Origin of the sequence: Rathayibacter sp. AY1D5 (assembly GCF_002932515.1) — a bacterium.
Taxonomy (GTDB): Bacteria; Actinomycetota; Actinomycetes; order Actinomycetales; family Microbacteriaceae; genus Rathayibacter.
Genome location: NZ_PSVU01000006.1, coordinates 1 through 94,385, shown reverse-complemented (window position 1 = coordinate 94,385; position 94,385 = coordinate 1). Strand labels below are relative to the sequence as shown.

Sequence of the window (94,385 nt, the reverse complement as noted above, 5' to 3'; positions counted from 1 at the left end):
CGTTCGACTTGCATGTGTTAAGCACGCCGCCAGCGTTCGTCCTGAGCCAGGATCAAACTCTCCGTAAAAAAATTACGACCCCCAACCCCGAAGAGAAGGGGAGTCAAGTTTGACCTCTAGCAAATAAGACATCTCTCCGACCCGAAAGCCGGAAGCTGACATCAATTTCCAAAGGAATCCCAACCCGATCCGAAGATCAAGGCCGGGGTATAAAATTGGCATTGAACATAGTGCACGCTGTTGAGTTCTCAAGAATCGGACACATCCCGCCTCCACACCAGAACGGTGCTTCACAACGAAAGTGATCGAAGTTTGCTGTACGAGGGCGTGAGCCACTCGATTTGTCTTGCTTGCCGAGACCGGTTAGGCTTGTCAGAACCGAAGTCCCGATCGCCTCCGTGGCAACTTGACTAACTTAGCACATCCGCAGGCCGTGTCAAGTCCGGCTTCTTCGTGGTGTTCGCTGCACGATAAAGGACCGCACCGCTGCACCGGGCTCGGCCGTGAGGCCTTGCAACGAAGCCGGGACCGTGCCCCGTGGAGGCTTTGCATCTTACGCTCGCGATCCCGCAGTCTTCAAGAGACGAATCTCTAACAGGCCTGGGAGTGAGGGGATGGTCCCCGCTTGAGGTGGGCCAGCTGGTCTCGACGCTCTGCGCCTGACTCCCGCTTGCCGCTCCTTTGGGGTGACGAGGAGTTACATTACGTCGGGCCTCGGCCGAGCGGCAAATCGCCTGCGTCCCGGGCGTGTCGCGATTCAGGGGCCGTGCGTCGCTGAGTGTCCGACTCGGTACCCGACACCGGCTACCGGCTACCGGCTACCGGCTACCGGACACCGAGCTGATGAGACCGCCGACGCCGTCATCGCCCGCGTCCGCTCGAGGACAGCGGGCACGCGGTCAGCGGACGAAGGCCCCGGCGAAGCTCTTCTTGCCGCGACGGAGGACGGCGATCCCGTCGATCAACGGGAGCTCGCCGAGCGTGACGGTCTCGGACGGGAGGGCGGTGTTGTTCACCGAGAGCCCGCCCTGGGCGAGAGCCCGCCGCGCCTCCCCCGTGCTGGCGACGAGTCCGGTCTCGACGAACGCCTGCAGCGCCGGCGTCTCCGGGGTCGCCTCCATCGAGGGCACCGCCTCGAGCGCGCCGCGGAGGATGACCGGGTCGATCCCCTCGAGCGAGCCCTTGCCGAAGAGCGCGGCCGAGGCGTCGATCACCGAGCGCGTCGCCTCCGCTCCGTGCACCAGCGACGTGACCTCCCAGGCGAGCGCGCGCTGCGCCTCCCGGCGGAACGGCTCGTCGGCAGCGGCCTTCTCCAGGCGCTCGATCTCCGTGCGCGGCAGGAAGGTGAAGATCCGCAGGCGGTCGGCGACGTCACGGTCGTCCGTGTTGACCCAGAACTGGTAGAACGCGTACGGGCTGGTGAGCTCGGAGTCGAGCCAGACGGCGTTGCCCTCGCTCTTGCCGAACTTGGTGCCGTCGGAGTTCATCACCAGGGGTGTGCCGATCGCGTGGACCGACACGCCCTCCGTGCGGTGGATCAGGTCGGTCCCGCTCGTCAGGTTGCCCCACTGGTCGCTGCCGCCGGTCTGCAGGACGCACCCGTACTGCCGGTAGAGCTCCAGGTAGTCGAGTCCCTGCAGGATCTGGTAGCTGAACTCGGTGTAGCTGATCCCCGCGTCGGAGTTGAGGCGGGCGCTGACCGCGTCCTTCTTGAGCATCGTCCCCACGCGGAAGTGCTTCCCGATCTCCCGCAGGAAGTCGATCGCCGACAGCGGAGCGGTCCAGTCGAGGTTGTTGACCAGGCGCAGCCCGTTGTCGCCGCCCGCGGGAACGAACCGGGACACCTGCGCCTGGAGGCGCTCGACCCACGCCGTCACCGTCTCGCGCGAGTTCAGCGTCCGCTCGGCCGTCGGACGCGGATCCCCGATCAGCCCGGTCGAGCCGCCGACGAGCCCGAGCGGCCGATGCCCAGCCAGCTGGAGCCGGCGCATGACGATCAGCTGCACCAGGTTCCCGAGGTGGAGGCTGGGCGCGGTCGGGTCGAACCCGCAGTAGTAGGTGATCGGCTCCCCCGACAGCAGCTCGCGCAGCGTTCCGGCGTCGGTCGACACGTGCACCGAGCCTCGCCAGACCAGCTCGTCCCACACGGAGTCGAAGGCGGGGTCGAGCTTCGGGCTCGTCGCGGACCCGGGGAGGTGCTGGTCGATCACCCGACCAGGCTACCGTGGCGGGAAGAAGCCGGTCTCCACCAATCAAGCGCACAGGCTTGATCTCGGGCGATCAAGTGCGGATACTTGATCGGGGAGGTCCGATGTTCGTCGTCACCGCGGATCAGCGCGACAGCAGGCACGACCACGACCGCGTGGACCAGGCGATCGCGAGCCTGATCGACGACGGTCGGGCGACGTTCGTCCTGCCCCCGGAGCGGACGGCGGGCGACGAGTTCCAGTGCGTGCTCGACCGGGCCGATGCCGTCGTCACACTCGTACTCGAGCTGCACCGGACCGGCCACTGGAGCATCGGCCTCGGGATCGGACCCGTCGACCGGCCGCTCCCGGCGACCACGAGAGCGGCGACCGGCGAGGCGTACTTCGCGGCGCGCCGGGCGGTCGAGGCGGCGAAGGGCCGGCCGACGCGCTTCTCCCTCGATCCGGACGCACCGGGAACGGCGGCGCCGGCACCGGCGGACGTCCAGGCGCTGATCGATCCGCTCCTCCTGCTGCGCGACGCTCGCTCCGAGGCCGGCTGGCAGATCGTCGACCTGCTCGAGAGCGGCCTCTCCCAGAAGGATGCGGCCGAGCGCCTCGCCGTCAGCCCGCAGGCGGTCAGCCTCCGGGTCCGCGCGGCGAGTGCTCGAGTCGACGCTCCCGCCCGTGACGCGCTCGCGCGCCTGCTGACAGTGGTCGACCGTACGCTCGACCCCACCGACGAGAGGACACCCCGATGACGGCACCCCCCGGATCCCCCGCCCTGCTCCTCGCCTCCGCGCTGCAGTCCGCCTCGTGGACGGGCGTGGTGCTCGTGCTGCTCGCCGGACTCGCCGGTGCGGTGCTCGCCGTGCGCCTTCGCCGTCCGCAGCTCGCCTGGATCCCCCTCGTGGCGGCGGCCGCCGCCTTCCTGCTCACGGCGGTCGCCGGACCGTCCGCGCCCCCGATCCACTCCGTCCTGGTGGCGGTGCTGGCCTTCGCGCTGGCGATCGCGGGCGGCGGGCCGGTCGTGCTGCTCACCCTCCGGCTCGCGACGGCCGACTCCCGCAGCGGCAGCCACGGCGGCATCATGGTCGCCGGAACCTCCCGCCCCGCCGCCGGGAGCGCGCCCTCGGCGATCGGCCAGCCGATCGAGGTGCTGCGCGGGGGGACGACGATCGGGGTCCTCGAGCGGATCGCGACGGCCGGCGCACTGATGAGCGGTCTCCCCGAGGGGATCGCGGTCGTGGTGGCGATCAAGGGCGTCGGCCGCTTCAGCGAGCTCGCCTCCCCGGAAGCGCGCGAGCGGTTCATCATCGGCACGCTGGCGAGCCTCGCCTGGGCGGCGGCTCTCGGCGTTCTCGCCCGGCTCTACCTCGCGGGCTGAGCTCCGGGCCGCCGCCGGGGCACTGCTCTCCGGTAGGGCGAGACGGTGGGGTCGCCCGGGATGCTGAAGCGCCACGGGAAGTCGTCCCCGCCGCCCGGGCCCGAGACTCCGGTGCGCGGGCCCGCCGCCACGGAGGACGGCCTCTCCCCCGGCAGCAGCTCGAACGCCGCCTCGAGCGGGTCGCCCGACTCGGTGAGACGGACTCCGAGGGCCTTCGCCAGCCGTGCGGGTCCGCGGGCCAGATCCCGGCTGCGAACGGGTCCGCGCCGGATCATCGCGAGATCCTCCCCCGATACGACCTCGCCGGCGCGCAGCAGCACCGCCGACGCCGCGCCCGCCGGGGAGCAGACGATGTTCACGCAGGTGTGCATCCCGTACGTGAAGTACGCGTACACGGACCCGGGCGGACCGAACATGGGAGCCGTCCGGGGTGTCGGTCCGCGGTGCGCATGCGAGCCCGGATCCTCACCGGTTCCGAGGTACGCCTCGACCTCGGTCAGCCGGACGCCGACCACGCCCTCCGGCGTGCGGTGCAGGAGGACGCGGCCGAGCAGCTCCGGTGCCACCTCGAGGGCCGAGCGCGAGAGATCGGGGAGGTCGGCGCTCAGAAGAAGCTCTGGCCCGACACGAGGGTGATCACGATCACCGCGACGATGACGACTGCGGCGACGAGCACCAGAGTCCGCTGCTGCCAGGGGCGCAGCGGCGGACGGCCGTCGTCGCCCGGCGCTCCTCGAAGGGTCACGGGCGCTCCCCTCGGAGGGATCCGCGCACGACCCGGACGCGCTCGGTCAGCCGGGCGAGCTGCTCCGCGACGCGGTCGGGAGCCGTGCCGCCGACACCGTCCCGGCTCGCCACCGATCCCTCGATGCTGAGGACGGACCGCACGTCTGGAGTGAGCAGCGGCGACACCGAGGCGAGCGCGGCGTCGTCGAGATCCTCGAGCCCCCTCCCCTGCGACTCCGCCAGCTTGACCAGCTCACCGGTGATCTCGTGGGCGTCCCGGAAGGGCACGTGCTTCTTCACGAGCCACTCGGCCACGTCGGTCGCGAGGGAGAAGCCCTGGGGCGCGAGCTCCGCCATCCGGTCGGTGTGGAAGGTGAGGGTCGCGATCATGCCGCTGAACGCGGGCAGCAGCACCTCGAGGGTCGTCACCGAGTCGAAGACCGGCTCCTTGTCCTCCTGCAGGTCGCGGTTGTAGGCGAGCGGCAGCGCCTTGAGGGTCGCGAGCAGCCCGGTGAGGTTGCCGATCAAGCGGCCGGACTTCCCCCGGGCGAGCTCGGCGATGTCGGGGTTCTTCTTCTGCGGCATGATCGAGGACCCGGTCGAGTAGCCGTCGTCGAGCGTGACGAAGGCGAACTCCCGCGTGTTCCAGAGGATGACCTCCTCCGCGATGCGCGAGACGTCGATCCCGATCATGGCGGCGACGAAGGCGAACTCGGCGACGAGGTCGCGGCTGGCCGTCCCGTCGATCGAGTTCGGCACGCTCGACGCGAAGCCGAGATCGCGGGCGACCGCCTCGGCGTCCAGGCCGAGGGTCGAGCCGGCGAGGGCGCCCGAGCCGTAGGGCGAGACGTCCGCCCGGACGGCCCAGTCCCGCAGGCGCTCCAGATCGCGCAGCAGTGCCCAGCCGTGGGCGAGCAGATGGTGCGCGAGGAGCACGGGCTGAGCGTGCTGGAGGTGGGTGCGCCCGGGCATGATCGCCGTCGGGTGCGCCGACGCCTGCGCGGCGAGGGCGTCGATGAGCTGCACCACCAGCTCCGAGACGAGCGCCGCGTGGTCGCGGAGGTACATCCGGACGAAGGTGGCGATCTGGTCGTTGCGCGAGCGCCCCGCGCGGAGCTTGCCGCCGAGCTCGGGACCGGCTTCGAGCATCAGGCCGCGCTCGAGGGCGCCGTGCACGTCCTCGTCGGACTCGTCGGCGGCGAAGCTCCCGTCGGCGACGGCAGCCTCGAGCCGGTCGAGCGCCGCGAGCATCGCGGTGAGCTCGGCGTCGTCGAGGTAGCCCGCTCCGGCGAGCGCCCGGGCGTGGGCGCGGGAGCCGGCGAGGTCGTAGGGGGCGAGCTGCCAGTCGAAGTGGGTCGACCTCGAGAGCGCGGCGAGCTCGGGCGAGGGGCCGCCGGCGAAGCGGCCGCCCCAGAGGGCTCCGGCCTCGCCCGCGCGGGCGGAGGGACGTTCCGTCATGGTTCTCCTCGGGTTCGGCTGTCGAGTCTACTGAGCGGCGTCGGCGGTGCCGGCGCGCTCCAGGAGCCACACGAGCAGGGCCTTCTGCGCGTGCAGGCGGTTCTCCGCCTCGTCCCAGATCACGCTCTGCGGGCCGTCGATCACGTCGGCGGTCACCTCGTAGCCGCGGTCCGCGGGCAGGCAGTGCAGGAACAGCGCGTCGGGAGCGGCAGCGGCCATCGTGGCGGCGTCGACCCGGTAGGCGCCGAAGGTCGCGACGCGCGCCGCCTTCTCGTCCTCCTTGCCCATCGACACCCACGTGTCCGTGATCACGATGTCGGAGCCGGCCGCGCCCTCGTCGGGGTCGGTCGTGGTGATCGCCGATCCGCCTGTGGTCGCGGCGATGCGCTGCGCATCGGCCAGGACCGCCGCGTCCGGCGAGTACGACTCCGGGGAGACGATGCGGACGTGCATGCCGGCCGTGGCCCCCGCCAGGAGGTACGAGTGCGCCATGTTGCTCGCTCCGTCGCCGAAGAACGTGAGCGTGAGTCCCGCGAGGTGACCGCGGTGCTCGCGGATGGTCAGCAGGTCGGCGAGGAGCTGGCACGGGTGGAACTCGTCCGAGAGCGCGTTGACGACCGGCACGCGCGTGCTGCGCGCCATCTCCTCCAGGCCCGACTGCGCGTAGGTGCGCCACACGATGGCGGCGACCTGGCGCTCCAGGACCCGCGCCGTGTCGGAGGCGGTCTCCTTGCCGCCGAGCTGGCTGCTCGCGGTCGAGATGATCAGGGGGCTTCCGCCGAGATCGGCGATGCCGACCGCGAAGGAGACGCGGGTGCGCGTGGAGGACTTGTCGAAGATCACGGCGACGGTCTGCGGCCCGGCGAGGGGCTTCCGGGAGAAGCGGTCGCGCTTGAGCTCGAGGGCGAGGTCGAGGATCTCGGCCTGCTCGGCGGGAGTGATGTCGTCGTCGCGGAGGAAGTGGCGGGTCACGGTGCTGGTCGCTTTCGGTGGAGGTACGGGGTCAGAGGGTCTGCAGTGCGCGGCCGAAGCGCTCGGCGAACTCGGCGACGTCGGCGGCGGTCACCACGAGCGGAGGCGCGAGCCGGATGCTCGAGTCGTTCGCCGCGTTCACGATCAGGCCGGCGTCGAGGCAGGCGGCGGCGAGCTCGGCGGCGACCGGCCGGGTCAGGGCGATGCCCAGGAGGAGGCCCGCGCCGCGAACCCCTCCGATCAGGGGCGAGTCGAGAGCGGTCAGCGCGTCGACGATCTGCGCCCCGCGCTCCCGCGCGTTGCCGAGAAGGTCGGCGCGCTCGATCTCGGCGAGCACGGCTCCGGCCACGGCGGTCGCGAGCGGATTGCCGCCGAAGGTGCTGCCGTGGTGGCCCTTCTGCAGGAGGTCGGACGCCTCGCCGAAGGTCACCAGCGCTCCGACGGGGAAGCCTCCGCCGAGCCCCTTGGCCAGGGTGACGGCGTCGGGCAGGATCCCCGCCTCCTGGTACGCGAACCAGCGTCCGGTCCGCCCGACCCCGGTCTGGATCTCGTCGACGATGAGCAGCGCGCTGTGCTCGCGGGTGAGCTCACGCGCGCGCTCGAGGTAGCCGGCCGGCAGCGGGATGACGCCCGCCTCCCCCTGGATGGGCTCGACGATCAGCGCGGCGACGGACTCGTCGAGAGCCGCCTCGAGGGCCTCGATGCTCGCCTCGAGGTGCTCGACCCCTCCCGGCATCGGCTCGAACGGCGCGCGCATGGCCGCTTTGCCGGTCAGCGCGAGCGCGCCCATCGTCCGCCCATGGAACGCGTTCTGCAGCGCCAGGACGCGGTGCCGGCCGCCGGCCGCATTCAGCCGCGCCAGCTTGAAGGCCGCCTCGTTGGCCTCGGTGCCCGAGTTGGCGAAGTAGACGCGGCCCGTCTCCCCGGCCCCGGTCAGGCGGCGCAGGGTCTCGGCGAGCTCGATCTGCGGGGCGGTCGCGAAGTAGTTGGAGACGTGGGCGAGCGCACCGGCCTGGCGCGTCACGGCCTCGACGAACACGGGATGCGCATGGCCGAGCGAGTTGACGGCGATGCCGCCGAGGAAGTCGAGGTACTCCCGCCCGTCGACGTCCCAGACCCGGCAGCCCTCGCCGCGCTCGAGCACGGCGAGCGGCGGCGCGAAGGTCTGCATCATCGCGGCGGAGTAGCGGTCGCGCGCCGAGCCGGTGCGGGACGCGGTCGTGGGGATGGACATGGTGGCCTTTCGATCGGAGCGGTCCGGCCGCGAGGGCCGACGGTGCGCGCGTCCCGGACGGGACGGACGCTCGGAGCCGGGGCCGCTGAGGATCAGCGGCCCGACATTCGCTCCCGGTCGCGGGGGTCGAGCGAGGCGACGACCTCGGTGCCGATGCCCTCCGAGGTGAACACCTCGAGCAGGATCGAGTGCGGGATGCGGCCGTCGATGATGGCGGCCTTGGGCACTCCCCCGCGCACGGCGTCGAGGCAGGCGGTCATCTTGGGGATCATGCCCGATTCGAGCGAGGGCAGCAGAGCCGCGAGGTCGTCCGAGCGGATGTGCGAGACGAGCGACTCGCGGTCGGGCCAGTCGGAGTAGAGGCCGGCCACATCGGTGAGGACGACGAGCTTCTCGGCGCCGAGCGCGACGGCCAGCGCGGCGGCGGCGGCGTCGGCGTTGACGTTCAGCGACTGCGTGGGGTCGTCCGAGTCGGGGGCGATCGAGGACACGACCGGGATCCGGCCGGCCTCGAGCTGAGCGAGGACGGCGGCGGGATCCACGGCGATCACGTCTCCGACGAGTCCGAGGTCGTGCTCCTCGCCGTCGATCACGACACCGCGGCGGCGGCCGACGAAGAGGCCCGCGTCCTCACCGGAGATGCCGGCGGCGAGGGGGCCGTGCTCGTTGATCCGGCGGACGATGTCGCGGCTGATGCTGCCGGTGAGCACCATCCGCACCACCTCCATCGCCTCGGGGCTCGTGACCCGGTAGCCGCCCCGGAACTCGCTCTCGATCCCGAGCCGGTCGAGCATCCGCGAGATCTGGGGCCCACCGCCGTGGACGACCACGGGGCGGATCCCGGCGTAGCGCAGGTAGACCATGTCCTGGGCGAAGGAGCGCCGCAGCTCCTCCGACACCATCGCGTTGCCGCCGAACTTGATCACCATCGTGCGCCCGTGGAAGCTCTGCAGCCAGGGCAGCGACTCGATGAGCGTCGCGGCCTTCCCGGGTGCGGCGTCGCGCTCGGCGCGGCTCTCGGCCGAGAGGGTGGTGTCGTCGCTCATGGCCGCCTCAGCTCGAGTACGCGGAGTTCTCGTGCACGTAGTCGTGCGTGAGGTCGTTGGTCCAGATCGTGGCCGTCGCGTCGCCGGCGTGCAGGTCGATGTCGACGGCGACCTGCCGAGGGGCGAGGTCGACGAGGTCGCGGCTCTCGTGCGGCTCGCCCGCGAGGCAGACCTGCACCCCGTTCATCGCGACGTCGATGCCGTACGGGTCGAACTGCGCATCGGTCGTGCCCACGGCGGCGAGGACGCGGCCCCAGTTGGGGTCCTTGCCGAAGATCGCGGCCTTGAACAGGTTGCTGCGGGAGACGGCGCGGGCGACGACCACGGCCTCGTCCTCGGTCGCGGCGTTCAGCACGCGGATCGCGACGTCGTGGGCGGCGCCCTCCGCGTCGGCCTGCAGCTGCAGGGTGAGGTCGCGGCAGACCGCGGTCAGGGCCTCGGTGAACTCGTCGGCGTCGGCCTCGACGCCGCTGGCGCCGCTCGCGAGCAGTGCGACGGTGTCGTTCGTCGACATGCAGCCGTCCGAGTCGAGGCGGTCGAAGGTGACGCGGGTCGCGGCACGCAGGGCGGTGTCGAGAGCGGCGGACTCGAGGGCCGCGTCGGTCGTGATCACGACCAGCATCGTCGCCAGACCCGGCGCGAGCATCCCGGCGCCCTTGGCCATGCCGCCGATGCTCCAGCCCTGCTCGGAGCGGATAACCGCCTGCTTCGGGACCGTGTCGGTGGTCATGATCGCGCGGGCGGCCGCCTCGCCCGCCTCGGGTCCCCCGGCGAGCTCGGCGGAGGCGCCGGTCACGCCGGGGGCGAGCTTCGCGAGGTCGAGCTGGTCGCCGATCAGCCCGGTGGAGCACACCAGCACGTCGCCGGCGGACACCTCGAGGCTCTCGCCCACGAGCTCCGCGGTGCGGTGGGTGACCTGGAAGCCCTGAGCACCCGTGTAGCAGTTGGCGCCGCCGGAGTTGAGGACGATCGCCGAGACGACGCCGTCGCGCATCACCTGCTCGCTCCAGAGGACGGGGTTCGCCTTGCAGCGGTTGCTCGTGAAGACCGCGGCGGCGCTCTGCAGCGGGCCGAGGTTCTGCACGAGCGCGACGTCGCGCGCTCCGGTCGACTTCAGCCCGGCGACGACTCCCGCCGCCCGGAACCCTGCTGCTGCGGTGACGCTCACGGCGCGACTCCGTTCACGCTCAGGCCGAGGGACTCCGGGAGTCCCAGGGCGATGTTGGTGGACTGGACGGCTGCGCCCGCGGTGCCCTTGACGAGGTTGTCGATGGCCGAGACGACCACGACGCGGCGGGCCCGCTCGTCCACGGCGAGTCCGATCAGAGCGGTGTTCGCCCCTACCACGTCGGCCGTCCGGGGGAAGGAGCCCTCCGGGAGCAGCTGGACGAAGGTCTCGTCGCCGTAGGCGGTCTCCCACGCCGCGCGCACGTCCTGCGCCGAGACGCCGGGAGCGAGGCGCGCGGTCGAGGTCGCCAGGATGCCCCGGGACATCGGCACGAGGACCGGCGTGAACGAGATCGAGACGGGTCCGGCTCCGGCGAGCAGGAGGTTCTGCCGGATCTCGGGATTGTGACGGTGCGCTCCGCCGAGGCCGTAGGCGTGCGCGGAGCCGAGGAGCTCGCTGGCGAGGAGGTCGGTCCGCAGGCTCTTGCCCGCACCCGAGGGGCCGACGGCGAGGACCGCGACGAGGTCCGACGACTCGATCACTCCGGCGTGCAGACCGGGGGCCAGGCCGAGCGTGATCGCCGTGACGTTGCAGCCGGGGACGGCGATGCGCCGCACTCCGGCGAGCGCCTCGCGCTGCTTGCGTCCGCCGCCGCCGATCAGCAGCTCCGGGAGCCCGTAGGGCCAGGCCCCGGCGAAGTCGCCCCCGTAGAAGTCGGCCCAGTCCTGCGGGTCGGTCAGGCGGTGGTCGGCGCCGCAGTCGACGACGAGGACGTCCTCGGGGAGGGTCGCGGTGATCTCGCCCGACTTCCCGTGCGGGAGGGCGAGGAAGACGACGTCGTGCCCGGCGAGGTTCCCGGTCGTCGTGTCGACGAGGACGAGGTCGCGGAGCGAGCGGAGGTGCGGGTGCACGGCGATGAGGGGCTGACCCGCGCTGGCGTGCGCCGTCACCGTGCGCACCTCGAACTCGGGGTGGTCGGCGAGCAGTCGCAGCAGCTCGCCGCCCGCGTAGCCGCTCGCACCGGCCACCGCCACGGAGAAAGTCATGCCCGAGAGCCTAGCCGGTGCGGGTGCGGGGCCCCGCCCGGCCGAGCCGGACGGGACCCCCGGCCTCACTCGCGGAGTCGGACGCCGAAGCGCTCCGCCGCCACGGCCACGCCGTTCTCCTTCGCGGCCGTCGCCTCGGCCGCGGTGAGCGTGCGGTCCGGCGCGCGGAAGCGCAGCGCGAACGTCAGCGACTTCGTCCCCTCGGCGAGCCCGGTGCCGCGGTAGTCGTCGACCAGGCGGATCGCCTCGAGCAGCTCGCCCGCCCCCTCGGCGACGGCGGCGCGCACGTCGGCTGCCGCGATGCCGACCGGCACGACGAGCGAGAGGTCCTGGGTCGCGGCGGGCAGCGCGCCCACCGGACGGGCCACGACGACCCTCCCGGCCCGCGCGAGCAGCGGCTCGAGGTCGAGCTCGACCACGGCGACGCGGCGCGGGAGGTCGAGCTCCTCGGCGAGCGCCGGGAGCAGCTCCCCCGCGTGCCCGATGACCGCGCCGTCGAGCACGACCTCGGCGGTGCGGCCCGGGTGCAGCGCGGCGTGGGCCCCCTGGCGCAGCACGAGCTCGGTGCCGGTCGCTGCGGCGACCTCGCGGACCACGTCGAGGGCGTCGCGCCAGTCGACGTCACGCCCGGCGACACCGGGCTGGCGCACGACGGCGGCACCCGTGAGCAGCGCCGCGAGGTGCCGCGGCTGCGGCGGAATGCCCGCGTTCAGCTCGGCCTCGACCTCCGCGGACGGACGCGTCCCGCCCGCAGGGAGCGCCCCGGAGCCGAACGGGCCGCCGACGGCCGGGAGGAAGACGGAGCCGAGCTCGTAGACCGCGAGATCCGTCAGGCCGCGCGAGCGGTTGCGGGCCGCGACCTGCACGAGACCCGGCAGCAGCGAGATCCGCAGCTGGCCCGCGGTCGCGTCGAGCGGGTTCGCGAGCGTGATCTGCTCCTGCGGCTCCCCGTCGACCGAGCCGAGCCGGTCGTTGATCGAGCGCGAGAGGAACGGGTACGAGAGCACCTCGGTCAGACCCGCGGCGGCGAGCGCCTGGGCGAGGGTGCGGCGCAGCCTCTGGCCCGGGGTCAGACCGCGGCCGGGAGGCGCGACGGGCAGGATCGCCGGGATGCGGTCGTACCCGGTGATGCGGGCGACCTCCTCCGCGAGCGAGGCGCGGTCGACGAGGTCCGGGCGCCAGCTCGGCGGAGTCACCAGCAGGCCCGCTCCGCCGGCCTCGACGGAAGCGCCGATCTCGACGAGCGCGCCGCGGATCTCCTCCGGGGTGTACTCCACCCCGATGAGGCCTGCGACGTAGCCGTCCGGCAGCTCGACCGGCTCCGCCGTGCGCGGGTCGGCCAGGACCGAGCCGAGCTCGTCCGCCGTGCCGCCGGCGAGCTCCACCAGCAGCTGCACCGCGCGGGCCGCGGCGACCGAGGCCACCTCGGGGTCGACGCCGCGCTCGAAGCGCCGCGACGCCTCGCTCGGCAGCTTGTGCCGGCGAGCCGTCCGGGCGATCGAGACCGGGTCGAAGTTCGCCGCCTCGAGCAGGACGTCGGACGTGGCGTCCGAGATCTCGGTGCGCGCGCCCCCCATCACTCCGGCGAGGCCGATCGCCCCGCCGTCGTCGGCGATGACGAGGTCCTCCGCGTGCAGGTGCCGGGTCTGGCCGTCGAGCGTCTCGAGGGTTTCCCCCGGTGCGGCGCGGCGCACCACGAGGCCGCCCTGCAGGGTCGCCAGGTCGTAGCCGTGCAGCGGCTGGCCGAGCTCGAACATCACGTAGTTGGTGATGTCCACGACGAGCGAGATCGAGCGGACGCCGGCCAGGCGCAGTCGCGCGAGCATCCACGGCGGCGTCGGTCGCGAGACGTCGACGCCCCGGACGACGCGCGTGACGAACACGGAGGCGCCGACACGGCCGCGGATCGGCGCCTCGTCGGCCACGGACACGGGGAAGACGGGCGCCGTCTCCGTGCGCTCGTGCGGAGGGAGCGCCCGAGCGGGGTCGCGGAAGGCGGCTCCGGTGGCGTGGGCGTACTCGCGGGCGATGCCGCGGATCGAGAAGGCGTAGCCGCGGTCGGGCGTCACGTTGACCTCGACCGCGGCGTCGTCGAGACCGAGGAGCGCGACGGCGTCCGTGCCCGGCTCCGGGTCGAGCCCGAGTGAGGCGAGGCGGAGGATGCCGTCGTGGTCGTCCCCGAGGCCGAGCTCGCGGCTCGAGGCGATCATCCCGTCGGACACGTGCCCGTAGGTCTTCCGCGCGGAGATCGGGAACGGCCCGGGCAGGACCGCGCCCGGCAGTGACACGACGACCTTGTCGCCGGCCGCGAAGTTGTGGGCTCCGCAGACGATGCCGCGGACGTCCTCTCCGCCGTCGGCGGCACGCCCGCCCTCCGGGGCCACGCGGACGTGGCACCAGTTGATGGTCTTGCCGTTCTTCTGCGGCTCCGGAGCGAGGTCGAGCACCTCACCGACGACGACGGGGCCGGTCACCTCGAAGCGGTGGACGTCCTCCTCCTCCAGGCCGACCGACACCAGGGACGCGTGCACGGACTCCGTCGTGACGTCCTGCTCGAGGTCCACGTACTCCCCCAGCCAGCTCAGCGGGATGCGCATCAGATCACCATCCCGTACTGCTCGCTGAAGCGGACGTCGCCCTCGACCATGTCGCGCATGTCCTTCACGTCGTTGCGGAACATCAGGGTCCGCTCGATCCCCATGCCGAAGGCGAACCCGGAGTACTCCTCGGGGTCGATCCCGGCCGCGCGCAGCACGTTCGGATTGACCATGCCGCAGCCGCCCCACTCGATCCAGCGGGCACCACCGACGAAGGTCGGGTGCCAGACGTCCAGCTCGGCGCTGGGCTCGGTGAAGGGGAAGTAGTTCGGCCGCAGGCGGATGCGCGCGTCGTCGCCGAAGAGGATCCGCGCGACGTGCTCGAGGGTGCCGCGCAGGTGCGCCATGGTCAGGCCGCGGTCGACGGCGAGGCCCTCGAACTGCGTGAACACGGGCGTGTGCGTCGCGTCGAGCTCGTCGGTGCGGTACACCCGGCCCGGAGCGATCACGTACAGCGGCAGCGGGCGCTCGAGCATCGAGCGGATCTGCACCGGCGAGGTGTGCGTGCGCAGCACCAGGTGCGAGTCGACGGGGTCGACGAAGAAGGTGTCCTGCATGGCGCGGGCCGGGTGGTCCTCGTCGAAGTTCAGGGCGTCGAAGTTGAACCACTCGTTCTCGAGCTCCGGCCCCTCCGCGATCTCCCAGCCCATCCCGACGAACACGTCGGCGATCGACTCCTGGAGGAGCGAGAGGGGGTGGCGGGCGCCGCGGCGCACGAAGCTGGCGCCGGCGGTGACGTCCACGCGCTCGGCCTCGAGCGCGGCCGCGTCCTCCGCCTCGACGAGCTCGGCCTCGCGGGCGGCGTAGGCGTCGCCCACCTGCTTGCGGGCACCGCCGACGAGCTTGCCGGACGCCGCCTTGTGCTCGGGCGGGACGGAGCGCATCTGCGCGTTGAGGCGGGCGAGGGCGGACCCCTCGCCGAGGTGGGCGGCTCGGGCGGACTTCAGAGCGGTGGAGTCGCCCGCCGCGCCGATGGCGGCGAGGGCGTCGGCGACCGCCGCGGAGACGGCCTCGTCGGTGATCGGGTTGCTGTCTGACACGATCCCCCAGTGTAGGCGAGGGCCTCCGCCCCCTCCCGCCGCCCGCGCGCGGTGCTCGTCGCGCTCGCCCGCGGCCGGCCCCCGTCTGCGCCGACGGCTCTCGAAGCCCCGCCACCGGCGCTGCTCGACCAGCAGGGGCGGGTTCTCGCTACGCCGGGGTCGGAGGCCGCTCCACCGGCAGGAGGCGGGGCACCGCCGGACGGGAAGACGCCCGGACCGATCGCGGCTCCCCGATCGCCACCGCCTCCGCGTCGACGACGCCGGAGCGGAGCACCACCGCTCGATGCGCTGAGCGATCGCCGGACCCTCGAGGCGAACGGAGGAATCGCGTGCGAGCGATTCCTCCTAGCCGGACGCAGGACGCTCTGCGGAACCCGACCCCGTCAGGAAGCCGACCGCGGTGAGGATCGCCCTCGGGCGATCCTCACAGTTCAGTCCTGCACAGCGATCAGCTGCGTGTCCGTCTGCGCGCGGGCTGCGGGGTGGCCGCCGATGGTGCGGCCGCCGCGTCCGCCGCTCTTCGTGCGGATCTCGATCCACTTCGCCAGCCCCGAGAGGAGGAGGCAGATGCCGATGTAGATCGCTCCGATGACGATCGCCGCCGGGATGATCGGGCTGTCGAGGCTCGACTGGTTGCCCAGGTAGCGCGCGTAGTACAGCAGCTCGTTGTAGGTGATGATCGAGCCGAGCGCCGTGTCCTTGAGGGCGACGACGAGCTGGGCGATGATCACGGGCAGCATCGAGCGGATCGCCTGGGGGAACAGGATGAGCCGCATCACGCCGGACTTGCGCAGGCCGATCGCGTAGCCCGCCTCTTTCTGTCCTCGCGGGAGGGCCTCGATGCCGGCGCGGAAGATCTCGGAGAAGACGGAGCCGTTGTAGAGGGTCAGGGCGATGACGACGGCGAGGTAGGGGCTGAGCTTGAGGCCCGCGAACGGCAGGCCGTAGTACATCAGCATCATCAGGATCAGGACGGGGATCGCCCGGAACAGCTCGATGAAGAGCGTGACGGGGACGTTGATCCAGCGCCGGTCCGAGAGCCGGCCGATCGCCAGGAGGAGGCCGAGGACGAGGCTGGCGACGCCCGCCGTGGCGAAGGCCGCGAGCGTGCGGCCGAGGGCGCCGCCGATGCTCTGCCAGACCAGCGGGTAGCCGAACGCCCGCCACTTGGAGGCGTCGAACTGGCCGGACTCCGCGAAGCGCCAGACCACGAAGCCGAGGAACGCCGCGATCAGCAGGACGACGACGACGCCGATGACGCGGTTGCGCACGACGGCCCGCGGGCCGGGGTTGTCGAAGAGGACGGAGCTCATCGGGCGACCCTCCACTTCTTCTCGAGCTGACGTTGGACGAGCGAGAGCAGGGTGACCAGGACCACGAAGACCAGGGCCACCCAGAGGACGACGATGAGGCTGTTCTCGCCGCGCTCGTTGAGCACGCGGACGATGGTGCCCGCCTCCGCGACCGAGAAGCCGGCGGCGACGGTGGTGTTCTTCAGCAGCGCGATCAGGACGCTCATGAGCGGCGGGATCACGGAGCGGAAGGCCTGGGGCAGGACGACCTGCGTCATCGTGAGGCCGAAGTCGAGGCCGATCGCACGGGCCGCCTCGGCCTGGCCGATCGGCACGGTGTTGATGCCCGACCGCAGCACCTCCGCGACGTAGGTCGCGGTGTAGAGGCTGAGGGCGCAGATCGCGAGGTTCGTGTAGTCCACCTGCGGCAGGTCGAGCTTGGGGTAGCCGAAGGCGAAGAAGAACATCACCAGCGTGAGCGGGGTGTTCCGGATGGTGTTCACGTACACCGTGCCGACCGCGCGGGCGATCGGGACGGGCGAGACGCGCATCGCGCCGACCACCGTGCCGATCAGCAGGGCGAACACGAGCGAGACGCTGAAGAGGATCAGGGTGTTGCCGAAGGCCGGGACGTAGACGTCGAGGTTGTTCAACAGGACATCCATGCGGCTGGCCCTTCTGTCGGAGCGGTGGCGGTGGTCGAGGAGAGGGGACCCCCGGGCGGCGGTCGGGCCGCCCGGGGCGCCTCCTAGTAGTCGTTCACCGCCGGCTGGGTGACGGTCGTGCCGGACTGGCCGAGCGTCTCGTCGTAGATGGCGCTCCAGGTCTCGCCGCCGTCGGTCAGCATGCCGTTGACGAAGTGGCGCAGGGCGTCGTCGTCCTTCGGCAGGCCGATGCCGTAGAGCTCGGTGCTGAAGGGCTCTCCGACGACCTTGAGCTCGTCGGGCTTCTGAGCGGCGTAGCCGATCAGGATCGCGCCGTCGGTGGTGACGGCGTCGACGGTGCCGTCGGAGAGGGCGTCCACGCACTGCGAGTACGTGTCGAACTCCTCGGTCTTCACCTCGGGGTAGTTGGTGCGGATGTTCTGGATCGGGGTGGAGCCGGTGGCCGAGCACACGGTGGTGTCGGCGGTGAGGTCGTCCGGTCCGGTGATCGTGTCGTTGTCGGCCGCGACGAGCAGCTGCTGGCCGGTCTCGAAGTAGGGTCCGGCGAAGCCGACCTGCTCCTTGCGCTTGTCGGTGATCGAGTAGGTGCCGACGTAGTAGTCGATGTCGCCGTTCACGATCGACGCCTCGCGGTTGGCCGACGGGATCGCCTTGAACTCGATGGCGTCGGCCGCGAAGCCGAGCGAGGCCGCGGTCCACTTCGCGATCTCGATGTCGAAGCCGGAGCGCTCGCCGGTCGCCGCGTCGAGGTAGCCCAGCCCGGGCTGGTCCTCCTTGACGCCGATGACGACCTTGCCGTCCGCGGTCATCGCGTCGAAGGTCGGGCTGCCCTCGAGAGTGACGTCGGAGGCGACCTCGTACGCGGAGGTCCCTCCCTCGGAGCCTCCACCGGCGCCGCCGCCGGCGGTTCCGGAGTCGCCGGAGCAGCCGGCGAGGGCGAGGGTCGCTGCCGCGAGTCCCGCGGTCATGAACATGAGCCTGGTGCGCATGATCGTCCTTCCTGGGGTTCGGCCCGCCGAAGCGGGCGATGTCGGGTCGGCTCCCGGGTCACGGGTCCGACCTGCCTGGTGGCTGCTGATCGGCCTTCTAGTGCGTGATGAGCTTGGAGAGGAAGTCCTTGGCCCGGTCGGTGCGGGGCGCGGTGAAGAACGACTCCGGGTCGGTGTCCTCGAGGATCTCGCCGTCGGCCATGAACACGACGCGATCGGCGGCCTTCCGGGCGAAGCCCATCTCGTGGGTGACGACGATCATCGTCATCCCGTCCTTGGCGAGCCCGACCATCACGTCCAGGACCTCGTTGATCATCTCGGGGTCGAGCGCCGAGGTCGGCTCGTCGAACAGCATCACCTTGGGCTTCATCGCCAGCGCCCGCGCGATCGCGACGCGCTGCTGCTGCCCGCCGGAGAGCTGGGCCGGGGTCTTGGCGGCCTGGTGGCCGACGCCGACCCGGTCGAGCAGTGCCGTGGCCTGGGCCTCCGCGTCCTTGCGGGAGAGCCCGCGGACCTTGATCGGGCCGAGGGTGACGTTCTCGAGGATCGTCTTGTGCGCGAAGAGGTTGAACGACTGGAAGACCATCCCGACGTCGGCGCGGAGCGCGGCGAGGCCCTTGCCCTCCTCCGGGAGCTTCTGACCGTCGATGGTGATGGTGCCGCCCGAGATCGTCTCGAGCCGGTTGACCGTGCGGCAGAGCGTCGACTTGCCGGATCCGGAGGGACCGAGGACCACGACGACCTCGCCCCGGTGCACCGTCAGATCGATGTCCTTCAGAGCCTGGAAGTCGCCGTAGTGCTTCTGCACCCCGGAGAGGACGACGAGGGGTTCACCGGCGGGAGCGGCGGCGCGCTCGTCTTGCGGGGCTGTGACCATGCCGTCAGAGAAGCACACGGGGATGGGCCGGTCAAATCATGAGGGAATTCTTAACCGAAGGGTAACAACGCACCCTGTTCTCCAGGTTCGCGGCACCCTCGGCCCGGTTCCTCTCAGGAACGCAGCGCGAAGGCGCTCTCGTACAGGCAGACGGAGGCCGCGGTCGCGAGGTTGAGCGACTCCGCCGCCCCGTAGATGGGCACCGCGACCACGCCGTCGACGAGGGCGAGCGACTCGTCCTCGAGGCCGCGCGCCTCGTTGCCGAAGACCCAGACGGTCGGCTGGGCGAGGTCCCCGCGTGCGCGGACGTCGAGCAGGTCCTCCCCCTTCACGTCGGCCGCGACGGAGCGCAGTCCCACGCCGCGGAGCCGGCCCAGCACATCGGCGAGGTCGGCGCCGACCGCGACCGGGAGGTGGAAGAGCGAGCCGGTCGTGGAGCGCACGACCTTGGGATTGTAGAGGTCGACCGAGCGGCCGGACAGCACGACCGCGTCGGCGCCGGCGGCGTCGGCGGCACGGATGATCGTGCCGAGGTTGCCCGGATCGCGGACCTCCTCGAGCACCGCCACGAGGCGCGGCTCGGAGGCGACGACGTCCTTGAGCGACGTGGGGAACTGACGGCAGACCGCGACGAAGCCCTGCGGAGTGACGGTGTCGGCCATCGCGTCGAGGACGTCCTCGGTCACGTACTCGATCTCCACCTCCGCCTCGGCGGCGGCGGCGACGATCTCGGGGTGGCGCTCCAGAGCGGTCGGAGTCGCGAACGACTCGACGATCAGCTCCGGGCGGTACTGCAGCGCCTCGGAGAGTGCCTGCGGGCCCTCGAGGAGGAAGAGCCCCGTCTCGAGCCGGGCCGGGCGGCGGGTGAGCTTCGCCACGGAGCGGACACGGGGAGAGCGGGGGTTGTCGAGCATGCGGCGAGCCTATCGGCGCGGTGATCGCCGCCCCCGCAGACACGGCGCGGGAGGGCCTGCGGACGACGGAGGGGGCCGCGACCTCTCGGTCGCGACCCCCTCCGGGAATCCGTGCTGACTACGCTGCGGCCTTGGGCGCCGAGGTGTCGGCGGGCAGCGCGCTCTTCGCGGTCGCGACGAGCGAGGCGAACGTGGCCGGCTCGGTGATCGCGAGGTCCGCGAGGATGCGGCGGTCGACCTGGACGCCGGCCAGGGCGAGGCCCTGGATGAAGCGGTTGTAGGTCAGGCCGTTCGCGCGGGACGCGGCGTTGATGCGCTGGATCCAGAGACGACGGAACTCGCCCTTCTTGGCGCGGCGGTCGCGGTACGAGTAGACGAGGGAGTGGGTGACCTGCTCCTTCGCCTTGCGGTAGAGGCGCGACCGCTGGCCGCGGTAGCCCGAGGCGCGCTCGAGGATGACGCGACGCTTCTTATGGGCGTTGACGGCCCTCTTCACTCTTGCCATTGCTGTTTCTTCCTATCGATCCGTGTCGGCTGAGTAGCGACCACGCGGCGCAGCGGGCTGCGCCGGCGGTGGGCTACAGACCGAGAAGCTTCTTGGCGACCTTGGCGTCCTGCGGGGCGAGGACCTGGTCCTGGTTGAGGCGGCGCGTGCGAACGCTGGACTTGGACTCCAGGTTGTGACGCATGCCGGCCTGCTGCTTCATGACCTTGCCGGAGCCGGTCACCTTGAAGCGCTTCTTGGCACCCGAGTGGGTCTTCATCTTGGGCATGTTCTCTCCTTGTGAACGTCACTCCGCGCTCGGCGGGGCGAAACCGGTGCCCCGCGAGCGGGGCGTCCACCGGCCCCGAGGCCGGGGCGGCGAAGTACTAGACGGACTCGGCCTCGGCCGTGTCCTCGGGGGTGTTGGCCTCGCGACGAGCGGCGCGGACCGCATTGGCCTCGGCCTTCGCCTCGGACTTGTTCTTCAGCGGGCCGATGACCATCACCATGTTGCGACCGTCGATGGTCGGGGTGGACTCGACCTGGCCGAACTCGGCGACGTCCTCCGCGAAGCGCTGGAGCAGGCGGACGCCCATCTCGGGGCGCGACTGCTCGCGACCGCGGAAGAGGATCATCGCCTTGACCTTGTCGCCGGCCTTCAGGAAGCCCTCGGCGCGCTTGCGCTTGGTCTCGTAGTCGTGCTTGTCGATCTTCAGGCGGAAACGGACCTCCTTGAGGATCGTGTTCGCCTGGTTGCGACGGGCTTCCTTGAGCTTCTGAGCCTGCTCGTACTTGAACTTCCCGTAGTCCATGATCTTGGCCACGGGCGGCTTGGAGTTGGGGGCGACCTCGACCAGGTCCAGGTCTGCGTCCTGCGCGAGTCGCAGGGCGACCTCGATCTTGACGACGCCGACCTGTTCTCCTGCGGGACCCACGAGGCGGACCTCGGGGACGCGGATACGGTCGTTGGTACGGGGATCGCTGATTGCGTTTCTCCTCTGATCTCGGTGAGTGCAGCTGCGCTGCCGGAGTCTTCTCCAGCGCACCCGAGAGAGGTGATCGTCCCGTCCACGTCGTGCCTGCAGCACGGCGCTCGCACCCTGTGACGCGGTTCCCGAGGCGGACCTCGAGAGCCGCAGCCCTGCCTCCGGTGGTCTGACGACCCTCGGGGGCGGAGTGCTTCTGACCCGGTAACCTTGTGAAGCGGTCAAGCGCGGGTGGGAGAATCTCCACTTTCGAACCGAGGACATGCCTCGGAGCCCGGACAACCATAGCAGACCGGCGGCCCGCCCGACAGAGCGGATCCGGCCGCCCCTCGATCCTCTGCTGCGGCAGCCGCGCCCCTCCACCACGGACGACGAACGAAGGACCCATGGCCCAGTACGACGACGACTACACGCGACGATTCGGCGAGGACGGCGGAGCCTCCGACGTGGAGGCCGCGCGCGACATCGCGGAGGTCCCGGCGGTGGAGATCATCACCACCGCCGCCGTGCACCTGATGAGCGCGGCCGCCGTCAAGTGCGGGCTCGCCGACGAGCCCGGAGCGCAGGTCGACCTCGACGAGGCGCGCAAGCTCATCAACGCGCTCGCGGGCCTGGTCACGGCCGGGGCGCCCGACATCAGCGACATGCACGCCCGGAGCCTGCGCGACGGCCTCCGCACCCTCCAGCTCGCGTTCCGTGAGGCGTCCCCGATCGCCGACCCGATCGGCAAGGGCCCGGGCGAGAAGTGGACCGGCCCGGTCACCTGATCGGGAGTCAGCGGGCGGCGGCGAGCTGCAGCGTCATCGAGTCGACGCGCTGCGCGACGGTCTCGTCCGCCGCCCACCGCTCCCCCAGGCGCGCGACGAGGGCGCCGAGCGCGTCCTGATCGAGCCCCGGGCGCAGGCTCAGGACCACCACGAGCTCGGGCCCCGCCAGGCGCTGCTCCGGATCTCCCGCGCGCACCTCGAGCGAGACGACCGCCCGCTCCCCCTCCGCAGCCGCGCGCAGAGCCCGGAGCACCTCCGCATCGGCGGGGGCCGGCCGCCAGTCGCCGCCCTCCGCGATCGCCCAGAGCGCCGGGCGCCGGACCGCGAACGCCCGCTCGGACGCGGGGTCGAGGACCATCACCTCGGTGCCCTCCGCGACGGCCGCCAGGGCCGCGCGGCGCCCGTCGACAGGGACGGGACGGGCGGCCGGGTCCCACCGGCGCATGCTCTCGACGCCGCTGAAGACGGGGAGCACCGTGCGGCCGTCGGGTCCGGCGACCGTGACGATCGCGAGCTCCTGCGTCTTGTCCGCCCGGAGTCCCCCGACCCCCTCGGCCTCCTCGCCGAGGCGGGCGACCAGAGGGATGAGCAGGCGGGACGTGCGGAGCGCGTCGACCACGGCCTCCGGGCCGCGAATGCCGCGGGTGAAGGACTCGAGCGCGGCGACCAGCGCCTCCGGGGCGCTCCCGTCGTCCTCCGGTGCTGCGCTCGGCTCGAAGTGCCGGCCCGCCCAGGGAGTGCCGGCGGAGTCGGTCAGATGCGCCGGGAGCGGGCGGGGCTCACTCGGATGCGACATCCAGGGCCTCCGCGAGCGTGAACGCGCCCGCGTACAGCGCCTTGCCGACGATCGCGCCCTCGAGCCCCTGGGGCACGAGGTCGCGCAGAGCGGCGATGTCGTCGAGGTTCGAGATGCCGCCCGAGGCGATCACGGGGCGGTGGGTGCGGGCCATGACCTGCTCGAGGAGCTCGAGGTTCGGGCCCTTGAGCGTGCCGTCCTTCGTGACGTCGGTGACGACGTAGCGGGTGCAGCCGGCCTCCTCCAGGCGGTCGAGGACCTGCCAGAGGTCGCCGCCCTCCTTGGTCCAGCCGCGCGCGGCGAGCGTGGTGCCCCGGACGTCGAGCCCGACGGCGATCTGGTCACCGTACTGCGCGATGACGCTCGCGGCCCACTCGGGGTTCTCGAGCGCCGCGGTGCCGAGGTTGATGCGCTTCGCGCCGGCGCTCAGCGCGGACTCGAGGCTGCGGTCGTCGCGGATCCCGCCGGAGAGCTCGACGTTCACGCCCTTCACCTGCCGGATGACCTTCTTCATGATGCCGTGGTTGTCGCCGCGGCCGAAGGCGGCGTCGAGGTCGACGAGGTGGATCCACTCCGCGCCCTGGTCGGCCCAATCGCCCGCGGCGTCGATCGGGTCGCCGTAGTTGGTCTCGGTCCCGGCCTCGCCCTGCGTGAGCCGCACGGCCCTGCCGCCCGCCACGTCGATCGCAGGCAGGAGGACCAGGCCCGGGGCCTTGGTGAACTCGCTCATCGTCATCCTCAGTCTCGGAGCCGGTGCCGGCCCCTGGAGGCGCCGACCACCGGCCGATCCTAGTTCGTGCGGAGGGTGCCCAGCCAATTGGCCAGCAGCCGGAGCCCGGCGGCCCCCGACTTCTCGGGGTGGAACTGCGTGGCCGAGAGCGGCCCGTTCTCGACCGCGGCGATGAAGGGGCCTCCGTGATCGGCCCAGGTGACCGCGGGACGCGGGAACGGGGGCATCACGTCGAGCGACCACTCGCGGGCGCCGTAGGAGTGCACGAAGTAGAAGCGCTCCTCGGCGATGCCGTCGAAGAGCACCGAGCCCTCGGGAGCGGAGACGGTGTTCCAGCCCATGTGCGGGACGACCTCGGCCGGGAGGAGGTCCACCGTCCCCGGCCACTCGCCCAGGCCCTCGCTCTCGACCCCGCGCTCGACGCCGCGCTCGAAGAGCACCTGCATCCCGACGCAGATGCCCAGGACGGGGCGCCCGCCGGCGAGGCGCTTCTCGATGATCTCGCCGCCGCGGGCGCGGGTCAGCGCCGACATCACGGCGTCGAAGGCGCCGACGCCGGGCACGAGGAGGCCGTCCGCCTCCAGCGCCCGCTGCCGGTCCCCCGTCAGCTCGACGTCGGCCCCGGCGAGCTCGAGCGCCTTGACGGCGGAGTGCACGTTCCCCGAGCCGTAGTCGTAGACCACGACGGAGGGGCGGGCCGAGCTCACAGCGCGCCCTTCGTCGACGGCACGCCGGAGACGAGCGGATCGAGGGCCTTGGCCTGACGGAAGGCGCGGGCGAACGCCTTGAACTCCGCTTCGGCGATGTGGTGCGGGTCCCTGCCGCCGAGCACCGTGACGTGCACGGTGAGGCCGGCGTTGAACGCGATCGCCTCGAAGACGTGGCGCACCATCGACCCGGTGAAGTGGCCGCCGATCAGGTGCAGCGCGAAGCCCTCCGGCTCGCCGGTGTGCACGAGGTAGGGGCGCCCCGAGATGTCGACGACCGCCTGCACGAGCGCCTCGTCGAGGGGGACGAGCGCGTCGCCGAAGCGTGAGATCCCGGCCTTGTCGCCGAGAGCCTGTCGGATGGCCGTGCCGAGTACGATGCCGATGTCCTCCGCGGTGTGGTGGATGTCGATCTCGATGTCGCCGCGGGCCCGGACGCGCAGGTCCGTGAGCGAATGCTTCGCGAACGCCGTCAGCAGGTGGTCGAAGAAGGGCACGCCGGTCTCGAGATCGGCGACGCCCGTGCCGTCGAGGTCGAGGGAGAGCTCGATGCTCGACTCGCTGGTGGCACGGCTGAGGGAGGCGGTGCGCCCGGGTGCGGCGCTCGGGGAGGTCATGCCTCCCAGTCTATTCGCGCCGCGTCGCCGCCCCCGGGCGGAGCTCACTCGCGCGAGAGCGCCACCGTGGGGTCGGCCGACGGTGCGGGGAGGGAGGCGAGCGCCTCGAGGAACGCGGTCGTCTCCTCCTCGGTGCCGGCGCTGACACGGAGGTGGTTCGGGATGCCGACGTCGCGGATGAGGACGCCGCGGGCGAGCAGGCCCTCGAACACGGCGGCCGGATCCGCGACACCGCCGAAGAGGACGAAGTTGCTGCCGGTCGCGTACGGGCGGTAGCCGAGGGCGCGCAGTCCGTCGATCATCCGGTCGCGCTGCACGATGATCTCGCCGACCATGGCGAGCATCTCGTCGGCGTGAGCGAGGGCGGCGGTCGCGGCGGCCTGGGTGAGGGCCGACAGGTGGTACGGGAGGCGGACGAGGCGGAGCGCGTCGATCACCGCGGGGTCGGCGGCGAGGTAGCCCAGGCGGACACCGGCGAAGGCGAAGGCCTTGCTCATGGTGCGGGACACGAGCAGGCGCGGTCGCCCGGGGAGGAGGCTCAGCGCGGTGGGAGCGCCCCTGCCGGCGAACTCGGCGTACGCCTCGTCGACGACGACGATGCCGTCGGTCGCGTCGTAGACCGCCTCGATCACGGCGAGGTCGAGCGGCGTCCCGGTCGGGTTGTTCGGCGCGCAGAGGAAGACGATGTCGGGCCGGGCCCGGCGCACCTGCTCCGCGGCGTGCTCGGCTCCGATCTCGAACTCCGCCTCGCGCGGAGCGGGGATCCACTCCGTTCCGCTCCCCGACGCGAGGATCGAGTACATCGAGTAGGTGGGCGCGAACCCCAGCAGCGAGCGCCCGGGACCGCCGAACGCCTGAAGGACGTGCTGGAGCACCTCGTTCGATCCGTTCGCAGCCCACACGCCGTCCGCGGTGAGCCCGTGACCGAGGTAGCCGGCGAGGGAGTCGCGCAGCTCTCGGAACTCGCGGTCGGGGTACCGGTTGACGGTGCGCAGCGCCTCCGTGACCCGCCCGACGATGTCGGCGATCACGTCGTCCGGGACCGGGTGGGTGTTCTCGTTGACGTTGAGGGCGACGGGCACGACCGCCTGGGGTGCGCCGTACGGGTGCTTGCCTCGGAGGTCGTCGCGGAGGGGCAGGTCGTCGAGAGTCGTCACCAGGGAATGGTAGCGAAGCGCCCGACGCGGACGACCGGGCAGCCCGGCTCAGCGAGCGATGTCGTACTCGGCCGGGACGGCGAGGCGCTGCCCGGGCTCGACGCCCGCGCTCGAGAGCTGGTTGAGGGAGAGGATGTCGTCGACCACGTCGCGCGGGTCCGCCTGCGGGGCGAGCTCCTCGGCGAGCGACCAGAGCGACTCGCCCGCGTGGACGGTGACGTACTGGAACTCGACTGCAGCGGCGTCGCTCGACGCGACCGCTCCACCGCCGTTGAGCCCGAAGGCGAAGGCGCCCGCCACGATCGGCAGGGCCCCCAGAGCGGCCACCACGGCGCGGCCGCGGCGCGTGAGGCGCAGACGGGTGCGGACGATGCGCGCCTCGCCGAACGCGTTCATCGGCTCGGGAGCGGACGGCAGGACCTCGACGGGCCGAGCCGCGGACGAGCGCTGGAGCGGGCGGGAGGTGAGCTGTGCGGTCATGGGATCGCTCCTTTCAACAGGGATTCGGGGAGGCCCTCGGCCGGGAGGGCCGCCCCGAACGCCTGTACCGAACATATCTTCGAACGACGGAGCGGTCAAGGGACCGCTCGGCTGATCCGCGGGCAGACACGCGCGCGACACACTCGAACGAATGTTCCGGGTCGGGAGTTCCGGCGGATACAGTTTCGAGAGCCTGGTCGTAGTACAGCAGCGACCACCGACATTCCTTGTCGGGTCGCGACCGGGCGGGCGCGCACGCGGCGTGCGCACCGGGAAGAGGGAGCATCGTGAGCGACGCGCAGAGGGCCGGGACCCCGGCCGCCAAGACGAAGGCGGCCGCGGGCCGGCGCCGGAAGAGCCTGAGCGCCAAGCAGCTCGCGATCCTCGACGCGATCCAGCGCTCGGTGTCGAGCCGCGGCTACCCGCCGAGCATGCGCGAGATCGGCGACGCGGTCGGCCTCGCCTCGCTGTCGAGCGTCACCCACCAGCTCAACCAGCTCGAGCTCAGCGGCTACCTGCGCCGTGACCCGAACCGGCCCCGCGCCCTCGAGATCCTCATCGACGTCCCCAGCTCGACGGAGGACGACGGGTCGTTCGAGTCGACCGCGACGGTCGGCGACGCGGCGATGGTCCCCCTCGTCGGCCGGATCGCGGCGGGTGTGCCGATCATGGCCGACCAGCAGATCGACGAGGTGTTCCCGCTTCCCCGGCAGCTCGTCGGCAAGGGCGAGCTCTTCATGCTCAAGGTCGTCGGCGAGTCGATGATCGACGCCGCGATCTGCGACGGCGACTGGGTCGTGGTCCGCTCGCAGCGCACCGCCGAGAACGGCGAGATCGTAGCGGCCATGCTCGACGGCGAGGCCACCGTCAAGGTGCTGCGCCAGCGCGACGGCCACACCTGGCTGCTGCCCCGCAACTCCAACTTCGAGCCGATCCTCGGCGACGAGGCCGAGGTGCTCGGGAAGATCGTGGCGGTCCTCCGCTCGGTCTGACACCGGGAACGCAGGAGGGGCCCGACCGGCGTGCAGCCGGCCGGGCCCCTCCTGCGTTCGACGGGCACCGGCGATCGGGGCGCGCGCCCCTCCGTCGCGGTCACGGGAAGGCGGAGGAGGGCCGCCGACACGAGATCGCCGAACCCTCCGGCCGCCGGAGCGGGTCGATGGTGCGGGACGCCGCACCCCCTCCCGGATGCGCCGAGCGCCCGCCTCCCGGACGGGGAGACGGGCGCTCGGGTGGTGGCGATCAGGCCTGGACGGCCGCGCGCGGAACCGCGAACTCGGTGAGCGAGCCCGCCAGGTCGGCGTGCACGAGGGCGACCACGTGGGTGCCGCCCTCGACGTACTGCGTCGACAGGATCCGGCCGCTGCGGTGCAGATGCGAGATCACGTCGCCCCGGTCGTAGGGCACGAGCAGGTCGATCTCGACGTCCGGCTCGGGCAGGATCTCGGCGATCCGCGCCTCCAGCTCGTCGATGCCCTCGCCGCTGCGCGCCGACACGAAGACCGCGTCGGGAGCGAGACCGCGCAGCACCAGCCGCGTGCCCTCGTCCACCAGATCGGCCTTGTTGAAGGCGATGATCTCGGGGATGCTGCGGGCGCCCACCTCGCCGATCACGTCGCGCACGGTGGCGATCTGCCCGGCCGGATCGGGGTGGGAGGCGTCCACGACGTGGACGATCACATCGGAGTCCGCGACCTCCTCGAGCGTCGACCGGAAGGCCTCGACGAGCTGGTGCGGAAGCGCTCGGACGAAGCCGACCGTGTCGGCGAGCGTGTAGAGGCGCCCGTCCTTCGTCTGGGCCTTGCGGACGGTGGCGTCGAGGGTCGCGAAGAGCGAGTTCTCGACGAGGACGCCCGCGTGCGTCATCCGGTTCAGCAGGCTCGACTTGCCGGCGTTCGTGTACCCCGCGATCGCCACCGAGGGGACGGCGTTGCGCTTGCGGTTCGCGCGCTTGGCCTCGCGGGCGGGCTTCATCGCCGTGATCTGCTTGCGCAGGCGCGCCATGCGGGTGTGGATGCGGCGACGATCGAGCTCGATCTTCGTCTCACCCGGACCGCGCGAGCCCATTCCGGCTCCCGCGCCCACCTGTCCGCCAGCCTGGCGGGACATGGACTCGCCCCAGCCGCGCAGTCGCGGGAGCAGGTACTCGAGCTGCGCGAGCTCGACCTGCGCCTTGCCCTCGCGGCTCTTCGCGTGCTGGCTGAAGATGTCGAGGATCACCGCGGTGCGGTCGATCACCTTGACCTTCACCACGTCCTCCAGCGCACGCCGCTGGCTCGGTGCGAGCTCGGTGTCGGCGACGACCGTGTCCGCGCCGAGGGCCGCGACGAGCCCCGCGAGCTCCTGGGCCTTGCCCTTGCCGAGGTAGGTGCTCGGATCGGGGTGCGGGCGGCGCTGGAGCAGGCCGTCGAGGACCGTCGCTCCCGCCGTCTCCGCGAGCGCGGCGAGCTCGTGCAGCGAGTTCTCCGCGTCCTCCAGCGAATTCTGCGAGTACACGCCGATGAGCACGACGTTCTCCAGGCGCAGCTGGCGGTACTCGACCTCCGTGACGTCCTCGAGCTCGGTCGAGAGGCCGGCGACGCGTCGCAGCGCCTGCCGGTCGTCGCGGTCGAACTGCTCGCCGTCGCTGTTCTCGCCCTCGTGGCCGGCGCTCTGCAGCGCCTGGGCTCCACCCGCGACGAAGCGCGAGTACCCTGCCGAACGCGACTGCGCGTTCGCCAGGACCCTCGAGACGACGTCCACGGCCTCGGTCGTGTCGGTCTCGTTCAGGTCTTCCGTCATCCGGATAACACTAACTCCTCAGGTCTTGATAGGTTCACTTCTCATGGCCGCCGAGCACTACTTCTCGAGTACTCCCGACGGCGACCTCCGGCCCCGCAGGATCCAGGCCCGCCTGGCCGGCCGCGACCTCGAGGTCACGACGGCAGGAGGGGTGTTCAGCCCCGGTCACGTCGATCTCGGCACGCGCGTCCTGCTGGACGCGGTGCCCGACGCCCCCGCTGACGGGGACCTGCTGGACCTCGGCTGCGGCTGGGGCCCGGTCGCCCTCGCGCTCGCCCTCGCCTCCCCCGACGCCCGGGTGTGGGCGGTCGACGTCAACCAGCGGGCGCTCGAGCTGGTCCGTCGCAACTGCGAGGAACTCGGCGTCCTCAATGTCAACGCCGTGCTGCCCGAGGATGTTCCCGACGACGTCCGCTTCCGCACCGTGTGGTCGAACCCGCCGATCCGCATCGGCAAGGAGGAGCTGCACCTCCTGCTCGAACGCTGGCTGCCGCGGCTCGAGGAGGGCGCGGACGCCTGGCTCGTCGTGCAGCGCAACCTCGGCTCCGACTCGCTCCAGACCTGGCTCGGCGCCGCGTTCGCCGGGTGGCTCGACGTGGAGCGCGTCTCCTCGGCGAAGGGCTTCCGCGTGCTCCGGACGACCCGCCGGGCCTGACCGGGTCCTCAGTCGATCCGGATCGTCCCGGTGAAGACGAGGTCGGCCGGGCCGGAGAGCCCGACGTGCTCGCCCTCCTCCGCCGCGAACATCGTCACGCCGAGCGTGCCGCCCGGGACCTCCACGCGCCAGGCCTGCGGAGCGCGCGCTCCCGCCCAGTAGCGCACCGCCAGTGCCGCCGCCGCGGCACCCGTGCCGCAGCTCAGGGTCTCGCCGCTGCCGCGCTCGTGCACGCGCATCCGGATCCGCCCGATCCCGTCGTGGACCAGGGGCTCGCCGGGAACCACGAACTCGACGTTCGCGCCGTCCTCGGGCTCCGGGTCGAGCTGCGGGATGTAGGAGAGGTCGGCGGAGTCGAGCTCCTCGTCGTTGCTGAGGGCGACGACCACGTGCGGATTGCCGAGGTCGATCCCGAGACCGGGGCGCGCGACCTTGAGCTCCTTCGCCCGCACCAGGGGCTCGCCGCCCGCCAGCTCCCAGCGGCCGAGGTCGACCTGGAACCCGGCACCGCTGCGGGTGACGTCGCGGACGCCGGCGCGGGTGCCGATCGGCAGGGTGTCGCCGGGCTCGAGCGCCGCGAGGCCGCCCGCGAGCAGGAACGCGGCGTAGACGCGGATGCCGTTGCCGCACATCTCGGCGATCGAGCCGTCGGCGTTGCGGTAGTCCATGAACCACTCCGCCTCGCTCTCCTCGGCCAGAGCCGCGGCGCCCTCCGGGATCGCGCGGGAGCGGACGGCACGGATGACGCCGTCGGCGCCGACGCCGAAGTGGCGGTCGCAGATCATCGCGATCTGCGCGGGCGAGAGGTCGACCTCACCGTCCGGGTCGCTGAAGAGCACGAAGTCGTTGCCGGTGCCCTGGCCCTTGGTGAAGTGCAGCTCGATCGTCATGGCGCACAGCCTAGCGAGGAGCGGGAGCGGCGGCCTGGGCGGCGGCGTGCGCCCGCGACACCAGGTCCGGCGCGTCGTACGGGAGCCGGTGGGCGCCGGCGTAGCGCCGGAACCAGCTGTTCTGCCGACGTGCGTAGCGGCGCGTGAGCGCCTGCGTCGCCGCGATCGCCTCCTCCTCGCGGAGGACGCCGGCACGCTGGGCGAGCGCCTGGGCGTACCCGATGGCCCGCCCGGCTGTGACGCCGCGCTCCAGGCCGAGGGGGACGAGCCGCTCGACCTCGTCGAGCATCCCGGCCGCCCACATCCGCTCCACCCGCCGGTCGAGGCGCTGCACCAGCTCCTCCCGCGGAGCCTCGAGGAACAGGATCGAGGCGGGGCGCCACCGAACCGGCTCGTCGGACATCAGCGCGCTGTGCGTGCTCCCGCCGGTGAGCTCCGCGATCTCGAGCGCGCGGACGATGCGCCGGGCGTTGTGCGGACCGATCCGCTCGGCCACTCCGGCGTCGATCCGGCGCAACCGCTCGACGAGGGCGCCCAGGCCCTCCCGCTCGGCGGTCTCCTCGAGCCGGCGCCGGACGGCCGGGTCGGTGCCCGCGAACGAGAACTCGAAGACGACGCTGGAGACGTACAGACCGGAGCCCCCGACGAGGATCGGCGTCGCCCCGCGCGCCAGCACGCTCTCGATCACGCGCCGCGCCTCGCTCTGGTAGCGGGCGACCGACGCCTCCTCCGTCACGTCGAGGACGTCGAGCAGGTGGTGCGGGACGCCCCGACGCTCGTCGGCGGGCAGCTTCGCGGTGCCGATGTCCATCCCGCGGTAGAGCTGCATCGCGTCGGCGTTCACGATCTCAGCGGCGCCGCCGTCCTGCCGGATCGCCTCGGCGAGCTCGAGCGAGAGGTCGGACTTGCCCGTGCCGGTCGCGCCGACGACCGCGATGAGCTCCGGCGCGGTATCGGGGGCTCCGGTCTCAGCGCTCGCCATCGAGGGCGTCGTAGATCGGCGTCGTCAGCGTGCCGGCGTCGCGCACGCGCAGCGACGGCAGGCCCAGCGAGACCCGGGGCGCCCCGCTCGCGCCCGGGGCGGCCGGAACTCCGCAGGACTCGGTCTGCGCCCGGTCCCAGGCGTCGCCCGCGCGGGTGCGGCGGATGCGGAGCGGCGCGCCGTCGGGCGAATCCGCCAGGAGGTAGAAGGGGGCGGCACGGGTGACCCGGACGGAGACCACGTCTCCGGGACGCGGCTGCTCGGAGCCCTCGGGCACGTCGAAGTGCACCAGACGGCTGTCCTCGGCGCGTCCGCTCAGCCGGTGCGTCTCCGTGTCGCGGCGGCCCTCGCCGGTCGCGACGAGGACCTCGACCTCTCGGCCGACGACCGTGCGATTCTCCTGCTCGCTGATCGCGTCCTGCAGGGCGACGAGCCGCTCGTAGCGCTCCTGGACGACCGCCTTGGGGATCTGGTCGGGCAGCGTCGCGGCCGGGGTGCCGGGCCGGACGGAGTACTGGAAGGTGAAGGCGGAGGCGAAGCGGGCCGCCTCGACCACCCGCAGGGTCTCCTGGAAGTCGGCCTCCGTCTCGCCGGGGAAGCCAACGATGATGTCGGTGCTGATCGCCGCGTGCGGGATGCGATCGCGCACCCGGTCGAGGATCCCGAGGAACTTCTCGGAGCGGTAGGAGCGGCGCATCGCTTTGAGGACGCGGTCGGAGCCGGACTGGAGCGGCATGTGCAACTGCGGCATCACCGCCGGCGTCTCGGCCATGGCGTCGATCACGTCGTCGGTGAAGGCCGCGGGATGGGGGCTCGTGAAGCGGATCCGCTCGAGCCCGTCGATGGTGCCCGCCGCGCGGAGCAGCTTCGAGAACGCCTGGCGATCGCCGAACTCGACGCCGTAGGAGTTCACGTTCTGGCCGAGAAGGGTGACCTCGATCGCGCCGTCGTCCACGAGCGCCTGGATCTCGGCGAGCACGTCGCCGGGGCGCCGGTCCTTCTCCTTGCCGCGGAGCGAGGGGACGATGCAGAAGGTGCAGGTGTTGTTGCAGCCGACCGAGATCGAGACCCAGCCGCTGTAGGTCGAGTCGCGCTTCGTGGGGAGCGTGGAGGGGAAGACATCGAGCGATTCGAGGATCTCGAGCTGCGCCTCGTCGTTGTGGCGGGCGCGCTCGAGCAGGCTCGGGAGGGCGCCCATGTTGTGCGTGCCGAAGACCACGTCGACCCACGGGGCACGGTCGAGGATGACGTTCTTGTCCTTCTGCGCGAGACAGCCGCCGACCGCGATCTGCATCCCCTCGTGTCGGCGCTTCACCGACGCGAGGTGGCCGAGGTTGCCGTAGAGCTTGTTGTCGGCGTTCTCGCGCACCGCGCAGGTGTTGATCACGACGACGTCGGCCTCGGCTCCATCGGCGGACACGTAGCCCGCCGCCTCGAGCGAACCGCTCAGCCGCTCGGAGTCGTGCACGTTCATCTGGCACCCGAACGTACGGACCTCGTAGGTCCTCGGCCGGGTCTCGGCGACGGGCGACGGGGCGGTACCGAGCGTGCTCATGGTGTGGGATTCTACGCTCCGGTCGGACCGCTCCCGGCCCGCCGTGTCAGCGGAAGCGGACGCTCGACCCCGGCTTGCGGATCGTCTCGCGGACGACGCGCTGCACGAGTCCGCCGGCGTAGCCGCGGCGCGCGAGGAATCCCGTGAGCCGGCGCTCGGCGACCTCGTCGGAGAGCGAGCGCAGGCTCGGCAGGCGCTTGCGCGCGAGCTCGAGCGCCGTGCGGTACTCGTCGTCGCCGTCCAGCTCGTCGAGCGCTGACGCGATCGCCTCGGGGTCGATCTTCCGCGCGCGCAGCTCCTGCTGGATGGAGGAGCGGCCGAGCTTCTTGCGGTCACGGAGCGAGACGACCAGCTGCTCCGCCATGCGGAGGTCGTCGAGGTAGCCGAAGCGCGTGAAGCGCTCGAGGATCTCGAGGGCGTCCTTCTCGGCGACGCCCTCCGTGTAGAGGCGCGCCTCGACCTCGGCGACCGAGAGGCTCTTGCGGGAGAGCCCCCGTACGATCCGATCCGCGACCTGCTCGGGATCGATCTCCTCCGGGATCTCGATCGCGTCGTCGTCGTCCTCGTCCTCCGCGTTCTCGACGAACGCCGGCGCGCGCCGGGCGACATGAGCCGAGAGCTCGGCGATCCGCTCGGAGGCCGGAGACGCGGCGCCCCCGACGGCGGAGCCTTCCAACTCGCCTGCGGCCGCCCCGGGAGCACTGGTACGCGGCGTTCCTGCTCCGGACGGATCCGGAAGCGACCCGGCCCCGTCGGCGTCCGGCGCCGCCGGAGCCCAGCCCTCGTCGCCCGCCGCACCCCGGTCGACCCAGGGCAGGAAGGCCACGGGGCGGCCCTTCGCCCCCTCCGCGGCCTTCTCCGCCACGGGCTAGGCGCCCTTGCGCACGGGCTGCTTGGTCTCGATCGCGACCGGCGCGGCCTCGACGGCCGCGTTCGGGTCGACGATCACGCCGAGCTTGACCAGGATGCGCTTCTCGATCTCGGCGGCCACATCGGGGTTGTCGATGAGGAACTGGCGCGCCTTCTCCTTGCCCTGGCCGAGCTGGTCGCCGTCGTAGGTGTACCAGGCGCCCGACTTGCGGACGATCTCGTGCTCGACACCGAAGTCGATCAGGCTGCCCTCGCGGGAGATGCCGACGCCGTAGAGGATGTCGAACTCGGCCTGCTTGAAGGGCGGGGCCATCTTGTTCTTCACGACCTTGACGCGGGTGCGGTTGCCGACCGCGTCGGTGCCGTCCTTCAGCGTCTCGATGCGGCGGATGTCGAGGCGGACCGACGCGTAGAACTTGAGCGCCTTGCCGCCCGCCGTGGTCTCGGGGCTTCCGAAGAAGACGCCGATCTTCTCGCGCAGCTGGTTGATGAAGATCATCGTGGTGTTCGTGGTGTTCAGTCCGCCGGTCAGCTTGCGCAGCGCCTGGGACATGAGGCGCGCCTGCAGGCCGACGTGGGAGTCGCCCATCTCGCCCTCGATCTCGGCACGCGGCACGAGGGCCGCGACGGAGTCGATCACGATGAGGTCGATCGAGCCCGAGCGCACGAGCATGTCGGCGATCTCGAGCGCCTGCTCTCCGGTGTCGGGCTGCGACACGAGGAGGGAGTCGATGTCGACGCCGAGCTTCTTGGCGTACTCGGGGTCGAGCGCGTGCTCCGCGTCGATGAAGGCGGCGATGCCGCCGTTGCGCTGCGCGTTCGCGATCGCGTGCAACGTGAGGGTGGTCTTTCCGGAGGACTCGGGGCCGTAGATCTCGACGATGCGGCCACGCGGGAGCCCGCCGATCCCGAGCGCGACGTCGAGCGCGATCGAACCGGTCTGGATCACCTCGACGGGAGCGCGGTCGTCGCTTCCGAGGCGCATGACGGCGCCCTTGCCGAACTGGCGGTCGATCTGGGCGAGTGCGGTCTCGAGGGACTTCTCGCGGTCGGAGGAACTGGGCATGGCCGTCTCGCTCTCGTGTTCGTGGTGGTGTCGCCTACAGGCTGTCGCGACATGCTGGCGGCTGTCGGAGTGACAGTGCCGGCCGGCTGCGACAAGGCGGTGAAGCAGGTCCGTTCAGGTGTCTCCGACGGTACGCCCGACCACCGACATCGGGGCCGAGCGAGAGCGACTCCGTGGAGACGGGGCCGATCCTGCTTCTGTGGAGGAGCCTAGACCCGTTCGAACACGGATTCGAGCAAGAGCCTTCGGCGTGTCGAACACGGCTTCGGCGACGGGAGCGTCAGCGGTGGCGCTTCCGCGCATCCACGCCGTGCCAGCGGGCCTCCGGGACGTCGTTGGCGCGGCAGAGGGCGAGCCAGACCTCGCGCGGCTCCGCTCCGTCCGCGAGGGCGCGCTCGGCGGTGCGGCCCCCGAGCTCGGTCAGCACGAGGTCCGAGACCAGGACACGGGCGTACGCGCCGCCGAACTCGTCGTCCACCAGCTGCCGGAACTCGCTCAAGCGCATGCGTCCACGGTAGCCGCTGCCCGGAGGCCGCACTCCCCGGGAACGCCGAAGGGCGCCCGGCCGGAGCCTGGGCGCCCTTCGCGTGGAACGGGTGCGGTGAGTGGAGGGGACGGAATCCGACTACTGCGTGACGAGGTCCGCGTCGAAGCCGGCGACCATGTCGGCCGGGATGGTGTCGGGGATGGTGTCGATGCCCTCGATGACGGCGAGACGATCGCCGACCTCGCGCATGATCACCGAGATGGGGGTGTCGAGGGCGTCGGCGACAGAGGCGAGGATCTCCGAGGAGGCCTCCTTCTGACCGCGTTCGACCTCGCTCAGGTAGCCGAGCGCAACGCTCGCCTTGCTCGCCACCTGACGGAGCGTACGACCTTTCTGCAGGCGAAAGTCCCTGAGGACATCGCCGATCTCCTGACGAACTAGAACCACTGGACCCTCCTTCTCCACGTCAACCGCATGTCGTGCACCTGCACCGCGAACACGAGCGCCGGAGATTCCGGAGCGGATGATCGGGGGGCTGGGACAAGAGAACCGGATAGCTGTTCACTACCCGGTTCGTATGGTGTCGACTCTAATACCGGATGACTGGACTTTGCGTGTGAGCGACACCAGTTGTAACCGGGCCGCAATGCGGCGCATTCCGATTCCCGGAGGGCCCTCGCTGGGTATCCGCCTCATGCGCCGCGGGAGATCAGCTCCGCACCGAGGGCGAGGGCCGCGTCGACCGAGGCGGCGCGGATCGCGGCGCGGTCGCCGTCGAACCGGTGCTCGCGGACCAGCTCGTCTTCGCCGAGGACGGCCGCCACGAAGACGGTGCCGACGGCCGCATCCCCCTGCGGATCCGGACCGGCGACCCCCGTCGTCGCCAGGCCGAGCGTCGGACGCCCGTCGGCTGCGAGCCGCGAGGACGCTCCGCGCGCCATCTGCACGGCAACCCCGGGATCGACGGGACCCCGCTCGCCGAGGACGCGCGCGTCGACCCCGAGGAGCCGGTCCTTGAGGTCGGTGGCATAGCTCACCACTCCCCCGCGGTACACGGCGGAGGCGCCGGGCACCTCCACGAGGGCGGAGCTGAGCGCGCCGCCGGTGAGCGACTCCGCGACGGCGAGGTCGACACCCCGCCGCCGGAGCTCGGCGATCAGCTGCGCGGCCGTCACCGCGTGGACCGGGCGGCCCGGCTCTGGCGGGCGGCGTCGGCGAGGTAGTCGATCCCGGTGGCGACCGTGAGCACCACCGCGGCCGTCATCGTGATCCCGTTCAGCCAGTGGACCCACTCGCCGAGGACGGCCCAGAGCGGCAGCAGAGCGAGGGAGATCGCGATCGACTGCACGATCGTCTTGAGCTTGCCGCCCCGTGACGCCGGGATCACCCGGTCCGAGAGCACGGCCATCCGGAAGACGGTGATGCCGATCTCGCGCACCAGGATGACGATCGTCACCCACCACGGCAGCTCCGCGAGGATCGAGAGCCCGACGAGCGCCGCACCGGTCAGCACCTTGTCGGCGATCGGATCCAGGAGCTTGCCGAGATCGGTCACGAGGCCCCGGCTCCGGGCGATGTGCCCGTCGATGCCGTCCGTGGCGATCGCGACGATGAAGAGGAGCGCCGCGGCGATCCGGATCCCGCTGTCCTGCCCCCCGTCGGCCAGCAGGAGCCAGAAGAAGACGGGCGCCAGCAGGATCCGGAGGACCGTGATCGCGTTCGGCAGGTTCCAGTTGCCCGACGCGGCCGGAGCCGGTGCGGTGGGGTTCGTCATCGTGCTCCGCCGTTCCTCGCAGTGCGGGCGACCGGGACGGTCACTCGCGTCCCGTCAGCGTCCAGGCGTCCTCGCCGGACCCCTCGTCGTCGTCGTGGTAGTCGGTGGCGGCGGGCCCGGTCGGCTCGGCCAGCGGATCCGCGTACGGGTCCGGGGCGACCGAGGACGGCGCGGCCGGCCCCTCGCCCGGGTCCTCGCCGCGCATCCGCGCGAGGACGCCCGGCAGCTGCTCGGCGGTGACCAGCACGTCGCGAGCCTTCGACCCCTCGGAGGGGCCGACGACCTCGCGCGACTCGAGCAGGTCCATCAGCCGGCCGGCCTTGGCGAAGCCGACGCGGAGCTTGCGCTGCAGCATCGAGGTCGAGCCGAACTGCGTGCTGACGACGAGCTCGGCCGCCGCGACCAGCAGCTCGAGGTCGTCCCCGATGTCGGAGTCGATCTCCTTGCGCTGCGCCTGCACGGTGATGTCCTGGCGGTACTCGGGCTGCGCCTGACGGGTGACGTGCTCGACGACCTTCGCGATCTCGTCCTCGCGGACCCAGGCGCCCTGGACGCGCATCGGCTTGTTGGTGCCCATGGGGAGGAAGAGGCCGTCGCCCTGCCCGATGAGCTTGTCGGCTCCCGGCTGGTCGAGGATGACCCGCGAGTCCGTCACGCTGGTCACCGCGAAGGCGAGGCGGCTGGGCACGTTCGCCTTGATGAGGCCGGTCACCACGTCGACGCTCGGCCGCTGCGTGGCAAGCACGAGGTGGATGCCCGAGGCGCGCGCGAGCTGGGTGATCCGCACGATCGAGTCCTCGACGTCGCGCGGGGCGACCATCATCAGGTCGGCGAGCTCGTCGACCACCACGAGGAGGTACGGGTACGGCTTGAGGACGCGGCTGCTGCCCGCCGGGAGCGTGATCTCGTCCGCGCGGACGGCCGCGTTGAAGTCGTCGATGTGACGGAACCCGAACGAAGCCAGGTCGTCGTAGCGCATGTCCATCTCCTTCACGACCCACTGCAGCGCCTCGGCGGCCTTCTTGGGGTTCGTGATGATCGGAGTGATCAGGTGCGGCACTCCGCCGTAGATGGTGAGCTCCACGCGCTTGGGGTCGATCAGGACCATCCGCACGTCCTGCGGGCGCGCGCGCATCAGCAGGCTCGTGATCATCGAGTTGACGAAGCTGGACTTGCCGGAGCCGGTGGAGCCGGCGACCAGGAGGTGCGGCATCTTGGCGAGGTTCGCCACGACGTAGCCGCCCTCGACGTCCTTGCCGACGCCGATGGTCATCGGGTGCGTGGACGTCGTCGAGGCCGGCGAGCGGAGGACGTCGCCCAGCGAGACGATCTCGCGGTCCGTGTTGGGGATCTCGACGCCGATCGCGCTCTTGCCCGGGATCGGGGAGAGGATCCGGACCTCGTTGCTGGCGACGGCGTAGGAGAGGTTCTTGCTGAGCGCGGTGACGCGCTCGACCTTGACGCCGGGGCCGAGCTCGATCTCGTAGCGGGTGACGGTCGGGCCGCGGGAGAAGCCGGTGACCGTCGCATCCACGTTGAACTGCTGCAGCACCTCGGTGATGGCGCGGACCATCTCGTCGTTGGCCGCCGAGCGCGCCTTGGAGGGCGTGCCCGTCGAGAGGGCGGCCGCCGAGGGGAGGCGGTACGGCGCGTCGTCCTCGAACGAGGAGTCGAAGCCGGCGGTCGGATCCTCCTCGGCGAGGGGCGCGATCGGGCCGGTCTCGATGACGGGCGGGATCGGGACGGCGGGCGCCACATCGAGGCGGTCGAGCCGGATGACCTCGGTCGCGTCGTCGTCGACCACACCGGTCGCGCCGCGGGGAGCGCCCGTCTGCTCGAAGCGGGCGAGCGCGGCCTCGGCGGTCTCGGCCTCGGCCAGCACCTCGGTGGCGTAGGAGCGGGTCGGCGGGTGGGCCTCGTCGTCGCGCTCCTCGAGCGCGGTGTCGAAGCCCTTCGCGCGGCCGCGGGCGGGAGCGGTGCCCTCGAGCACCTCGGTGAAGGAGTCGATCGGGAGCTCGGTCTGCACGGTCGGCTCGTCCTCGCGCCCGGACTCGGTGCGCCGCCACCAGGGCAGCTCTCCGCCGTCCTGCTGCGCGTCCTCCTCCTGCTCGGCCTCCGCCTTCGCCGCGGCCTTGGCGGCGGCCCGCTCGGCCTTGAGGCGGGCGCGCTCCTCGTCGTCGAGCACGGGGGCGCCGAAGAGGTAGCCGTAGAGCTCCCGCGAGCGCGCGCCGATGCGGTTCGGCGGGGTCTTGGTGATGATGAACAGCGACAGCAGGATCACGAGCGACAGCAGCACGGTCGCGCCGGGGACGGTGGCGATCGCCACGAGCGGGGCGCCCACCAGCCAGCCGAGGACGCCTCCCGCTGCCGCCATGGTCTCGATTCCCTGGCCGGGCTGCGGCAGGCCGAGGTGCGCGTGGCAGATGCCGGCGGAGGCGACGAGCAGCGTGATGACGCCCACGCCCATCCGCCCGTTGTCGTCGACGGACCGGGGGTGCCGGAAGAGCCAGAGGGAGAAGAGGAGAAGGACGACCGGCAGCACGTAGGCGACCCGGCCGAAGAAGCCGCCGAAGCTCCACGCGTCGAGCACCAGGGCGACCGGGTCGGTCGCGAGGAACCACTCGACGACCGCGCCCGCGACGGCCAGCAGCAGCAGCAGGAAGGGGACGCCGTCGCGGCGCTCCTCCTTCGCCAGCCGCTCGGGACCGAGGGCGCGCGCTGCGCCGCCCGCGAGGTGGGCCAGCGCCATCCAGAGCCGCACGGCGGGGTTGGTGCGCGGGGCGGACTCGAAGGCCACCGTCTTCGTCTCGGCGGCCGCCTTGCCCGAGCCCCGGCCGGATCGCGGCGCGCCGGAGCGCGGAGTCGCGCTGCCGCGCCCGCGCGAGGTCGTCTTGGTACTGGTCGCCATGAGGCCACCGTACCTGCCGCCCCCGTCAGGGCCGGTGACCCGCGCCGCGACGGCAGGCGCCGATCCGCCGCCGGCCGGGAGGCTCAGGCCTCGATGACGAGCGGCACGATCATGGGCCGGCGGCGGTAGGAGGTGTTGACCCAGCGGCCGACGACGCGACGGACGGCCTGCGAGAGCGCGTGCTGATCGCTCGCCCCGTTCCGCACCGCCTCCTCGAGCGCGGCCGCGATCCGCGGCTTGACCTCGTCGAAGACGCTGTCGTCCTCCGCGAAGCCCTTCGCGTGGATCTCGGGGCCGACGACGATCCGCCCCGTGCCCGCCTCGACCACCACGATGATCGAGATGAAGCCCTCCTCGCCGAGGATCCGCCGGTCCTTGAGGTCGGCGTCGGTGATCTCGCCCACCGACGATCCGTCGACGTAGACGAACCCCAGGTCGAGCCGTCCGACGACGGTCGCCCTGCCGTCGAGCAGGTCGATCACGGTGCCGTCCTCGGCGATGATCGTGTTCTCCTCCGCGATCCCGGTCTCACGCGCGAGCTGCGCGTTCGCGACCAGGTGCCGGTACTCGCCGTGCACCGGCATCACGTTCAGCGGCTTGAGGATGTTGTAGCAGTAGAGGAGCTCGCCGGCCGCGGCGTGCCCGGACACGTGCACCTTCGCGTTGCCCTTGTGCACGACGGTCGCTCCGAGCCGCGTGAGCCCGTTGATGACCCGGTACACCGCGTTCTCGTTGCCGGGGATGAGACTGGAGGCGAGGATCACGGTGTCGCCCTCCCCCGGCTCGATCTGGTGATCGAGGTTGGCCATCCGGCTGAGGACGGCCATCGGCTCGCCCTGCGACCCGGTGGACATGTAGACGATCCTGTCCTCGGGGACGTCGCCCGACTTCTTCATGTCGACCAGGACTCCCGGAGGGACGTGCAGGTAGCCGAGATCCGCGGCGATGCGCATGTTGCGGACCATGGAGCGGCCGAGCAGCGCCACGCGGCGGCCCGTGGCGTGGGCCGCGTCGAGCACCTGCTGCACCCGGTGCACGTGGCTGGAGAAGCTCGCGACGATGACGCGGCGGGTCGCCCTGGCCATGACGCTCTCGATGACCGGGCCGATGTCGCGCTCGCTCGGCGTGAAGCCGGGGACGTCGGCGTTGGTGGAGTCGACCATGAACAGGTCGACGCCCTCCTCGCCGAGGCGGGCGAAGGCGCGCAGGTCGGTGATCCGGCCGTCGAGCGGCAGCTGGTCCATCTTGAAGTCGCCGGTGTGCAGCACCGAGCCGGCGTCGGTGACGATCGACACGGCCAGCGCGTCCGGGATCGAGTGGTTCACGGCGACGAACTCGAGCTCGAAGGGCCCGAGGTTCTCGACGTCGCCCTCCTTCACCGTGAGCGTGTACGGCGTGATCCGGTGCTCCTTGAGCTTCGCCTCGACGAGGGCGAGCGTGAGGGTGGACCCGATCAGCGGGATGTCGCGCTTCAGGCGGAGCAGGTAGGGGACGGCGCCGATGTGGTCCTCGTGGCCGTGGGTGAGGACCACTCCGACGATGTCGTCGAGCCTGTCCCGGATGGGCGTGAAGTCCGGGAGGATCAGGTCGACGCCCGGCTGGTCCTCCTCCGGGAAGAGCACGCCGCAGTCGACGACCAGGAGCCTGCCGTCGATCTCGAAGACGGTCATGTTGCGGCCGATCTCGCCGAGGCCGCCGAGGGGGATGATCCGGAGCGTTCCCGGAGCGAGCGGGGCGGGGATGATCACGGGACCGGGCATGCGCCCTCCTTCTCCAGCGGTGCTTTCTCGGGACGTGCCGCTCGGGCTCAGCGGGTGGTGCCGGCGACCTTCGGGAGGGCGCCGCCGGCCGCGGCGTTGCGGTCGGGCCGGAAGTTGCGGAAGTCGACGCCCGGGATGTCGCGGACCAGGCCGAGCTCGTCCTCGATGAGCGCCGCCTCCGACTCCTCCGGGCCGACCAGGGGCAGCCGCACGCGCGGCGAGGAGATGCGGCCGAGGCCGTGCAGGATGTACTTCGCGGCGACGGTCCCGGGGACGTGCGTCATCACGGCGCGCACAAGCGGCTCGAGCTGCTGGTGCGCGCGGGTGGCCGCGTGGAGGTCGCCCGCGTTCACCGCGTCGACGATCGTGCGGTACGGCGCGGCGGCGATGTTCGCGGTGACGCCGATGAGCCCCGTGGCGCCGATGGCGAGCTCGGGGAGCACGTTCGCGTCGTCGCCGCAGAAGTACATCAGGTCGGTCTGGTTGAGCACGCGGCTGACCTCGGAGAGATCGCCCTTCGCGTCCTTCACGGCCAGGATGTTCGGGTGCTTGGCCGCCCGCAGGATCGTCTCGTAGCGGATCGGCACGCCGGTGCGGCCGGGGATGTCGTAGAGGATGACCGGCAGGTCCGTCGCGTCGGCGATCATCCGGAAGTGGGTGAGCACGCCCGCCTGCGTGGGCTTGTTGTAGTACGGGGTGACGATCATGTTGCCGTCGGCGCCGGCCTTCTCGCTCTGACGGGCGAGCTGCATGGCGTGGGCGGTCTCGTTCGAGCCGCCTCCCGTGATGATCTTCGCGCGGCCTCCGGCGACCGAGCGGCCGACCTCGACGAGGCGGATCTTCTCCGGGTCGGTCAGGGTGCTGGTCTCACCCGTGGTCCCGGTGACCACGATGCCGTCCGCGCCCGCTGCGATGCAGTCGTCGATGTGCTTCTCGACACCGGGCCAGTCGACCTCGCCGTCGGCGGTGAACGGGGTGACCAGGGCGACCAGGACCTGGCCGAAGGGATTCTCCGGAGTTGACACGCTGCCAGGGTAGCGGGTCGCCGCCGCGCCGCCGGGAGGAGGTTCCCGGAGCCGCCCGCGCGGACGGCAGCAGGCGGATCGGGCGGGACGGTCCGCTCGTCCTCGCCGGGCGGCGGGCTACGGAGCGACGCGGCCGTTCGCTGTGAAGGCGGCGGCCGTGAGGGGCATCAGCTCCTGGAAGTGCGTCTCCATCTGCTCGGCCGCCATCTCGATCTCGCGCTGCGGGAAGGAGGGGAACGTCGAGTCCTCGCGCTTGGTGCGCAGGGAGAGGAAGTTCATCAGCGAGCGGGCGTTGAGCGTGACGTACATCGACGAGTAGATGTTCAGCGGGAGGACGATCCGGGCGACCTCGCGGGCGACGCCCTCGCCGAGCATCCGCCGGTACGACTCGTAGGCCTGCGTGCTGACGCGGCGCGTCTCCTCGGCGACGAGCTCGGCCTGCTCGGGGGTGCCCGGCTCGAAGGAGTAGGCGCCGGGCTTGCCGACCTGCACGAGGTTGCGGCGGGGACCGGGTACGTAGAAGACCGGGCGGAGCTCGCGGTAGCGGCCCGACTCCTCGTTGTAGGAGGCGATGCGGTGCCGCATGAACTCGCGGAAGACGAAGATCGGCGCCTGCACGTAGAAGGTCATCGAGTTGTGCTCGAACGGCGAGCCGTGGCGGTCGCGCATCAGGTAGTTGATCAGTCCGCGGTCGCGCTTGCGCTGCAGCTCGGCGTCGGACTCCTCGCCGTCGAGCGCCTCGGCGAGCGTCTTCTCGCCCTGGGTCGAGACGCGGGCCGCGAACAGCACGTCGGAGTCGTGGGCGCTCGCGCGGACCAGCTCGACGACGACATCACTGCGGAAGACGGGACTACTCGGGTCTGCGCTGAGGCTGCTCTGTTCGGTCACGGATCGAACCTAGACCACGCTCCGACCGCGGCCGTCGTCACATCCCGAAACAGTCGTCCGCGGAGCGCCCGCGCCGACCTACGCTTCCCGGATGGAGCCCGTGACGATCCTCGCCGCACTGCTCGGCCTCGTCGTGCTGGGCGTCGTCCTCGGGGCTGTCCATCGGGCCCGCTCCGGGCGCGTCGCGAGCGCCCCCTCGCGCCAGGACCCCGCGATCGACCCCGGCGAGCTCGTCCCCGGCGCAGTGCTCGGGACCCGGGCCACAGTCGTGCAGTTCTCGACCGACGTCTGCACGCGGTGACCTGCAGTGCGACGGATGCTCGGGGAGCTCGCCCAGCAGCGGCCCGGGCTGGCGCACCTCGACGTCGATCTGACGCACCGCCCCGACCTCGCGGCGCGCTTCCGCGTCCGGCAGACGCCCACGCTCCTCCTGCTCGATCGAGACGGAGTGCCGCGCAGCCGCGTCGGCGGCGCTCCGACCCGGGCCGCCCTGACCATCGAGCTCGACCGACTCCAGGAGACATGATGAGCACCCGCTCCCCCTCCACCACCGGCGCCACTCCCCCGTCCGGCACCGTCGATCCCCGCGGCCCGAGGGTCGCCGCCGGAGTCACCGCCGCACTCCTCCTCACGGCCGTGGGCCTCGGGCTCGCGGCCGCGGCCCGGGCCGACCTCGACGGCCGGCTCTCCCAGCCCGGCTTCCTCCTGCTGCTCGCGCTCGCCGCCCTCTTCGCCTGGTCGGCCGCGCGCGGCGTCGGCTCCGGCCCCTGGGCGGTGCTGTTCCGCCGGGTGGTCCGGCCGCACCTGGCACCGCCGCGCGAGTGGGAGGACGCCCGCCCGCCGCGCTTCGCCCAGCTGATCGGCCTGGTGGTGACCGGCGCCGGCGTCCTCCTGCACGTCGCCGGCGTCCCGGGATCGGTTCCGGTCGCCGCGGCCGTCGCCTTCCTCGCCGCCTTCCTCAACGCCGTGTTCGGCCTCTGCCTGGGCTGCGAGCTCTACCTCGTGCTCGCGCGGGCCGGCCTGGTCGGGCGCTCGGCCGGCTCCCGGGCGTGAGGCTCTAGGCTGGGTCCGCTTCGCGGGCGGCCCGCGACCGGCTCCGGGAGGCACCATGAGCGACTCATCCGCACGGCACTCCGACCACGACGGGACCACGGACTCCGGCTCGCCGCGGCGCGCCGCGCGCACGCCGGGCGAGCACGTGTCGACGCCGTCCGAGCTGCCGTCGGCCCGGCCGGACGCGTCCGCTCCCCGGCTCCGCGTCCTGATCTCGGGCGCCAGCGGGATGATCGGCTCCGAGCTGACCCGCCAGCTGCGCGCCGAGGGGCACGAGATCCTGCGCCTGGTGCGCCACGCGCCGTCGAGCCCGGACGAGTTCCACTGGGCGCCCACCTCGCACATGCTCGACTTCAGCGTGCTCGACCGCGTCGACGCCGTGATCAACCTCTCCGGCGCCTCGATCAGCCGCCTGCCGTGGACCGCGTCCTACAAGCGGGAGATCCTCGACTCGCGGATCCAGTCCACGCAGACCCTCACCGACGCGATGCGGATGTCCTCGACCCCGCCGACGACGCTGATCAACGCCTCCGCGGTCGGCTACTACGGAGACCGCCCGGGCGAGGAGCTCACCGAGCAGTCGTCGCGTGGCGACGGATTCCTCGCCGATGTCGTCGACCGCTGGGAGAAGGCCGCCCACCTCGCGCCCGAGGCCACGCGGGTGGTCACCGCTCGCACCGGGCTCGTCCTCGGCGACGGCGGCGCGCTCAAGCCGCTCCTGCCCCTGACGAAGCTCGGTCTCAGCGGACCCCTCGGCAGCGGCAATCAGGCCTGGCCCTGGATCAGCCTCTACGACGAGGCCGCGGCGATCCGCCACCTGCTCACGTCCTCGCTCTCGGGCCCGGTGAACCTCGCCGGACCGGTGCCGGCGACCGCGAACGACGTGATGCGCACCCTCGCCGAGCAGCTGCACCGCCCGTTCAAGCTGGCCGTCCCCGAAAAGATCATCGAGCTCGCGCTGCGCGACGCCGGGCACGAGCTCCTGCTCTCGAGCCAGCGCCTGGTCCCCCAGCGGCTGCTCGACGACGGCTTCGAGTTCCGCCACCGCACGGTCGGCGCGGCGCTGGATTGGGTGCTCGCCTGATCCCGGGCGCCCGAGCGGTTCTCGCCCGGAGAGCCGCGCTCGGGTCGCGGCCGAGCGGTCAGGCCGGAGCCTCGTGCTCCAGCGCGATGGCCCGGCGGATGGCGCCTCGGGCGCGCTTGCGGTCGCCGCTGGCGTCGTAGGCGAGGCCGAGGCGGTACCAGGCGCGCCAGCTCCCGGGCTGCTTGTCGACCTCCTCCGCGTACCGCGGGAACAGCGCGTCCGCCTCCTCCCGGAGCGGACGCCCGCTGGCCCGCGAGTCGAGGACCTCCTGCGGCAGCGCGTTCTCGCCCTCCAGCCGACGGGCCAGCTTCTCGGCGCGGAGCCCGAACAGCAGCTCGCGCACGAGCCCCCAGACGCCGACGGCGCCGAGGATCAGCAGGCCGACGCCCATCACGATGCCGGGCACCGTCGCCGCGGCGAAGGCGACGACGGAGTACTGCAGGCAGACGAACAGGTAGAGGGCGAGCAGGACCGCCATCAGGACGACGCCGACGCGGGTCCTCACGGGGTGCTCGTCGCTGCGGCGGCCTGGCCGGACGGAGCCCGGTCGACGACGGGCTGCTCGTCGACCGGCCGCTCGGCGAGAGGCGCGGCGTCGAAGGCGGCGCGCAGGTCGATCAGCGCGTCGAGGCCCACTACCACGCCCGAGGTCGTCCGGACCGCGTCGAGAGCACGCAGGACGCCCTGCTCGTAAGACGCCTGCGAGGTGGTGTCGTGCCGGATGGTGACCGTCTCGCCGGTGCCGCCGAAGACGACCTCCTGGCGCGCCTCCACTCCGGGCAGGCGGAGGCTGTGGACCGGGACACTCGCGACCTGCTGGCCGCGGGCCCGCTGGTCGGTGTGCGGAGCCTGCACCGGACCGAGCTCGGCCCGGGCGCGCAGCAGCAGCTCGGCCGTGCGGACCGCGGTCCCGGAGGGCGAGTCGACCTTGCGGGCGCCGTGGGTCTCGACGATCTCGGCGGCGTCGAAGAAGCGCGCGGCCACGGTGGCCAGCGCGGTCGCGAGCACCGAGCCCAGCGAGAAGTTGGGGATGATCACGACGCCGGCCTCGGGCTGCTCGGCGACGCTGCGCCGGAGGGCCGCGATCCGGTCGCCCGTCCAGCCGGAGGTGCCGACGAGCACCTTCCTCCCGTTGGCCACGGCGAAGTCGACGATCTGCTGGCTGACGGCCGGCACGGTCATGTCGACGACGACGTCGGCCGCGAGCATCTCGGCGGGATCGCTCCGCGAGCCGAGCCGCGCGACGAGCGAGAACTCGCTCGACGCCTCGATGAGCGAGCAGGTGAACGAGCCGAGTCGGCCGGACGCGCCGACCACGGCGACGGAGGTAGTCACCGACTCAGCGTAGCCCGCGGCTCAGTACGGCTGGGCCTCGGGCAGGCCGGTGCGCAGCTCCACGGGCAGGTGCGAGAGGTCGTTGTGCACGACGAGCACCGGCGGCTTGCGGGAGCGGACGCGGATGATCGTCAGTCCGCAGTTGGCCTGGTTGAGGCCCAGCCACCGCCAGTCGGGAGCGTCGAACACGTGGCGGACGAACCAGCCGATCACGAAGTTGTGGGTGATGAGGAGGTCGTGGCGGTCCTCGCGCGACGGCGCCAGGAACTCGGCCACCGCGTCCTGCATCTGCGCGTGCCCCGCCTCGATCTCGGCCGCGGTGACGCTGCCGAAGAAGGGCTCGAAAGCCTTGGGCATGTCCGGGGTCGGCCCCGAGGGGATGCAGTCGAACAGCAGCGAGGACGGCTGGAGCGGCAGGCTCGGCAGGAGCGTCTGGAAGCGCGCGGCCGTCTCCTCGGCCCGGCGCAGCGGCGAGTGCCACGCTCCGGTGAAGGGGACTCCGCCGAGCCGCTCGGCGATGAGCCTCGCCTGGCGCTCGCCACGGGCCGAGAGCGGGCCGTCCGGCATGCCGTGCTCGGCGTCCTGCTGCTCGCCGTGGCGGACGAGGTAGATGTAGTGGGACACGGGGTCCTCCCTGGTGCGGCGCGGCGGTGCGCGGTCAGCGGGCGTTCGACGATCGGATCAGATCGCGGAGGCGCTCTCGATCCCGGCGATCCCGGCGAAGGCCGACTCGTCGACCGCGCCGACGGCCGAGATCGACGACGGCCCCCGGGCCAAGTCTGCCGCGAGTGCCTGGACGTCCTCCGCGCCGACGAGGGCGAGTCGGCGCAGGCTCTCGTCGAGGTCGACGAACTCGCCGAAGGTCAGCTCGGCGCGTCCGAGGCGCGACATCCGGGTGTCGGAGTCCTCCAGCGCGAGCGCCGCCGCTCCCGAGAGCTGGCCGCGGGCGCGGGCGAGCTCGTCGTCGGTGACGCCGTCCTCGGCGAGGCGGTGGAACTCGGTGAGCAGGAGCTCGGCGACCGTCCCCGCCTTCGCCGGGGTGCACGCGGCGTAGAGCCCGAAGAGGCCCGCGTCCGAGTAGGACGGGGCGAAGGAGTAGACGGAGTAGGCCAGGCCGCGCTTCTCGCGTACCTCCTGGAACAGCCGCGAGGACATGCCGCCGCCGAGGATCGAGTTGAGGACGCCCATCGTCATCCGCCGCTCGTCGCCCGCGGCGAGACCGGGGAAGCCGACCAGCAGGTTCGCCTGCTCGGTGGGGCGGTGCACCACCGACAGGGCGCTGCCGCGGGTGTAGGACGCACGGCCGCCGACGCGCCGCTCGACGGGCGGGGCCGCCGTGCCGAGGTCCCAGCCGTCGGCGACGAGGACCCGCTGGAGCAGCGCGACGAGCGCCTCGTGGTCGACGGCGCCGGCGACGGTGATCACCACGTCTCGCGGGCGGTAGGCGGCGCGGTAGTGCGCCCAGACCGCGTCCCGGGTGGCCTCGCCGATGGTCGCGGCGGTGCCCCCGATCGGGCGGCCCATTGGGTGGTCGCCGAACACGGCCTCGAACAGCTTCTCGCCCGCCACGTCGGCCGGATCGTCGTCCGCCATCGCCAGCTCCTCGAGGATGACCCCGCGCTCGGTCTCGAACTCGTCCGGATCGATCAGGCTCGAGGTCACCATGTCGGCGATCACCTCGACCGCCATCGGGAGGTCGCGGTCCTGGATCTTGGCGTAGTAGCAGGTGTACTCCTTGGCGGTGAGAGCGTTGTGCTCCCCGCCCACGGAGTCGAAGGACACGGCGATGTCGAGGGCGGACCGCTTCTGCGTGCCCTTGAACAGCAGGTGCTCGAGGAAGTGCGTCGAGCCGACGTTGGAGGGCACGGCGGGCTCGCCCGCGGTCGCGGGGCGGCCGGGCCGCTCGTCGCGCGAACCCGCGGCGACCCAGAAGCCGATCGTGGCGCTGCGGGCGCCGGGCACCGATTCGCTGAGGATGCGGACACCGCTCGGGAGGACGGAGCGGCGGACCGTGGATCCGCCTGCGGCCCGGACTGACGTCTCCGGCTGGTCGAGGGGCAGTGCGACTCCGTGGTTCATCGTGCCCACCCTAGGCCACCGCGACGGCGGCCCGAGCCGGGCTGTCGCGCCGTGGCGGGAGAGGTGCCTGGGGCGTCGCGGACGGGCGCGGTCAGCGGCGCGCGCGCTCCAGCGCGGCCAGGTGTCCGGGGTCGAGCTCGAGCGAGACCGCGCGCACCAGCGCGTCCACGTCGGCTGGCGAGCGCGGGGCGACCGTCGCGGCGGTCAGGCGCGGCCGGCCGAGCAGCCAGGCCAGGGCGACGGCGGCGGGAACGGCCGAGAGCTCGGCGCCGATCGCGTCGAGGACGGCGAGGACCCGGCGTCCGCGGCGCCCGAGGTGGGCGGCGGCGAGTGCCCCGTCGGGCAGGCGGCCGAGCTCGCGGCGGGTGCGCTCGGCGCCGCGGAGGAACCCGTGGGCGAGGGGGACGGTCGCGAGCAGGGCGAGTCCCTGGCCGGCGGCGACGAGGCCGAGGTCGCCCTCCGAGCCGGGCCGCTCGAGCAGGTTCCAGCGGACCTCCGCGCCGGCGAGGCGGGGCAGCCCGTGGGCGGCCAGGACGCGCGCCTCGAACAGCTCCTCCGGGGAGAATCCGGAGGCGACCACCGACCGCACCAGCCCGCGCGCCAGCAGCACGTCGACAGCGCTGAGGAGCTCGTCGAGGCGTCCGGCCCCGTCGGGGCGGACCGCCAGCACATCGAGGCGATCGGTGCGGAGGCGGCGCAGCGCCCCCTCGACACGGTCCACCAGCGCACGTGGCGTCGCGGGGGCGCCGACCGGAGCGGCGAAGCGGCCGATCAGGAGGAAGCGGTCCCGGTCGCGGTGTCCGGCGGGCCAGCCGCCGACGCCCTCCGCGACGCTCGAGTCGGTGACGACGACGCCGTTGCCGCCCCACGCCGCGTAGCGCTCGAGCAGCGCGGCACCGTCGTCGCGGCCGAGGGCCGCCGCGTCGAGCACGAAGGGGAAGAGGTCGTGGCCGGAGTCGCCCATCGGCCGGCGGTGCGAGGGTGCGACGGCGGTCGGCTCGACGGGGCCGGTCTCGGCGAGGACGCCGCTCGAGGAGGCTGCGCGGGACGCCGCGGGCGGGAGCGGGACGGCACTGTGACGGGGAGCCCGCACGACGACGCCGGTCCTGTCCCTGGGCACGCCACCACTCTCCCTGCGGCGGCTCGGGTCCCGCCAGGGGAGAGAGTATCCGAGCGCCGGAGCCGCCACTCCGCCGGGTCGCGCACGGTTCACCAGATCGTTACACGGGCGCCGCCGGCGGGGTCGACTCGCGCCGGCGAGCGGTGCGGCGGGCCCCTCCGTGTCGGCCGTCCGGGCTAGATTCGCGACCATGGACTCCGCCGCCCCGACCCCCTCCGAGACCGCCGCCCCGACCTCCGACTCCCCCGAGCGGGAGACGTCCGCGCCCTGGTGGACGAGCGCCGTCGTCTACCAGATCTACCCGCGCTCGTTCGCGGACTCGAACGGCGACGGCATCGGCGACCTGGGCGGCATCCGCTCGAAGCTCGACCACCTCGCCGACCTGGGGGTCGACGTGATCTGGCTCTCGCCGGTCTACCCGTCGCCGCAGCACGACAACGGCTACGACATCTCGGACTACGAGGACATCGACCCGCGGTTCGGGACGCTGGAGGAGTTCGACCTGCTCCTCGCGGAGGCCCACGAGCGCGGCATCCGCATCGTGATGGACCTCGTGGTCAACCACACGAGCGACGAGCACGCCTGGTTCGTCGAGTCCCGCTCCTCGCAGGAGGACCCGAAGCGCGACTGGTACTGGTGGCGCCGCGGGCGCCGCTCGGCCGAGCCCGGCCGCGAGCTCGAGGCGGCCGCCGGCGCCGGCCTCGACGTCGCCGAGCCGAACGGCTGGCGCTCCTACTTCTCCGGCCCTGCCTGGACGCTCGACCCGGCGACGGACGAGTACTTCCTCCACCTCTTCGCGGTGCAGCAGCCGGACCTCAACTGGGAGAACCCCGAGGTGCGGCACGCGGTGCACGCGATGATGAACCGCTGGCTCGACCGCGGAGTGGACGGCTTCCGGATGGACGTGATCAACCTCGTCTCGAAGGACGTCGGAGCCGTCGACGGCGAGCAGGGCGGCGCGGGCATCGTCGGAGGGGTGGGTCCGCGGCTCCACGAGTACCTCCGCGAGATGCACGAGGCCGTGTTCGCGCACCGCGAGGGCTCCTTCCTCACCGTCGGCGAGATGCCCGGGGTCACCCTCGAGGAGGCGGTGCTCGTGACCGATCCCGAGCGGCGTGAGCTCGACATGGTCTTCCAGTTCGAGCACGTCGGCATCGACCACGGAGTCGACAAGTTCCACCCGGTGCCGCTGGACCTGGTCGCCTTGAAGGCCAACCTCGCGCGCTGGCAGGACGGCCTGGCCGAGCGCGGCTGGAACAGCCTGTACCTCGGCAACCACGACCAGCCGCGTCTCGTCTCGCGCTTCGGGGACGACGGCGCGCACCGCTACGAGTCCGCGACCCTCTGGGCGACGCTCCTCCACCTCCAGCGCGGCACGCCGTACATCTACCAGGGCGACGAGATCGGGATGACGAACGTCCCGTTCGCCGGCATCGAGGACTTCCGCGACGTCGAGTCCCTGAACTACTGGGCCGAGGCCGTCGGCGAGCGCGGCGAGGACCCGGCGACCGTGCTCGCCGGGCTGCGCGCGCAGAGCCGCGACAACGCCCGCACGCCGGTGCAGTGGGACGACAGCCTCCAGGCCGGCTTCACGACCGGCGAGCCGTGGATCGCGGTCAACCCCAACGCCGCCGAGGTGAACGTCGCCGCCGATCGGGCCGCCGAGCGGTCGGTCTTCGAGTACTACCGGGCGCTGATCGCGCTGCGGCACGCCGACGAGACGGTGCAGCTGGGCCGCTTCGCGCTGCTGGAGCCCGAGCACCCCGCGCTCTTCGCCTTCACGCGCACCGGACCGGGCGAGCTGCTCGTCGTCGGGAACGTGTCCGGTGAGCCGCTCGAGGTGCCGCTGCTCGAGGAGTGGGCGGCTGCCGAGACGGTCCTCGGCAACGTCGCCGGTGCGACCGGGTCGACGCTCGGCCCGTGGGAGGCGCGCATCCTGCGCCGCTGAACCTCGCCGCGCCCCGCTCCGAGCCCGGCGCGGGGCGCGGCGCCCGACGGCGGCGGACCAGCCGGCGAGAGCCTCAGGCGGAGACGCGGTCCAGCTGGGCGATGTCGCTCCGGGTCAGTGGGAGCGCGGCCGCCGCGAACAGCGACTCGAGCTCCGCGGCGTTCCGGGCCCGGACGATCGCCGCCGAGACCTCCTGGTGCGAGAGCACCCAGGCGAGCGCGACCACGCCGGGCTCCGTGCCGTGGGCCCCGGCGATCTCGTCGAGGGCAGCGAGCACGCGGGAGCCGTGGCGGCCGACGTAGTCCAGGCCCGCCTCGAACAGGGCCGACTCCGGCTCGTCCGTGCGGCTGCGCAGGGCGCCGGTGAGGTAGCCGCTCGCCAGGGGCAGCCGCGCGAGGGTGCCGAGCTCGAGCCGCACCACCTCGGGCGCGACGTCGGTCTCGTAGGTCCGGCGCTCCATCAGGCTGTACTCCGACACGACGGCCGAGAGCGACGGCAGCGCGAATGCGGTCGCCGTCTCGTGCAGCGCCGTGATCGCGGCTCCGCTGAAGTGCGCGGCGCCCAGGGCGCCGACCGAGCCGTCCGCCAGGAACGGCGCGACCGCCGCCAGGCTGTCGGCGATGGGGATCCCGGGGTCCTCGCTGTCGAACGAGAGCAGGTCGATCCGGGTGCCGAGCCGCTCGAGGCTCCCCTCGACCGCGATGCGGACGTCCTCCGGGGCGAGGCCCGGCGCGTCCGGGTGCCGGCCGACCTTCGTCGCGACCAGCATCCGCTCGCGCAGCCCGCTCTGCTCGAGCCAGCGGCCGATCATGTACTCGCTCCGACCGGTCGCGTAGTGGTCCGCGGTCGAGATCAGGGTGCCGCCGAGACGGCCGAAAGCGTCGAGCACCTCGGTGGTGTCGTCGATCCCGGCGGCCCAGCCGAAGACGGAGCCGTCGAGGGCGAGCGGATGCACGGGGAGGCCGGTCCGACCCAGGGTGCGTGAGAGGAGCAGCGTCTCCGGCTCGGTGGCCAGGGGCGTCGGGTCGGTCACGGAGTCCTCCGGTCGGGGCGGTGCGGCGCGGTCCCGCCACCGTACCCCATGCCCCCGCCGACGACGGACGCCCGCCCCACCGGAGTGGGACGGGCGTCACGGTCGTGCAGGAGGGATCAGCTCTCGGCGGGAGCCTCGACCTCGGCCTCCTCGGCCACGACGGGCGCGAGGGACAGCTTGCCGCGGTCGTCGATCTTGGTGATCTGGACGAGCAGCTTCTGGCCGACTCCGAGGACGTCCTCGACGTTCTCGACGCGCTTGCCGCCGGCGAGCTTGCGGACCTCGCTGATGTGCAGCAGTCCGTCCTTGCCGGGGAGGAGCGAGACGAACGCGCCGAAGGTCGCGAGCTTGACGACGGTTCCGAGGAACTGCTCGCCGACCTCGGGGTTGGTCGGGTTCGCGATGGCGTTGACCTGCGCACGCGCGGCCTCGGCCGACGGACCGTCGACGGCTCCGATGTAGACGGTGCCGTCCTCCTCGATGGAGATGTCGGCGCCGGTCTCGTCCTGGATCGCGTTGATCGTCTTGCCCTTGGGGCCGATCAGCTCGCCGATCTTGTCGACGGGGATCTGCACCGAGATCACGCGGGGCGCGGTCGGGGCCATCTCGTCGGGCTGGTCGATGGCCGCCGTGAGCACCGCGAGGATCGTGGTGCGGGCGTCCTTGGCCTGCTTGAGCGCGGCGTCGAGCACCGACGACGGGATGCCGTCGAGCTTGGTGTCGAGCTGGATGGCCGTGACGAACTCGGCGGTTCCGGCGACCTTGAAGTCCATGTCGCCGAGCGCGTCCTCGGCGCCCAGGATGTCGGTCAGCGCCGCGTAGCGGGTCTGGCCGTCGACGACGTCGGACACGAGGCCCATCGCGATGCCCGCGACCGGGGCGCGCAGCGGCACTCCGGCGTTGAGGAGCGACAGGGTCGACGCGCAGACCGAGCCCATCGAGGTCGAGCCGTTGGAGCTCAGCGCCTCGGAGACCTGGCGGATCGCGTAGGGGAACTCCTCGCGGCTCGGCAGCACCGGCACGAGGGCGCGCTCGGCGAGGAAGCCGTGCCCGATCTCGCGACGCTTCGGCGATCCGACGCGGCCGGTCTCACCGGTCGAGTAGGGCGGGAAGTTGTAGTGGTGCAGGTACCGCTTCTTGGTGACGGGCGACAGCGAGTCGATCTGCTGCTCCATCTTGAGCATGTTCAGCGTGGTGACGCCCAGGATCTGGGTCTCGCCGCGCTGGAAGATGGCCGAGCCGTGGACGCGCGGGATGACCTGCACCTCGGCGTCGAGCGGGCGGATGTCGGCCAGGCCGCGTCCGTCGATGCGCACGCCGTCGCGGAGGATGCGGCCGCGGACGACCACCTTCGTGACGGACTTGTACGCCGCTCCGACCTGGTTGTAGGCCTCGGCCGAGAGCTGGCCCGAGGCGATGCGCTCGGCGATCTGCTCCTTGACGCGCGCCTTGAGGGCGTCGTCGGCGTCCTGCCGCTCGACCTTGTCGGCGATCTGGTACACGCGGACGAGCTCGTCGTAGCTGAGCTCGGCGACGTTGTCGTAGGTCTCCTGCGCGTAGGGCAGGAACACCGGGTAGTCCTTGACCGGCTTCGCGGTCTCGGCGGCGAGCTTCGCCTGCGCCTCGACGAGTGCGCGGAGGAAGGGCTTGGCGGCCTCGAGGCCCTCGGCGACGACGTCCTCGCTGGGCTTGGTCGCACCCGCCTTGATGAGGTTCCAGGAGGACTCCGTGGCCTCGGCCTCGACCATCATGATGGCGACGTCCGAGGAGCCGTCCTCGTTGGTGACGACGCGGCCCGCGACGGTGAGGTCGAAGACGGCGTTCTCCAGCTGGGAGGCCTTGGGGAAGGCGACCCACTGGTCGTTGCCGGAGCCGTCGGACATGAGCGCCAGGCGGACGCCGGCGACCGGGCCGGAGAACGGCAGGCCGGAGATCTGCGTGGACGCGCTCGCGGCGTTGATCGCGAGGGCGTCGTAGAACTCGTCCGGCGCGATGCTGAGGACCGTGATGACGATCTGGACCTCGTTGCGCAGGCCCTCGACGAACGAGGGGCGCAGCGGCCGGTCGATCAGACGGCAGACCAGGATCGCCTCGGTGGAGGGGCGGCCCTCGCGGCGGAAGAACGAGCCGGGGATCTTGCCGGCGGCGTAGGAGCGCTCCTCGACGTCGACGGTCAGCGGGAAGAAGTCGAAGTTGTCCTTCGGGTTCTTCGAGGCCGACGTGGCCGAGAGGAGCATGGTGTCCTCGTCGAGGTAGGCGGCGACGGCGCCCTGAGCCTGCTGCGCGAGGCGGCCGGTCTCGAAGCGGACGGTGCGGGTGCCGTACGAGCCGTTGTCGAGAACGGCTTCGGCGAATGTGATTTCAGGACCTTCCAAGAGGTCTGTCTCCTTAACGTCTGCAGCGGCGCCCCTTCTGGGCGCCGGCGTTCGTCGGAGCAGCGGTCCGGTCAGGAATCGAGACGATCCCACGGCAGGGCTTCGCGCCGTGCCGTCGTGTGGAGGGCGTTCGTGCTGGCCACCAGTAGAAGAGCTCCGGGCTGTCGCGACCTGTGCCGCGAGCGGGACGTGCCGCCTGCGACTCGTGCCGCGGCGGCCCGTGCTCTGTCGCACGCTGCCGCCGTCCGGGACTCCACCACCGAGGACCAGCTTCCTGCCGGCCTGCTCCGTGGCTCGAATCCTGGGTCGACCGGCGGTCGCTTTCGGATTCGGAACCGGTTCATGCTATCAGCCGCGGTGCGGTTCCTCCATGGACCGCGCCGACCCGGCGGGCCCTCCGCCCGTCAGCCCCGCGTCTCGTGCATCAGCAGCTCGACGCGCAGCCCGCCCCTCACCGTCACGATGCGGGCCGGCACGCGGGGCGACCTCCCCGCCTCCGAGAGCCGGGCGAGGGCGGCCTCGACCACGTTCTCGAGACCGCGCGGCACCTGGCCGACGAGCCCCGAGGGGCGCTGGGCCGCGAACAGGCGGACCGGCATCGGAGCGTCCACGCGCTCCTCCTCCGCGGTGCGGCGCGGGATCACGGCCGTGACCTCGTCTTCGCCGAGGGCGAGCACCCGCGCGATCTCGTCCTGGTGCGGCCGGGAGTCGGCGAGGCGGAGGAGGGTGTCGCCGCGCCGCGACTTCGGGCGCAGCTCGTAGTCGTAGTCGTCGAGCTTGCCCGAGCCGCGGTCGTCGGAGGGGAGGGGGTTCGCGTCGCCGCGTCCGAACGGGAAGAGCTTCATGCCCCCATTGTCCAGCGCGCGGCCCCTCCCCCGCTCGCGTCAGGCGGTGCGCCGCATCCGGGCGATCGCCGCGAGCACCAGGACGAGCACGACGGCGACGAAGCCGAGCAGGACCGGGACGGCCGGCAGGAGCGCGAGCGCGGCACCGATCGCCAGGACCGGCACCGCGAGGCCGAGGTAGGCGGCGAGGAACACGGCCGCGAGCACCTCGCCTCGGGTCTCGTCGGTGGCGAGCGAGCCGGCGACTCCGAGCGCCAGGCGGAAGAGCAGGCCCACGCCCGCTCCCGCGAGCACCCCGCCGACGATGAAGGCGGACACCGAGACGATCACGGCGCCGGTCGCGACCAGCAGCAGCCCGGCCGTCAGCGCCACGGCCGCGAGGCGGAGCGCCGTCCGCGAGGACAGCCGGATCGAGACCAGCTGCGCGACGGCTCCGGCGGCGAAGACCCCGAAGGAGACCGCGCCCGCCTCGAGGTGGGAGGTCTCGCCGAAGCGCCCGGCGAGGAAGGTCGGCGCCAGCGAGGTGAAGAGGCCGAACACGGCGAACCCGGCGAACGCGCCGACCGCGGCCGAGAGGAAGACGCCGCGGGACGCGGCCGGCACGGCCAGGCGCTGCGGACGGTACGCCGGGAGGACCTCGCGCCGCTCGACCGTCTCGGGGACGAGCGCGACGCCGATCCCGAGGACGACCAGGAGGACGAGGAACACGGCGTACGGGACGACCAGGGGCTCGCGCACCGTCACGGCGAACACCCCGCCGACGAGCGGGCCGAGCGCCAGCCCGCCCATGTTCACCAGGGCGGAGACGGCGCGGGAGGTGCCGGGGCCCTCCTCCGGGCGGGCGACGGCGCGCAGCTCCGAGAGATGGGCGGTGGCCGTCGCGGTGAGCGCGCCGACGCCGAGCCCGGTCAGCAGGCGGGCGAGGATCAGCCCGGGCACGTCCGGCCAGAGCAGGAACACGGCGGCCGCCAGGACCTCGACGAGGATCGACGCGAGCAGGATCCGGCGGCGGCCGAGCCAGTCGCTGACGTGCCCGGCGAGGAAGAGGCTCGCCACGACTCCGACCGCGTACGCGGCGAAGACCACGGTGACGACGAAGGCCGGGAACCCGTCGCGCTGCTGGTAGATCGCGTAGAGCGGTGTCGGCACGGTCGAGAACGCCATCACCGTGAGGAAGGCGACGGCGATCACCCAGAAGCCGTGACGGTGCGGGAGCTCGCGGCGATGGACGGACGGGAGGGAGCGCTCGGTGGTGGTCACAGTGTCCACAGTGCTCCGCCCCATCATCCGTGTCCAACGGAGGATCTCGGATGAATTGATCGTCCCTGTTGGATAATGGGCGCATGGACGACCGCCAGCTCGCCGCCTTCGTCGCCGTCGCCGAGGAGCTCAGCTTCACCCGGGCGGCCGCGCGCCTGTTCGTCGTGCAGTCGACCCTCTCGGCGAGCATCCGCTCGCTCGAGCAGGAGCTCGGCTCGCCGCTGTTCGCCCGCTCGACCCGGCGGGTGGCGCTCACCGCGGTCGGCGAGGCGCTCCTGCCCTCGGCCCGATCGGCGATCGACAGCCTCGACCGGATGCGCTCGCTCGCGGCCGACGACGCGGCGGGGCTCCGCGGGCGGGTGCGGGTGGGCACCTTCTCCGCCCTCGACCTCGTCGACCTGCCCGGCGCGCTCGGCGTCTTCCGCACTCGGCACCCGCTGGTGGACCTGCTCCTGCGCACCTCGACCACCGGCTCCACCGGTCTCGCCGAGGACCTGCGCCGCGGCCTGCTCGACGCCGCTCTGCTGGCACTGCCGGCGACGCAGCTGCGGGGCCTGGCGGTGACGCGGCTGGTGCGCAGCGACTACGTCCTGCTGGTGGAGAGCGCGCATCCGCTCGCCGCGGCGGGACCGCCCTCCCCGCAGGACCTCGACGGGCTCACCTTCGTGGACACGCCCGCCGGCTTCGGCAACAGGGTCGCCGTCGACCTCGCCTTCCGCGAAGCCGGGGCGTCGCGCCGGGTGGCCACCGAGGTCGCCGATCTGCCGGGGATCCCCCGCTTCGTGCAGGCGGGGCTGGGGCCGGCGATCGTGCCGCGCGCGGGCGTCGAGCCGCTGGAGGGCGTCACGGCCCTCGCGCTCGACTGGCCGGGGCTGGTCTGGGAGCTCTCGGTCTGCACGGCGCCGCGCCCCTCCGCCGCGGTGCAGGCGCTCACGGCCGTGCTGGCGGAGCGCTCGGCCTAGGCCTCAGCCCTCGCGCAGGGGGCCGCGGACGATCGAGTCGCCGGAGTGCTCCGGGTCGTCGTCGAACGGCTCCTGGGAGACGTCCACGAGCGAGTACTCGGCGAGGTCGACGTCGTCGGGCACGGCGAAGACGCCGTCGGTCCCGTCGAGCACGCCGAGGCCGACCAGCCCGGAGGCGTCGGCGGCGAGGAGCCAGACCTCCCGGTACGAGTCGTCCGCGCTCTGCGCATCGAGGTGCACGTGCAGGCGGCGGGCGCCGTCGGCGTCCTCCAGTTCCGCGGTTCCGCTCGCTCCCTGCCAGTCGGGGAGAGCGGCGAGATCAGCGCGAGCCACGACGGCAGTGGTGTCGTCGCTCCGCGAGGCCTGCCACCAGGCTCCGCCCGCGACCCCGATGACGAGCGCGCCGAGAGCTGCCAGAACGGCGCTCAGAGCGCGGGGCCGGCGGCGGCGCGCAGGACGGTGCCGTCCCCGGGGAAGGGCGAGCGGAGGCGGCACGGCAGCCGCCGACGACGGCAGGGCGCCGGGCCCGAGGTCGCCGAGGGCGAGCTCCTCGCGGATGCGGTCCCAGACGATCGCGGGCGGCGCCTCCAGCTCGACAGCACGGCTCGCACGGCCCAGGCCCGCGGCGTGGCCGAGCTCGACCAGCTGCCGGGCGCAGTCGGGGCAGTCGCGCAGGTGGGCCTGCTCGGCGTCGCTCGAGTGCTCGCCGAGGGCGAGCAGGGCGAGCTCGTCGGGATCGAGGTGGGTCATGTGCTGCTCACCTCCAGGCGGGAGCGGAGCCGGTCGAGGCTGCGGCGGATGTGGCTCTTGACGGTACCCAGCGGCAGGCCGGTGCGCTCGGCGATCTCGGTGTGGGTGAGGTCCTCGTAGAAGGCGAGGCCGATCACCCGCCGGGGGACGGGATCCAGGCGGGCCAGCTCGTCGGCGATCAGGATCCGCGCCTCGATGTCGACGGGGGCCTCCCCCTCCTCGACCGGCGTGACGGCGACGAGGGCCTCGGTGAGCCTCCGCTCGCGCGCCCGCGCCTCGTGCGCGTCCGCGATCCTCCTCCGGGAGATCCCCACCAGCCAGGCTCCGAGAGCCGCCCGTCCGGGGTCGAAGCCCGAGCGCGAGGTCCAGGCCGAGACGAAGACGCGCTGCACCACGTCCTCCGCGTCGCCGCGGTCGCCCAGCGAGCGCAGCGCCAGCGTGAAGACCAGCGGCGACCAGCGCGAGTACGCCTCGGCGAGCGCCGCCTCCTCCCCTGCGGCGAAGCGGCGGCTGAGCCGGGCCACGAGAGCGCTGTCGGCCTCGGCGCCGTCGGCGGGCTCGATGGTCTCGATCAGGGGATCCCTCCAGGGCTGCGGGGAGCGCTGCCGCCCGGGGGCGTGCGGCGCTGCGAGGCTCATCGTACGTCGCTGAGGCTCGGGCGGGCGGATCAGCCGGCCGGGACGGCCGTGACCACCACGTTGCTGAGGTAGTGGCGGGTGTCGTAGTCGAAGTCGCCGCCGCAGGTGATCAGGACCAGCCGCGGCGGTCCGTCGGCGGCGAACACGGCCGAGAGGTCGACCGTGGTCTTCTCCGTGGTCTCCACCGTCGAGACGGTGTACGCGCGCTCCGAGCCGTCCGCGCCGGTGAGGGTCACGGTCTGGCCCGGGACCGCCTCCTTCAGCTCGACGAACGGCCCGAGGCCGTAGGCGAGGGAGTCGACGTGCGCGGCGATCACGACCGTGCCCTCCGGCTCGTCGAGGCCGGCGCCGAAGCGGTACCAGCCGGCGACCTGCGTGTCGGGCACGAGCTCCATCGTGCCGTCGTCCGCGACTCCGACCGGCTCGACGGCCATGTCGACGGGGAGCCCGTCGACGACGAGCCGCTCGGGAGCGAGCGCGGTGGGGGCGGGGGTCGCGCCGAGCCGGGCGTCCGCCACCGGGACGGACGGCACCGCTTCCGGCAGGGCCGCCGCGGGCGAGGAGGGGACCGTGGCCGGCACCGGCTGCTGGGGCGCCGAGGAGACGGCGGCGGGAGCGGGCTCCACCCGGGACTCCTGCGCCGCGCATCCGGCGAGACCGGCACCAGCCACGATCAGCCCGACCACGGCGAGGACGCGCAGAGGGAAGGGGCTCCGGCTCATGGCGTCCTCCTGGGTCGTGGTCGGGGGTGCCGGGACGGCCGCGCTCCAGCACGGCCGACCCGGCGGTCGGATCCTCGGGTCAGCGACGCGAGGCGGCGGTGCGGCGGCCGATCAGCACAGCGCCGGCAGCGGCGAGGGCGGCGAGCAGTGCTCCGCCCCACCAGCCCGCGGCGGCGTCGGGGCGGTTGTCCGCCGCGAGGCCGGCCTCACCGGCGGGGACGCCCGACGGCGAGGAGTGCAGCCCATCGATGGTCTGCGTCGCGAGAGCGAGGTTGCCCTTCTCCAGGCTGCCCCAGGCGTAGACGATCGTGTTCACGCCCTCCTGGACCTGCACGTCGGCCGGGCCGATGACCGGCGCGGTGGTCCCGGTCGCGGCGACCACGGTCGAGATCGTGGCCGGGGCGAGGTTCAGCACGCCCTCGTTCGGGTTCGTCACATTCGTCAGGACGGGCGACCCTCCGGCGAGGATGTCCACGGCCGGAGCGGCGGCGATGTGGCGGACCGTGAGCCGGCCCTCGCCCGCGGCGGTCTTCGAGATGTCATTGGTGAAGAGGGTCGCGGTGGGGGTGTTGTCCGGCTTGAGGTGCGCCGCGACGGTGTAGCTCTTCCCCGCCTCGAGGCTGATGTCGATCGGGCCGATCACGGGGGCGCTGGCGTCCGCGGCGGTGGAGGCCGTGATGGCGACCTTGTAGGTGCCGGTGGGGAGGTCGAGCGGGCCGGCGAGCGAGCCGGGGGTGAAGTCGTCGAGCGTCAGCTTGCCGTCGACGTAGACGTCGACCGGAGTGTCGGGGACGGCGTGCAGGACCGAGAGGTCGGCCGAGTCGGCGTCGGCGGCGGCGGCGGGCGTGGCGGCGATGCCGACGACGGCCAGGGTTCCGATGCAGGCACCGGCGAGCAGGCTGCGGGAGAAGCGGGAGGTGGTCACGGTGTTCCTCTTGCACGATGGGACCCGCGTGGGGTCGGGGGGTGGTCGAGAAGGGCCTTCACCACTACTTCCGGCCGAGGCGCCTCCTCGGATGCACCCGGTCTGAGATTCCTCGAAAGAATTCCCACCGGACGCGTCGAGGGCCCCTCGCAGCGCTGGCCCGAGCGACCGCGCCGGGCTAGCCTCCGACCAGGAGGTGCGGAGGATGGGCAGGCGCGGCGTGGTCCTCCTCCTCGCCGCCGCGGCGCTCACCACGGCGGCGGTCGCGGGCGTGCAGGGCTCCCTCGCCCCCCGGGCGCCGGTCGCCGACCAGTCCGCCGCCGCCTCCGACGCCCCCGCCCAGTGCGACGACGCGCGGGAGCTGCTGGCCGCCTCGTCCGCCTTCGAGGGCGGAGCGGGCGTGCCGGCCGGCCACCTCGTGGCCTGCCTCGACGAGGACCACCGGCGCCTCACGATCCACAACCGCACCCCCGTCGTCTGGAGTCTCGGCGACTCCTCGGTGCGGGGCGTGACGAGCGGGACGGACGGAGTGACGGGGCTGCTGAGCCTGCACGCGTCGCAGTCCTCCTCCGGGCTGCTCCTCGCACCCGGATCGGCGGCCTCGGTCTCGGCCGGCGACGGGAGGATCAGACCGCGGCCCGACGAGCCCTCGACCCGGCTGCAGCTCGCGCTCACCGCGGTGGTCGCGGCTCAGGATCAGGCGATCGGCCCCTCCGCCGGTCCCGACAGCATCATCCGCGGCGCCGCGCTCACCTGCGCGGTCGTGGTCGCGGAGTCGGACACCGGCTGGCGGGTGACCTCGCCGCGGGCTCTCGCCGCGGCGGCCGAGGACCCGGTGTGCGAGCGCGACTGGGCCCGCGCCCAGCGCAGCGCGGCGGCGTGGCGGATCGCCCTGCCCGGGCTCGTCGACGCCGTGGAGGCTCCCGGCCGCCCCGAGGAGGACACGGCGCTCCAGCGGGCCGCCGCCGACTGGTTCTCGGCCTCGAGCGGCTACTCGTGGGGCGGAATCGACCGCCCCGCTCCCCTGCCCTGACCGGCGCCGCGCGCCTCGTCCGCCCGGGAACGCGGAACGGGCCGCCCTCCGCGAGGAGGACGGCCCGTTCGGCAAGAAGTTCGCGGTGTCATCGAGACCGCGCCCTGCTCCGGGAGGAGCTAGCGGCGCAGACCGAGACGCTCGATCAGCGAGCGGTAGCGGTTGATGTCCACATCCGACAGGTAGCCGAGGAGTCGACGACGCTGACCCACGAGCAGCAGCAGACCACGACGCGAGTGGTGGTCGTGCTTGTGCTCCTTGAGGTGCTCGGTGAGGTCCTTGATCCGCTTGGTCAGGACGGCCACCTGCACCTCGGGGGATCCGGTGTCACCGGGGTGGGTCGCGTACTCTTCGATGATCGCCTTCTTGACATCTGCTTCGAGTGCCATATATGGGATCCCCTCTCTCTCGTTGCGCGGTGCCCGGCGCCTGATGCGTGGGCTCTCTTGATCCGCGGCCGTCGAACGGCAACCGGACGACTCTACCAGAGGGAGGGCGGTATCAGGAGCCGGTGGCCCGGTTCCAGAGCACGACGAGCCACGGCGAGACCAGCAGCTGCCAGTAGACGAGCACGAGGACGTTGAGGACCACGCCGATCCAGCCGGCGATCGGCGGACGCTTCTCGCGACGCCGGGCGCGGAGGGTGGAGACGGCGAGCAGGATCCCGGCGAGCAGGACCGCGTGCACGAGCGCGGTGTAGAGCACGCCGACCAGCAGGTCGCTGACGGCCTGGTCGCCCGGGTAGGCGCCGAGCGAGATCAGGGCGTACCAGACGAAGAACGACAGCGGGACCGCGAGGACGGCCAGGAGGACCGAGACGATCCCGGCTCCGTAGCGGCGGAGGAAACCGCGAGCTCCCGAGGCCGTGGCACCGGTCCGAGCGGCTCCGGCGCGGACGCCGCCCGTGGAGCTGCGCCGACCGCCCGTGGCGGCCGCCGCGCGACGCGCGCCCGCCTCGGCGGCGGTGCGGATCGAGCGTCGCGAGGGGGCGGCTCCGGCTGCTCGCGGGGCAGGAGGACCCTGACGCCCGGGCGCGCCGTCGGATGACGTGCTCATGCCTCTCACCCTAGGGGATGACCCCTGAGCCCCCGGATCGGCGCGACGCGGCCCGCCGGGGCGGCGGAGTCAGCAGAATGGAGCGAGTGAGCCAGACCCCCCGCGCCCCCCGGCGCAGCCACGTCCTCGACGTCTCCCCCCTCCGCGAGTCCCCGGCCTTCGCCCGGCTCTGGGCCGGCAACGTGATCTCGGGCATCGGCGGCCAGATGACGATCGTCGCGGTCGGCCTGCACATCTACGAGCTCACCGGATCGACCCTCGCGGTCGCGCTGGTCGGCGTGGTGGCGCTGGTCCCGACCGTGATCGCCGGCCTCTACGGCGGGATGCTCGCCGACGCGTTCGACCGCCGCCTGGTGCTCCTGCTCGCCGCGGTCGTGGCCTGGGGCTCGACCGCGGGGATCGCGGCCCTCGCCTGGCTCGGCGCCGAGACCCCGCTCTCCCTCTACGTGCTCACCGCCGTGAACGCGGTGGCGACGACGGTGATCGTGACCACCCGGATGACGCTGGCTCCGCGGCTGCTCCGCACCGAGCTGGTCCCCGCCGCCGCCGCGCTGGGCGGCATCGCGAGCGGAGTCGAGGTGACCGTGGGGCCCGCCCTCGCCGGCGTGCTGGTCGCCTCCTCCGGCTTCGCGATCACGTACACGATCGACGTCGTGCTGTTCCTCGCCGCGTTCCTCGGCATCGCGGGGCTGCCGGCGCTCGTGCCCGAGGGCGAGCGGCAGCGGCCGGGGCTGGAGTCCCTCCGCTACGGCCTGGGCTTCCTGAAGGGCGCCCCGAACATCCGGATGTCCTTCCTGGTCGACATCGTGGCCATGACCTTCGGACAGCCGCGCGTGGTCTTCCCGGCGGCCGCCGCCGTGCTGCTCGGCGGGGGCGCGGTGACGGTGGGCGCCCTCACGGCCGCGTTCGCGATCGGGGCGCTGATCAGCGGCGTCTTCTCCGGCCGGCTCACCGGTGTCCGCCGGCAGGGCCTCGCGATCGGCCGCTCGATCCAGGTGTACGGAGCGTTCGTGGTCGCGTTCGGCGCGGTCCTGCTCGGTGCCGCACTCGTGCAGCACGACGCGTCGGCGCCGAACGCGGTGCTCATCGCACTGGCGGCGGTCGCCCTGGCCGGCGCGGGCGCCTCCGACAACGTCAGCTCGATCTTCCGGCAGACGATGCTGCAGACCGCGGTCCCCGACAACATGCGGGGTCGGCTCCAGGGCGTGTTCATCGTCGTGGTGACGGGCGGCCCGCGGGTCGGCGACCTCTACACGGGACTGCTCGCCTCGGTCGCGCTGCTCTGGCTGCCGCCGCTCGCGGGCGGGCTCGCGATCATCGCGATCCTCGCCGCGGTGCTGCGACTCCGACCGGGGTTCCGTGGGTACGACGCCCTGCACCCGACGGCCTGAGCGGAGGGGCGTCTCCCTCGAGCCGGACGGGACAGCGCGCCCGCCCGCTCGGCTCAGGCCGGCGGACGGGCGCGCCGGGGATCAGTCGCCGGAGGCCGCGTCGGCGCCGCCGCCGTCGGTCAGCCGGTCGTCCGAGACCAGTCCGCTGTCGTCGTCGCGGCCCTCGACCCGCACCGGGCGGTAGACGTGGAAGCCGTCGTCGTCGGGCTCCAGCTCCCAGACCACCTCGACCTCCTCGCCGTCGATGTCGGCCAGGCGGGTGAAGGAGCGCTGCGGGGAGCCGTCGATCATCTCGAGGCGGATGCTCTCCTGCTCCGCTCCGCTGTCGAGGATGGCGGTGTACGTCGATTCGGTGTCCATGCCTCGACGCTAGACACGCGCGGGGAGGCGTCGCCACCCCTTGCGGCGGCGCACGGTCCGCGTAGCGTCGGCACCATGACCGACACCGACATCACTCCCGCCGACTCCGACGACCGCGAGCAGATCACCGAGATGGTGAAGAGCGCCGGGATCGGGCTCCTCACCACCGTCAACGCCACCGGGCAGCTCGTCAGCCGTCCGCTCAAGGCCCAGGACATCGACTTCGACGGCGCGCTGTGGTTCTTCACGCAGGACCCGTCGCCCAAGGTCGACGACATCCGCGCGAACCCGAGCGTCAACGTCGCCTTCGAGTCGAAGAAGGGCTACCTGTCGGTGGCCGGCTCGGCGACCGTCGTGCACGACCCGGCGAAGGTGGACGAGCTGTGGTCCCCGGCCGTCGCCGGCTGGTTCCCCGACGGCAAGGACGACCCGACCGTCGCGCTGATCCGCGTCGAGGCCGAGACCGTCGAGCTGTGGGCGACCGACGAGCCCCGTCCGGTCGTGCTGTTCAAGGTCCTCAAGGCCGCCGTCACCGGCGGACAGCCCGACATCGGCGAGAACCGCACCGTCTCCTTCGAGTGATCCCTCCCCCCGAGGCGCCGCCGGGGCGCGGCGCCTCGGGGGTACAGGCGTCAGGCGCCGCCGAAGCGCTCGGTGCGGACGCGCTCGGGCGCGTGGCCCTGCTCGACCAGGGCGGTGGCGACGGCCTCGACGAACGAGGTCGGGCCGCACACGTAGACGGTCGGCTCGAGCGGGGCCGGCAGAGCCGCCTCGGCGAGCAGCTCCGGAGTGACGCGGCCGGCCGGACGCGCCGCTCCCGCCGGCGCCACCCGGGTGAAGACGTGGTCCACCGCGACTCCGCCCGTCGCGGCCGGCCGCTCGGCGAGCGCCGCCAGCTCCTCGCGGTAGTAGGCGAAGACGGGCGAGCGGACCGAGTAGAGCAGCTGCATCCGCGCCGCGCTCCCGGACCGGGCGTGCTCGCGCGCCATCGCCATCAGCGGCACCACGCCGCTCCCGCCCGCGATCAGCTGCACCGGCTCCGCCTGCTCGGGGCGCCAGACGAACCAGCCGCCGATCGGACCGCGGATCTCGAGCCGGTCGCCCGCTTCGAGGCCGTCGACCAGGTACGGGGAGACCTCCCCGTCGTCCAGCCGCTCGACCGCGAGCTCGACCCGCTCCCCGTCGGCCGGGGCGCCGATCGAGTAGGAGCGGCTCGCCTGGTAGCCGTCGGGCGCGGTGAGGCGCACGTCGAGGTGCTGCCCCGCCAGGTGGCCCGGCCACCCGGGCACGCGGAGCACCAGGAGGCGCGACGTGGGCGTGAGCGGCGCGACCGACTCGGCCACCGCCTCCGTCCACATCACCAGTAGCGCTCCTCTTTCCAGGGGTCCCCGTGCATGTGGTAGCCGTTCTGCTCCCAGAAGCCGGGCTCGTCGCCGGGCATCAGGCGGAGCGTCCGGACCCACTTCGCGCTCTTCCAGAAGTAGAGGTGCGGCACGAGGAGCCGGGCGGGGCCGCCGTGCTCGGCCGCGAGGGGCTTCCCCTCGAACTCGGTGACGACCCAGGCCCTCCCGCCGCGGATCTCGGCGAGCGGGAGGTTCGTCGTGTAGCCGCCGAAGCTCTGCGCCATGACGAAGCCGGCGTCCGTCTCCAGGCCCTCCAGCAGCGTGTCGACCGAGACGCCCCGCCAGCTGGTGCCGAGCTTCGACCACCGGGTCACGCAGTGGATGTCGGTGTGGACGTCCTCGTGCGGGAGCGCGTCGAACTCCGCCCGGTTCCAGCGGCGGACGCCCGCGGGGCCGCCGTCGATGGAGAAGGCCCACTCGTGGATGTTCGGGGTGGGCCCGATCGAGAGGACCGGGAAGCCGTTCTCGAGGTGCTGGCCCGGCGGGAGGTCCGGGTCCGCCTCCCTCTTGCCGAAGAAGCCCCGCGTGATGATGCCCATGTCCGCCCTCGTCGTCCTCGGGGCCTGGCCCCGGATCGCTGGAAACCGCTCGTCGCGCTCACGCTACCGCTCGGCGCTACCGCATGCGGGCCCGCCGGGCGAGCCCGGGACCGTGTCGGACGTCGGTGCCAGGATCGGGGCATGAGACGAACCGTCGTGCCGCCGTACCTCCTCGTCCGCATCGCCCGCCTCGACGATCCGGCCTTCGCCCGGGCCGCGCGGGCCGCGAGCCGCTCGCTCGAGCAGGACGTGCCGTTCCGGCGCGTCCGGCCCGGAGAGCCCGCGCCCGACCGCGGGGCGCCGACCGCCGCCGCGACGTCCTCGCCGCGCACCCGCGTGCAGTCGCTCCAGCGCACCATCGCGGACGCGCGGACCGAGGAGACCCTGCCCGGCACGGTCGTCCGCCGCGAGGGCGAGGAGGCCACGGGGGACGCGGCCGTCGACGAGGCGTACGACGGCCTCGGCGCGATGTCGGCCTTCCTGCAGGGTGCGTACGGCCGCGACTCGATCGACGACGCCTGGCTTCCGCTCGACGCGACCGTGCACTTCGGCGACGACTACGACAACGCCTTCTGGGACGGCTCGCGGATGGTCTTCGGCGACGGGGACGGCCAGGTGTTCCGCCGCTTCACCGTCTCGCAGAGCGTGATCGGCCACGAGCTCGCCCACGGCATCACCGAGTACACGGCGAACCTCGTCTACCGCGGCCAGTCCGGAGCGCTCAACGAGTCGGTCTCGGACGTGTTCGGAGCCCTGCTGGAGCAGTACGGCGCCGGCCAGAGCGCCGACGAGGCGAGCTGGCTGATCGGCGAGGGGCTCTTCACCGACGAGGTGCAGGGCACGGCCCTGCGGTCGATGATCGCCCCCGGCACCGCGTACGACGACGACGTCCTCGGCTCCGACCCGCAGCCGGGCTCGATGGCCGACTACGTCGAGACCGACGACGACAACGGCGGAGTGCACATCAACTCGGGGATCCCCAACCGCGCGTTCGCCGTGGCGGCGACGACCCTCGGCGGGAAGGCGTGGGAGCGCGCAGGGCAGGTCTGGTACGACGTGCTGACCGGGGGCGTCCTCACCGCGACGGCCGACTTCGAGGCGTTCGCCGCGCTCACCGTGCAGGCCGCCGCCGAGCGCTACGGATCCGGCTCCGAGGTCGAGGCCGCCGTGCGCACCGGCTGGACGACGGTCGGCGTGACCCTGTCCGCCTGAGCCGGTCCGATCGAGGGCGGAGGCGGGTAGCATCGCGCGCATGGACGTCATCGTGTCGCGCAGCGGCGGAGTCGCCGGCCTCCGCCGGGTGTGGCGGGTCGACGTCGAGCAGCAGCCCGACGAGGGCGCGTGGCGCGACCTGCTCGGCTCGCTCCCCTGGGACGCCGCCGACGGCGAGTCCCCCGGCCGGGCCGACCGCTTCGTCTACGAGATCCGTGTGCAGACGCACCATGTCCGCCTCGGCGAGACCGAGCTCGACGGAGCCTGGCGCGAGCTGGTCGACCGCGTGAAGAAGGCGCAGCCCCGCTAGGAGCTGCGCCTTCTTCACGTGCTCGGAGCTACTCGGTGCCGAGCAGGTCGATCACGAAGATCAGGGTCTTGCCGGAGAGCGGGTGCCCTCCACCGGCCGGGCCGTACGCCAGCGCGGGCGGGCAGATCAGCTTGCGGCGGCCGCCGACCTTCATCCCCGGGATGCCCTGCTGCCAGGCGCGGATGAGGTTGTTGAGGGGGAAGTTGATCGACTGGTCGCGGCTCCAGGAGGAGTCGAACTCCTCGCCGGTGTCGTACTCGACGCCGAGGTAGTGGACCTCGACGGTCGAGCCGGGCTGCGCCTCGGCGCCGTCGCCGACGACGATGTCCTCGACGACGAGGGTGTCGGGGGCCGGGCCCTCAGGGGCGTCGACCTCGGGCTTGGTCAGGTTCTCGCTGCTCATGCCTCGATTCTACGGCGCTCGGGAGCGGAGTCTGGGAGCGGGCTGCGAGCACTCACTCCACGAGCGTGAGGCGCTGCGTCGGCCGGGTCATCGCGACGTAGAGCGATGCGGCGCCGCGCTCGCCGGTCTGCGCGATGAGGCGAGGCCGGGCGATGATCACGGAGTCGAACTCGAGCCCCTTGGCGTCGTTCGTCGACAGCACGGCGATCGCGCGGTCGAGCCCGGTCGCTCCGCGGCCCACCTCCCGGCCGAACCGCTCCTCGAGGCGCTCGGCGATCGCGGCGAGGTCGTCGTCGGGCGCGATGACCGCGAGCGTCCCCTCCGCCTCGATCGCCCGGTCCTCGACGACGGCCCCCAGCACCCGCTCGGCGAGGCTCGCGTCGCCGCGGTCGCGGATCGTCCGCACCGGCCACTCGGTGGAGCGCACGGCCTCCCCCGGCGTGATCTCCAGCCCGTTCTCGCGCGCCGTCCGCTCGGCGAAGGCGACGATCTGCGCGGGCGTGCGGTAGTTGACCGTCAGCTCCTCCAGACGCCACGGCGCCGCCTCCACTCCCCGGCCCTGGCGGCCGAAGGTGTCGCGGAGCGCGGCGTCCCAGCTCGAGGCGGCGGAGGCGCCGGACGCCTGCGCGACGTCGCCCACGATCGTGAACGAGCGCATCGGGCAGCGGCGCAGCAGCACCCGCCACTGCATCGGCGAGAGCTCCTGCGCCTCGTCGACCACGACGTGCCCGTAGGTCCAGGTGCGGTCGGCCACGGCCCGCTCGGCGGTGGTGCCGAGCACCGAGCGCTCGGCGAAGCCGGCCGCGAGGTCCTTGGCGTTGACGAGGCCGTCGACGCCCATGTTGCGGATGGCGGCCTCCGCGTTCTCGACGTCGCGCTTGCGCTGCTCCTTCTCGGCCTTCTTCGAGGCGTCGGCGAGGTCGTCGTAGGCGCCGAGCAGCTCCGCGGCCTCGTCGAGCAGCGGCACGTCGGAGACCGTGAACGGAGCGTCGCGGTCGCGGCGGAGGAGGGAGCGCTGCGCAGCGGTCCAGCGCGGCGTGAGCGTCGCGAACCAGTTCGGACGGGCGTAGAGGTCCTGCAGCAGCTTCTCGGGGGTCAGCGGGATCCACGCGGTGTTGAGAGCGACGCGGACGTCGTGGGCGGTCCGCACGTCCTCGCGCAGCACCGCCTCGTCGGCCTCGTCGACCGTGCTGCCGTGGCTCCGCAGCTGATCGGCGAGCTGGCGGGTGAGCTGCGAGAGCAGCGTCTTGACGAAGGAGACGCGCGCCTCGTTGTGCGGCTTGCGGGTGTCGCGCGCCCGGGTGATCGCGCGCTCCACGTCCTGCGGCTCCAGACGGAGCTTCTCGCCGTTGACGTCGAGCACCTGGGTCTCGGCCGGGACGGTCTGGCGGGAGCGGACCGCGCGCTTGAGCAGCTCCGCCATCCGCGCCGAGCCCTTCACGCGGGCGACCGCGGGCACGTCCTCCTCGACGAGGTCGAGGCCCGGGTAGAGCTGGCCGAGCGTCGAGAGGACGACGCCCGTCTCGCCGAGCGAGGGCAGCACCGCCTCGATGTAGCGGAGGAAGGACCGCGAGGGGCCGACGACGAGCACGCCGGAGGAGGCGATGCGGTCTCGGTAGGAGTAGAGGAGGTAGGCGGCCCGGTGCAGGGCGACCGCGGTCTTGCCGGTGCCCGGCCCGCCCTGCACGACGAGCACGCCGCGCAGCTCGGACCGGATGATGCGGTCCTGCTCGCTCTGGATGGTCGCGACGATGTCGTGCATCCGGCCGGTGCGCTGCGCACCGAGGGCCGCCATGAGCGCGCCCTCGCCCTGCAGCACGGTGCCCTCGCGCAGCAGCTCCTCGTCGAAGACCTCGTCCTCGAAGCGGAGGACCTCGCGGCCCCGAGTGGTGAGGTGGCGCCGGGCGCGCGTCCCCATCGGCCGGGCGGCGGTGGCCTGGTAGAACGCGGCCGACTGCGGGGCGCGCCAGTCGAGCAGCAGCGTGTCCTGCTCCTCGTCGCGCAGGCCGATCCGGCCGATGTAGCGGTGCTCGGCGTCGGCGTCCGCGAGCGTCAGCCGGCCGAAGGCGAGCCGGTCGTCGGCGCCGGTGAGCGAGCGGATGCGGTCCTCGTAGAGCCGCGCATAGGCGTCGCGCTCGGAGCGGCTCTGGTGGTTGCCGCCGACGCTCTCGATGCGGACCGTGTCCAGAGCCTCGCGGGCCTGGGCGATCAGCTCGTCGAGGCGGGCGTAGAGCGCCGCCACGTAGTCGCGCTCCCGAGAGAGCTCGGTGGCCTGCACAGTGCTGCCGTCCGTCATCGTCCGCCTTCCGAGGGTCCGCCGCCGCGGGCCGGGAGGCGCGGGATGCGCTCCGGGGGCCGCGGGAAAACAGGCGGTCCAGTCTACCGAGCGATCCGAAGCGGGCCGTGCCGACAGCGGGATCCGGATGCCTCTTGCGCTCGGCGCCGGGGAGGAGCATCCTCTCTCTCACGAAGAGCTCGACGCCCCGTCCGAGCAGCCGGCCCTGCCGCTGCCGCAGGGCGTCGAGCTCTTTCTCGCGGGTGTCCGTCCTCCGTCCGGTCATCGACCGGGAAGAGAACCGGACGGCCCCGCGTTGCACGCCCCATGGCCACTCCGAGCAGCAGCGTCACCGCCCCCTCCCGCGCCTCGATCGACCTCACGGAGTCGGCACGCGCCGGCTGGGAGTCGTGGCTCGCCCGACGCGTCGAGCGCGTCACCGGACCCCGGGGCGATCTCGCCCTCGTCGAGACGCGCTGGCTCGAGCCCGGCGAGAGCGTCGACGACGAGCAGGCGCTGGCCGGCTACGGCCCCTCGGCGACCCTGACGCGGATGCGCCGCGAGAACCTCGACACCGGCGAGCCGGAGTACGGCTACCGCGTCTGGGACGCGGCCTCCGACGGCATCCGCTCCTTCGACGCCATCGAGACCTTCCCGTTCGACGCCGCCTGGGTGCTCGAGGCGTGGTTCGAGCCGGTCGCCGAGGACCGCACCGTCCCGTTCGAGCACCTGCGCGACAACGGCGCCACCCGCGAGCTCGTCGTGCCCGGCGACATCACCTTCTCGCTCGTGGACGACGGGCGCGCCCGCGAGTACACGGTCGCGGCGTTCGACGACGGCGGCACGCTCCTCGTCCCGTTCGGCGATCCGACCAACCGCAGCGACGACCCGGAGCTCGCGAGCTACCCCGTCGGCCGCTTCCTCGTCGTGCAGCGGATCGGCGGCGCGGCCGACGCGGGCACCCCCGGTCCGGTGCTCCTGGACTTCAACCGGGCGTACATCCCGCCGTGCGGCTTCTCGCCCCACTACAACTGCCCGCTGCCGCCCGCGCAGAACCGGCTCGGCGTGCCCGTGACGGCCGGCGAGCGCCGCGTGCGCAGCGCCTCCGCCTAGCGCGCCGGGGCTGAGCGGGGGCGGCCCCGGCTCAGCGGGTGAGCACCGCCCGGCGGGCGACGAGCTCGTCGAGTAGGACCTGCTCGTCGACCGCTCCGGTGCGTCCGCCGCGGCCGAGCAGGAGGTGCTGCCGGTGGTGCGCGAGCCGCGTCGCCGAGCGGAGGAAGTCCCGCATCGCCCGCGGCCGGTCCCCTCCCGCGCTCCGGGCCCAGCGAGCGGCGGTGCGGCGCCCCTCCGCGGTGCCGATCATCCGCACCTCGGCCGGCGAGAGCCAGCCGGCGACGGCGTAGTCGTCGAGCCGCTGGAGCGTCACGCGCCGCTCCTGCCGGCGCAGCAGCACCACCACGACCACGGCGACCGCGAACAGCGGCACCTGGACCACGCCGTAGAAGCCGAACCAGTCGGACACCAGGAACGACGAGCCGTTCCAGAGCGCGTGCAGGAACGCGGCGAGCGCCAGCCCGAGCAGGGCGATGGGCAGCCGCGCGACGGCGGGCCGGTTCGAGGCGAAGCCGAGGGCCGCGCCCGTGCAGGCGGTGAAGAGCACGTGCGCGAAGGGCGAGAGCACCCCGCGGAGGAAGAAGGTCACGGCGAGCGAGCCGAGACCGCCCTCCACGAGCGCGCTGCCGAAGTAGAGGATGTTCTCGACGAAGGCGAACCCGGAGGCGACGACGGCCGCGTAGACGATGCCGTCGACGGGTCCGTCGAAGGTCCGGCGCCAGATCAGCAGGACGAGGAGGACGCCGATCCCCTTGGCCGTCTCCTCGACCAGCGGCGCCTGGATCACGGCGCCGACGAAGTCGGATCCGCTCGGCTGCTGCCCGGACGCGTAGACGGCGATCTGCACGCCGAGGTCGACCAGGAGCGCGATCGCGACGGACCCGGCCGCGCCCCAGAGGAACGCGAACCACAGGCCCAGCGCTGGCTCCGGCTCCCACCGGTCGACCCAGCGGACGCCCAGCAGAACCACGGTCAGCGGGACGAGGGCGATGACCGCGCAGATCCCCGCGGCGCTGACGCCGAGTCCGAGAACCACGTAGGCGAGCACGAGCAGCAGCAGGATCCCGAGGAGCGCCACGCCGATCGAGCCGAGCACGGTCGGCACGACGGAGGGGCGGGCGGTGGCGGGCGGTGCGGGCGGCGGATAGGCGCTCATGGGGCCGACAGTAGGGCACGGGCGGGGTGCGCTGTCGGCGGTTGACACGCGCCGGGCGCGTGGAGGAGGGCCGGGGTGCGGACGCCCGTGTCCGATTCCCGCTCCTGCTCGACGTCGCCGCGTGCGAGGCTCGAGGCGTGCCCGACTCCGATCCGCTCTTCGAGGAGCGCTACCGCGCCGTCGCCTCCCGCGACTCCCGGTTCGACGGGCGGTTCCTGACCGGCGTGCACTCCACCGGCATCTACTGCCGTCCGAGCTGCCCCGCCATCACGCCGCGGCGCGCGAACGTGCGCTTCTACCCGACGGCCGCCGCCGCGCACGAGGCGGGGCTCCGCGCCTGCAAGCGCTGCCTGCCGGACGCCGTCCCCGGCTCCCCCGAGTGGAACCTGCGCGACGACACGGCGGCGCGCGCCATGCGTTTGATCGCCGACGGAGTGGTCGACCGCGAGGGGGTCGAGGGGCTGGCCGCCCGGCTCGGCTACGGCGCGCGCCACCTCGGCCGCATCCTGCGCGAGGAGCTGGGCGCGCCTCCGCTGGCCCTCGCTCGCGCCCAGCGCGCCCAGACCGCCCGGCTCCTGCTCACGAGCACCGACCTGCCCGTGTCCGACGTCGCCTTCGCCGCCGGCTTCACGAGCATCCGGCAGTTCAACGCGACCCTGGCGGAGGTGTACGAGCGGACCCCGACGGCCCTGCGCGCCTCGGCCCGCGGCACGCGCTCCGAGGCGAGCGTCCACGACGGCGCGACCACGCTGGAGCTCCGGCTGGCAGTGCGGGCTCCGTTCGATCCCGGGGTGCTCGACGTGCTCGGCGGCACCGCGCTCCCGGGCATCGAGGAGGCGTCCCCCGGCGGCTACGCGCGCTCGCTCGTCCTGCCCGGGGGCGCGGCGCTGATCCGGCTGGCGGCGGACGGGGAGAGCGTCCGCTGCAGCGCGACGCTCGTCTCCGTCGCCGACGTCGGGCCGCTGGTCGCCCGGGTGAGGCGGCTGCTCGACCTGGACGCGGACGCCCGCGCCGTGGACGAGGCCCTCGCGGCCGATCCCGCACTCGCTCCGAGCGTCGCCGCCCGCCCCGGTGTCCGCGTGCCCGGCTCCGTCGACCCGGCCGAGATGCTGGTGCGCGCGCTGCTCGGCCGGCGGGAGGCCGCACGGCTGGTCGCGGCGCTCGGCGCGACGCTCCCGGAGTCCGTGGTGAGCGGATCGATCGCACGCGCCTTCCCCTCCCCCGCGGTGATCGCCGAGCACGCAGCCGACGTGCTCTGCGGATCCGCCGACGTGCTGGTGCGGACCTGCACGCTGCTCGCCGAGGGAGCCCTGCGGCTCGACGCCGACCGGGAGGAGCTCGCCGAGCAGCTGCTGGCGGTCCCCGGGATCGACGCGGCCACGGCGGCCGAGGTGGCGCAGCGGGCGACCGGAGATCCCGACGTCCTGCTCACCGGGGATCCCGCGCTCCGGCGGGGCGCGGCGGCGCTCGGCCTGTCCACGGGCGAGCGCGCGCCGGCCGAGGCCGGGCGCCGCTGGGCGCCCTGGCGCAGCTACGCCGGGGCGCGCCTCGCGGCCGCGGTCACGCCTCCGGCGCGGGGTCGATGATCGGGAGCGCCGCGGTCATCGCCTCGATGCCCGAGAGCCGCGCCGGCGAGATCAGCCGCATGACCTCCTCGCGGGACATCAGCCCCGCCTCGACCACGAGGTCGGCGATGTTGCGGCCGGTCGCGAGGGCGGCCTTCGCGAGGGCGGCGGACGCGGTGTAGCCGATGCTCGGGGTGAGCGCCGTCACGACGCCGACCGAGGAGGCGACCATGGCCTCGAGCCGGTCGACGTTCGCGGTGATGCCGTCGATGCAGTTCTCGCGGAGCGTCCTGCAGGCCTGCGTCATCCAGGTGATGCTCTGCAGCAGCGAGTGCGCGATCACCGGCTCGAAGGCGTTGAGCTGGAGCTGACCCGCCTCGGCCGCCATCGTGACCGTGACGTCGGCCCCGGCCACCGAGTAGGCGACCTGGTTGACCACCTCGGGGATGACCGGGTTCACCTTGCCGGGCATGATGCTCGATCCCGCCTGGCGCGGAGGCAGGTTGATCTCGCCGAAGCCGGCCTGAGGGCCCGAGGAGAGGAGCCTCAGGTCGTTGCAGATCTTGGACAGCTTGATCGCGGAGCGCTTGAGCGCGCTCGAGAACGACATGAAGACGCCGGTGTCGCTCGTCGCCTCGACGAGGTCCTGCGCCATCTCGAGGTCGAGGTCGGTGATCTCGTTGAGGTGGCGGACCGCGGCCGCGCCGTAGCGCGGATCGGCGGTGATGCCGGTGCCGATCGCGGTGGCTCCGATGTTGACCTCGGCGAGCAGCCAGATGGTCTCGGAGAGACGGGCGTGGTCCTCGCCGAGGGTCGTCGCGAAGCCGTGGAACTCCTGGCCGAGCGTCATCGGCACCGCGTCCTGCAGCTGCGTGCGGCCGACCTTCAGGACGCTGCCGAACTCGACCGCCTTGCGGGAGAACGACTCGCGCAGCAGCGCCAGCTCGTCGAGCAGGCGGCGCAGCGACCAGGTCATCGCGATCTTGATCGCGGTCGGGTAGACGTCGTTGGTGGACTGGCTGCGGTTGACGTCGTCGAGGGGGTGCAGGTGCGCGTAGTCGCCCCGCTCGAAGCCGCCGATCTCGAGTGCGACGTTGGCGACGACCTCGTTCGCGTTCATGTTCGTCGAGGTGCCGGCGCCGCCCTGGATCACCCCGACCACGAACTGGTCGTGGAACTCGCCGTCGATGATGCGGCGGCACGCGGCCTCGATCAGCTCGGCCTTGGCGGGGGCGAGGGTGCCGAGCTCGGTGTTGGCCCGGGCGGCCGCGAGCTTGACCGTGGCGAGGGACCGGACGAGATCGGGGTAGATCGAGATGGGGCGCTTCGAGATCGGGAAGTTGTCGAGGGCCCGCGCCGTGTGGATGCCCCAGTAGGCCTCGGCGGGGATCTCCATCGAGCCGAGGGAGTCGCTCTCGGTGCGCGTGGCGGGGGTCTCGGTGTCGTCCAGGGCTCTGCCTTCCGGGTCGCGGTCGGGGAGGGTGCTCGGTGCGAGGGTCACGTCCAGCTCCGTTGCTGTCGTCGTGCGGCCCCGGAGGGTGCAGGGGGCTCGCGAACTGCGCGGCCAGCCTATCCCCGGGGCACGGGGCGGCGGCGGACGCGGGCGCGGAGCGTCCGGTCGGCGGGCGCGGAACGACCGCGCCTCCCGCCGCCGGAGCGGACAGGAGGCGCGGGACGCGGGAAGCGGCGGATCAGCGGTAGTCGCTGCCCGACGCGAGGGCCGCGAGCGGCACGAGCACGACCACGACGAGCACGGCGATCGCGAAGAGCAGGACGAGGCCGAGCATGACGGAGTTGAGCACGATGCCCCAGATCGAGAGCGTGCGGCCGGTCGGCTCCCTCCGCAGGCCCAGGATGCCGAAGACGAGGCCCGCGGCCGGAGCGATCACGGTCAGTCCGAAGAAGACGGAGGTGACGCCGAGGATCAGGCTGGTGAGCGAGAACGGGGTCGAGGGCGCCGGGGCGAGCGCCGCGGGCGGGACGGCGGGGGTGCCGTAGGGGGCGCGGGCCTGCTGCGAGGAGGCGGGCTCCTCGGCGGCGGGGCGCTCCCCGGCGGACGGCCGCTCCTCGGTGAGGACGGCGGTCGCGCCCAGGTCCACGGTCGGCTGCTCGTCGGCGGGGGTGGAGAGGCGGGCGGTGCGGTCGTCGGTGGTCACGGTGTGCTCCTTCTCGGGTGCCGGTCGCCCGGCGGGATGCGGTGCCGCCGGGCGGGCCGACGGTGCTGCCGGTGTGCTCCGGCGATGCCTCCACGCTACGGACGCGCCCGGACCCGCCCCATCCGGGGAACCCCCGGAGCTCGGGGGCGATCCCCCGCCTCGACGCGGGGGCGGGTGCGAGACTGGTCCCGGCGCGAGGAGGCGGCGATGGACGACGACGAGCTGCGGCACCGCACCCGGGACCGCAAGGGCGCCCGTGCCGTCTGGTTCGCCGGGCTCTCGGCGCTCGCCGGCTTCGTGGTGATCTCCCCTGTGATCTCCCTCACGGCGACCGTGATGGTGTGGGGGTCGCGGCGGCGGATCGGCACCCTCAGCGACCGGAACGGCCTGGTCGCCGTCAACTGGCAGCTCACCTACCTCGCACTACAGCTGATGCTGGTCCCGCTGCACCTCGCGCTGGTGTCGGTGCGCGACTCGCTCGGCGCCGACTGGCCGCTCGCGACGATCTCGGCGATCCTCGCGCTGGCCGTGCTCAACCTCGTGCTGTGCGTCGTCCTCGGGATCCGGTCCGGCCGGGGACGCACCGTGCGCCTCTGGATCGCCGTGCCCTTCGCCCGCTCCACCCGTCCGCCGCGCTGACCGTCGGGGCACCCCGGTCCGCACGGCTCCCCGCTCCCGGGACTCCGCCCGGCGTGTCCGCGGCGCGGTGCCCCCTCGACCCCGCGGCGGCGGGCAGGGTGGTGGAGTGATCGCCTTCCCTCCGCCCGTGTACGTCGTGGCCGACGACGGAGTGCGGCTGGCCACCTACTCCGTCGGCGAGGAGAGCGCCCCGACCGTCCTCGCCGTGCACGGCTTCGCCTCCCACGCCGTTCTCAACTGGGAGACGTCGGGCTGGCTGCGGACGCTGCACCGGGCCGGGTACCGCGTCGTGGCGCTCGACCAGCGCGGGCACGGCGCGAGCGAGAAGCCGCACCACTCCGACTCCTACAGCGTGGACGCCATGGTGGCCGACCTGGTGCGGGTGCTCGACTCCTACGACCTCGACGCGCCCCACGTCCTCGGCTACTCCCTCGGCGCCCGGATGAGCTGGGTGCTGGGGCTCGAGCACCCGGAGCGGCTCGCATCGCTGAGCCTCGGCGGGCTGACGGTGGGCGAGCCCCTCCGCTCCTTCGACGCGGAGGCGGCCCGGGCCCGCGTCGCCTCCGGCGGCGAGATCGACGACGGCTTCACCCGCGCCTTCATCGGCATGGCGGAGGGCGTGCAGGGCAACGACCTCGCGGCACTGGTGGCGGTGGCCGACGGCGTCCGCGGCGGGGCGCACCCGGAGCACGGGCGGCACCCCGGCCTGCCGACGCTGCTCGTGACCGGCGGCGCGGATCCGATCGCTCCCGGCGGAGAGCTGCTGGCGGCGGAGACGGGGGCGCGGTTCGTGAGCGTCCCCGGCCGCGACCACACCAGCACCGTGCCCGCGCGGGGCTTCAAGGACGCGGTGCTGGCGTTCCTGGCGGAGCAGCGATGAGCCGGCCCCTCGCCGGACGGGAGCACCGCGAGCGCCGAGGCCCGCGGCGTAGCATCCCCCTCATGCAGGCGATCCGCATCGAGAACCCCGGCCCCGACTCCCGACTCGTGCTGGAGGAGGTGCCGACGCCCTCCCCCGGACCCGGCGAGGTCCTCGTCCGCGTGGCGGCCGCCGGCGTCAACCGCGCCGACCTCGGCCAGCGCGGCGGGGTCTACCCGCCGCCGCCCGGCGCCTCCGAGATCCTCGGGATGGAGGTGTCCGGCACGGTCGTCGCGCTCGGCGAGGACGCGACCGGGTTCTCGGAGGGCGACGAGGTCTGCGCGCTGCTCTCCGGCGGCGGCTACGCGGAGTACGTCGCGGTCGACGCGGGCCTGGTGCTGCCGGTGCCGGACGGCGTCGGCCTCGTCTCGGCCGCCGCCCTCCCGGAGACGACGTCCACCGTCTGGTCGAACCTCGTGATGGTGGCCGGGCTCGGATCCGGCGACACCGTCCTCCTCCACGGAGGCGGGAGCGGGATCGGGACCACGGGCATCCAGGTCGCCGCCGCCCTCGGCGCCCGCGTCGCCGTCACGGCCGGCAGCCCCCGCAAGCTCGAGGCGTGCCGCGCGCTCGGGGCCGACGTCCTGATCGACTACCGCGAGGAGGATTTCGTCGAGCGGATCCGCGAGGCGACCGGCGGGCGCGGCGTCGACGTGATCCTCGACCCCGTCGGCGGCGACTACCTGGCCCGTGACCTGGAGGCGCTGGCCGTGGGCGGGCGCGTGGTGTTCATCGGCAACCAGTCCGGTGCGCTGGGCTCGCTCGATCTCGGGGTGCTGATGCGCAAGCGCGGGGCGGTGCACGCCACGACCCTCCGCGCCCGGCCCCTGGAGGAGCGGCGCGCGATCGTCGCGCAGGTGCGCGCGGAGGTCTGGCCGCTGGTCGCCGCCGGGACGGTGCGACCGGTGGTGGACGAGGTGGTCCCGCTCGCCGAGGCCGAGCGGGCGCACGACGTGATGCGCTCCTCCGGCCACATCGGCAAGCTGCTGCTCACCCTGTGACGCCCCGCACCGGAGGAGGCCCCCGCCGCCCGCGGTGAGCGGGAGCGGGGCCTCCTCCGGTGATGCCCTCCGGCGGGGCGTCAGACCGCGGAGCGCAGGAGTCCGAGCGAGCGGTTGATGCCGTCGACGTCGACCGCGGCCGGATCGAACGAGGCTCCGGCGGCGAGGCCGAGAGCCTCGAGCGCCTCCGCGTGGTCGGCCGAGGACGGGTCCGTCGCCGCCCGCACCGTGTCGGCCCAGGCCGCGGGGCCTCCCGGCACGTCGAGCGGAGCCGCGCCGCGCGCGCCCGTGCAGCGCGGCAGAGCCGACGACAGCGGCGCGATCGACTCCAGACGGATGACGTGGCGCCACTCGTCCTCGAGGTCGTAGACGTAGAAGAGCTCGTCCTGCTCCTGCTCGAGCACCTCGGCGAGCGCGACGCCCGCCTCGTCCACGAGGTCGGCGCCGAACTCCTCCGCGTCGGACGGCGAGCCGATCGGAGCCTGCTCCTCATCGGACACGCCCACGCTGAAGTAGTGCGGCTGTGCGTCGGTCCAGCCCAGCGAGAGCTGGAGCGCGAGGTGCAGATCGCGCAGCGACGACTCGGAGGAGAGCTCGAGGCGCCTCCAGACGACGGGCTTGGTCCCGAGCAGGGCGACGTGGAGCGCGTAGGCCGTCGCCGTGTCCTGGGTCGCCTCGTCGAGGATCTCGAGGCGGGTGGCCTCGCGCTCGCCGAGGAGGACGACCGTCGCGCGGACGACGGAGGCGAGGACGGGCGCCAGGCCCTCCGGCACCGCGTAGCCGAATTCCGGCGAGTGCAGCAGCAGCCCGAGCTCGGCGGTGTCGTCGAGCATCCGCTCGGCCGTGCCGACCATGCGCTCGCGCTCGTCGAGGGCCTCGTCGAGCGAGACTCCGGAGTCGGCTGCCAGCTCGTCGACCAGCTCGCCGACGACCAGGCCCGGGTGGATCTCGGCCTGGCAGGCGACCGCGATGCGGACCAGCACGGCGTCGGTGGTGGTGACCGCGCGCTCCTCCGGGGAGAAGGCGCCGTCCTCGGTGTCGGCGGCCGCCAGCGCGGTCTGGGCGCTGAGGATCCACTGCTCGAGGAAGCGGGCGACATAGGCGACGCGCTCGGCGGCGGCCTCGTGCGCATCGGAGCTGCGCCAGAGCACGGCGGCCTCGCCGAGACCTGCGGCGGATCCCTCCTGCTCGAGCACGGCCGAGCCGACCAGCGCGTCCCACCAGGCCGAGACCGGGATGCGGACGGAGTCGTCGCTCGGGGTGGATCCCGCGGAGGAGATGCCCGCCTCGACCGCGATCTCGCGGGCGGCGCGCTCGGTGAGGGTCGCGCCGTCGTCAGCGGCGAGGTGCTCGACCACGACGTCGGCGGCGTGCACGAGAGCGGTGGCGCGCACGGCGGAGAGCTGCTCCTCGGCCGGGACCTCGTCGAGCTCGGCGAGGTCGTCGAGCACGGCCTCCACGAAGGAGCCGGCGAGGTCGAGAACCTCGTCGAGGACGGCCTGGCACTCGTCCAGCTCCTCGTCGGTGCCGGTCCAGAGGTCCTCGTCGGTGAGGAAGTCGAGGAAGTGCTCGACGACCTCGGCGACGGTGAAGAGGGTGTCGTCGAGGTCGGCCTCGCTCTCCTCCCCCGACAGGTCTGCCTCGATCTGGTCGAAGACGGCCTCGAGCAGCTCGGCGTCGGGCTGGGCGAAGGAGCCGCGCGGGCGCAGGTCGCGGGTCATCGCGAAGAGGTCGGTCAGCACCTCGACGGCCTCGTCGGCCTCGAGGTGCTCGTGCTGCATGCCCACCTCGGCGAGGTGCGAGCGGTACCAGCTGCGGAACCGCACCATCAGCGCGGTCTCGGCCGTGCGGCCGCCGCCCTGACCGCCGGACCCGCCCTGACCGCCTCCGGATCGTCCCTGGTTGCGCTTCTTGCCCATGATTCCTCCGCGACCGCTCCACTCACGACGAAGCGCTCCAGCCTACCCAGTGCGGGCGCGCGGCGGCACGCGCGGTCGCCCCCTGTTCACCCTGTGCGCACCGGGGGTCCGCTCCCTCTGATGCGGCCGATCGCCCGAGTCTCGGGATCAGCGCGCTGTGGGAGTCCTCGCCGCCCGGGCCCCTGCCACACGGGTCGCGATCATGAGAAATCTCGCAGCGATCGGATGGCGAGGCTTGCGCTCGGACCCTCCGCTTGGGTGGAGTGTCCGGATGACCGACACGACGGACACCGCCGAGACCGCTCCCGGGAAGGCGTCGCTCAAGCGGGTGATCACCGGACCGCTGCTGTTCGCCTTCATCGTGGGCGACACGCTCGGCGCCGGCATCTACACCCTGGTCGGCACGATGGCGGAGGACGTGGGCGGCGTGATCTGGCTGCCGCTGCTGATCGCGCTGGTCGTCGCCCTGCTCACCGCGGGCACGTACGCCGAGCTGATCACCAAGTACCCGCACGCCGGAGGGGCGGCGCGCTACGTGGACCGCGCGTTCGGGAAGCCGTACCTCTCGTTCCTGATCGGCTTCCTGATGATGGCCTCCGGCATCACGACGGCGGCCTCCCTGGCGAACGCGTTCGCGGGCGACTACCTCGGGGCCCTGCTGGACGTGCCGCCGATCCCGACCGCGATCGTCTTCATCGCGATCCTCACCCTGGTGAACCTGCGCGGGGTGAAGGAGTCGCTGACCGCGAACCTGGTCGCCTCGGTGATCGAGGTGAGCGGACTGGTCATCGTCATCGTCTGCGCCGCGGTCTTCTTCGGCTCCGGCGACGGCGACGCCTCCCGCGTGCTCGAGTTCAACCCCGACGTCGCTCCGCTGCAGGGGGCGTTCGCCGCCTCGATCGTCGCCTTCTTCTCATTCCTCGGCTTCGAGGCCGCGGCGAACATGGCCGAGGAGGTGCGGAACCCTTCGAAGGTCTACCCGCGGGCCCTCTTCGGTGCGCTGATCACCGCCGCCGTGGTCTATCTCCTGATCGCGCTCGGCGCCGTGATCGTGCTGCCGAACGACGAGCTCGCGGCCTCCAGCGGCCCCCTGCTGGACGTGGTCGCGGCGAGCGGAGTGGCGGTGCCGCCGTGGCTGTTCGGCCTGATCGCGCTGGTCGCCATCGCGAACGGCGCTCTGCTGTTCATGGTCATGGCGTCGCGGGTCGGGTTCGGGCTCGCCACCTCCGGGCTGCTTCCGAGCGCCTTCGGCAAGGTGCTCCCGGGCCGCCGCACGCCGTGGGTGTCGATCGTGGTCGTCGGCGGAGTGACGATGCTGCTCAGCCTCATCGGAGACGTCGGCACCCTCGCCGAGACGACGGTGCTGCTCCTGTTGCTGGTGTTCATCGCGGCGAACGTCTCGGTGCTGGTGCTGAAGAAGGACCGCGTCGACCACGCCCACTACTCCGTGCCGCGCGTGGTGCCGGTGCTCGCGACCATCGCGAGCGTGGTGCTGCTGACGCAGCAGACGGGCGTGGTCTGGCTGGCGACAGCGGGCTACGTGGTCGTGGGGACGCTGCTGTTCCTCGCCACCCGCCTGGGGAAGCGGAAGCACGCGGAGCGGACCCCGGACTGATCCGGGCCGGCGGCGATCCGTCGCGAGCGGCCCGTCCGCAGATCCCCTGCGGGCCGTCCGCGGCGGATCGATCGCGGGGGGCGGTGAGGAGTGGGATCGTGAGGCTATGACCGTCACGCTCGAGCCGATGCCCGCCGCCGCTCTCGCCGCCTGGATGCGGGTAGAGCGCTCGGCGTACATCGAGGACCGGATGCGGGCGGGCGACGACGAGGCGGCCGCGACCCGCAACGCCGACGCCTCGTACGAGAAGTACTTCCCGGGCGGCTCCCCCGCCGCCGGGCACGACGTGCTCCTCGTCTCCGAGGACGGCCGCGCGGTCGGGTCGCTCTGGCTCGGCCCGCACCCGAGCGGACTCGAGGGCGTCGGGTACGTCTGGGACGTGCAGATCGACGCCGCCGAGCGCGGCCGCGGCCTCGGCCGGGCGGCGATGCTGCTCGCGGAGTCGCACGTCCGCTCCCAGGGCGGCTCCGCCCTCGCGCTGAACGTGTTCGGCTTCAACACCGCCGCGCGGGCTCTGTACGAGTCGCTCGGCTACGAGACGACGTCCCTGCAGATGCGCAAGCCGCTGGTCTGAGCGGGGCCGCTCGACGCCGGGCAGGGGCACGACCCGGTCGCGCAGAACGCCGCACGCCGTGCTCGAGGGCGGACGCCGACGGGCGCCCACCGACGAGCACGGCGGCGGTGGTGGAACCGCCGGGGATCGGCGGGACCCTGCGGTCAGCTCGTGGAGGCCACGGCGGTCGGGTCGCCGGTGCCGGACGGACGCGGGGCGTCACCCGATCCCGTCGCCACCGACGCGCCGGTCGGAACGACGGTGCCGCCGGTCGCCATCCCCCGGCCGAAGGCCTGGCCCTGGAGGATCGCGCCGAGGTCGACGCCGGTCGCCGACCTGACGCTGTCGAACGTCGCGGCGAGACCCGCCGCCTGCTCGCGCGCGATGTGGGTGCCGGCGGTGTCGCCGCCGATCAGCGTCACCGAGCCGACGTTCTGGTAGCCCTTCGCGAACTCGGCCATGAGCGAGGGCAGCTGCCCGATGAGCTCGCGACCCAGGATCGCCTCCTGGTTCTCTCGGAGCGCCTCCGCCTCGGCCGCGATGGCCGCCGCGCTCGCCTCGCCCTTCGCGCGGATGGCCTCCGCCTCGGCGGTCGCGTTCGCGCGCAGCGCCTCGGCCTCGGCGCCCGCCTTGGCCCGCAGTGCGTGGGCCTCGGCCTCGGCGCGGGCGCTCACGGCGGCGGCCTCGGCGGCGGCGGACGCCTGGCGCGCCTCCGCCTGGCGCTGGACGGCGTAGGCCTCGGCGTCCGAGACCTGCTGCGCGACCTGGCGGTCCGTCTCGGCCTTCTTCTCGCGTCCGTAGGCGTCGGCGTCGGCCTCGGTCTGACGGCGGTACTTCTCGGCGTCCGCGACGCGCTTGACGTCGGCGTCGAGCTCGGCCTGCCGGTTCTCGGCGCGCTGCACGAGGACGGCCTGCTCGCGCTCGGCGCGGGCCAGGTTCTCGGCCTGCTCGGCCTCGGCGTTGGCGCGGCCGACCTCGGACTTCGCGGCGGCGGTGTTCTTGTCGTAGGCGGTCTGCTCGATCAGGTTCGCCTCGTCCGTGGCCAGCTGGCGAGCCTTGACCTCGCGGGCCGCGTTGATCCGCGCGACGTCGGCCTCGCGGCGGACGCGCTCGATCTCCTGCGCTCCGAGCGCCTCGATGTAGCCGTTGCGGTCGGTGACGCCCTGGATGGCGAAGGAGTCGAGGACGAGGCCCTGGGCGAGCAGGTCGCCCTTGATGCCCTCGGCGATCTCGTCTCCCAGCTTCTGCCGGTCCTGCATGACCTCCTCGACGCTGAGCTTCGCGACGACGCCGCGGAGGGCGCCCTCGAGCTGCTCGGTCGTGAAGACGTCGATGGACTGGTCTTGCGACGCGAAGCGCTCGGCGGCGGCGCGGACCTGGTCGGCCGTGGACCCGATCTTGACCAGGGCGACGCCCGCGAGGTGGATGGTCACGCCGTTCTTGGTCTGCGCGACCGGCTCCATCTTGATCTGGCGGGAGCGCAGCGAGATGCGGTCGGACCGCTGGGTCAGCTTGTTCACGAACGCGCCGCCGCCGGTGATGACGGTCATGTTCGAGGTGAGGCCGTCCTCGCCCTTCTGCTTCTTCCCGACGATCACGATCGCCTCGTCGGCCTGCGGCACCTGGTACCAGGCGCGGAAGAGGAAGAAGCCGATGAGGGCGATCAGCAGGAGTGCGCCGACGGCGACTCCGGCGAGGACGATCCAGAGGAGATCCGGTTCCATGGGCGGGCGACCTTTCGTCCGACCCGCGCGACGCGGGTACCTGAGAGACGTACAGGTTCCATCGTGTCACAGCGCCTCGGACGGCCGCGTCGGCCGGAGGGGGGATACTGCGGACGCCGCCGAGAGCGGATCACGAGGGGGCGGGCCCGGAGGAGGACGCCACGAACGAGGGCGTCGCGCGGAGTGCCGCGGAGGAGAGCAGTGCTGGGGTACCTGGACTCGAACCAAGAACAACTGAACCAGAATCAGCCGTGTTGCCAATTACACCATACCCCAATGGTCATCCGGAGGTGATCCCGGGACCAGGCGGCGACCGGATCGAGACCCGAGCGCCGAGAGACGACAGTACCCTACGCGGGCATCCCGCTCAAATCGAGCCGCGGACGACGCTGCCCTCGGACTCCGGGGCGGCCTCGCCGAGGCGGGCGCGGACGAGGTCGCGGTTGATCGCGGAGGCGACCTGGGCGCCCGATCCGGCGGCGACGATCAGCTGCTGCGGGCCGGGAGGGGTGACCTCGCCGGCGGCGTAGAGGCCGGGGACGGACGTGCGGCCACCGGCGTCGACGCGGAGGAAGCCGTCGGCGTCGCGGTCGGGGCCGGCCGCGTCCAGGTAGTCCAGCGCGGGCGTCCAGACGGGGCGGACGAACGCGCCGGTGCGCGGCACGACGTCACCGTCGACGAGGCGGACGCCGGTCATCTCGGCGCGCTCCCCGGCGAGGTCGGCGACCGGGCGCCGGTCGACCCGGATGCCGATGGAGGCGAGCAGCGACTCGTCGGCGTCGCTCACCGTCCCGACGCCGTTGGTGAAGACGATCAGGTCGGTCGACCACTGCGAGAGGAGCATGGCCCGCTCCGCGAGGTCGTCGGTCTCGCCGATCAGGGCGAGCGCCTCCCCCGCCTTCTCGTAGCCGTCGCACTCCATGCAGCTGTGCACGGCGGTGCCGTAGTAGGCGCGCAGGCTCGGGAGCGCGGGCGGCGTCTCGAGGAGCCCCGCGGCGACCACGACGGCGGTGGCGACGACCGAGCGGTCCGCGCTGCCGCGCACGCCGCGCGCGCCGACCACGAATTCGCCGCCGGAGCGCTCGACCGACGTGACGAGGGCGTTGTGCACCTCGGCGGCCTCGTAGCGCTCGAACTCCTCGCGGCCGAGGCGGCGCAGCTCGAGCGGCGAGATGCCGTCGCGGGTGAGGAACCCGTGCGAGTGCAGGGTCGCAGCGTTCCGCGGGCGGTTGCTGTCGAGCAGCAGCACGCTGCGGCGCGCCCGGACGAGGTTGAGCGCGGTCGAGAGCCCGGCGGGGCCCCCGCCGATCACGACGACGTCGTAGCGTCCGCCGACCGTCTCCGCCACGGTCAGGCCTGCCGGGAGGTGCCGAGGTGAGCGCCCAGGCGGTCGAGGCGGGCGATCGACTCCTGCTTGCCGAGGATCTTTATCGACTCGAACAGCGGCGGCGAGACGCGGCGTCCGGAGACCGCCGTGCGCAGCGGCCCGTAGGCGATGCGGGGCTTGAGGCCGAGGCCCTCGATCAGCGCGGAGGCGAGCGCCTCCTGGATCGAGGCCGTCAGCCACTCGGACGCGGGGACGAGCTCGAGGGCGCCGATCGAGGCGGCGAGCACCTCGCCGGCGTTCGCGGGCAGGCCCTTCAGCGCGTCCTCGTCGTACTCGAGCGCGTCGGACGCGGTGAAGAGGAACCCGAGCATGCCGGGGGCCTCCCCGAGCAGGCCGATCCGCTCCTGCACGAGGGGTGCGGCGGCGTCGAGCACGGCGCGCTGCTCGGCGGTCGGCTCGCCCGCGAGCACTCCGGCCGCCACGAGGTACGGGATCGTCCGCTCGGTGAAGTCGTCGACGGCCAGGAGGCGGATGTGATCGCCGTTGATCGACTCGGCCTTCTTGAGGTCGAAGCGGGCCGGATTGGGGTTCACGTCGGCGACGTCGAAGGCGGCGACCATCTCGTCGATCGAGAAGACGTCGCGGTCGTGCGTGAGCGACCAGCCGAGCAGGGCGAGGTAGTTGACCAGGCCCTCCGGGATGAAGCCGCGGTCGCGGTGGTGGAAGAGGTTCGAGGACGGATCGCGCTTGGAGAGCTTCTTGCTGCCGTCGCCCATCACGTAGGGGAGGTGCCCGAAGCGCGGGACGAAGGTCGTCACTCCGATGTCGATCAGCGCGTGGTACAGCGCGATCTGCCGGGCGGTCGAGGGGAGGATGTCCTCGCCGCGCAGCACGTGGGTGATCTGCATGATCGCGTCGTCGACCGGGTTCACCAGCGTGTAGAGCGGCTGGCCGTTGGGGCGCACCACGACGAAGTCGCTGAAGGAGCCGGCGGGGAACGTGATCGGGCCGCGGACCAGGTCGTCGAAGGACAGGTCGGCGTCCGGCACGCGCAGGCGCAGCGCCGGGGCGCGGCCCTCGGCGCGGAAGGCGGCGCGCTCCTCCTCGGTGAGATCGCGGTCGTGGTTGTCGTACCCGTGCTGCTTCGCGCGGCCGGCCGCCTCGTTGCGCGCGTCGATCTCCTCGGCCGTGGAGTAGCTCTCGTAGAGGTGCCCCGAGGCCGTCAGGCGCGCGATCACGTCGAGGTAGACATCGGTGCGCTCGGACTGCCGGTACGGGCCGTGCGGGCCGCCGACTCCGACGCCCTCGTCCCAGTCGAGCTTCAGCCAGCGCAGCGCGTCGAGGATCTGCTCCACGCTCTCCTCGCTGTCGCGGGCGGCGTCCGTGTCCTCGATGCGGAAGACGAACGTGCCGCCGGTGTGGCGCGCGTACGCCCAGTTGAACAGGGCGGTGCGGATGAGGCCGACGTGCGGGGTCCCGGTCGGCGAGGGGCAGAAGCGGACGCGGACGTCGCTCCCGGTCGCGGTCGTGAACGGGTGCGCGTCCGGCGCGCTTTCCAGGGGCGGGGTGAGCTCAGACATACGAGGCCGATCCTACCGGCGGGAGCCGGTGCGGCGCCCGGGATCGCGGGGGCCGTGGCGCCTCCGCCCCGGGCACGGTGCGCGCCTCGCGGCGACTGCTTCTACCGGACAGCACTGCTCCGAGTCAACGGACTCCCCGAGCGAGCAGGAGCAGTGGTGCGCTGACCCCGGGCCTCTCGTCGAGAGGGCCCGAGCGCCGCACCGCAGGCCGCGCCGGGCCTCCGCGCGAGCGTGCCCGGAAGGAGCACTGATGAGCACGATCGATCTCGACCCCCGCACCGACCGCCCGAGCGCCCTCACCGAGGCGGCGCGGGAGGAGAAGGACGCCCGCACGCTCTCGCTCTTCCAGGCGGCTGTGAGCGCGGAGGCCGCCGAGGGCGCGCGCATCCGCGAGCGCATCGTGCTCGACCACCTGGGCCTGGCCGAGGCCATGGCCCGCCGGGTCTCCCGGAGTGGAGGCGACTGGGCGGATCTGCGCCAGGTCGCCTACGTGGGCCTCGTGAAGGCCGCCCGCCGCTTCACTCCCGAGCGCGGCGACAGCTTCGCCGCGTTCGCCGTCCCCACGATCACCGGCGAGCTCAAGCGCCACCTCCGCGACCTCGGCTGGATGATCCGGCCGCCGCGCGGCGTGCAGGAGCTGCACCGCCGCTCCGCCGTCGTCGCCGACGAGCTCGCGCAGGAGCTCGGCCGGCACCCCACCGACCAGGAGATCGCCCGCCGCCTCGGAGTGGACGCGACGGAGGTGGCCGACGCGCGCCTCGCGGGGCATCCGCTCTCCCTCGACGAGACCGTGGGCGAGGGCGGCGTCGGCCTGGGCGACACTCTCGGCGGCGAGGACGACCGGCTGCTCGAGATCGACCGGCGGCACGGGCTCGCCGAGGCCCTCGCCGAGCTCGAGGAGGGCCAGCGCGAGCTCCTGCGGATGCGCTTCGTCGAGGAGCGCACCCAGCAGCAGATCGCCGACGCCCTGGGGACGACGCAGATGCAGGTCTCGCGCCTGCAGCGGCGGATCCTCGCGCAGCTCGCCGACCGGCTCGGCGCCCCCTCGCGCAGCCATCAGCCGCGTGCTCCCCGGGCCCGCGTGGCCACGGTCACTCCGGTCCGACCGGCGACGCGGCTGAAGTCCGCCTGAGGTGGGCCTCGGCACGCGACGGGAGCGACGCGAGGGCGGCGAGGACGTCGTCGACCTGGACCGCGAGCAGCGCCGGGTCCGGCTCGGCAGAGAAGACGTCTCCGCGGCGGAGGGAGGCGTCGGTCAGCACGACGTGCGGCCCCGAGGCCGGAGGGCCCCAGGCCTCGGGCGGTGCCGGACCGAAGATCACGACCGAGGGGACGCCGTACGCGGAGGCGAGGTGCGCGGCTCCGGTGTCGACGGTCACTACGACCTCGGCGGCCGCGACGACCGCGGCGAACCCGCTGAGCGCGAGCTCCCCCGCCAGCACCTCGCCCGTGCCGGCGAGCTCGGCGACGCGGCGGGCGCGGTCGGCCTCGTTCGCGCCTCCGGTGTAGACGACGCGGTGCCCCTCGGCGGTGAGGGCGCGCGCCACCGCGGCGAAGCGCTCCTCCGGCCACTCGCGAGAGCCGTAGAAGGCCCCGATGTGCACGACGGCGGCTCCGGGGGCCGAGGCGGGCTCCTCGGGGACGGCGATCGCGACGTCCTCGGGGTCGGCGTCGAGACCGATCGAGTTCACCAGGCGGGCCCAGCGGGCGCGCTCGAGCTCGCCGTCGATCCAGAGCGGCCGCGGGTCCTCCGGGCCCGCGCCCGGGTCCAGCGCCGGGACGCGGAACTCGAGCGTGCGCTCGGGCGCGATCTCGCGCAGCCGCAGCCGCGACTCCGGGCCGTTGCCGTGGAGGTTCACGCCGAGCTCGACGCGGCCGGCGGCCATCGGCAGCGGGTCGTCGAGTCCGTGGAGGGTGGGCACGAGCGCGTCCAGGCCCTCGACCAGGTCGACGATCGGCTCGAGCCAGGGCGTGGTCGCCATGATCAGCCGGTGGTCCGGGAAGCCTCGGCGCAGGGCCTTGAGCGCCGGGACGGCGACGAGCAGGTCGCCGAGCTTGAGGGCGCGCAGCGCGAGGATCTCCGGAGTCCCGTCCGGGGCGGTGAGAGCGCGCACGGCGCCTCCTTCCTGTCGGAGTCCCCGTACCCCGCTGCGCGCACCTCAGACGCGCCGCCCGCAGATGCGAGCGACGCGCCCGGACGGACCGACTTCTCCGGAAGGGGGTTTACATCCCCGGTCGAGGGGTACGAGGAGAAGGTGAACGACTCCTCCTCCCGGAGCGCCGACGAGCGCGCGAGGGCCCCGCGCCTGCGGGGGATCCTCTTCGACCGCGATGCGACGCTCGTGGTCGACGTGCCCTACAACGGCGACCCAGCGCAGGTCTCCCCGATGCCCACCGCCGTCGCCGCGGTCGAGCGGGCGCGCGAGGCGGGGCTGGCCGTGGGCGTGGTCACCAACCAGTCCGGGATCGCCCGCGGGATCATCGACCGCGGCCAGGCCGACGCGGTGAACCGGCGCGTGGACGAGCTGTTCGGTGGCTTCGACGTGTGGATGCTCTGCCCCCACGGCCCGGAGGACGGCTGCTCCTGCCGGAAGCCCCGGCCCGGCATGGTGCTCGGCGCCGCCGAGCAGCTGGGACTGCCGGCACGGTCCCTCGCCGTGATCGGCGACATCGGGGCCGACGTCCGCGCCGCCGCCGCGGCCGGCGCCCGTGGAGTGCTGGTGCCGACTCCGATCACCCGCGCCGAGGAGGTGGACGCCGCTCCGCTGCAGGCGGCGACGCTCCTCGAGGCGGTCGAGCTGCTGCTCGCGATGCAGCCCGCCGAGGACGCCGAGTGAAGCGCCGCGTGCTCGTCGCCCGCCTGGACAGCGCGGGAGACGTCCTGCTGTGCGGACCCGCCGTCCGCGCGATCGCGGCCGACGCCGAGGTGCTGCTGCTGAGCGGTCCGCAGGGAGCGCCCGCGGCCGCGCTGCTGCCGGGTCCCTCCTCCGTCCGCACCTGGTGGTGCCCGTGGATCGGCGACGCCTCCCGCCCCGTCGACTCCGAGCTCGTCGACGAGCTGCGCGCGATCGTCGAGGAGTTCGCGCCGGACGAGGCCGTGATCCTCACCTCCTTCCACCAGTCGCCGCTTCCGCTGGCCCTGCTGCTCCGCCTCGCCGGTGTCGCCCGCATCACGGGCGCCTCAGTCGACTTCGCGGGCGCCCTGCTCGATGTGCGCCTCGTGCCGGGCGAGACCCTCGAGGAGGACCAGCCGGAGCCGGAGCGCGCGCTCGCGATCGCGGCGGCGGCCGGCTTCGCGCTGCCCGCCGGCGACGACGGACGGCTCCGCGTGCGCCGCGAGGGCGTGCTGCCCGCCGCTCTCGAGGGGATCGGCCCCTACGCGGTCGTGCACCCCGGGGCAGCCGTCCCCGCCCGCGCCTGGCCCGCGGCGAACGCGGCCCGCGCCGTCGAGCTGCTGGCGGACGCGGGCCTCGCTGTCGTCGTCACCGGCGGCCCGGGCGAGCGCTCCCTCACGGCCGAGGTCGCGGGCACCCGCGGCATCGACCTCGGCGGGGCGACGGACTTCCCCGGCGCCGCCGAGGTGCTGGCCGGCGCCGAGGTCGTGATCTGCGGCAACACCGGCCCCGCGCACCTCGCCGCCGCGGTCGGCACCCCCGTGGTCAGCCTCTTCGCGCCGGTCGTCCCGGCCGTGCGCTGGGCGCCCTACGGCGTCCCGGTCGCGCTGCTCGGCGACCAGGAGGCGCCCTGCGCCGGCTCGCGCGCCCGCGTGTGCCCCGTCCCCGGCCATCCCTGCCTCGCGGGGGTGAGCGCCGAGGAGGCGGTCGCCGCCGCCCTCCGACTCCGACCCACGACTTCCCCGAGAGAGGCCATCGCATGAGGATCCTGCTCTGGCACGTGCACGGCGGCTGGGCGGACGCCTTCGTCCGCGGCGCCCACACCTACCTGCTCCCCACGACTCCGGCCCGCGACGGCTGGGGCCTGGGCACCGGCGGCCGCGACTGGCCGAGCGCCGTCGAGATCGCGCCCGAGGAGCTGCACGACGCCGACGTCGACGCGGTCCTCCTCCAGAGGCCCGAGGAGCTCGCCGAGGCCGAGCGCCTGCTCGGGCGACGCCTCGGCCGCGACGTACCCGCCGTCTACGTGGAGCACAACACACCCCGCGGGGACGTGCCGGACAACCGCCACCCGCTCGCCGACCGCGACGACCTGCTGATCGTCCACGTCACCCACTTCAACGCCCTGATGTGGGACACCGGATCGACGCGGACGACGGTGATCGAGCACGGGATCCACGACCCGGGTCCCCTCTACACCGGCGAGCTGCCGCACTTCGGCGTGGTCGTCAACGAGCCCGTCCGCCGGGGCCGGGTCGCCGGGACCGACCTGCTCCCCCGCTTCGGCGCCGTCGCTCCGCTGGACGTCTTCGGGATGAAGACCGACCGGCTCGCCGAGCTGCCGGGCCTGGAGGACGTGACGGTCCTCGGCGACGTCCGCACGCAGGCGATGCACGCGGCCCTGGCCCGCCGCCGGGTCTACCTGCACCCGTTCCGCTGGACCTCCCTCGGCCTCGCGCTGCTGGAGGCGATGCATCTCGGGATGCCCGTCGTCGCGCTCGACGTGACGGAGGCGGGGCGCGCCGTCCCGCCCGAGGCCGGAGCGGTCTCGAACGACCTCGACGCCCTCGTCGCCTCGGCCCGGGCGCTCGTCGAGGACCCGGACCGCGCCGCCCGCGCCGGCGCCGTCGCCCGCGAGGCCGCGCTCGCGCGCTACGGCCTCGCCCGGTTCCACCGCGACTGGGACGAGGTCCTCGCCGACCTCCCGGGACGCCGGTCGCCGGAGCCCGCTCTGGAAGGGAGCACCCGATGAAGCAGCACCTCTCCTCCGCGCCCGCGCTCACGATCGCCATGGTCTCGGAGCACGCGAGCCCGCTGGCGACCCTCGGCGGCGTCGACGCCGGCGGCCAGAACGTCCACGTGGCGGCGCTCGCCGACGCCCTCGCGCGCCGCGGCCACCGCGTGGTCGTCTACACCCGCCGCGACGACCCC

General features: G+C 73.0%; 95 protein-coding genes, 1 tRNA gene and 1 rRNA gene. 28 read left to right on the top strand and 69 right to left on the bottom strand.

The window, feature by feature from the left end; all coding sequences use genetic code 11:
- Positions 1 to 68: ribosomal RNA gene (locus C5C82_RS03255) — 16S ribosomal RNA — on the bottom strand; the annotation flags it as partial.
- Between the two features lie 831 nt (positions 69 to 899).
- Entirely contained in the window at positions 900 to 2,210 is a 1,311-nt protein-coding gene (gene tyrS / locus C5C82_RS03250; RefSeq protein ID WP_104295160.1) for a tyrosine--tRNA ligase, read from the bottom strand.
- 101 nt (positions 2,211 to 2,311) lie between these two features.
- Between tyrS and C5C82_RS03245 the strand changes: the two genes are divergently transcribed.
- Together C5C82_RS03245 and C5C82_RS03240 are read left to right on the top strand one after the other, a co-directional pair.
- Complete coding sequence (locus C5C82_RS03245) at positions 2,312 to 2,947, top strand: DNA-binding protein (RefSeq protein ID WP_104295161.1); 636 nt, start codon at positions 2,312 to 2,314, stop codon at positions 2,945 to 2,947.
- A complete protein-coding gene (locus C5C82_RS03240) occupies positions 2,944 to 3,573 on the top strand; it encodes a hypothetical protein (RefSeq protein WP_258059401.1) in 630 nt (209 codons plus the stop codon). Before C5C82_RS03245 ends, C5C82_RS03240 begins: the two co-directional genes overlap by 4 nt.
- On the opposite strand, the gene C5C82_RS03235 is transcribed toward C5C82_RS03240, so the two are convergent.
- From C5C82_RS03235 to infC, 18 genes are all read right to left on the bottom strand, one after another.
- A complete protein-coding gene (locus C5C82_RS03235) occupies positions 3,558 to 4,181 on the bottom strand; it encodes a DNA-3-methyladenine glycosylase (protein ID WP_104354589.1) in 624 nt (207 codons plus the stop codon). The two genes, C5C82_RS03240 and C5C82_RS03235, sit on opposite strands and share 16 nt — an antisense overlap.
- Positions 4,178 to 4,318, bottom strand: coding sequence for a hypothetical protein (locus tag C5C82_RS17420; protein WP_160034127.1), 141 nt, complete (start codon positions 4,316 to 4,318; stop codon positions 4,178 to 4,180). Before C5C82_RS17420 ends, C5C82_RS03235 begins: the two co-directional genes overlap by 4 nt.
- Positions 4,315 to 5,757, bottom strand: coding sequence for an argininosuccinate lyase (argH, locus tag C5C82_RS03230; protein WP_104283772.1), 1,443 nt, complete (start codon positions 5,755 to 5,757; stop codon positions 4,315 to 4,317). Before argH ends, C5C82_RS17420 begins: the two co-directional genes overlap by 4 nt.
- Before the next feature lie 27 nt (positions 5,758 to 5,784).
- The gene (argF, locus tag C5C82_RS03225; protein WP_104238645.1) at positions 5,785 to 6,729 is read right to left on the bottom strand and encodes an ornithine carbamoyltransferase; all 945 of its coding nucleotides are present in this window, start codon (positions 6,727 to 6,729) and stop codon (positions 5,785 to 5,787) included.
- Positions 6,730 to 6,760: 31 nt separating this feature from the next.
- Positions 6,761 to 7,963 carry an acetylornithine transaminase gene (locus tag C5C82_RS03220; RefSeq protein ID WP_104226318.1) on the bottom strand — a complete coding sequence of 401 codons (1,203 nt, stop codon included), beginning with the start codon at positions 7,961 to 7,963 and terminating at the stop codon, positions 6,761 to 6,763.
- 92 nt (positions 7,964 to 8,055) lie between these two features.
- Positions 8,056 to 9,009 carry an acetylglutamate kinase gene (gene argB / locus C5C82_RS03215; RefSeq protein WP_104226317.1) on the bottom strand — a complete coding sequence of 318 codons (954 nt, stop codon included), beginning with the start codon at positions 9,007 to 9,009 and terminating at the stop codon, positions 8,056 to 8,058.
- A gap of 7 nt (positions 9,010 to 9,016) precedes the next feature.
- Positions 9,017 to 10,177, bottom strand: coding sequence for a bifunctional glutamate N-acetyltransferase/amino-acid acetyltransferase ArgJ (argJ, locus tag C5C82_RS03210; RefSeq protein WP_104226316.1), 1,161 nt, complete (start codon positions 10,175 to 10,177; stop codon positions 9,017 to 9,019).
- Positions 10,174 to 11,223, bottom strand: coding sequence for an N-acetyl-gamma-glutamyl-phosphate reductase (gene argC / locus C5C82_RS03205; protein ID WP_104354588.1), 1,050 nt, complete (start codon positions 11,221 to 11,223; stop codon positions 10,174 to 10,176). Before argC ends, argJ begins: the two co-directional genes overlap by 4 nt.
- Positions 11,224 to 11,288: 65 nt before the next feature.
- Positions 11,289 to 13,820, bottom strand: coding sequence for a phenylalanine--tRNA ligase subunit beta (pheT, locus tag C5C82_RS03200; protein ID WP_104354587.1), 2,532 nt, complete (start codon positions 13,818 to 13,820; stop codon positions 11,289 to 11,291).
- Complete coding sequence (gene pheS, locus C5C82_RS03195; RefSeq protein ID WP_104250188.1) at positions 13,820 to 14,860, bottom strand: phenylalanine--tRNA ligase subunit alpha; 1,041 nt, start codon at positions 14,858 to 14,860, stop codon at positions 13,820 to 13,822. Before pheS ends, pheT begins: the two co-directional genes overlap by 1 nt.
- 431 nt (positions 14,861 to 15,291) lie before the next feature.
- Positions 15,292 to 16,173 (bottom strand): amino acid ABC transporter permease, encoded by an 882-nt coding sequence (locus tag C5C82_RS03190; protein WP_104224492.1) that lies wholly within the window; start codon positions 16,171 to 16,173, stop codon positions 15,292 to 15,294.
- A complete protein-coding gene (locus C5C82_RS03185; protein WP_104224491.1) occupies positions 16,170 to 16,817 on the bottom strand; it encodes an amino acid ABC transporter permease in 648 nt (215 codons plus the stop codon). The genes C5C82_RS03190 and C5C82_RS03185 overlap by 4 nt, the downstream gene beginning before the upstream one ends.
- A gap of 83 nt (positions 16,818 to 16,900) precedes the next feature.
- Positions 16,901 to 17,806, bottom strand: coding sequence for a glutamate ABC transporter substrate-binding protein (locus tag C5C82_RS03180; protein WP_159913628.1), 906 nt, complete (start codon positions 17,804 to 17,806; stop codon positions 16,901 to 16,903).
- A gap of 97 nt (positions 17,807 to 17,903) precedes the next feature.
- Complete coding sequence (locus tag C5C82_RS03175) at positions 17,904 to 18,683, bottom strand: amino acid ABC transporter ATP-binding protein (protein ID WP_104224489.1); 780 nt, start codon at positions 18,681 to 18,683, stop codon at positions 17,904 to 17,906.
- A gap of 113 nt (positions 18,684 to 18,796) precedes the next feature.
- A complete protein-coding gene (locus tag C5C82_RS03170) occupies positions 18,797 to 19,597 on the bottom strand; it encodes an RNA methyltransferase (protein WP_104224488.1) in 801 nt (266 codons plus the stop codon).
- 118 nt (positions 19,598 to 19,715) lie between these two features.
- Positions 19,716 to 20,102, bottom strand: coding sequence for a 50S ribosomal protein L20 (gene rplT, locus C5C82_RS03165; RefSeq protein WP_104224487.1), 387 nt, complete (start codon positions 20,100 to 20,102; stop codon positions 19,716 to 19,718).
- A 73-nt stretch (positions 20,103 to 20,175) separates the two neighbouring features.
- Positions 20,176 to 20,370, bottom strand: a complete 195-nt coding sequence (gene rpmI / locus C5C82_RS03160; protein ID WP_055793295.1) for a 50S ribosomal protein L35 — start codon at positions 20,368 to 20,370, stop codon at positions 20,176 to 20,178.
- A gap of 97 nt (positions 20,371 to 20,467) precedes the next feature.
- Positions 20,468 to 21,016 (bottom strand): translation initiation factor IF-3, encoded by a 549-nt coding sequence (gene infC / locus C5C82_RS03155; protein WP_374952931.1) that lies wholly within the window; start codon positions 21,014 to 21,016, stop codon positions 20,468 to 20,470.
- Between the two features lie 437 nt (positions 21,017 to 21,453).
- On the opposite strand from infC, the gene C5C82_RS03150 reads away from it, so the two are divergent.
- On the top strand, positions 21,454 to 21,834 hold the full coding sequence (locus C5C82_RS03150) for a DUF1844 domain-containing protein (RefSeq protein ID WP_104313470.1): 381 nt from the start codon (positions 21,454 to 21,456) through the stop codon (positions 21,832 to 21,834).
- A 7-nt stretch (positions 21,835 to 21,841) separates the two neighbouring features.
- On the opposite strand, the gene C5C82_RS03145 is transcribed toward C5C82_RS03150, so the two are convergent.
- Genes C5C82_RS03145 through C5C82_RS03120 form a run of 6 tightly spaced genes read right to left on the bottom strand, consistent with a single transcriptional unit; the run spans position 21,842 to position 26,321 of the window.
- Complete coding sequence (locus C5C82_RS03145; RefSeq protein ID WP_104226311.1) at positions 21,842 to 22,630, bottom strand: SseB family protein; 789 nt, start codon at positions 22,628 to 22,630, stop codon at positions 21,842 to 21,844.
- Complete coding sequence (gene priA / locus C5C82_RS03140) at positions 22,614 to 23,360, bottom strand: bifunctional 1-(5-phosphoribosyl)-5-((5-phosphoribosylamino)methylideneamino)imidazole-4-carboxamide isomerase/phosphoribosylanthranilate isomerase PriA (protein WP_104224506.1); 747 nt, start codon at positions 23,358 to 23,360, stop codon at positions 22,614 to 22,616. The genes C5C82_RS03145 and priA overlap by 17 nt, the downstream gene beginning before the upstream one ends.
- Before the next feature lie 59 nt (positions 23,361 to 23,419).
- Positions 23,420 to 24,067, bottom strand: coding sequence for an imidazole glycerol phosphate synthase subunit HisH (gene hisH, locus C5C82_RS03135; protein ID WP_104224485.1), 648 nt, complete (start codon positions 24,065 to 24,067; stop codon positions 23,420 to 23,422).
- On the bottom strand, positions 24,064 to 24,684 hold the full coding sequence (gene hisB / locus C5C82_RS03130; protein WP_104224484.1) for an imidazoleglycerol-phosphate dehydratase HisB: 621 nt from the start codon (positions 24,682 to 24,684) through the stop codon (positions 24,064 to 24,066). The genes hisH and hisB overlap by 4 nt, the downstream gene beginning before the upstream one ends.
- A gap of 44 nt (positions 24,685 to 24,728) precedes the next feature.
- Complete coding sequence (locus C5C82_RS03125; protein WP_181027239.1) at positions 24,729 to 25,841, bottom strand: histidinol-phosphate transaminase; 1,113 nt, start codon at positions 25,839 to 25,841, stop codon at positions 24,729 to 24,731.
- A gap of 48 nt (positions 25,842 to 25,889) precedes the next feature.
- Entirely contained in the window at positions 25,890 to 26,321 is a 432-nt protein-coding gene (locus C5C82_RS03120; protein WP_308470736.1) for a LysM peptidoglycan-binding domain-containing protein, read from the bottom strand.
- A gap of 287 nt (positions 26,322 to 26,608) precedes the next feature.
- Between C5C82_RS03120 and lexA the strand changes: the two genes are divergently transcribed.
- Positions 26,609 to 27,313 carry a transcriptional repressor LexA gene (lexA, locus tag C5C82_RS03115; protein WP_104224482.1) on the top strand — a complete coding sequence of 235 codons (705 nt, stop codon included), beginning with the start codon at positions 26,609 to 26,611 and terminating at the stop codon, positions 27,311 to 27,313.
- A 250-nt stretch (positions 27,314 to 27,563) separates the two neighbouring features.
- Here the strand turns inward: lexA and hflX are convergent, their stop codons facing one another.
- On the bottom strand, positions 27,564 to 29,102 hold the full coding sequence (gene hflX, locus C5C82_RS03110; RefSeq protein ID WP_104224481.1) for a GTPase HflX: 1,539 nt from the start codon (positions 29,100 to 29,102) through the stop codon (positions 27,564 to 27,566).
- A 43-nt stretch (positions 29,103 to 29,145) separates the two neighbouring features.
- Here hflX and C5C82_RS03105 point away from each other — a divergent pair, with 43 nt between their 5' ends.
- Entirely contained in the window at positions 29,146 to 29,757 is a 612-nt protein-coding gene (locus C5C82_RS03105) for a class I SAM-dependent methyltransferase (RefSeq protein WP_104233274.1), read from the top strand.
- An 8-nt stretch (positions 29,758 to 29,765) separates the two neighbouring features.
- Here C5C82_RS03105 and dapF read toward each other — a convergent pair whose 3' ends face one another.
- The 13 genes from dapF to thyX all read right to left on the bottom strand — a co-directional run bounded on the left by dapF (position 29,766) and on the right by thyX (position 43,962).
- Entirely contained in the window at positions 29,766 to 30,647 is an 882-nt protein-coding gene (dapF, locus tag C5C82_RS03100; protein ID WP_104226308.1) for a diaminopimelate epimerase, read from the bottom strand.
- 10 nt (positions 30,648 to 30,657) lie between these two features.
- Complete coding sequence (gene miaA, locus C5C82_RS03095; protein ID WP_104233272.1) at positions 30,658 to 31,629, bottom strand: tRNA (adenosine(37)-N6)-dimethylallyltransferase MiaA; 972 nt, start codon at positions 31,627 to 31,629, stop codon at positions 30,658 to 30,660.
- Positions 31,616 to 33,184 (bottom strand): tRNA (N6-isopentenyl adenosine(37)-C2)-methylthiotransferase MiaB, encoded by a 1,569-nt coding sequence (gene miaB / locus C5C82_RS03090; protein ID WP_104224477.1) that lies wholly within the window; start codon positions 33,182 to 33,184, stop codon positions 31,616 to 31,618. The genes miaA and miaB overlap by 14 nt, the downstream gene beginning before the upstream one ends.
- Before the next feature lie 46 nt (positions 33,185 to 33,230).
- Positions 33,231 to 34,010, bottom strand: coding sequence for a regulatory protein RecX (locus C5C82_RS03085; RefSeq protein WP_181072750.1), 780 nt, complete (start codon positions 34,008 to 34,010; stop codon positions 33,231 to 33,233).
- Between the two features lie 42 nt (positions 34,011 to 34,052).
- On the bottom strand, positions 34,053 to 35,120 hold the full coding sequence (recA, locus tag C5C82_RS03080) for a recombinase RecA (protein ID WP_104224475.1): 1,068 nt from the start codon (positions 35,118 to 35,120) through the stop codon (positions 34,053 to 34,055).
- Positions 35,121 to 35,400: 280 nt separating this feature from the next.
- A complete protein-coding gene (locus C5C82_RS03075) occupies positions 35,401 to 35,625 on the bottom strand; it encodes a DUF3046 domain-containing protein (RefSeq protein WP_104295167.1) in 225 nt (74 codons plus the stop codon).
- A gap of 120 nt (positions 35,626 to 35,745) precedes the next feature.
- Positions 35,746 to 36,054 carry a helix-turn-helix domain-containing protein gene (locus C5C82_RS03070; protein ID WP_068207524.1) on the bottom strand — a complete coding sequence of 103 codons (309 nt, stop codon included), beginning with the start codon at positions 36,052 to 36,054 and terminating at the stop codon, positions 35,746 to 35,748.
- Positions 36,055 to 36,299: 245 nt separating this feature from the next.
- Complete coding sequence (locus tag C5C82_RS03065; RefSeq protein ID WP_104224473.1) at positions 36,300 to 36,782, bottom strand: CinA family protein; 483 nt, start codon at positions 36,780 to 36,782, stop codon at positions 36,300 to 36,302.
- Entirely contained in the window at positions 36,779 to 37,381 is a 603-nt protein-coding gene (gene pgsA, locus C5C82_RS03060; protein ID WP_104295168.1) for a CDP-diacylglycerol--glycerol-3-phosphate 3-phosphatidyltransferase, read from the bottom strand. Before pgsA ends, C5C82_RS03065 begins: the two co-directional genes overlap by 4 nt.
- A 40-nt stretch (positions 37,382 to 37,421) precedes the next feature.
- Positions 37,422 to 40,289: a DNA translocase FtsK gene (locus tag C5C82_RS03055; protein WP_104295169.1), complete on the bottom strand. Its 2,868-nt coding sequence runs from the start codon at positions 40,287 to 40,289 to the stop codon at positions 37,422 to 37,424.
- Positions 40,290 to 40,372: 83 nt separating this feature from the next.
- Positions 40,373 to 42,049, bottom strand: coding sequence for a ribonuclease J (locus tag C5C82_RS03050; protein WP_104224470.1), 1,677 nt, complete (start codon positions 42,047 to 42,049; stop codon positions 40,373 to 40,375).
- Positions 42,050 to 42,096: 47 nt separating this feature from the next.
- Positions 42,097 to 43,074: a 4-hydroxy-tetrahydrodipicolinate synthase gene (gene dapA, locus C5C82_RS03045; protein WP_104224469.1), complete on the bottom strand. Its 978-nt coding sequence runs from the start codon at positions 43,072 to 43,074 to the stop codon at positions 42,097 to 42,099.
- Positions 43,075 to 43,191: 117 nt separating this feature from the next.
- On the bottom strand, positions 43,192 to 43,962 hold the full coding sequence (gene thyX / locus C5C82_RS03040) for an FAD-dependent thymidylate synthase (RefSeq protein ID WP_104224468.1): 771 nt from the start codon (positions 43,960 to 43,962) through the stop codon (positions 43,192 to 43,194).
- A gap of 91 nt (positions 43,963 to 44,053) precedes the next feature.
- Here thyX and C5C82_RS17930 point away from each other — a divergent pair, with 91 nt between their 5' ends.
- Genes C5C82_RS17930 through C5C82_RS03025 form a run of 4 tightly spaced genes read left to right on the top strand, consistent with a single transcriptional unit; the run spans position 44,054 to position 46,099 of the window.
- Positions 44,054 to 44,263, top strand: coding sequence for a hypothetical protein (locus C5C82_RS17930; RefSeq protein ID WP_258062852.1), 210 nt, complete (start codon positions 44,054 to 44,056; stop codon positions 44,261 to 44,263).
- A gap of 15 nt (positions 44,264 to 44,278) precedes the next feature.
- Positions 44,279 to 44,488, top strand: coding sequence for a thioredoxin family protein (locus C5C82_RS17925; RefSeq protein ID WP_258062853.1), 210 nt, complete (start codon positions 44,279 to 44,281; stop codon positions 44,486 to 44,488).
- On the top strand, positions 44,488 to 45,015 hold the full coding sequence (locus C5C82_RS03030) for a DUF4395 domain-containing protein (RefSeq protein ID WP_104233265.1): 528 nt from the start codon (positions 44,488 to 44,490) through the stop codon (positions 45,013 to 45,015). Before C5C82_RS17925 ends, C5C82_RS03030 begins: the two co-directional genes overlap by 1 nt.
- Positions 45,016 to 45,070: 55 nt before the next feature.
- The gene (locus tag C5C82_RS03025; RefSeq protein WP_104295170.1) at positions 45,071 to 46,099 is read left to right on the top strand and encodes a TIGR01777 family oxidoreductase; all 1,029 of its coding nucleotides are present in this window, start codon (positions 45,071 to 45,073) and stop codon (positions 46,097 to 46,099) included.
- Positions 46,100 to 46,157: 58 nt separating this feature from the next.
- Here C5C82_RS03025 and C5C82_RS03020 read toward each other — a convergent pair whose 3' ends face one another.
- The 5 genes from C5C82_RS03020 to C5C82_RS03000 all read right to left on the bottom strand — a co-directional run bounded on the left by C5C82_RS03020 (position 46,158) and on the right by C5C82_RS03000 (position 50,633).
- Positions 46,158 to 46,604: a tetratricopeptide repeat protein gene (locus tag C5C82_RS03020; RefSeq protein WP_104295171.1), complete on the bottom strand. Its 447-nt coding sequence runs from the start codon at positions 46,602 to 46,604 to the stop codon at positions 46,158 to 46,160.
- Positions 46,601 to 47,434, bottom strand: a complete 834-nt coding sequence (dapB, locus tag C5C82_RS03015; RefSeq protein ID WP_104295172.1) for a 4-hydroxy-tetrahydrodipicolinate reductase — start codon at positions 47,432 to 47,434, stop codon at positions 46,601 to 46,603. Before dapB ends, C5C82_RS03020 begins: the two co-directional genes overlap by 4 nt.
- 21 nt (positions 47,435 to 47,455) lie before the next feature.
- Positions 47,456 to 48,058, bottom strand: coding sequence for a histidine phosphatase family protein (locus C5C82_RS03010; protein ID WP_104224462.1), 603 nt, complete (start codon positions 48,056 to 48,058; stop codon positions 47,456 to 47,458).
- Positions 48,059 to 48,115: 57 nt separating this feature from the next.
- Positions 48,116 to 49,513 (bottom strand): pitrilysin family protein, encoded by a 1,398-nt coding sequence (locus C5C82_RS03005; protein WP_104295211.1) that lies wholly within the window; start codon positions 49,511 to 49,513, stop codon positions 48,116 to 48,118.
- Positions 49,514 to 49,604: 91 nt separating this feature from the next.
- Positions 49,605 to 50,633: an aldo/keto reductase gene (locus tag C5C82_RS03000; RefSeq protein WP_146078453.1), complete on the bottom strand. Its 1,029-nt coding sequence runs from the start codon at positions 50,631 to 50,633 to the stop codon at positions 49,605 to 49,607.
- A gap of 190 nt (positions 50,634 to 50,823) precedes the next feature.
- Here C5C82_RS03000 and C5C82_RS02995 point away from each other — a divergent pair, with 190 nt between their 5' ends.
- Entirely contained in the window at positions 50,824 to 52,581 is a 1,758-nt protein-coding gene (locus tag C5C82_RS02995; RefSeq protein ID WP_104255563.1) for an alpha-glucosidase, read from the top strand.
- A 73-nt stretch (positions 52,582 to 52,654) separates the two neighbouring features.
- Here C5C82_RS02995 and C5C82_RS02990 read toward each other — a convergent pair whose 3' ends face one another.
- From C5C82_RS02990 to C5C82_RS02975, 4 genes are all read right to left on the bottom strand, one after another.
- Positions 52,655 to 53,614 carry an aldo/keto reductase gene (locus C5C82_RS02990; RefSeq protein ID WP_104295173.1) on the bottom strand — a complete coding sequence of 320 codons (960 nt, stop codon included), beginning with the start codon at positions 53,612 to 53,614 and terminating at the stop codon, positions 52,655 to 52,657.
- Between the two features lie 116 nt (positions 53,615 to 53,730).
- Positions 53,731 to 55,989, bottom strand: a complete 2,259-nt coding sequence (locus tag C5C82_RS02985; RefSeq protein ID WP_104224806.1) for a polyribonucleotide nucleotidyltransferase — start codon at positions 55,987 to 55,989, stop codon at positions 53,731 to 53,733.
- Between the two features lie 404 nt (positions 55,990 to 56,393).
- A complete protein-coding gene (locus tag C5C82_RS02980) occupies positions 56,394 to 56,834 on the bottom strand; it encodes a hypothetical protein (protein WP_104226292.1) in 441 nt (146 codons plus the stop codon).
- Between the two features lie 39 nt (positions 56,835 to 56,873).
- A complete protein-coding gene (locus C5C82_RS02975; RefSeq protein ID WP_258062854.1) occupies positions 56,874 to 58,094 on the bottom strand; it encodes an MFS transporter in 1,221 nt (406 codons plus the stop codon).
- An 83-nt stretch (positions 58,095 to 58,177) separates the two neighbouring features.
- Here C5C82_RS02975 and C5C82_RS02970 point away from each other — a divergent pair, with 83 nt between their 5' ends.
- Positions 58,178 to 59,056: a LysR family transcriptional regulator gene (locus tag C5C82_RS02970; protein WP_104233255.1), complete on the top strand. Its 879-nt coding sequence runs from the start codon at positions 58,178 to 58,180 to the stop codon at positions 59,054 to 59,056.
- A 3-nt stretch (positions 59,057 to 59,059) separates the two neighbouring features.
- On the opposite strand, the gene C5C82_RS02965 is transcribed toward C5C82_RS02970, so the two are convergent.
- The 4 genes from C5C82_RS02965 to C5C82_RS02950 all read right to left on the bottom strand — a co-directional run bounded on the left by C5C82_RS02965 (position 59,060) and on the right by C5C82_RS02950 (position 62,091).
- A complete protein-coding gene (locus tag C5C82_RS02965; protein ID WP_104233254.1) occupies positions 59,060 to 59,806 on the bottom strand; it encodes an anti-sigma factor in 747 nt (248 codons plus the stop codon).
- A complete protein-coding gene (locus C5C82_RS02960) occupies positions 59,803 to 60,444 on the bottom strand; it encodes an RNA polymerase sigma factor (protein WP_104233253.1) in 642 nt (213 codons plus the stop codon). The genes C5C82_RS02965 and C5C82_RS02960 overlap by 4 nt, the downstream gene beginning before the upstream one ends.
- A gap of 29 nt (positions 60,445 to 60,473) precedes the next feature.
- Positions 60,474 to 61,166, bottom strand: coding sequence for a class F sortase (locus C5C82_RS02955; protein WP_104233252.1), 693 nt, complete (start codon positions 61,164 to 61,166; stop codon positions 60,474 to 60,476).
- A gap of 79 nt (positions 61,167 to 61,245) precedes the next feature.
- Complete coding sequence (locus tag C5C82_RS02950; RefSeq protein ID WP_104224813.1) at positions 61,246 to 62,091, bottom strand: DUF4397 domain-containing protein; 846 nt, start codon at positions 62,089 to 62,091, stop codon at positions 61,246 to 61,248.
- Between the two features lie 205 nt (positions 62,092 to 62,296).
- On the opposite strand from C5C82_RS02950, the gene C5C82_RS02945 reads away from it, so the two are divergent.
- The gene (locus C5C82_RS02945) at positions 62,297 to 63,124 is read left to right on the top strand and encodes a hypothetical protein (protein WP_104354586.1); all 828 of its coding nucleotides are present in this window, start codon (positions 62,297 to 62,299) and stop codon (positions 63,122 to 63,124) included.
- 119 nt (positions 63,125 to 63,243) lie between these two features.
- On the opposite strand, the gene rpsO is transcribed toward C5C82_RS02945, so the two are convergent.
- Positions 63,244 to 63,513, bottom strand: coding sequence for a 30S ribosomal protein S15 (gene rpsO, locus C5C82_RS02940; RefSeq protein ID WP_068252328.1), 270 nt, complete (start codon positions 63,511 to 63,513; stop codon positions 63,244 to 63,246).
- A 112-nt stretch (positions 63,514 to 63,625) separates the two neighbouring features.
- Positions 63,626 to 64,180 carry a hypothetical protein gene (locus C5C82_RS02935; RefSeq protein ID WP_104224815.1) on the bottom strand — a complete coding sequence of 185 codons (555 nt, stop codon included), beginning with the start codon at positions 64,178 to 64,180 and terminating at the stop codon, positions 63,626 to 63,628.
- Between the two features lie 86 nt (positions 64,181 to 64,266).
- Between C5C82_RS02935 and C5C82_RS02930 the strand changes: the two genes are divergently transcribed.
- The gene (locus C5C82_RS02930) at positions 64,267 to 65,571 is read left to right on the top strand and encodes an MFS transporter (protein ID WP_258065909.1); all 1,305 of its coding nucleotides are present in this window, start codon (positions 64,267 to 64,269) and stop codon (positions 65,569 to 65,571) included.
- A gap of 81 nt (positions 65,572 to 65,652) precedes the next feature.
- Here C5C82_RS02930 and C5C82_RS02925 read toward each other — a convergent pair whose 3' ends face one another.
- Positions 65,653 to 65,931 (bottom strand): hypothetical protein, encoded by a 279-nt coding sequence (locus C5C82_RS02925; RefSeq protein ID WP_104224817.1) that lies wholly within the window; start codon positions 65,929 to 65,931, stop codon positions 65,653 to 65,655.
- A gap of 75 nt (positions 65,932 to 66,006) precedes the next feature.
- Here C5C82_RS02925 and C5C82_RS02920 point away from each other — a divergent pair, with 75 nt between their 5' ends.
- Positions 66,007 to 66,513 carry a pyridoxamine 5'-phosphate oxidase family protein gene (locus C5C82_RS02920; protein ID WP_104354584.1) on the top strand — a complete coding sequence of 169 codons (507 nt, stop codon included), beginning with the start codon at positions 66,007 to 66,009 and terminating at the stop codon, positions 66,511 to 66,513.
- Between the two features lie 50 nt (positions 66,514 to 66,563).
- Here the strand turns inward: C5C82_RS02920 and C5C82_RS02915 are convergent, their stop codons facing one another.
- Together C5C82_RS02915 and C5C82_RS02910 are read right to left on the bottom strand one after the other, a co-directional pair.
- The gene (locus C5C82_RS02915) at positions 66,564 to 67,289 is read right to left on the bottom strand and encodes a ferredoxin reductase (protein ID WP_104283799.1); all 726 of its coding nucleotides are present in this window, start codon (positions 67,287 to 67,289) and stop codon (positions 66,564 to 66,566) included.
- A complete protein-coding gene (locus C5C82_RS02910) occupies positions 67,289 to 67,873 on the bottom strand; it encodes a molybdopterin-dependent oxidoreductase (RefSeq protein WP_104354583.1) in 585 nt (194 codons plus the stop codon). Before C5C82_RS02910 ends, C5C82_RS02915 begins: the two co-directional genes overlap by 1 nt.
- 141 nt (positions 67,874 to 68,014) lie before the next feature.
- Here C5C82_RS02910 and C5C82_RS02905 point away from each other — a divergent pair, with 141 nt between their 5' ends.
- Together C5C82_RS02905 and C5C82_RS02900 are read left to right on the top strand one after the other, a co-directional pair.
- Positions 68,015 to 69,085: a M4 family metallopeptidase gene (locus C5C82_RS02905; RefSeq protein WP_104354582.1), complete on the top strand. Its 1,071-nt coding sequence runs from the start codon at positions 68,015 to 68,017 to the stop codon at positions 69,083 to 69,085.
- Positions 69,086 to 69,125: 40 nt separating this feature from the next.
- Positions 69,126 to 69,395 carry a protealysin inhibitor emfourin gene (locus tag C5C82_RS02900; RefSeq protein WP_104226281.1) on the top strand — a complete coding sequence of 90 codons (270 nt, stop codon included), beginning with the start codon at positions 69,126 to 69,128 and terminating at the stop codon, positions 69,393 to 69,395.
- A 28-nt stretch (positions 69,396 to 69,423) separates the two neighbouring features.
- Here the strand turns inward: C5C82_RS02900 and C5C82_RS02895 are convergent, their stop codons facing one another.
- Positions 69,424 to 69,798 carry an FKBP-type peptidyl-prolyl cis-trans isomerase gene (locus tag C5C82_RS02895; protein ID WP_104224823.1) on the bottom strand — a complete coding sequence of 125 codons (375 nt, stop codon included), beginning with the start codon at positions 69,796 to 69,798 and terminating at the stop codon, positions 69,424 to 69,426.
- Positions 69,799 to 69,850: 52 nt separating this feature from the next.
- A complete protein-coding gene (locus tag C5C82_RS02890; RefSeq protein WP_104354581.1) occupies positions 69,851 to 72,094 on the bottom strand; it encodes a UvrD-helicase domain-containing protein in 2,244 nt (747 codons plus the stop codon).
- A 306-nt stretch (positions 72,095 to 72,400) separates the two neighbouring features.
- Between C5C82_RS02890 and C5C82_RS02885 the strand changes: the two genes are divergently transcribed.
- Positions 72,401 to 73,186 (top strand): DUF1684 domain-containing protein, encoded by a 786-nt coding sequence (locus tag C5C82_RS02885; RefSeq protein WP_104233244.1) that lies wholly within the window; start codon positions 72,401 to 72,403, stop codon positions 73,184 to 73,186.
- Positions 73,187 to 73,217: 31 nt separating this feature from the next.
- On the opposite strand, the gene C5C82_RS02880 is transcribed toward C5C82_RS02885, so the two are convergent.
- Positions 73,218 to 74,342, bottom strand: coding sequence for a PrsW family intramembrane metalloprotease (locus C5C82_RS02880; protein WP_104233243.1), 1,125 nt, complete (start codon positions 74,340 to 74,342; stop codon positions 73,218 to 73,220).
- Between the two features lie 137 nt (positions 74,343 to 74,479).
- On the opposite strand from C5C82_RS02880, the gene C5C82_RS02875 reads away from it, so the two are divergent.
- On the top strand, positions 74,480 to 75,928 hold the full coding sequence (locus C5C82_RS02875; RefSeq protein WP_181134396.1) for a DNA-3-methyladenine glycosylase 2 family protein: 1,449 nt from the start codon (positions 74,480 to 74,482) through the stop codon (positions 75,926 to 75,928).
- Here the strand turns inward: C5C82_RS02875 and C5C82_RS02870 are convergent.
- Positions 75,903 to 77,357 carry an aspartate ammonia-lyase gene (locus C5C82_RS02870; protein ID WP_258064082.1) on the bottom strand — a complete coding sequence of 485 codons (1,455 nt, stop codon included), beginning with the start codon at positions 77,355 to 77,357 and terminating at the stop codon, positions 75,903 to 75,905. The two genes, C5C82_RS02875 and C5C82_RS02870, sit on opposite strands and share 26 nt — an antisense overlap.
- Before the next feature lie 241 nt (positions 77,358 to 77,598).
- Complete coding sequence (locus C5C82_RS02865; protein WP_104250160.1) at positions 77,599 to 78,063, bottom strand: DUF4190 domain-containing protein; 465 nt, start codon at positions 78,061 to 78,063, stop codon at positions 77,599 to 77,601.
- 207 nt (positions 78,064 to 78,270) lie between these two features.
- Between C5C82_RS02865 and C5C82_RS02860 the strand changes: the two genes are divergently transcribed.
- From C5C82_RS02860 to C5C82_RS02850, 3 genes are all read left to right on the top strand, one after another.
- Complete coding sequence (locus tag C5C82_RS02860; protein ID WP_181065463.1) at positions 78,271 to 78,702, top strand: DUF4870 domain-containing protein; 432 nt, start codon at positions 78,271 to 78,273, stop codon at positions 78,700 to 78,702.
- A gap of 106 nt (positions 78,703 to 78,808) precedes the next feature.
- Complete coding sequence (locus tag C5C82_RS02855) at positions 78,809 to 79,582, top strand: alpha/beta fold hydrolase (RefSeq protein ID WP_181028772.1); 774 nt, start codon at positions 78,809 to 78,811, stop codon at positions 79,580 to 79,582.
- Positions 79,583 to 79,644: 62 nt separating this feature from the next.
- Positions 79,645 to 80,622: an NAD(P)H-quinone oxidoreductase gene (locus C5C82_RS02850; RefSeq protein WP_104354578.1), complete on the top strand. Its 978-nt coding sequence runs from the start codon at positions 79,645 to 79,647 to the stop codon at positions 80,620 to 80,622.
- A gap of 80 nt (positions 80,623 to 80,702) precedes the next feature.
- Here C5C82_RS02850 and C5C82_RS02845 read toward each other — a convergent pair whose 3' ends face one another.
- A complete protein-coding gene (locus tag C5C82_RS02845; RefSeq protein WP_104354577.1) occupies positions 80,703 to 82,541 on the bottom strand; it encodes a plasmid pRiA4b ORF-3 family protein in 1,839 nt (612 codons plus the stop codon).
- A gap of 271 nt (positions 82,542 to 82,812) precedes the next feature.
- Between C5C82_RS02845 and C5C82_RS02840 the strand changes: the two genes are divergently transcribed.
- Both C5C82_RS02840 and C5C82_RS02835 read left to right on the top strand, forming a co-directional pair.
- Positions 82,813 to 84,156: an APC family permease gene (locus tag C5C82_RS02840; RefSeq protein WP_104226270.1), complete on the top strand. Its 1,344-nt coding sequence runs from the start codon at positions 82,813 to 82,815 to the stop codon at positions 84,154 to 84,156.
- Between the two features lie 106 nt (positions 84,157 to 84,262).
- On the top strand, positions 84,263 to 84,730 hold the full coding sequence (locus tag C5C82_RS02835) for an N-acetyltransferase (RefSeq protein WP_104354576.1): 468 nt from the start codon (positions 84,263 to 84,265) through the stop codon (positions 84,728 to 84,730).
- 143 nt (positions 84,731 to 84,873) lie between these two features.
- On the opposite strand, the gene C5C82_RS02830 is transcribed toward C5C82_RS02835, so the two are convergent.
- From C5C82_RS02830 to gltX, 4 genes are all read right to left on the bottom strand, one after another.
- Positions 84,874 to 86,433 (bottom strand): SPFH domain-containing protein, encoded by a 1,560-nt coding sequence (locus C5C82_RS02830; protein ID WP_104226268.1) that lies wholly within the window; start codon positions 86,431 to 86,433, stop codon positions 84,874 to 84,876.
- A gap of 204 nt (positions 86,434 to 86,637) precedes the next feature.
- Positions 86,638 to 86,709, bottom strand: a tRNA-Gln gene (locus C5C82_RS02825).
- A gap of 91 nt (positions 86,710 to 86,800) precedes the next feature.
- Complete coding sequence (locus C5C82_RS02820) at positions 86,801 to 87,781, bottom strand: NAD(P)/FAD-dependent oxidoreductase (protein WP_104276156.1); 981 nt, start codon at positions 87,779 to 87,781, stop codon at positions 86,801 to 86,803.
- Between the two features lie 2 nt (positions 87,782 to 87,783).
- The gene (gene gltX, locus C5C82_RS02815) at positions 87,784 to 89,340 is read right to left on the bottom strand and encodes a glutamate--tRNA ligase (protein ID WP_104354575.1); all 1,557 of its coding nucleotides are present in this window, start codon (positions 89,338 to 89,340) and stop codon (positions 87,784 to 87,786) included.
- A gap of 250 nt (positions 89,341 to 89,590) precedes the next feature.
- On the opposite strand from gltX, the gene C5C82_RS02810 reads away from it, so the two are divergent.
- Positions 89,591 to 90,472 (top strand): sigma-70 family RNA polymerase sigma factor, encoded by an 882-nt coding sequence (locus tag C5C82_RS02810; protein ID WP_104223520.1) that lies wholly within the window; start codon positions 89,591 to 89,593, stop codon positions 90,470 to 90,472.
- Here C5C82_RS02810 and C5C82_RS02805 read toward each other — a convergent pair.
- Positions 90,432 to 91,454: a glycosyltransferase family 9 protein gene (locus C5C82_RS02805; protein ID WP_104233234.1), complete on the bottom strand. Its 1,023-nt coding sequence runs from the start codon at positions 91,452 to 91,454 to the stop codon at positions 90,432 to 90,434. The genes C5C82_RS02810 and C5C82_RS02805 overlap by 41 nt on opposite strands.
- A 141-nt stretch (positions 91,455 to 91,595) precedes the next feature.
- On the opposite strand from C5C82_RS02805, the gene C5C82_RS02800 reads away from it, so the two are divergent.
- From C5C82_RS02800 to C5C82_RS02785, 4 genes are all read left to right on the top strand, one after another.
- Positions 91,596 to 92,177 (top strand): HAD-IIIA family hydrolase, encoded by a 582-nt coding sequence (locus C5C82_RS02800; protein ID WP_104233233.1) that lies wholly within the window; start codon positions 91,596 to 91,598, stop codon positions 92,175 to 92,177.
- Positions 92,174 to 93,217: a glycosyltransferase family 9 protein gene (locus tag C5C82_RS02795; RefSeq protein WP_104233232.1), complete on the top strand. Its 1,044-nt coding sequence runs from the start codon at positions 92,174 to 92,176 to the stop codon at positions 93,215 to 93,217. The genes C5C82_RS02800 and C5C82_RS02795 overlap by 4 nt, the downstream gene beginning before the upstream one ends.
- On the top strand, positions 93,214 to 94,206 hold the full coding sequence (locus tag C5C82_RS02790; RefSeq protein ID WP_104233231.1) for a glycosyltransferase: 993 nt from the start codon (positions 93,214 to 93,216) through the stop codon (positions 94,204 to 94,206). The genes C5C82_RS02795 and C5C82_RS02790 overlap by 4 nt, the downstream gene beginning before the upstream one ends.
- On the top strand, positions 94,203 to 94,385 hold a 183-nt coding region (locus C5C82_RS02785), incomplete at its 3' end, for a glycosyltransferase (RefSeq protein ID WP_146085949.1). The genes C5C82_RS02790 and C5C82_RS02785, both read left to right, overlap by 4 nt.

Coding starts and splice junctions, on each gene's coding strand:
- C5C82_RS03005 (WP_104295211.1), bottom strand. CDS start 49,513: ATGAACCACGGAGTCGCACTGCCCCTCGACCAGCCGGAGACGTCAGTC.
- C5C82_RS03175 (WP_104224489.1), bottom strand. CDS start 18,683: ATGGTCACAGCCCCGCAAGACGAGCGCGCCGCCGCTCCCGCCGGTGAA.
- C5C82_RS02920 (WP_104354584.1), top strand. CDS start 66,007: ATGACCGACACCGACATCACTCCCGCCGACTCCGACGACCGCGAGCAG.
- C5C82_RS02830 (WP_104226268.1), bottom strand. CDS start 86,433: ATGGAACCGGATCTCCTCTGGATCGTCCTCGCCGGAGTCGCCGTCGGC.
- C5C82_RS02900 (WP_104226281.1), top strand. CDS start 69,126: ATGGACGTCATCGTGTCGCGCAGCGGCGGAGTCGCCGGCCTCCGCCGG.
- C5C82_RS03150 (WP_104313470.1), top strand. CDS start 21,454: ATGGCCCAGTACGACGACGACTACACGCGACGATTCGGCGAGGACGGC.
- C5C82_RS02945 (WP_104354586.1), top strand. CDS start 62,297: ATGGGCAGGCGCGGCGTGGTCCTCCTCCTCGCCGCCGCGGCGCTCACC.
- C5C82_RS03170 (WP_104224488.1), bottom strand. CDS start 19,597: ATGCTCGACAACCCCCGCTCTCCCCGTGTCCGCTCCGTGGCGAAGCTC.
- C5C82_RS02935 (WP_104224815.1), bottom strand. CDS start 64,180: ATGAGCACGTCATCCGACGGCGCGCCCGGGCGTCAGGGTCCTCCTGCC.
- C5C82_RS03180 (WP_159913628.1), bottom strand. CDS start 17,806: ATGCGCACCAGGCTCATGTTCATGACCGCGGGACTCGCGGCAGCGACC.
- C5C82_RS03145 (WP_104226311.1), bottom strand. CDS start 22,630: ATGTCGCATCCGAGTGAGCCCCGCCCGCTCCCGGCGCATCTGACCGAC.
- C5C82_RS03190 (WP_104224492.1), bottom strand. CDS start 16,173: ATGAGCTCCGTCCTCTTCGACAACCCCGGCCCGCGGGCCGTCGTGCGC.
- pheT (WP_104354587.1), bottom strand. CDS start 13,820: ATGCGCATCCCGCTGAGCTGGCTGGGGGAGTACGTGGACCTCGAGCAG.
- C5C82_RS02960 (WP_104233253.1), bottom strand. CDS start 60,444: ATGAGCCTCGCAGCGCCGCACGCCCCCGGGCGGCAGCGCTCCCCGCAG.
- hflX (WP_104224481.1), bottom strand. CDS start 29,102: ATGACGGAAGACCTGAACGAGACCGACACGACCGAGGCCGTGGACGTC.
- C5C82_RS02955 (WP_104233252.1), bottom strand. CDS start 61,166: ATGAGCCGGAGCCCCTTCCCTCTGCGCGTCCTCGCCGTGGTCGGGCTG.
- C5C82_RS17925 (WP_258062853.1), top strand. CDS start 44,279: ATGCTCGGGGAGCTCGCCCAGCAGCGGCCCGGGCTGGCGCACCTCGAC.
- C5C82_RS03105 (WP_104233274.1), top strand. CDS start 29,146: ATGGCCGCCGAGCACTACTTCTCGAGTACTCCCGACGGCGACCTCCGG.
- C5C82_RS02895 (WP_104224823.1), bottom strand. CDS start 69,798: ATGAGCAGCGAGAACCTGACCAAGCCCGAGGTCGACGCCCCTGAGGGC.
- C5C82_RS02880 (WP_104233243.1), bottom strand. CDS start 74,342: ATGAGCGCCTATCCGCCGCCCGCACCGCCCGCCACCGCCCGCCCCTCC.
- C5C82_RS02915 (WP_104283799.1), bottom strand. CDS start 67,289: ATGTGGACGGAGGCGGTGGCCGAGTCGGTCGCGCCGCTCACGCCCACG.
- gltX (WP_104354575.1), bottom strand. CDS start 89,340: ATGTCTGAGCTCACCCCGCCCCTGGAAAGCGCGCCGGACGCGCACCCG.
- C5C82_RS02860 (WP_181065463.1), top strand. CDS start 78,271: ATGGACGACGACGAGCTGCGGCACCGCACCCGGGACCGCAAGGGCGCC.
- C5C82_RS02995 (WP_104255563.1), top strand. CDS start 50,824: ATGGACTCCGCCGCCCCGACCCCCTCCGAGACCGCCGCCCCGACCTCC.
- pgsA (WP_104295168.1), bottom strand. CDS start 37,381: ATGACGAACCCCACCGCACCGGCTCCGGCCGCGTCGGGCAACTGGAAC.
- priA (WP_104224506.1), bottom strand. CDS start 23,360: ATGAGCGAGTTCACCAAGGCCCCGGGCCTGGTCCTCCTGCCTGCGATC.
- C5C82_RS02965 (WP_104233254.1), bottom strand. CDS start 59,806: ATGACCCACCTCGATCCCGACGAGCTCGCCCTGCTCGCCCTCGGCGAG.
- C5C82_RS02840 (WP_104226270.1), top strand. CDS start 82,813: ATGACCGACACGACGGACACCGCCGAGACCGCTCCCGGGAAGGCGTCG.
- C5C82_RS02980 (WP_104226292.1), bottom strand. CDS start 56,834: ATGAAGCTCTTCCCGTTCGGACGCGGCGACGCGAACCCCCTCCCCTCC.
- C5C82_RS02970 (WP_104233255.1), top strand. CDS start 58,178: ATGGACGACCGCCAGCTCGCCGCCTTCGTCGCCGTCGCCGAGGAGCTC.
- C5C82_RS03050 (WP_104224470.1), bottom strand. CDS start 42,049: ATGCCCGGTCCCGTGATCATCCCCGCCCCGCTCGCTCCGGGAACGCTC.
- C5C82_RS02810 (WP_104223520.1), top strand. CDS start 89,591: ATGAGCACGATCGATCTCGACCCCCGCACCGACCGCCCGAGCGCCCTC.
- recA (WP_104224475.1), bottom strand. CDS start 35,120: ATGCCCAGTTCCTCCGACCGCGAGAAGTCCCTCGAGACCGCACTCGCC.
- C5C82_RS02905 (WP_104354582.1), top strand. CDS start 68,015: ATGAGACGAACCGTCGTGCCGCCGTACCTCCTCGTCCGCATCGCCCGC.
- argC (WP_104354588.1), bottom strand. CDS start 11,223: ATGACTTTCTCCGTGGCGGTGGCCGGTGCGAGCGGCTACGCGGGCGGC.
- C5C82_RS03030 (WP_104233265.1), top strand. CDS start 44,488: ATGAGCACCCGCTCCCCCTCCACCACCGGCGCCACTCCCCCGTCCGGC.
- C5C82_RS03075 (WP_104295167.1), bottom strand. CDS start 35,625: ATGCGCTTGAGCGAGTTCCGGCAGCTGGTGGACGACGAGTTCGGCGGC.
- C5C82_RS03240 (WP_258059401.1), top strand. CDS start 2,944: ATGACGGCACCCCCCGGATCCCCCGCCCTGCTCCTCGCCTCCGCGCTG.
- miaA (WP_104233272.1), bottom strand. CDS start 31,629: ATGGCGAGCGCTGAGACCGGAGCCCCCGATACCGCGCCGGAGCTCATC.
- rpmI (WP_055793295.1), bottom strand. CDS start 20,370: ATGCCCAAGATGAAGACCCACTCGGGTGCCAAGAAGCGCTTCAAGGTG.
- hisB (WP_104224484.1), bottom strand. CDS start 24,684: ATGACCTCCCCGAGCGCCGCACCCGGGCGCACCGCCTCCCTCAGCCGT.
- C5C82_RS02925 (WP_104224817.1), bottom strand. CDS start 65,931: ATGGACACCGAATCGACGTACACCGCCATCCTCGACAGCGGAGCGGAG.
- C5C82_RS02845 (WP_104354577.1), bottom strand. CDS start 82,541: ATGGGCAAGAAGCGCAACCAGGGACGATCCGGAGGCGGTCAGGGCGGG.
- rpsO (WP_068252328.1), bottom strand. CDS start 63,513: ATGGCACTCGAAGCAGATGTCAAGAAGGCGATCATCGAAGAGTACGCG.
- argB (WP_104226317.1), bottom strand. CDS start 9,009: ATGAGCGACGACACCACCCTCTCGGCCGAGAGCCGCGCCGAGCGCGAC.
- C5C82_RS17930 (WP_258062852.1), top strand. CDS start 44,054: ATGGAGCCCGTGACGATCCTCGCCGCACTGCTCGGCCTCGTCGTGCTG.
- C5C82_RS02850 (WP_104354578.1), top strand. CDS start 79,645: ATGCAGGCGATCCGCATCGAGAACCCCGGCCCCGACTCCCGACTCGTG.
- C5C82_RS02890 (WP_104354581.1), bottom strand. CDS start 72,094: ATGACGGACGGCAGCACTGTGCAGGCCACCGAGCTCTCTCGGGAGCGC.
- C5C82_RS03245 (WP_104295161.1), top strand. CDS start 2,312: ATGTTCGTCGTCACCGCGGATCAGCGCGACAGCAGGCACGACCACGAC.
- rplT (WP_104224487.1), bottom strand. CDS start 20,102: ATGGCAAGAGTGAAGAGGGCCGTCAACGCCCATAAGAAGCGTCGCGTC.
- C5C82_RS03055 (WP_104295169.1), bottom strand. CDS start 40,289: ATGGCGACCAGTACCAAGACGACCTCGCGCGGGCGCGGCAGCGCGACT.
- C5C82_RS03025 (WP_104295170.1), top strand. CDS start 45,071: ATGAGCGACTCATCCGCACGGCACTCCGACCACGACGGGACCACGGAC.
- C5C82_RS03185 (WP_104224491.1), bottom strand. CDS start 16,817: ATGGATGTCCTGTTGAACAACCTCGACGTCTACGTCCCGGCCTTCGGC.
- C5C82_RS02835 (WP_104354576.1), top strand. CDS start 84,263: ATGACCGTCACGCTCGAGCCGATGCCCGCCGCCGCTCTCGCCGCCTGG.
- C5C82_RS03220 (WP_104226318.1), bottom strand. CDS start 7,963: ATGTCCATCCCCACGACCGCGTCCCGCACCGGCTCGGCGCGCGACCGC.
- argH (WP_104283772.1), bottom strand. CDS start 5,757: ATGACGGAACGTCCCTCCGCCCGCGCGGGCGAGGCCGGAGCCCTCTGG.
- C5C82_RS03120 (WP_308470736.1), bottom strand. CDS start 26,321: ATGACCGCACAGCTCACCTCCCGCCCGCTCCAGCGCTCGTCCGCGGCT.
- dapF (WP_104226308.1), bottom strand. CDS start 30,647: ATGACGATCGAGCTGCACTTCACCAAGGGCCAGGGCACCGGCAACGAC.
- C5C82_RS02790 (WP_104233231.1), top strand. CDS start 93,214: ATGAGGATCCTGCTCTGGCACGTGCACGGCGGCTGGGCGGACGCCTTC.
- C5C82_RS02885 (WP_104233244.1), top strand. CDS start 72,401: ATGGCCACTCCGAGCAGCAGCGTCACCGCCCCCTCCCGCGCCTCGATC.
- miaB (WP_104224477.1), bottom strand. CDS start 33,184: ATGAGCACGCTCGGTACCGCCCCGTCGCCCGTCGCCGAGACCCGGCCG.
- C5C82_RS02910 (WP_104354583.1), bottom strand. CDS start 67,873: ATGGGCATCATCACGCGGGGCTTCTTCGGCAAGAGGGAGGCGGACCCG.